We start from the raw sequence: 115343 nt of genomic DNA on the forward strand, positions 1-115343 counted from the left end.
ACAGTTGCTTTACTTTTTAATAATAATTTGGTTCAAAATTACGCTGATTTATATGATTTGACTGTCGCTCAAGTAATTCCGTTGGAACGAATGGCACAGAAATCTGCTGAAAATTTGGTTAATGGAATTCAGAAATCTAAGGAAGTTTCGTTTGAACGCGTTTTGTTCGCTCTTGGAATTCGTTATGTCGGAGAAACGGTTGCGAAAAAACTCGCTAAGCATTACCAAAATATAGATAATTTAAGAAATGCAAGCTTAATGGATTTGATTTTGGTGGATGAAATTGGAGAAAGAATTGCGCAAAGCGTAGTGGAATTTTTTGAAAATAATGAAAACCAAATTATCATTCAAAGATTAAAAGATTATGGCGTTCAATTGGAAACGAAAAACGTTTTCAATCCAGATGCTACTGATAAATTAGCTGGAAATACCTTCGTGGTTTCTGGAGTTTTTACAAAGTTCAATCGTGATGATTTGAAAAAAGCAATTGAAGATAACGGCGGAAAAGTAGGAAGTTCTATTTCTGCAAAAACCGATTTTGTGATTGCAGGCGATAATATGGGACCTGCGAAATTGGAAAAAGCTACGAAACTGAATGTGGCGATTATCTCGGAAGATGATTTTATCGAAATGCTTTCTCAATAAGTGAATTAGCGAATTAGCGAATTTTGAAACCTGCTAATTCGCTAATTTTTTAAACTACAATCGTTCTTCCAGAGTTACTCTTGTTTTTATCTTTATCAAAATAAAAGTCGATTCTTCCCAAATTGATTCCGTAACAACCCACTTGGTTTACCAAAGTATCAATTCCGTCAAGGTTTTTGACGATAGTTGGTTTGTCCAAGAAAGTATGCGTGTGTCCTCCGATAATCAAGTCGATGTCTTTAGTTTGTTCGGCTAATTTTAAGTCGCAAATTTTGTCAGAATCTTTTCCGTAGCTGTAACCGATGTGCGAAAGACAGATAATCAAGTCACATTTTTCCTGTGTTTTCAAGATTCTTGTCATTTCTTGCGCGGTTTCAACAGGATTCTTATAAACCGTTTCTTTGTAATTTTTCTTATCAACCAAACCTTCCAATTCAATTCCTAAACCAAAAACGCCAATCTTAATTCCGGCTTTTTTGAAGGTTTTGTATGGTTTTACGATTCCGTCGAGCATGGTGTTTTTGAAATCATAATTGGCGCTTACGAAGTCAAATTTAGCGTGAGGCAATTGCGCCACAAACCCTTCCAGACCGTTGTCAAAATCGTGATTTCCCATCGTGGCCAAATCATAATTCAGCATACTCATCAACTTAAATTCCAATTCGCCTCCATAATAATTAAAATATGGCGTTCCTTGAAAAATATCTCCGGCGTCTAAAAGCAAAACGTTTGGGTTTTCCTTGCGGATGCTCTCAACCAGATTCGCTCTTCTGGCAACTCCGCCCATATTTGCATTTCGCGGATGGTCGGCTGGAAACGGGTCGATGTGACTGTGAACGTCATTGGTATGTAAAATGGTGATGTGATTGGTTTCTAAAGTTGTAAAACTGCTCAAAGACAATCCGCCGACAGTTAATAATGCTGAACCGGCTACACTTTTTTGTATAAAATCTCTTCTTTTCATTTTGATATTTTTGTTTGGATTTGAACCTAGTCTAAAATAATTCGTTGATTCTTTGGAGTTGGAATCGTGTCCACTTCCTTGAAATAATCAATCCAGACATTTCTTAATTTATAATCTAAATCATAAACAGCGCTTCCTTTTTTAAAGAAATACATACTGTCGCCGCCGTTATATAAATAATCGTTCGTGGCAACATAATAGGTTGTATTTAAGTCCAAAGGTTTTCCTTGAACAGAAATACTTTTGTATGATTTCTCGTCTTTGGTCAAAATAATTTGCATTCCAGAAAGCGGGTGTGGTTTTCTTTCTTTAATAATATAGTCAACCATTTCCACGATTTGCTCACCTTTTAAAGCTACAACAACCAAATTATTTTCAAAAGGCATCAGTTCAAAAGCCGTTCTTGTGGTCACATTTCCTTGTGGAATAATCGCGCGAATGCCTCCGTGATTCAAAAGGCAGATGTCAACGGATTTTTTTTCTCTTAATTGTAAAATTTTATTGGCAGAAGCCAAAGTAATGTCGGCTTGAAGACCTCCGATGCTAGTTTGCCACTGACCTTTACTTTTTTCCAAAGTTTCTGGAGCATAAGCCAAAACTTCGTTCATATCTTTATCGATATTTTCTCTGTAAGGTTTTATAAACGCCTCAATGTTAGCGTTTTCTCCATTAGAATTGGTAACTCCAATTTGTTTTCCTTCAATTTTCGAAATATATTCCTTTTGATTTGAACAACCAAAAGCGAAGAATAATGTTGTAATTACAACAAAATGTTTTAAGATAACGTTGTAGTTTTTTAGATTTACCATCTGAAATACGGCTTATTTGATTAAATTTGTAACTCCAAGCAAAAGTACTATGTTTCTAAATTTTTTCAAGAATTTTTCTGCGAAAAGAACTTTAAAAAAAAGTTTCCTGCACGTTAAGGGAAATCCTTCTCCGCATCCCATAGAAACAATTGGATTGCTTATCGACAAGACTTATTTTGAAGATAAGGTCAACTTGATTGAAGAACTTTTGGCTAATGGAATCATGCGTGAGAATATTCAAATTCTGCTTTACAAAGATAGATTTAAGAAGAAAGAATCCATAAATTACCCGAGTTTTAGCCATAAAGATTTGAGTTTCAAAGGAATTTTGGAAAACGAAAATGTGACCAATTTTACCAATCAAGAATTTGACATGCTTATCAGCTATTATGACACGGAAAAAGCGCCGTTGATGATTACGACTTTTAAATCGAAAGCCAATTTTAAGGTTGGTTTTTCAACAATCGATAAAAGATTAAACCACTTTATGATTAGCACAAATGCCGAAAATTATAAAGTTTTTGTATCCGAATTATTCAAATATCTAAAAATACTAAACAAAATATAATTATGCAGTCACTTATAGGAACAGGCGTTGCACTTGTTACACCATTCAAAAAAGATTTTTCTGTGGATGTGGAAGCCTTGAAAAGAATTGTCAATTATCAAATTGACAACGGAATCAATTATCTGGTAGTTCTTGGAACTACTGGCGAACCGGCGACATTGAAAAAAGAAGAAAAAGAATTGGTGATAAAAACCGTTATTGAAACCAATAATGGAAGACTGCCATTGGTTTTGGGCGTTGGCGGAAACAATACGGCTGAAGTTGTAGAAGAATTAAAAACCAGAGATTTTACTGGATTTTCTGCCGTTCTTTCAGTTTCTCCTTATTATAACAAACCAACTCAAGAAGGAATTTATCAGCATTTTAAGGCGATTGCAGAAGTTTCACCGCTTCCTGTGATTTTATATAACGTTCCTGGAAGAACCGGAAGCAATGTTTTGCCTTCGACGGTAATTCGTTTGGCAAATGATTTTAAAAATATCGTCGCCATTAAAGAAGCGGCGGGCGATATTGTTCAAGCGATGAAATTAATTCAGTTAAAACCAAAAGATTTCTTGGTGATTTCTGGCGATGATATGGTAACGCTTCCGATGGTTTTGGCCGGTGGAGCGGGAGTAATTTCAGTAATTGCGGAAGGTTTCCCAAAGCAATTTTCAGAAATGGTTCGCCTTGGTTTAGAAAGAAAAGTGGACGAAGCTTATAAAATTCATTACGAAATTGCAGATTCAATTGATATGATTTTTGAGCAAGGAAATCCGGGCGGTGTTAAAGAAATCTTTAAATCTTTGGGATTGTCGGAAAATACAGTACGTTTGCCTTTAGTAAATGTTAACGAAGATTTAGCCAAAAGATTAAAAGATTTCGTTGCAAAAACAGTAAATTAGATTTTTAAAAAGAAGATTATGTTATCACAAACGATACAAGACGCATTAAATAAACAGATTAAAGTGGAGGGAGATTCGTCTCAAATTTACCTTGCAATGGCATCTTGGGCAGAAATTCAAGGTTTCGAAGGGATTTCGACTTTCATGTTTGCGCAGTCAGAAGAAGAAAGATTACACATGCTAAAATTGGTAAAATACATCAACCAAAGAGGCGGACAGGCAAAAATTTCTGGAACTGTGGAACCTGTTTTGGACTTGACAAGCTATAAAGTTTTGTTCAAACAATTATTGGAGCACGAAATTAAAGTTTCAGAAAGCATCAATGATTTGGTTGGAATTGCTTTAGACGAAAGAGATTATGCGACACACAATTTCTTGCAATGGTATGTGGCAGAGCAGATTGAAGAAGAAGCAAATGCCAGATATATCTTGGATAAAATCAATTTGATTGGTGACGATAAAGGAGGTTTGTATTTGTTTGACAACGAAATGAAAAATTTCACGAGTCCAGTTACAGCTCCAAAATAAATACAAAATAAATTCGTTTAAAAAGGTGTCGTTTTTCGGCATCTTTTTTTTGTTTTTCAGTTAAATTGATGCTGAAAAAAAATGTTTTTTTAATCATAATTAATAACTAAATTTGCGGTTGATTTTTTAAAGTTTCATAGACTGAAAAATTAGTAAACATAAACTGACAATGAACAAAATATTTTTCATACTTATTCTTGCGATAACTTTAGGTTCTTGCAGTTCTTATCAAAAAGCTTTAAAATCTGAAGATGTTACTTTAAAATATGAAGTAGCTACAAAGATGTATGATGCTGGAAAATATACGAAGGCAATTCGTCTTTTTGAACAAATTGCTCCAACATACAGAGGAAAACCAGGCGCGGAAAAGATGTTTTATATGTTTGCACAGTCATATTATAAGACAAAACAAAATTATTTAGCAGGATACCAATTCGAAAGTTTTGCTTCAAGTTATCCAAAAAGTGAAAAAGTAGAAGAAGCAGCATATTTAAGTGCAGAAAGTTACTCAAAAGAATCTCCAAGATATTCACTAGATCAAGGAAGTACGGACAAAGCGATTGATAAATTGCAAAATTTCATTAATCAGTATCCAAATTCTCAATATTTGCCTCAAGCGAATGTCATTATTAAAGATTTGAGAGAAAAATTAGAGAAAAAAGCATTTGAAATTGCAAAGCAGTATAATACAATTGGTGGATACACAAGAGATTACTCTGCAGCAATTAAAGCATTAGATAACTTTATCGCTGATTATCCAGGAACGCCGTTTAAAGAAGATGCTTTGTATTACAGATTTGATTCTGCTTACACATTAGCGATAAACAGTATTGAAAACAGAAAAAAAGAAAGATTGGATTTTGCAAAAGGAGCTTACGCGGCTTTGATTAAATTCAATGAGTCAACAAAATATAAAGAAGAAGCTGACAAAAGATTGGAAGCTATCGAAAAAGAATTACAACAATTTTCTAATTAAAAATAAGTCATGGATTTAAAAAAGACGACTGCTCCAGTAAACACAATTACTTATAACAAGAGTGTGATTGAAGAACCGACAGGTAATGTGTATGAAGCGATAACTATTATGGCTAAAAGAGCAAATCAAATTAACTCTGAAATCAAAAAAGAATTGACAGAGAAATTAGAAGAATTTGCTACATATAATGACAGCTTAGAAGAAATCTTTGAAAACAAAGAACAAATCGAAGTTTCAAAATTCTACGAAAAATTGCCTAAGCCACACGCTTTAGCAGTTCAAGAATGGTTAGAAGACAAAATCTATCACAGAGATACTACTAAATAATACTTATGTCTGTTTTAAACGGTAAAAAAATAGTGCTGGGAGTTTCCGGTGGAATTGCCGCATATAAAACAGCCTCTTTAGTAAGACTTTTTATAAAAGCAGGTGCCAATATCCAAGTGATAATGACACCTGCTTCTAAGGATTTTGTAACACCGCTTACACTTTCCACGCTTTCAAAAAATCCGGTTCATTCCACGTTTTATAATGAAGATGATGACAATGCGGTTTGGAACAATCACGTTGAATTAGGTCTTTGGGCCGATTTAATCGTAATTGCTCCAGCAACGGCAAATACTTTGTCGAAAATGGCAAACGGAACTGTTGATAATCTTTTGATCGCTACTTATTTATCTGCGAAATGTCCGGTTTATTTCGCGCCTGCGATGGATTTGGATATGTACAAACATCCTTCTACTTTAGCAAGTTTCAATCTTCTCAAAAGCTTTGGAAACACTATGATTCCGGCTGAGTCTGGAGAACTCGCAAGCGGACTTTCTGGCGAAGGAAGAATGGCTGAACCAGAAAATATAATCGCTTTTCTCGAAGCTGATCTCGAAAGCAAACTTCCCTTAAAAGGAAAAAAAATCTTAATTACTGCTGGTCCCACATACGAAGCCATCGATCCCGTGCGTTTTATAGGAAATCATTCCTCTGGAAAAATGGGTTTTGATATTGCAAAGCACGCTTCAAATTTAGGTGCCGAAGTTATTTTGGTTTCTGGTCCAACGCATTTAAAACTTGAAAATTCAAGTATTAAATTAGTTTCCGTCGTTTCGGCTAAAGAAATGTATGAAGCTTGCCATCAGTTTTTTGACACTGTTGATGTAGCAATTGCAGCAGCAGCTGTTGCAGATTACCGACCAAAATTTCCGGCGACGCAAAAAATCAAGAAGACAGAAGTAGATTTGAATATCGAGCTTGAAAAAACGCAAGACATTTTGGCTTCTTTGGGAAAAATAAAGAAAAACCAGTTTTTAATCGGATTTGCTTTAGAAACAGAGAATGAAATTGAAAATGCAAAGCTGAAAATCCAGAAAAAAAACCTAGATTTGATAGTTCTCAATTCGCTTCAGGACGAAGGCGCTGGTTTTGGAAAATCAACCAATAAAATCACTTTCATAGATAAAGATTTCAATATCGAACCTATGGAATTAAAGTCAAAAGAAGCCGTTGCAGAAGATATTTTAAACAAAGTAACAAAACATTTTTATGAGTAAGATAATTTTTCTTTTTCTCTTAATGGCTGGATCGCTTCAGGCGCAAGAATTGAACTGCAAGGTTTCCATAAATTATGATAGAATCACAAATGCAAACCCGCAGATTTTCAAGACATTAGAGCGATCGCTGACCGATTTTATAAACAAAACACGCTGGACAAACCAAACTTTTAAAGACAACGAAAAGATTGAATGCAGTATGTTGATCAACCTTTCAGCATATAATTCAGACCAGTTTACAGGGACGATTCAAGTGCAATCTTCGCGTCCGGTTTTTAATTCTTCTTACACGTCTCCAGTTTTTAATTACAATGATAAAGATTTCTCGTTCAAGTATTTAGAGTTTGAAACTTTGTTTTTTAATCCAAACAGTTACGACTCAAATCTTATTTCTGTAGTCGCTTTTTACAGCTACATGATCATGGGATTAGACGCCGATACTTTTACTTCAAAAGGAGGCGATCAATATTATGAACTAGCTCAAAACGTAGCGATTTTAGCACAACAAGGCGGTTCAAAAGGTTGGAATCAATCTGACGGAAATCTTTCTAGATATTTCTTAATCAACGACATACGTTCAAATACTTTCAGTCCTTACCGTGAAGCGATGTTAGAATATCATTCTGGCATGGATATGATGGCGGATAATCAAAAACAAGCGAAAGAAAGGGTAAAAGCCTCAGTGAAAACGCTTTCTGCTATTTATGATTTGCGACCAAATGCCTTTTTGACCAGAGTATTTTTTGATGCCAAGTCAGACGAGTTGGTTTCCATCTTTTCAGGCGGTCCCAGTATTGCAGTGGCTGATTTGGTAGAAAATTTAAACCGAATTTCGCCCTTGAATTCAAGCAAATGGGGAAATATCAGGTTCTAGTTTTTTAAGAAGCTATTTCCAGCTTTCCGCTACAATCTTTTTCGCAAATGTCTTTTTTTGCAAGCCACAAAAGGAGCTTCCGTTGGTCGCTCTTTTGCGTCAGCAAAAAATAGACATTTGCTGAAAAAGGATTTCCGCTTTAATCTGGGCTAGGGCATCAGTAATTAATTTAAACTTCATTCTTAAAATTTAAGTCATTGCTAACTTCACTATCCATAAAAAACTTCGCATTAATTGAAAAGCTAAATATTGATTTTTCAGAAAATTTCTCTATTATCACAGGAGAAACCGGAGCTGGAAAATCCATTGTTTTAGGAGCTTTAGGTTTGGTTTTAGGGAAACGCGCCGATTTGAGTTCCCTTAAAAACAAAGAAGAAAAATGTGTCATCGAAGCACATTTTGAAATCTCAAGATACAATCTCCAATCCTTTTTTGAGGCTAACGATTTAGATTTTGAAAACCAAACAATTATACGAAGAGAAATTCTTCCATCTGGGAAATCGCGCGCTTTTGTAAATGACAGTCCGGTTAATTTACAGGAATTGCAATCGCTCGGAGAATTTTTAATTGACATTCACTCGCAACACCAAACGCAAGAATTATCCGAAGAAAATTTCCAATTCGATATTATTGATTCCATCGGAAATAACCAAAATACAATTTCAGAATATTCTTTGCTTCTGAAAAAATATAAAAGTTTGAAAAGCAATCTTTCAGACTTGAAAATAAAATTGCAGGAAGCTTCAAAAGAGCAGGATTACAATTCATTTTTATTGGAAGAATTGCTTTCGGCCAAATTAAAATCAGGCGAGCAAGAAGAATTAGAATCTGTTTTTGAACAATTAAACAACGTTGAATTCATCAAAGAAAGCATCGACAAATCGTTGGCAATTTCTGAAGCAGAACAATTTGGAGTTTTGCAAAACTTAAAGGAAATCAAATTTGCTTTGCAAAAAATTTCAAGTTTTTCTCCAGAATATAATTCGCTATTGGAAAGAATAAATAGCGTTTCCATAGAATTTGATGACATTGTTTCTGAATTAAATCAAATAGGCGAGGGCTTGACAAACGATCCAGAGCAATTGGATTTGACCAATCAAAAACTGCAAACGATTTACAATCTTCAGAAAAAGCATCAAGTTTCTTCGATTGACGAATTGGTTGAAATCCAAGAGGTTTTGGATAATAAAGTGATTTCTGTCGATAGTTTGCAAAGCGAAATTGAGAAAGCAGAAACAGGAATTGCTTCCGCTGAAAAGGAATTAGACGTTTTAGCAGTTTCCATACATAAAAATAGAATCAAGGCAATTCCGGTTTTGACTGAAAAATTGATTGCCATTTTAGATTTATTGGGAATGCCAAATGTTCGTTTTAAAATAGAAGTAACGCAATCTTCAACCTATCACAATAATGGTAAAGATGATTTAGAATTTCTTTTCGCTGCAAACAAAGGATCTGATTTTGGATTACTGAAAAAAACGGCTTCCGGTGGAGAATTGTCTAGAATTATGCTTGCCGTGAAATCTATTTTGGCTCAATATCAGAAACTTCCAACGATTATTTTTGATGAAATAGATACAGGAGTTTCAGGAGAAATCGCACACAAAATGGGCGATATCATGAAAGATATGAGCAAGACGATGCAGGTTTTCGCAATTACGCATTTGCCACAAATCGCTGCAAAAGGAAATGCGCATTTTAAAGTTTCAAAATCAACGGTCGGCGAACAAACTTTATCAGAATTAAGATTGCTTTCAAAAGACGAAAGAATTGTAGAAATTGCACAAATGCTTTCTGGAAAAGACATTTCTGATTCTGCCTTAAATCACGCAAAAGCCTTGCTGAACTAATAATTTGAATTATATTTGTTTACAATTTACAAAGAATAAACGATTACAAAAACAAACGATTAAACTAAAGTTTTATGATTATAGAACCAAGAATGAGAGGATTTATTTGCTTGACTGCACATCCAAAAGGAGCTGAGCAAAACGTTAAAAACCAAATTGAATACGTTAAATCAAAAGGAAAAATCGAAGGCGCTAAAAAAGTATTGGTGATCGGCGCTTCAACCGGATTTGGTTTGGCTTCTAGAATCACAAGTGCCTTTGGTTCAGATGCATCAACAATTGGAGTTTTCTTTGAAAAACCGCCAGTTGAAGGAAAAACGGCTTCACCAGGTTGGTACAATTCTGCTGCTTTTGAAACGGAAGCGCACAAAGCAGGTTTATATGCAAAAAGCATCAACGGAGATGCATTTTCTAACGAAGTAAAAAGAGAAACTTTAGACTTAATCAAAAAAGATTTGGGTCAAGTTGATTTGGTAATATATAGTTTGGCTTCGCCAGTGCGTACAAATCCAAATACTGGAGTTACGCATCGTTCAGTTTTGAAACCAATTGGAGATGTTTATACAAACAAAACTGTTGATTTTCACACCGGAAAAGTTTCAGAAATTTCAATTGAGCCAAGCAAAGAAGACGATATTGAAAACACAGTTGCTGTTATGGGCGGTGAAGATTGGGCAATGTGGATTGATGCTTTAAAAGCAGAAAACCTTTTGGCTTCAGGCGCTACAACGGTTGCTTATTCTTATATTGGGCCATCTTTGACTGAGCCAGTTTACAGAAAAGGAACAATTGGTCGTGCAAAAGATCACTTGGAAGCGACTGCATTTTCAATCACTGATTCTTTAAAAGATATCGATGGAAAAGCTTATGTTTCTGTAAATAAAGCGTTGGTGACTCAAGCAAGTTCTGCGATTCCAGTAATTCCTTTGTATATTTCTTTATTGTATAAAATTATGAAGGAAGAAGGCGTTCATGAAGGAACAATCGAGCAAATCCAAAGATTATATCAAGACAGATTGTTCTCAGGAAGCGAGGTTGCGACTGATGAAAAAGGGAGAATAAGAATTGATGATTGGGAAATGCGTGACGATATTCAGGAAAAAGTGGCGCAATTGTGGACGAAAGCAACTACAGAAAACTTAGCTGAAATTGGAGATTTAGAAGGTTATAGAAAAGATTTTTATAACTTATTTGGATTTGACGTTGCAGGAGTAGATTATAAATCAGAAGCTGACGAGATGGTTCAAGTGGAAAGCTTGAAGTAAAGTGTTAATTTATTTAATTTAAAAGGGTAAATATGCATAATATTTACCCTTTTTGTTTTTTTTGTTAATTTTAGAATATATTGTGTTGTTTTTTGTAATTTAGTAAAATATTTACTTAAAAATCTTTTATATGAAGAAAATTACACTGTTATTATTTGCGATTTTTTGTTTTTTCGGAGCAAATGCACAATTTACCCAAAATTTTGACGCCAATACTAATTTGCCCGCTGGCTGGGCTATTATCAATGGTGGTGGAGCAAACGCTTGGGCCGTTGGAGGCGCGGCATTAATTACTGATGGTGCTCACAGTGCTCCAAATGCTATGCGAATTTCTTACAATGCAACAGCACACGACGATTATTTGATTACACAGCCAATCACAGTAACCGCTGGAGTAAATACTAGATTATCTTTTTGGATTAAATCTAGATCTGCTACGTTTTTAGAATCTTATGAAGTACGTCTTTCTACTACAAACAATACAGCGGCGACATCATTTTCTGTAGTTCTTCAGGCTTCACAAGATGCACCCGCAGTGTGGACAAAGAAAGAGTTCAATCTAGCTGCATATACTGGTCAAACCGTTTATGTGGCAGTTCGCGCGACCGGAACTGACGAATTTGAGCTTTATGCAGATGATTTCGTGAGCGATGCTTTGCCAAGTTGTATCCAGCCGACAGCGTTAACAGTTACGGCGATCACTCCAACTTCTGCTAATCTATCTTGGACTGCTGGCGGTACCGAAAGTTTGTGGGATGTAGAATTAGTGAATGTTACCGCAGGAGGAACAGTTACAGGAACACCAACATCAGTAGGTATAGCAAATCCTTTCACGGCAACTTTGGTTGCTGGATCAAATTATCAATTTTATGTGAGAGCTAGTTGTTCTGCAACAGACAAAAGTGATTGGAGCGGACCTTTTGCTTTCACGAATATTGTGGCATCAGGTTGCCCAGGAACCCCAGTTCCTGCAAATGGAGCAACGGGAATTCCTGCCGGACCAATTACTCTTTCTTGGAGTATCCCAACAACCGGTGATGCCGTTGTTTCTTATGATTTGTATTCAGGAGATCCTGGAGACATGGATTTAGTTGCAAATTATTTGACAAATACAACAGGTACAGATTTAGTTATAAACGCTTACAATACAGTTATACATTGGAAAGTTATCGCTAAAAACGCAGGTGGAGAATCTGTTGGATGTGCTGAATGGAGCTTTACAACCGCTCCATCGCCAGGATATTGTTTAGTTGCTGAAAATGGTCAATGGCCAGCAGCCACTTATACCGTGCCTACTTGTAATGGAACTACTGTAAACTCGGTTACGACTGCCGGGTATGCTGGAGAGTTTTCAAAAGTAAATGTAGTTTCGGGGAACACATATACTTTTTCATCAGGAACAAGTGATTTTATTACAATTTCTAATGAAGCTGGAACTGCGCCAATTGTTTATGGAGCGACACCTTTAACTTGGACAGCAACTTCAACTGCAGTTATTAGATTTTATTCACATTTAAATAGTCAATGTGGAGCAGAAGAAACGAACAGAACAAGAGGAATTATTTGTTCTCAAGCATTAGGAACGGATGATTTTGCTACAATTTCGAAATTAAGCGCTTATCCAAATCCGGTTAAAGCTGTTTTGAATCTTTCTTACTCTCAAGATATTTCTGATGTTGCAGTATTCAATTTGTTAGGACAAAAAGTTCTTGCAAAAAAGATTAATGCTACAGAGAGTCAAATAGACATGTCGGATTTAACTCACGGAACCTATTTGGTTAAAGTAACAGTTAATAATGAAACTAAAACCATAAAAGTGGTTAAAGAATAATTACATTACATTATCAATAAAAAGCCTGCTGTTTAGCAGGCTTTTTTTGTATATAATCTATTTATTAAATTTTTGTTAATATTTAGTTGGTATTAGATTAAATTAGCCACTTAACTAAACTATTTGTATTTATGAAAAAAACTACTTTCTTTTTTATTGCAATGCTTATCACATTGTATTCTAGTGCCCAATGTATAAGGCCGACAGCATTTGGCAGTGCAGTTTCGAATAACTCTGGCGTTTTCCAAACAGTTACTACTTGCGCATACAGTACGGAAGAATATTCTGTGGTATCTTCTTTGATTGTTGGAGGAAATTATACTTTCACAGCTCAAACAGGTGCTACCGCTGGTGCAGGACCTCACATTTATTTAACGGTTACAAATGCGTCAAACGTGGTTATTCAGCACGGGCCGTCGCCACTTACCATCAATGCGATTACTGTTGGAACAGTAAGATTACATTATTCAGAAAACGCCGCTTGTTTAGGTGAAGCCGCTTGTAAAAATTCACAAGTTAAATATTTGACTGATTGTATTCCTCCATCAGCTTTAACGAGTTCAAATGTAACTACGACTACAGCAACAATTGGATGGACGGCACCGTCTACATTACCTGGAGACGGTTATGAGTACTACGTATCTACGACGAATACTGCGCCGACAGCAACAACTACACCAACAGGAGCTGTGGCTGCAGGAACATTAACAGCTAATCTTGCTAGCTTACCTTCTGCGACGTTACACTATTTTTGGGTAAGATCAAAATGTGGTGCGAATGCTTCAGTATGGACATCTTCTGCAACATTTACTACACAATGTACAGCCTTTATTCCAAGTTATACACAAAATTTTGCAACGTTTTTGCCTTCATGTTGGTCGGTTTCAGGCGCAGGAACGCCAGCGACAGGTCCAACTGGGGCCGGAGCTGGAATTTGGGCCGCTGATGGATTTTTGAATTCAGGTTCATCTGGCGCCACCAAGGTTAATTTATATTACATGAATAATATTGGATGGCTGATTTCTCCAGTAATTGATTTAAGCGCTGGCGGATATAGAGTTAAATTTGATTTTGGAGCGACTGCTTGGGGCGCGACAACTGCAACAACAATGGGATCTGATGACTATGTGGCATTTTTAGTTTCAAATGATAATGGTACCACTTGGACAACGCTTCATACATTTAACGCATCAAATACTCCGTCAAATGCATTAAACACATTGTCAATTCCCTTGACAACTTACACAAATGCAAACACAAAATTTGCATTCTACGCAACTGATGGTACGGTTGATGATACTCAAGACTATGATTTTTTTATAGATAATTTCGTAGTTGAAACTATTCCTGCTTGTGAAGCTCCAGTTGTTACAGCTTCTGCTATTACTTCAACAAGCGCAACAATTACTTGGCCAGCTATTACTGGATCAGCAGGATATGAATACGTAATTGATAATGTGGCTACAGCACCTACCGCTGCTGGAACGGCACAAACCGCAGCGACTTATACAACTAATAGCTTAACTGCTCAAACTGTTTATTATGCTCACGTTAGAACAAATTGTGGAGGTACATTCAGTAACTGGACAACAATTAGCTTTTCAACAAGACCTGCCAATGACGAATGTGCTGGTGCGATTGCATTAACAGTAGGTACGGCTTATGGAACAAATTTAACTGACGGAACAAATGCAGGAGCTTCAAGCTCATCACAGGCAACGCCAGCCACTTGTTTTGGCTACTCTGGTGGAGATATCTGGTACAGCATAGTTGTTCCAGCGAGTGGAAATTTAACTGTTGAAACAGGAAATTCTTCGACTGGAGCGACAGGATTTGATTCAGTTGTAACCGTTTACAGCGGTACATGTGCGGCCTTAACTCAAGTTGGTTGTGATGATGATGGTGCTGATACTGGATCTTACTCAAAAGTTGTTTTGACAAATCAAACTCCTGGTGCTACATTATATGCAAGAGTTTATGAGTACAATAATGATGTAGTTGGCTCATTTGGCATTTCAGCTTATGCTAATGCATTAGGAACTGACTCATTTGAATTTTCAAAATTGAGCGCTTATCCAAATCCAGTTAAAAATGTATTGAATTTATCTTATTCTCAAGATATTTCTGATGTTGCAGTATTTAATTTATTAGGACAACAAGTTCTTGCTAAAAAAGTAAACGCAGCTGAAAGCCAAATTGATATGTCAAATTTAACGCAAGGAACTTATCTTGTGAAAGTTACTGTTGAAAATCAAGTTAAAACAATCAAAGTTATTAAAGAATAAACTTTAATTTCGTTTTAAATTTTGAAACCATCCTAAGTTTATTAGGATGGTTTTTTTATTTATAAAGTTTATCTTTGTTAAAGTTTAAAATCAACTATGAAATTTTCTTTTATAATTCCTGTTTACAATCGACCAGATGAGATTGATGAACTTTTGCAAAGCTTGACGAAACAAGTCTATAATAATGATTTTGAAGTTGTTATCGTTGAAGACGGATCTTCAATTCCCTGTCAGTCCGTTATTGATTTGTATAAGGAAAGATTGAATATCTCATATTTTTTCAAGCCAAATTCTGGTCCGGGAGATTCGCGAAATTTTGGAATGAGAAATGCAAAAGGAGATTATTTCTTGATTTTAGATTCAGATTGTATTCTTCCTCCAAATTACTTATTAGAAGTTGAAAAAGCACTTCAAAATGATTTTGTAGACTGTTTTGGAGGTCCAGATAAAGCTTTAAATAGTTTTTCTGACGTGCAAAAAGCTATTAATTTTTCGATGACTTCGTTTATGACAACTGGAGGAATTAGAGGCGGTTCAGAGAAAATCGGAAAATTTCAGCCTAGAAGTTTTAACATGGGATTATCAAAAAAAGCCTTTGAAGCAAGTCAGGGTTTTGGAAATATCCATCCTGGTGAAGATCCAGATTTGTCGATCAGATTATGGAAAATGGGCTTCGAAACCAGACTTTTTGTAAATGCGTATGTTTATCACAAACGACGAATTGACTGGTCAAAATTTTACAAGCAAGTCAATAAATTTGGGAAAGCAAGACCAATTTTAAACAGTTGGTATCCAGAATATAACAAGATGACTTTTTTCTTCCCATCCTTATTTTTAATAGGACTTATATTTTCTATTTTGTTCCTAATCTTTGGAATTTCATTTTTCTTCGTATTATATCTTTTGTATTTTACATTGGTTTTCGTAATTTCTTCAATCCAAAGCAAAAGCTTAAAAATCGGAATTTATTCGCTTTTTGCCGTGGCGACTCAGTTTTATGGTTACGGAGTTGGTTTCTTAAAATCGTTTTGGAACATTATTATTTTGAAAAGAAAACCACAAGAAGCTTTTCCTGAATTATTTTTTAAAAACTAAAGCTATCTAAATTATGCCAAAAATCATAGGGTTAACAGGGGGAATCGGAAGCGGAAAAACTACAATCGCCAACCATATTAAACAACTCGGAATTCCTGTTTATATCGCTGATTTAGAAGCAAAAAAAATATTGGATACAAAAGTCATTGTTGGCAAAATAATTGATGCTTTTGGAAAAGATATTCTTGAAAAAGATAAAATTGATAGAGCAAAGCTGTCAAAAGTTGTTTTTGAGCAACCCGAAAAACTTCAGATTTTAAATAACATAATTCATCCAGAAGTTGCCAGACATTTTAAAAACTGGGTTGAACAAAATAAAAATTTTGAAATTGTTGTCAAAGAAACCGCAATACTTTTTGAAAGCGGAAGCTATAAAGATTGTGACAAAGTAATTTTAGTTACGGCTCCAAAAGAAACTAGAATTCAGCGAGTTATGAAACGAGATAATCTTTCGCGCGAAGCTATTGAAAGCAGAATTGCCAATCAGTGGAGCGAAGAAAAGAAACAATCATTGAGTGATTTTGTTATTGTCAATGAAGACTTGCAAGAAGCTATAAAATCTGCAGAAAATATAATTTCACTATTAAGAAATCAATAATTTACGAATTAGATGTTAATGTTTGGTTAATGTATTAATTGCTTAAATGTTAAAATGTTAATTTTGTTTCGATGAATAAGACATTATTTCGCTTACTGGTTGTGTTGATGAGCCTATCTTTGATAGGAATTATTTTGGTACAGTTGTATTTGATTAATACTTCGTTCAAAAATAATGAAGAGCAATTCAAATATCACGTTCAGCAAGTTATCGGAAATGTTTCTGAAAAATTAAAACAAGAAGAAACTTACAGTCTTTTAAATCAGTATAATATCTTAAAAGATAGTATTGGAAAAGATCCAAAAAAGAGCGAACTGCTTGATTTTGTGTTGGTTCAAAAGAATAAGGTGACAAATGAAACGGTTATTTATTCAAACAATATTATCGCCGAAGATTACAATGTGAATCTCTCGTTCTTTGATAAAAAGAAAGACTCGATCAAAAAAGCGCAGAGTTATAGCGCAAAGCGAAAAACAGAAATTTATTCTGGGAATCAAATTGACAATTCTGCACTAGAGCGAAATACAACTCCAGACATAACGGTTGAAAAATCGGGAAATATGGAAATGCTTGTGAAAGCGCAATATGATATGTTCTTAAAGGATATTGCTGATACAAAACCTTTAAAAGACAGAATTTCAAAAGACAAACTTTATAAAATGTTAGAGCACGAGCTGAAACAATATGAAGTAAAAACGCATTTTGAATTTGGGGTTTATAGCGATGGATTGGCGACAAAAATTAAATCTGATAACTTTAAGTTTGATAAAAACTCAACATTTCAGACGCCAATTTTTTCTGATAATGAAGGAAAAGCAAAGTTTCAGTTATTAGTAAGTTTTCCGGATAAAAAGAAATTTTTGTTCACAGATTTGATCGGAATTACGATTCTGTCGATCACGTTTACGCTGATCATCATCATTGCTTACGCAAGCGCGCTAAACCAATTGATAAAACAACGTCAGATTTCTGAAATCAAAACTGATTTCATCAATAATATGACGCACGAATTTAAAACGCCAATTGCCACGATTAACCTGGCTTTAGACGCGATTAAAAATCCAAAGGTTATTGAAGATACTGAAAAAGTACACAGATACCTGCAGATGATTAGGGATGAAAATAAGAGAATGCATGCTCAGGTTGAAAATGTTCTTAGAATTTCAAAATTAGAGAAAAAAGAACTTGAAATAAATAAAGAACCAATTGACGTTCAGGATATTGTGGAAGATGCAGTGGAACACGTTGCCTTGATTATTGAAGACAGACAAGGTGTGGTCAACACGCATTTTGACGCGACAAGAACAACAACATTAGTTAACGATGTTCACTTTACAAACGTGATCGTAAACATTTTAGACAACGCCATAAAATATTCTCCAGAAGCGCCAGTAATTGACGTTTATACAGAAAATGTAAAAGATTTTATCTTAATTAAGGTAAAAGACCAAGGACATGGAATGAGCAAAGTAGCACAAAAAAGAGTCTTTGAGAAGTTTTATAGAGAACACACTGGCGATCGCCATGACGTAAAAGGTCACGGTTTAGGATTAGCTTACGTAAAAAGAATTATAGACGACCATAACGGTCAAATATTTGTAGAAAGCGAAAAAGGGAAGGGTAGCACCTTCATTATAAAATTACCACTAATCAATTAAGCTATGGAAAATGTAAACAAGAAAATCCTACTAGTCGAAGATGACCCAAACTTCGGTTCAATTTTAAAAGATTATTTAAATCTGAACGATTTTGAAGTTACTTTGGCCAAGAACGGGATGGAAGGTTTCGAGAAATTTAAAAAAGACACCTTTGATTTGTGCATCCTTGACGTGATGATGCCTTACAAAGACGGATATACTTTGGCCAAAGAAATCAGAGAAAAAAATAAAGATATTCCACTTATCTTTTTAACGGCGAAATCTATGAAAGAGGACGTTTTAAAAGGATACAAAGTGGGTGCTGATGATTACTTGAACAAGCCATTCGATTCAGAAGTTTTGTTGATGAAAATCAAAGCAATCATTCAAAGAAAAGCGTCTGACAGCAAAACAGACAACACTAAGTTTGAATTCCAAATCGGAAATTTCCACTTAAATTCAAAATTGAGATTCTTGACTTTCAAGCAAGAAGAACCAATAAAATTATCTCCAAAAGAGAACGAATTGCTGAAAATGCTTGCTGTTCACGAAAACGATTTGATGCCAAGAGAATTAGCCTTGACAAAAATCTGGAGAGATGACAACTACTTCACATCAAGAAGTATGGACGTTTACATCGCAAAATTAAGAAAATACCTTAAGCCAGATGAAGACGTAGAAATCTTGAACATCCACGGAGAAGGTTTCAGACTTGTTGTAAAAAACAAAGTTTCAGAATAAATTACTATAAAAAAAGCTTCGAGAAATCGGAGCTTTTTTTGTTTTTAGAAGCTATTTCCAGCTTTCCGCTACAAGTTTTTATCAAACCTCCTTTTTTGCACGAAAAAAAAGGAGCTTCCTCCGGTCGCTCTTTATCCGGCAAAAAATGTCAGTTTTTCAAAAAAGCTTTCCGCTACAATCTGGGCTAGAATTGTAGATTTTAGATTTCAGATTTTAGATTGAAGAATTAAGATTAAAGATTTTCATAAGTTCCATTTCGATAAAGCTAATTGTCATCCCGAGCGCTTCGCATTAATTCAACATTACTGTCATCCCGAGCGCAGTCGAGGGAACAGTAAGCAATAAAAAATCCGTGCAAATCTGTGAAATCTGTGTTTTAAAAACCAAATTCCAATCCAAAACAAGCCTTTCCTTCTTTCAAAATAGAATAAACAGATTGATTCTCGAAAGAAATCTCATTAATCGAAACCAAGTCTTCAAGCATCAATTCTTTCATAAAATTCATGTCAATGCTTTTCAATTTCTGCTTTAAAATTGATTTCACATCAACTAAATCCAAACACCATTCCAGATATTTCACATTATTTACGTGATTCACAATATCCAAATCTGATAAAACCACTTTTCTTTCGTTAACTGATTTCATTTCTTTTGGCAAATCAATTTTCTTCACGCGCTCTTCCGTAGGAAATTTTTCTGCATACTTTTCAAAATGTTCGTGTGGCAAAGCCAGCGCTTCCGGACGACGTAATTTGGTATTAAAAACAGCCCAAAAAGTCTCGCAACCCACAATCTTCTTTCCGTTAACATACATCTCTAAAGCTCTCACCGAACGCGAATTTTTCAAAGAAATAATCCAAGTTTTCACCGTTACAATATCTTTCCATTGAGGCAAGGCGTCGATTTCAAGGCGCATTCTGCTTAAAACCCAAGCTTGATGAAATTCTTGCATATCAGTAAAACTAATACCGCCAACTTCGGCGTGGTCGCCCGCTGTCATCTGAAGCAAATTGCACAAATCGGTATATTTTAAGTAACCGTTTGGCGTGCATTGCGTGAAATTAATTTCCCAGTCTTTGCTGAAAATAGATGAAAAATTTGGAGCTATTGGCATTTTTCGGGAATTATAAATTATGAATTTTGGAAATTAGAAATCGATTTTACAATTTCATCAACTTCGGATTTGTAATCAAACCATTTCGCATTTTCTGTTCTTTTGAACCAAGTCAATTGGCGTTTTGCAAAACGTCTGGTATTTTTTTTGATTTCTTCAATGGCAAAATCCAGGTTATAATCACCATCAAAATAACTGAAAAGTTCTCTGTATCCTACGGTTTGCAAAGCATTTAGATTTCTGTTTGAATACAAATTTCTGGCTTCTTCCAACAGACCATTTTGCATCATCAAATCAACTCGAAGATTAATTCTATTGTACATTTCTTGACGTTCAGCTTCAAGTCCGATTATAATTGGCGTGAAATTTCGACTGGTTTTCTTTTGGTTTAAGAAGGAAGAATATGGTTTCCCACTCCCGATACAAACCTCCACAAAACGCATCAATCGCTGTGGATTTTGTAAAGTTTGAGGATTTTCGTTAGAAATTGTATCGAAATAATTTGGATCTAATTCTCGTAATTTGTTCTGAAGATATTCAATCCCGAATTTCTCATAATTGGAAATTATTTCAGTTCTAACGGAAGCATCAATTTCTGGAAAAGTATCAAATCCTTTTAAAATCGCGTCAACATACAATCCAGAACCACCCACTAAAATGGCGTAATCATTGGTTTCAAACAATTCATCCAATTTAGAAATTGCTTCTCTTTCAAAATCGCCAACGGTATAATTCTCAAAAATTGATTTATTTTGGATAAAATGGTGCGAAGCTGAAGCTAATTCATGTTTTGAAGGAACTGCTGTCCCGATTTCCATTTCTTTAAAAAATTGGCGGGAGTCACAAGAAATGATTTCGCAGTTGAAATGATTGGCAAGTTTGATGCTCAAAGCCGTTTTTCCAATTGCCGTGGGACCAATAATTGTGATTAATTTCTTCATTAAAGCAAAGTTACTTTTTATGAAATGGTTTTAAAAATTATAAAGGTGATTTTTAAAATAATTGTTGGTTTGTAGCACTTTCATAGCCCGGATTGTAGCGGAAAGCCCGGAATTTTAAACACTATTTTTTGCAGCCGTAAAACAGCGACCGGAGGAAGCTCGTTTTTCGGCTAGCAAAAAAGGTGTTTAAAATGAGGACTTGCAGAGTAAAGCCGGATTAGCTTCAAAAAACAAGACTATTCGTTTAAAGCATGACCGCAATGATAACAATAAATGGCGTCGTCTCTGTGGTTTTCAAAACCGCAATTTCGGCAGGCTTGTGTGTTTTCGTGTACTTTATCACGCGACATAAATTCTGCAGTGACCAAGCCGGTGGGAACTGCGATGATGCCGTAACCCAAGATCATAATGACCATTGAAACGAACTGCCCGAAAGGAGTTTCAGGGGTAATGTCACCAAAACCAACAGTTGTCAGCGTAACGATTGTCCAATAAATGCTGGTGGGAATGCTTGTAAATCCGCTTTCGGGACCTTCAATCATGTACATTAAAGTGCCTAAAATGATGCACAAAACGATTACATTGAAGAGAAAAACCGCGATTTTCAATCGGCTTTTCTTTAAAGCAACGACCAATTGATTCGAAGCTCCAACGAAATGTACCAACTTTAAAATTCTGAAAACACGCAATAACCGAACCGCGCGAATCAAGACCAAAAAGTGCAAACCTGGGAAAATTAAGTCGATAAATGCGGGCAAAGTTGCCAATAAATCGATGATTCCGTAAAAACTGAGTACGTATTTTATTGGCTTTTTTAAAGCAATAATTCTTCCGATGTATTCAAAAGTGAAAAATGCAGTTATAACCCATTCGATGATTTCAAGCTCGTCTCCGTATAAATATTTCACGGAAGCCATACTTTCAAGCATTACCGCAACGATACTTAAAATAATGAGAATCAGCAATATGATGTCGAAAAGTTTTCCTGTCGGCGTGTCTGCTTCATAAATGATTTCGTGAAGCTTGGTTCGGAATTTTTCTGTTTTAATGGTTTTCAAGTGCAATTTTTTGGGGTTCTATCAAATTTACTAAAAGTCTTAAAACGAAATGATTTTATAGACTTTCTTTTTTTTGAGATAGCTCAAAATTATATTTTTTGCATCGCGCGTGTTTTTCATCGGCGTTATAATGTTTCGCAGAATCTCAATATTATTCACTTGATAATTTAAGTCAAAAAATGCAATTCCTTGAAAAACACCATTTTCAATTAAAACAGCGCTTCGCTCTTGAAGGTTTCTTCCTCGGTCAACGGCGATTATATTTTGGTTTGAATATTCGTTATTTGCCAAAAAATCTTCCACACGAATATTATAATCTTCGGGTGATTCTTCATCAACGCACGCGCCATTGCATTGGTTTATTTCATATGGAAAACAATGCGTTTTCACAATTTCAAGATGATTTATCTTCTGGCAGAGCACATATTTATCAGTGATTTTAAACAACGCACTTTGACCTTCAGCCTGACTTGCAAACGAAGCTAGTTCGTTTTTTCGAGCATCGGTTCGTTGTAATTTAATACTTATAAAACCTTCCTTATTTTTTGATTGATATAAAGAGAAAGGGAATATAGTTTTCGTCAAAGCTCTATTATACTTAGGTTTGTTGACTTTGACTTCTTCAGATTCTTTCAATAGAGCAATTAATTCACTGCCAGTTTCTTCATAAGTTACTGAAAAAACTTCGACCTGAATTTTTTTATCTCTTCGGGAAGAACCTGTGAAATGCTGGTTAACACGCTTCTTTATATTTTTGCTTTTTCCAATATAAATAATATCGCCGTCTTCTTTGTGAACATAATAAATTCCGGTTGTGGAAGGAATATTGGAAACAATGTCGAGTAATTTTGGAGCCAGACCTTTTTCAACTTCGGTTTTGATAAAAGTTTTTACGATTTCTTTCTCTAAATCTTTGTCCAAAAGCATTTTGAACAACTTTACAGTCGCCAAAGCATCGCCAGAAGCACGGTGCCTGTCGGCCATGGGAATTCCAAGAGCACGAACTAATTTTCCCAAGCTATAAGAAGGTTGTTCGGGAATTAGTTTTTTAGCCAATTCAACGGTACAAAGGTTTTGTCTTTCGAAATTGTAACCTAAACGTGAAAATTCTGTACGGAGAATTCTGTAGTCAAATTGAGCATTATGAGCCACAATCACGCAATCTTGAGTCATTTCAATGATGCGTTTTGCGACTTCAAAAAACTTTGGAGCACTTTGAAGCATTGCATTATTGATTCCGGTAAGTTTTACCACAAAAGGCTGAATTGGCTTTTCTGGATTTACCAAACTTATAAATTGATCGACAATTTCGTGTCCGTCAAATTTATAGATGGCAATTTCAGTAATTCCTTCTTCGTTAAATTGTCCTCCTGTTGTTTCTATGTCGAGTATTGCGTACAAATTTTCAGATTTCAGTGTTCAGTTTTTAGTTGGCAGAGAATTTGAATAAATTTTATCTAGTCCCAAAGATACTACTTCCAATCCGAACCATTGTACTTCCGCAGTCAATTGCAAGTTGATAATCGCCCGACATTCCCATAGAGAGAATTGAAAAGTTAGGATTTAGAATTGAGAATTTGTCGAAAATATCTTTTAAATGTAAAAATTCTTTCTTGATTTGGTCTTGGTTTTCGGTGAAAGTAGCCATTCCCATCAAGCCTTTTATTTTGATATTTTTCAGATTCGTGAAAGTGTCAGATTGCAATAAATCGTTTAATTCAGCTTCATCTAATCCAAATTTTGTTTCTTCTTCTGCAATATGAATTTGCAAAAGACAATCTATGATTCTATTGTTTTTCAAAGCTTGCTTGTTGATTTCTTCCAGTAATTTCAAGGAATCAACACCATGGACCAAACTCACAAATGGAGCCATAAATTTCACTTTATTAGTTTGAACGTGCCCAATCATGTGCCATTCGATGTCTTTTGGCATTTGCTCAAACTTATCGGCCATTTCTTGGATTTTGTTTTCTCCAAAGATGCGTTGACCAGCTTTATAAGCTTCCACTAAATCGGAGACAGGTTTTGTTTTTGAAACCGCAACAAGAGTTACATTTTCAGGAAGCGATGATTTTATTTCGAGTAAGTTATTTTTTATTGACATTTTTAATTTTTATTGGAACATAGATTTTAGAAATCAGAATAATTTTAAAAATTTCTAAAATCTGTGTTTCTAAATGATTGTCTAAATTATAATTCGTACACAACAAGACCGCTTCTAAATTTCGGGTCAATGTAAGTACTTTTTGGAGGCATGATTAAATTGTTATCGGCCAATTCTTTTATTTCAGAAATATCCGTTGGAAAAAGCATAAAACCTAATTCAAATTCGCCTTCGTCCACAACTTCTTTTATAGTTATAATAGATTGTTTTCCAGGAATATAATCGATTCGTTCGTCGTTGCGTAAATCTTCAATTCCTAAGATGGGATTCAAGACTTTCTCGTATAAAATCTGAGCATCAAGTCGTTCCAAAACCGAAGTAAAACTGTGTTCGTCTTTTAAAGTCAAAGAATAAAATTCGCCATCGAGATACATTCCGAATTCGAACTTTTTTGTGGGTTTCCAAAGTTCTTGGTTTTTGTTTTTTAGCCAAAAACTTTCAGATAATTTATTCAGAAATTCTTCTTTTGAATGTCCGTTTAAATCACGGATGATTCTGTTGTATTCGTATATTTTTACGTTGCTTTCGGCGATTAGAAAACTCATAAAATAGTTCAGGTTTTCGTTTCCGGAAGCTTTGTCTTCTTCGTATAATAATTCTGCGGAAGCGGAACGGTGGTGTCCGTCTGCAATATACAAATCGCCAATTTCATCGAATTTTTCTTGAAGCCAAGCGATTTCTTTTTGGTCTTCAATTTTCCAAAGGATGTGTTTTTCTCTTTTGGTGGTAGAAAATTCGTAAAGTGAATCCGTTTGCTTTTTGTTTGAAATCCAAGTTGTTAATTCTTGATTATCGGGATAGGTTATTAAAACGGGTTCAGTATTGAAACCTGTTCGGTGAAGATAATCTTTGAACAATTCTACACGATATTGCAACGTATCTTCGTGTCTTTTGATAACATTATTTTGGTAATCTTCAATGGAAGTTCCAGCAATTATTCCAGTGAAAGTCTGATTTTTGGTTTGGATTTCGTAGATGAAAAAGACTGGATTTTCTTCTTTTATCAGAACCACTTCTTCCTTAAAGTCATTGTATTTTTGGGCAACCAATTTAAACCTTTTTTCAAGTCCTATTTTTTGCTGGTTAACATAAGCCGGATTCAAAACGTGCAAAAAAGAAAACGGATTAAAATCCAACTGTGAAGCGAGTTCTGCCGGAGAATATTCGTCGTAAGAACGTGAAGTTACGAGGCTGACTTTGTCGCGAGTTGGCCGGACGGCTTTGAAAGGGATTATTTTTGCCATTTTTAACGCAAAGATTTAAAGTTTTTCGAAAAGAAATGCAAGTTAGGTTTTCTGAAGACAAAGATTGGGAAACTGACGTTTAAAAAATACCTAAAGTTTTTCAATAGCCCCGATTGCAGAGGAAATCCTTTTGTTTTTTTCTTTAAAAAATAAAAGATTGGAACAGAAAGCGGGAATATGGTTTAATTTATTCCCGCCTTTTCGCTTCAAAATATCTTAAGAAAACTGTTTTGCTACTTTCTCGGCCTTTTTACTTTCAGAATAATCATAGAATCCTTCGCCTGATTTTACGCCTAATTTTCCGGCGCGAACCATATTTACCAAAAGTGGGCAAGGAGCATATTTTGGGTTTTTGAAACCTTCGTACATTACATTCAAAATCGCAAGGCAAACGTCAAGACCAATGAAATCAGCCAATTGCAACGGTCCCATTGGATGCGCCATTCCGAGTTTCATCACCGTGTCTATTTCGTAAACGCCTGCAACTCCGTTATATAAAGTCTCGATGGATTCGTTAATCATCGGCATCAAAATTCTGTTGGCCACAAAACCTGGATAATCGTTTACTTCAACTGGAGTTTTGCCTAGTTTTTCAGACAGATCCATAATGCTTTTCGTCACTTCGTCAGATGTGTTGTAACCGCGGATGATTTCGACCAACTTCATAATCGGCACCGGATTCATGAAATGCATTCCGATAACGCGTTCAGGATGAGCGACAACGGCTCCTATTTGCGTAATTGAAATTGAAGATGTATTAGTCGCTAAAATCGTATCGTGCGAACAAGCATCGTTTAATTGCTTGAAAATGTTGAGTTTCAACTCTACGTTTTCGGTTGCAGCTTCAACGACCAAATCAACACCAACAACCCCGTCTTTAATGTCTGTGTAGGTGATGATGTTGCTGATGGTTTTCATTTTATCGTCTTCGGTGATGGTTCCTTTTGCGACCATTCTGTCCAAATTTCCGGCGATTGTTGCCATTCCTTTGTCTAGGGATTTTTCTGAAACGTCTATTAATTTTACGGTGAATCCGCTTTGCGCGAAAGTGTGGGCGATTCCGTTACCCATTGTTCCAGCTCCGATTACGGCTATGTTTTTCATTTTATAGGTTATAAGTTTAAAAGTTTATATAGTTTAAGAGTTTCGTTTTTTACCTTTCAAATATCTAAAACCAAAAAATGAAACAATAATTATTATTAATAAAAAATGTTTGATTATAATTTCTCAATCATGTAAATAGTTATTGTACAAATAGGTTATTATGAAAAGAGCAATATTTATCCAAATGAAATATTTATATTTTTCTAAATTTACTTTAAAAAGGGTTACTATTGAACTTATAAAAATTGTTGAAATAGTTAACAAAAAAATTGCGTCAAGAATGCTTTCATTTATCGTTATAGATATAAATAAGGCTAAATATATTGAAATAATTATCAAAAATAAAAAATTTTCTCTAGTCATTTTTTGAGTTTAATATTTCTATTTCTCGTTTAATCTCATTCAATAATTGCTCTTCTGAAGGTAGAATTAATTCGTATTGACTTGCTAAAATGGTTTTGTTTGCTTCTGGTAATGAAAATTTTACGACGGCGTTATTTTTATCGGCACAAAGTAAAATCCCAATGGTAGGTTTTTCGTGTTCTAATTTTTCTATTCGGTCGTAATAATTGACATACATTTGAAGCTGGCCTAAATCTTCGTGTGTTAACTTATGGGTTTTGATTTCGAAAATGATAGAACATTGTAGGATTCGATTATAAAAAACCAAATCGATAAAAAAATCATCGCCATCGAGATGGATTCGTTTTTGTCTGGAAACAAAGGAGAATCCGTTTCCTAATTCCAAAAGAAAATCTTGCAGATTTGTAATTATTGCTTGCTCTAAATCTTTTTCATAATAAGCAGATTCGCGTCTTAATCCTAAAAATTCTAGAACCATTGGGTCTTTAATAATTTCTGATGGATTGGTTGGAAGTTTTTCATTTCGAGCAACCGCCAAAACACTTTCTTTGTCATTGCTCAATAATAAACGCTCAAATAATTGGCTGTTTATTTGTCGTTCCATTTGTCGAACGGACCAATTATTTTTTGTGGTTTCAGCAATGTAATATTCTCGTTTGTCTTCGCTATCAAGTCGAATCAGAGTTCTATAATGTGTCCAACTCAATTGTGAACGCAGTGAGTTCACAATTGGAAAAGTTCTGTAAAATTGGCGGTACCAGTTTAAATTTCTGAAAGAAAACCCAGTTCCAAATTCAGGAGTTAACTGTTCAGAAAGATATTTAATTAAATAATTTCCATATTCGGCACGTTCTTTTCCTTGCTGTTCTTCGTTGAAAATGCGTTCGCCGATATACCAATATAATAATGTTCTCTGAAAATCAACCGAACGAACGGCAGTTTCTCTTGCTGTTGCAATGAGATTTTTGATTTCAAGAAGAAGAAGATTATTGGTTAGCATTTATAAAGGATTATTTCTTGAAGCAATCAATAATTTGATACGCTACTCGCAAAGCGTCCGTTCCGTCTTCTAAAGTCACTACAGGTCTGGTGTTATTGACAATTGCATCGGCAAAAGTTTCCAATTCATCTAAGATGGCATTGTTGTTTTCAACGTCTGGATTATCAAAATAGATTTGCTTTTTCACGCCTTCTGCATTTTGCAAAATCATATCAAAATCGCCTGGAACTTCGGGAGCGTCTTTCATTTTCACGACTTCACATTTCTTTTCCAAGAAATCTACCGAGATATATGCGTCTTTTTGAAAGAAGCGTGATTTACGCATATTTTTTAACGAAATTCGGCTTGAAGTCAAATTGGCAACACAGCCATTTTCGAACTCAATTCGGGCATTCGCAATATCTGGAGTATCCGAAATTACCGAAACTCCGCTTGCATTGATATTTTTAACTGGCGATTTTACAACGCTCAAAATAGCATCGATATCGTGAATCATCAAGTCTAAAACCACCGGAACATCGGTTCCTCGAGGATTGAATTCAGCCAAACGGTGCGTTTCAATAAACATCGGATTGATAATGTCGTTTTTTACCGATTTGAAAGCTGGGTTGAATCGTTCGACATGACCCACTTGGCCTTTTACGTTATGCTCTTTCGCTAAGGCGATGATTTCTTCGGCTTCTTCAACCGTATTTGAAATGGGTTTTTCAAGGAAGATATGTTTGCCAGATTTAATTGCAACTTTTGCACATTTGTAGTGTGAAAGCGTTGGAGTTACAATATCCACAACATCAACGGCATGAATTAATTTGGCGATGGTATCAAATTTTTTATAGCCAAATTCCTTGGCTACTTTTTCGGCATTTTCCTGATTAGGATCGTAAAAGCCTACTAATTCGTATTTTTCAGATTGTTGTAATAAACGCAAATGAATTTTTCCTAAGTGACCGGCACCTAATACTCCAACTTTTAGCATATAAATGTATTTTCCACAAAAATAGCATTAATTGTTTAAAGTCGAAAGTCTTAAAGTCATAAAGTCAAAAGTGAAAAACCGAATGGCAAAATAATTTTTTCATAATGTTCAAACTTTCGACTTTCGACTTTTGACTTTCGACATTTCTTTGCCTATTTTTACCGAAATTAAAAATGGAATGAGATTGCTTCATTCTTCGCAATGACATGAAAGATACAGCCAAACATCAAGGACTTCGCAATCAACTGGTAACCGTTTTAGAACAAAAAGGGATTACCGATAAAAATGTATTGGAAGCGATAAGGAAAATTCCGCGACATCTTTTTTTGAACTCTAGTTTTGAGGATTATGCGTATCAAGACAAGGCATTCCCCATTGGAGCGGGACAAACCATTTCGCAGCCGTACACCGTTGCTTTTCAATCGCAATTGTTGGAGGTTAAAAAAGATGATAAAGTTTTGGAAATCGGTACCGGTTCTGGTTATCAAACGGCAGTTCTGTGTATGATGGGAGCCAAAGTGTATAGTGTTGAAAGACAAAATGAGCTTTTTAAAACGACTTCATTGTTATTGCCAAAATTAGGAATTAGGCCAAAGTTAATTACTTTTGGCGACGGTTACAAAGGTCTTCCAAATTACGCTCCATTTGACAGTATTATTGTGACGGCTGGAGCTCCAATCATTCCAAAACCGTTGATGGCACAACTAAAAATAGGAGGAAGGCTGGTAATTCCGCTTGGCGAAGAGCATCAAATTATGACAATGCTAATTCGCAAAAACGAAACGCAATTTGAAAAGCACGAATTTGGAGAATTTCGATTTGTGCCTTTGTTGGAAAATAAAAACTAAACAAAAAGTCCTGCAAACCGCAGGACTTTTTTTATTGACCAATGATATTTAAATATCTCTCAAGACTTTCTTTTTCAATTTGTGCAATAAAAAGCAAAAAATCTTCCTTGCTTGAAGTAGTTTGTGCTTTTTCAAGCGTTTGATAATATTGCATTCTTGAATCATAATCTCCCTTAATATTGGCGATAATATATCCGTGTGAAAGCAAAATTAAATTCATAACAAGCCTTGAAGTTCTTCCATTTCCATCAATAAACGGATGAATTGTTACCAAACGTTCGTGCATTTCGCCCGCCAAAACCACGGGATGAAGCGAGTTTTTATTTTTTTCATACCAAAAGAAATAATCCTCCATTTGCTTTGGAACAATAAAAGGTTGCGGAGGCAAATGCGTACTTCCTTTAATCATCACCTGAACTTTTCGATATCTTCCGGCATCATCTGGATGAATTCCTCTTAAAATCAAATTGTGAATTGACAAAACCTCTCGCTCATTTAAAATAGAATTTTTTTCCATCAAATGTTTGATATAGCCAATTGCTTCTTGATGATTTATGGCTTCAAGATGTTCACGCATACTTTTTCCGGAAACTGTCAAACCCTCATTTATCACTAAATCTGTCTCTCTTAATGTCAAAGTATTTCCTTCAATTCTATTACTTTCAAAAGTATATTCAAGTTCTAAAGCTTGCGCAATTCGGTAACTGTCAAACTCTCTGAATTTATCTAATTTTGATTTTAAATCATCAATTTCATCTAAGACTTTTTGCAAAGAAGTGAAAAGTTTTTTCTTTAAGGTTTTTTGATAGCGAATTTCTTTTTCGGCGACTTGCATCGCTTTTAAAGCAAATTCATCATCGCCAATTTCATAAAGAATTTTTTCCTTAAGCCAAGCAACCATCAACGTTTCCAAAGCAATTTCTAGAACTTTTGCTAATTTAAAAATCTGCTCTTTGGTTGGTTTTCTATTTCCTGATTCAAACTTGCTAATTAGTGCTTGGTCAATTTCTGTCAACTGTGAAACTTCTCGAATTTTCATGTTCAACTTTTCTCTTGCATTTTTTAAAATCTCTTTCATAGAATTGTCTTTTTTTGTCTTGACAAATTTAGTCATTTTTAGTTGAAAAAAAAATCATTTTGCAGTTAAAATGATTTTTTGATTCTATCTAGGTCTCTTTTTGTGTCTTGTTCTTTTAGCGATTCTCGTTTATCGTAGGTTTTTTTACCTCTTGCCAAACCGATATCAAGTTTCGCCATTCCTTTTTCATTGGTGAAAAGCTTCAGCGGAACGATCGTCAAACCTTTAGCTTGAACATTTTTTGCCAAGGTTTTCAGTTCTCTTTTATTCAAAAGTAATTTTCTTTCGCTTCTTGCTTTGTGGTTAAATTGGTTCCCAAAAGCATATTCTTCAATATACATATTAATGGCAAAAAGCTCAGTATCCTCACTAAACTCGCAGAAACTCTCAGTAATATTCGCTTTCCCCAAGCGGATTGATTTGATTTCAGTTCCGGTTAAAACGATTCCTGCCGTATATTTTTCGATTATTTCATAATCAAAACGGGCTCTTTTATTTAAAATATTTATGGTTTTCAACATAGGATTGCAAATGTAATAACAATATAATGAAACAGCAATGTCGCTGAAAAATATATTCAATAATATAAAAGGATTACAAAAATTTGGTTTTTAGAATTGAGTAGATAACAGTGTCTAAAAATTCTCCGTTGTAAAAGAAATTTTCTTTCAAATGTGCTTCTTTTTCAAAACCAGATTTTTGCAGAAGTTTTTCTGAAGCTATATTTCCAGGGTCAATTACTGCTTCAATAGAATGAAAATTTAATGTATTGAAAGCATATTTTAAAGCTTCATCTAGAGCTTCTGTCATGATTCCTTTTCCGTGGAAATTTGGATTTAAGATGTAACCGACTTCAGCTCTAAAATGTTCGGGTTGTAATCTAAAGAAACCGATCATCCCTATTAATTTATTATCATTTTTTTGTGCGATTGCCCAGTTTATATAATCATTTTTTTCAATTCCGGTGTTGCAATCTGTGATGAATTTTTGAGCATCTTCAATGGTTTCTGCCAACGGTCTTGGAATAAATTTCATCGTTTCTGGATTGGAACGCAATTCAAAAACTTCTTTATCATCATTAAGATGAATTTGTCTTAAAATAAGATTTTTAGTTTCCAAAACAGGAAAAGGAGAAAAGCTAAATTGTAGCATTTTGTGTGATTAAAGGAACAATTAATTCGGTTTTTATATCGTTGTCAATTTCCTTAATAATGTAGAGATTTCCAAATTCTGGCTCTAAAATTTCTGGATATTTTTCTTCACCTAAAAGTTTGTTCACAAATGTTGGAATTCTATTGCTATGACCCACAATTAAAATGGTTTTTCCCTTATTTTCTTCGATGACTTTTTTTAAATCCATCAAATGATTTTTATAAATTTTGATGTCTTTATCTCGAGAAAACGCCATAGGCTGGCAAGTTCTGCGGGCGCGCTGAAAACCAGAAGAATAAAACGCGTCTATTTCTGTGTTTTCAAAATATTTTTTCCAGCATTCTGCTCTTTCGAAACCTTCTGGTGAAAGGTCTGTATTTTTTGTGTCGTCAAGCTTTTCGGCGTGTCTTATTAAAAAAAGCGTTGTTGCATTTTTGGGCTGTGTGTTTTCCATAACTTAAAAATATAATCATAAGTTACTATTTTTTAAATTGAAGTGCTTATTATTTTAGAGTAATTTATGAATTTGCCTACTTTTGTAAAATGGAAAACGCACACAAAAATAATCCGCTTCACGGAATCACGCTTCAAAAAATTTTGGAACAGTTGGTTGATTTTTATGGTTTTGATACTTTGGGCGAATTGATTAAAATCAAATGTTTTACTGAAAATCCGAGTATAAAATCGAGTTTGACTTTTTTGAGAAAAACGGAATGGGCGAGGACTAAAGTTGAAAATTTATATATTCGTTCGCTTTCTAAGTTTCCAAAATAGAGGAGATTTTAATAAAAAATACCTAACAGGTTTTAAAGCTTGTTAGGATATTTATAAAGTTTGTCGGCAAAGATTGGTCCTAACGTTTCCAAAAATGCGGACCAGTTTCTCAAATAGCCCCGATTGGCGGCAGTAGCCTTTTCTTCCGGGACGGAGAAAAGCTACTGCAGAAAGCGGGAAATGCCTTTACTGAAAATGCCCGAACCATTCGCTTCAAGTAATAAATTAATCTTCTGCGATTCCTTTCCACTTTTTAATTTGTACCGAGAAAAGGAAAATAAAAAGGATGATTAAACCGATGTTTGCGATCATCATTTCTGGAAAATGGTCTTCCATCCAATCGATTTTCGGGAAGGTTTCGGCGACTTGAACTCCGTTTATGTAGCTTCCTGAACTGGTGTAATAATGCGATGTTGATTTTGCGATGTCTAAAATGCAGAAATATAATATTGGTACAAACGACGGAAACAACCACAGAATTTGATTCAGCGTTATGCCTGAAATTCCTTTGCCAGCGCGGGCTGAAACGGTTACAAAGAAGTGAATTAATAGTCCGAAAAAGAGCAGCCAATAAAATACAAAAAATGCTGTTCCGCCGCTTAATGCGGAGAAAATTCCGGTGATCAAGCTCACAATTCCGAGTGAAACCATTGCGATTAGCCAATTTCTGCCAGAGGTAACTTTAAACGAAAAGATGGCGATTGCCAAACCGATGGCGAAATAAAGGTAAAAATAAAGCGATTCTAAATTGATTGTTGGATTTTCGTGGGCTCTTGCAATTTCTTGATATCCAGTTCTTAACGAGTTGTAAGGGACGTAATATGACGAACTTGGTTGTCTGACATTTTCAACGGGAACCGCGACGTCAACAGTGGTGGAGTCGTAAGCTGTGGCGACTTCATAAGATTCGTATGAATTATCAGAATTTGATCTTTTGATGATCGTGTAATCTTCAAATTTTGGATAATTATAAACCAATGAAAACCATTTTTCTGCGGTGATATTGGTTTTTAAATTCTGCTCTTTTGCCATTTTCATAAACTCGGTAAAAACCCATTTGACAGAATCTTTTTGGTTTTCATAAAGCCAATTTTTTACACGGAAAGTCATTGCAGAATCTGACGAAGTCATGTAATAATCGTCGGTTTCAACTCGTTTGTTCATTAACGAACTTAAATTATAAGTTCTTTCGCGGTATTGAAAATTTTCGCGTGGTTGATTTTTATATTGCCCATCGACCAAAACACTGACGTAATTGCTTTCCATAAACGAACCTTCGATAAATGGCGTGGAAAGGCTTAAAATTTCTAGTTTTTTTGCGACTTCATTTTCAGTATAATAATTTCTAGTTCTAAAATCGTTTGCGTATAAGTAGGTGAGCGTGAACGTGCTGGTGAGCGACGTGAACAATAAAATGTAAAGAAATTCTTTAAATAATGAAAAGTTTGATTTTGGGTAAAACGACTTAAAAGCATTGTTTCTGGAATACAAAACGAGCCAAACAATGGTTATTAAGATTGAAATTATCACGCTGAAAAAGATAATAATTCCGGTGTCGAGCCCAGAGTCATAATAATTATAAGAGTCATTTTTAAAGACGACTTCGCCATTTGAGTAACCAATTAGAAAGAAAATTAAGTGGAAAACGAGCGCAATGCAAGCAAAGGGAACTATTTTTAAATTCCAAAGCAACGGATTGCTAATCAGTAATTTATCTTGAATATTTTTAAACATAAGAATAGTTTTTAAGAAACGAAGAATCTTCTGGTTGATTTTGAAATGTCTCTGAAATATTGCAACGGAATTTGTTTTTCTGTAATAACTCGAAGGAAATCAAAAGCAGAAAATCCTGGAGAAAATGTTGCGATGAAAGTACCTCCGTTAAATTTTATCGAAATTAATTTGCCCGAAAAAGCTTCGTTTAATTTATTTTGGTTCCATTCACTTTCAAATTCGATTACAAGATTTATTTCTGGAATAATTTCTTCGTTCGTTTCTGAAACCAGATTTTTTTCGTGAAGATTTTTCTGAATGCCTTGTTTCAAAAAGATAACTTGATCAGAAGTTTTCTCGACTTCGTATAATTGTTGTGAACTTAAAACAATTCCGATTGGTCTGAAAGGTGATTTGGCGATTGCTCTAAAATCTTCTAAAACCGTTTGCTGCGCCAGAATATCTAAGTTGGCCAAAGGTTCGTCGATCAGTAAAATCTTTGGTTTTCTGAGCAACATTCGGGCTAATTCAAAGCGCATTTTATAACCAGAAGATAAATCTTTCCAACGGTGATTTCTATATTTTCTTAAGTTTAAACGCGCAATTGTTAGCTCGACAATTAACTTGTTTTCTTCGGGTTTATAGCCATAACTGGAAGCCGTAAATTGTAGGTTTTCGAACATTGAACCATACCAAGTCGCTGTTCGTTGCGGAATATAAACCAGTTGACTTCTCAAATCAAACAAATCATCTGAATCAAAATTGTAGCTTAATTTGCCGTGTGTTGCGTGAAGTTCGCCACAAAGTAATCGCAGCAATGTGGTTTTCCCATTTCCGTTTTCACCGACTAACCCAAGGATTTCGCCTTGATGTAATTCTAAATCAATTGGACCAAGTGAAAATCCGGCGCCGTTATATGTTTTTCGTAATTCTTTTGCAGAAACAATCAATTGCTTCTCTGGGACTGGTTTTGAACTTAATTCAAAATGCAATTCGTTCAGCAATAATTCAAATCGCTGTTTTTTTTCTGAAGTATTGTTGTCGTTTTTATCAAGCCAATCTAAAAAGTCATTGGTTTTTTGATAAAAAGAAATATTTTCTGTGTCGAGCGTTAAATCAATTATTCTTTTTAAAAGTATCGAATAATCTTCAAATTCCAAAAAACCTTTAATTTCTTGAAATTGTTTTTCAAATTCTGTCATAATTTTTTGATTGTTGCATCAAATATAACAGAATAATGATTTGTTTTTTAATTTTTAAACATTTTTTTTAAGAAATTTATCTTACAAATTATTTCAACTTGTAAGTAATCATCAAACCACCGCGATAAGGAATAAATTCTCCACTTCGGTTGTAACCTTTGTACCAAGTATCGACTCTTTTGTTGGTTTCGATGTTGTAAAGTTTGTAATTAGCTTCTTGATGTCCGCCTCCCACGAAAAGATCTAAACCCCAGTTTTCATTGAGTTTCCATTGATAACCGATAGTTGGACCTATGAAAAAAGAAAATCCTTTTTGGTAATTTCCAGTTTCAGAATAACCATATTTTTGGAGTTTGTAAGTAGCAAACGATATATTGGCTCCGACATAAAATCCATCAAATTTTTCTTTAAAATGGTAGCGAACTTCTGGCGTGATCATTAATCCTTTATATGGAGCACCGTTTATCGATTCCCAAAACGAAGCCGCAGCATCAAATTGAAAAGTCAGCTTTCTGCCGATGCTTGTTTCAAAACCAACGTTTGGAACACCAATTAAAGCTGTTGCTCCATTAAATTTAATAGTTGTTTGGCCAAAAATAAAAGTAGTAAAAAAAAGAAAAGTTAGAGCAAAAAATTTCTTCATTTTTGTAAAATTTTTCGCAAATGTATGGTTTAATTTAATTTTGGTAAGTTAAAATTTAATAAATCACAACTGAAAATGAAGCCGAAAATGAATTATTTTTAGCCAAAATTATAATTCCTTCTTTTTCAAGGATGTTTTGTGTTGTTTCAAGCTTGTCAGAATATCCAAACCAAGGTTCTAAACAAATAAAGGATGCCTTTTCTTTGGTCCAAATTCCAAAATTTGGAAAGTCATCATATTCAAAATTGAATAATGGTTTTTCATTTTCGAAAACAGTTATCGATTTTGATTCTAAATTCTTTAAAATCAGCGCATCATTTTTAAACAAAGCGTAGTTTAAATTTAGGCGATTATTTTTTAAATCAATATTTTGAAATTCTTCTGAAAGCAAATCATTTTTCAAGAAATAACTTTTTAAGCTGTAATCATTTTTAAATTCTAAAGAATAATTTTCAAAATTATCTGGAAGCGAAAAAGCAGGATGTCCTCCGATTGAAAAAGGAAGTGAGGTTTCACTTTTGTTATCAACTTGATATTTTACGTTTAAATTATTTCCTTCCAAAGTATAAATTACTTTTAATTCAAATTGAAACGGATAATTTTCTTCAGTTTTTGAAGATGATTTTAATAAAAAAGTGACACTTTCAGGTTGCTGTTCTTCAATTTCAAATTCATTGTCTCTGGCAAAACCGTGACGAGAAAGTTGAAATTGTTTTTGATCATATATAAAGGTATCATTTTTCAAGGTTCCAACTATAGGGAAAAGAATAGGCGAGTGCTTTCCCCAGAATTCTAGATTTCCTTGCCACATATATTCTCTATCGTTTTTTAATAAAGAATTCAATTCGGCTCCTTTTGAATTTATAGTTGCTTTTAAATATGTATTTGAAATTGAAATATTCATTGAGCTAAAATATAAGTTATAAAAAAAAACACCCTTTAAATGGTGTTTTAGTTAAATGAATTTATGAAATTACAATCGTGTGGGTCACAAATTCTGTTTCTGATTTTCTGAATTTAAAGACATAAGTCCCGGCTTGAATAATTGTCACTTTATAAGTTTGCGTTTTTGTAGTAACCGTGTTTCCGCAATCAGCGCCGGTATATCTTGCTTCAATGTTTATCGTTTTTGAATTTCCATTAACGGTTTCAGAAAATCGCTCAAATACGCCGCACGCATTGTCAACTTCGTAACTTACTGTTAAGGTAATTTCTTGGCCAACTATTCCTTCCGTTAAGCCTTCAACAGCAGTAATTGATTGTCTCTTAACTAAAATTGCTTCACCGCCGTCATCATTACTACAAGCAACGAATGTTGAAACAAATAAAATAAGAGCAAAAGTTTTCAAGGCAAAATTTTTCATAGGTATTTTAAAATTTAATTGTTTTTCTAAATAAGAGTAAAAATAATAAAAAGGTTGCGTAAATAGACTGAAATTGTATGTACTAAGCAACTTTTTAAGTTTATTTTAAGCAGACAAATATAACATTTATCGTTCATCAAATATTCCGAAAATTAAAGCACATTTACAACAGCATTTGAAATTTCTCAAATTAAAGTTTTTGAACATTTATTTTCTCGAAACGACATTATCAGAATTGTTAAAAATGGTAATTGTATAAACATAAAATTTAATATATAAAAAACCCGAAATTACTATCGATTTTAGCCTTTTTTTAACAATTTATTGCGTAAAATTTAATACTTCGAAGATATACTAATCTAATTTTTAACGCCAAATTTGTAAAACAACCAACCAATATAAATAATAACAAAATCAACCAATCGCTATGAAAAATCTAATCACCCTATTAAGCATCAAAGAATTTATCATTGAAAACGCATTGACTGACAGTGTAATGTTGGTTTTGCATCCAAAAAATTTCGACGAATTAGCACTAGAATATATCGAAAGCAATAATATGCAAATCGAAAGACCTTTTGAAATTTTAGGAATTTGCATTATCGAAGATACAGATGATGAAGTTGCTTACAATGAAATTGACATTTTGGAAGTGGCTTATGATCACCACGAAGAATTTGAATACGAATATTTGAGAGCTGCTGTATAATTTATAAAATAAAATAATATGAGACGTATTGCCTTTGCCATTTCGGCTGTTGGACTTGCAGTGTCCATTTATGCACTTCCTGGGAGATTTGCGGATAATTCTGCAGATTTGACAAGTTATATACTTAAAGGAAGTTTTATATTACTATTTCTGATCTCATTTGTGATCAACGGAATCTGCGTTATTCGCTACATCAAACAAAATAAAAAACCTAGTATTCGTACCATCAGACAATATTATTTGCAGAGAAGCACTCGCTAAGGCGAACATCTTCATTGCAGAAAAAGCCTAATCAGATTTTTGATTAGGCTTTTTTTTTGTAGGCAATAGATAAGAGCCAATAGTTAGTAGCTAATAAATTATAAATGAAAAAAGCCACAGATTAAATGATTTATGAATCCATTTTTAATCAGTCAATCTGCGGCAAATAAAATCTTCAGATTTTGGTAAAAACCTAGTGAATTCCAGATCCTGAATAATAAGTATCTTGTTCTGCCAATTCTTTTATTTTTTGCGAAGCGGTTTTTCCAAAAATAGTTGATTCTTCATATAATTTTCCATCTTCTAATAAAACAGCAAAATCTCCAATTTCAATTCTAAGCCAGGTTTTTCCGTTTTCATCGACATTGATTTCATACGAATAAGTCGCATCCGGAATTGCTTGCAAATTATAATCAGAAATGTGCAACGAATAACGAATGACTCTTCCTGGTTCAAAAGTGGAAACTTTCATTCTTGAATAGCCCGGAAAATCAATTTCTGTTGCCGCATTTACAGCTTCATCACCAAAATCTTCAGGAAGTTTATCCCATTGGCGAATATATCTCGGATTAGTCAAAACATCCCAGACTTTTTCTGGCGTAGCGTCAATTTGGATGTAGTTTTTTACGATTAGATTGTGATCCATAATAGTTGGTTTTAAAGTGTGTACTTAAATTTACGAAATCCAAAAGTCAACGGAAATTCATTTAACTTTTGTTTAAAATCTAAGACTCGTCTTTTGTTGTTTTGATTAATCCGATGCCAGAAACAAAGAAAATTAAACCTAAAACGCCATAAATGGCAAGCATTTTATAACTCTGCGTTCCGCCAGCCATGTTTACAAAAAGATAAGCTGCATAAATTAATCCGATGATTCCGAGCGTGGTCAAAATCGTTCCGAAAATTCTTTTAAGATTCATAATAATTTGAGTTTAGTTAATAATTGGTTGTCTATTAAATTTAGTCTAATTTCTTCGTAAGTCTTTTATATTTAGGGAGAATATTAACAATTAGTATAAAGTCAAAAGAAATAGCTTCAAAAAAAATCTGTGAGAATCTGTGAAATCTGTGTTTCATTTTATCATAAAAAAAAGCCAGAAACAGCACAAAACCATTTCTGACCTAATTATTTTAAACCAATAAATTATTGATTCGCTATTTCGGTTTGATTTCTGAAAACCAATTGCCCATCAAAACTATCCAACAAAATGATACTATCCGTTGTCACTTTCCCCGAAAGAATTTCTTTAGAAAGCTGATTTAAAACCTCTTTCTGAACAACTCTTTTCACAGGTCTAGCGCCAAATTGCGGATCAAATCCTTTTTTAGAAAGATAACCAATAGCTTCAGGAGTTGCGTCAAGCGTAATGTTTTGTAAAGCTAACATCTTCGTAATTGATTTCAACTGCAAGCCCACAATCTCCTTAATATTTCCTTCGTTCAAAGGCGTAAACATCACAATATCATCAATTCTATTAATAAACTCAGGTCTAACAGTTTGCTTCAATAATCCTAAAACTTCGACTTTTGCAGCTTCAATCGCACTTTCAACATCACCTTTCAAATTCTCAAATTTCTCTTGAATAATCGAGCTTCCCATATTCGAAGTCATAATGATAATCGTGTTTTTAAAGTCAGCCAAACGTCCTTTATTATCCGTCAAACGACCTTCATCCAAAACCTGCAACAAAATATTAAAAGTATCCGGATGCGCTTTTTCAATCTCGTCCAAAAGAACCACAGAATACGGTTTTCTTCTCACGGCTTCGGTCAATTGTCCGCCTTCATCATAACCCACATATCCCGGAGGCGCACCAACCAAACGGCTCACGCTGTGTCTTTCTTGATATTCGCTCATGTCAATTCGGGTCATCGCATTTTCATCGTCAAATAAATAAGTAGCCAAGGCTTTCGCCAATTCCGTTTTTCCAACACCAGTCGTACCAAGGAATAAGAACGAACCAATCGGTTTTTTTACGTCTTGCAAACCAGCACGGCTTCTGCGAACGGCATCGCTCACGGCTTCAATTGCTTCTTCTTGACCCACAACTCTTTTGTGCAGTTCTTCTTCCAAATGAAGCAATTTCTCGCGTTCACCCTGAAGCATTTTCATCACCGGAATTCCCGTCCATTTTGCCACAACTTCGGCAATATCTTCTCGGGTAACTTCTTCTTTGATCAAAGAATGACCTTCATTTTCTTGCAATTGTTTTTGGAATTGATCCAATCTTTCCTGTGCTTCTTTTATTTTTCCATAACGTAATTCCGCCACTTTTCCATAATCGCCTTCGCGTTCGGCTCTTTCAGCTTCCATCTTGAAGTTTTCAATTTCTAATTTAGCCGATTGCACATTATCCACAATATCCTTCTCGGATTTCCATTTGGCAAAAATCTCGTTGCGTTCTTCTTTTAAATTCGCCAATTCCATTCCGAGACCTTTCAATTTGCTTTCGTCATTTTCACGTTTGATCGCTTCCATTTCGATTTCAAGTTGCATAATCTTTCTGTCTAAAACGTCCAATTCTTCTGGTTTGGAATTAATTTCCATTCGAAGTTTTGAAGCCGCCTCGTCCATCAAATCAATCGCTTTGTCTGGAAGAAATCGATTCGTAATATATCTCTGTGAAAGCTCAACGGCCGCAATAATCGCATCATCTTTAATTCGGACTTGGTGATGCGTTTCATATTTTTCCTTGATGCCGCGTAAAATCGAAATTGCACTTTCAGTATCTGGTTCATCGACCAAAACTTTCTGGAAACGTCTTTCAAGCGCTTTGTCTTTTTCAAAATATTTTTGGTATTCATCCAAAGTAGTGGCACCAATTGCTCTTAATTCGCCACGAGCCAAAGCAGGTTTCAAAATATTTGCAGCATCCATCGCGCCATCGCCACCACCAGCTCCAACCAATGTGTGAATCTCATCGATGAAAAGAACGATATCGCCTTCGGCAGAAGTCACTTCTTTTACAACAGATTTTAATCTTTCTTCAAATTCACCTTTGTATTTTGCTCCGGCAATCAACGCGCCCATATCCAAAGAAAAAACGATTTTATCTTTCAAGTTTTCAGGAACATCGCCATCGACAATTCTGTGCGCCAAACCTTCTGCAATCGCGGTTTTACCAACTCCAGGCTCGCCCACAAGCATCGGATTGTTTTTGGTTCTACGAGTCAAAATCTGCAAAACTCTGCGTATTTCTTCATCACGACCAATTACGGGGTCTAATTTTCCGCTTTTCGCTAATTCATTTAAGTTTTTGGCATATTTATTCAAGGAATTATACGTTTCTTCGGCAGATGCAGAAGTCACTCGTTCGCCTTTTCGAAGTTCATCGATGGCAGCTTCCAGACCTTTTTTGGTAACGCCTTGATCTTTTAAGATTTGGGCAATTTTACTCTTAGATTGAAAAACAGCAAGCAAAAGATGTTCGATGGAAACAAACTCGTCGTTCATCTTTTTGGCTATATTTGACGCTTCAAGCAGTGAATTATTGGCATCTCGCGACAGCATCAATTCGCCACCAGAAACTTTTGGGAACGATTGCAGAGTGCTGTCTAAAATTTGCTGTAACAATGATATATTGACGTTCAGCTTTTTAAGCAAAAACGGAGTGACATTTTCATCAACTTCAAAAATTGCTTTTACGATATGTTCGTTTTCAATCTGCTGATGGCCATAACTTTGAGCGATTTGTTGTGCTCTTTGAATCGCTTCTTGAGATTTTATGGTAAAATTATTAAAGTTCATAAATTATTTTTTTAAATTTATATAAGAGATTTCAATTTATGTTCCAATAGGTTAAATCTGACAAAATGGCTTAAAAAAAGAAATTATTACTAACCAAACAAGACAAAAAGTCTTAAAATCTGACGATTATGAGTTTATTCAATAGTTTATTCGGCAATTCAAGTGAATCCGATAATAAAGATACGAATCAAAATGGCCTGAATTGGAATGCTTTAACAGAATTAAAACAGTTGGATGCTATCGTTGAAGAATCTGCTGAAAAGCCTGTCGTGATCTTCAAACACAGCACGCGTTGCAGCATCAGCCGAATGGCGTTGAAGAATTTTGAAAGAGAATATAATTTGGAAGAAAGCGAAGCAACGCCTTACTTTTTAGATTTATTAGAACACAGAGATATTTCGAGCGAAATCGCCCAAAAGTTTCAGGTAATCCACCAGTCGCCACAATTGCTTTTGATCAAAAACGGAAAGTCGGTTTATGATGTTTCGCATAGTGAAATTGATGCAGAAGCGTTGAAAAGTAAAGTGGAGACTTTAGGAAACTAATTCATCTTTTTTGGTCCCAGTCTCTTTCAGAATTAATGCCAATGCGATAGAAACTGAAATACAAGCAACCCAAAATAATCCGGCATTTTGAAAGTGAATCTCTTTGTCCACGGCTGTTGACAATGTATTTCCATACAAATAACTGAACAAAGGTCCGAGTAAGGAAGTGACGCCAAAAGTCAAGAAATTGATGGCTCCGGTCGCGCTTCCTTTTACCTTGTCAGGATTACTTTCCTTGATCACAGAATACGGAATCATCGCAGCGCCAGAAGCAATTCCCAAGATAAATGTGGAAATATAAGCTGGATATATTTCTGGGAAATACAGCAATTGCAAAAGGCTCAAAATCATAAAAATCGCCCCGCCAATCAAAACCGGTTTTCTTCTTCCGATTTTATCGGCAATCCAACCTATTAACGGACAGCCGACAACCCAACCCAAAGCCACAAATGCGCTTGCCAAAGTGGCTGTTTGAAAATCCATCATTCTGTCTTTTTGGAAGAAAGCAACGCCCCAAGTCATTGCAAAAATGGTTGTTGGAGCAAATAATAATCCTGAAATCGCACCGCACAAATAACTCTGCGGATTGCTAAACACAATTTTATACGGACTCAATAATCCTGATTTTTCGGTTTTGGAAGCTAATTCTGTTTCTTCTTTTGGAGTTATATATAAGATCAAAATTCCTATGGAAACGATCAAAACTCCGAGTCCGATCCAGATGAAAGGAAGGCTGAAGCCGTTTTTGATGGCTGGCCCGATTAAGAATTGTCCCGCAGAACCGCCCAACATTCCGAGACATTGTGTTGCGCCAATTGCCGTGGCTAATTTCCTTGGAGAAAAAGCTCTTGAAGCCAGATAAACACAGGCAGGAAACGCCATTGCAGAACCAGCGCCTTGCAATAATCGTCCGGAATAACCGCCGTAAATACTTGAAATGGCGAATAAAATACAGCCCAAACCAACAACCACGGTTCCGATGGACAACGGATGTTTTGCGCCTAATTTATCCAAAGCAATTCCCGCCACCAAACTAGTGACAGAGTAGGTGAGATAATACATCCCGATGATCGAGCTCGTGCCAATGGCAGAAGTATCAAAAGAGGCAGAAAGTTCAGGAATCATAACGCTTGGAGCAGAACGAACAGCGTATTCTAAAAGGTAAAAAATCAATCCAAAAGCCCAAGCAAGAACATACGGATTTTTGGTAACAGAGGAGGTATTTGATTGCATAATTTGAATTCCGAAATTCAAAAAAGACGCGTAAAAATGCGTGCCTGAATTGAATTTATATGTATTTATCAAATTTACGAATACCTATATCGTTATAGCAATTTGTACAAAGATTTCGCAGATTGTAGGACATTGTGGATTATAAAAACGCATATCGTTTTTTTGGTCTTTAATTTTGGAGATATTTATAAAAATAATATTAATTGAGGAATAATATTGAGGTGGGAAATGGGTTGATTTTAATTAAGATTGAAAGAAATTTTGGAATTTTTCGATAAATTGGTTTGAATTGCTTGATCATCTTATGAAATCTCGTCATTGCGAAGAAGGAAGCAATCACATCACGTTTATGGATTCTGATTATAAGATTGCTTCGTTCCTCGCAATGACAGATTATTCGCCTTCGCTGAACCAAACGATTCACCCACCGTTTGCAATTGTGCGTTTTTTTTTGAGATTATTGGATATTCTGGTGCCGGCAACTTACGGAAGTAGCGCGGATTGTATTAGTTTTTAAAAGCATTTTTTTTAATATATTTTTCTCTTAATCTAAATGTAAGTTCATTATCTCTTCTCTAATTTCATTGTTTTTAATTTTTAAATTTTCAATTTCGTTCAATTTTAAATTAAAATCGTGTAGCGTTTTTTCATTATAGAATACTATTTTTCCATCTTTGATGTCATTTTTATTATTTATTTTTAAGTAAATAATATTCCTTACAGAATTAATAATTGCGGAGGAATTAAGGTAAGAATCAAAAAATTTGACTTTTAGCATCGTGAGTCTGAATAAAGAGTTTTCAATTTCTGTGCTCACTTTTAACGGACTCTCATTGCCAGAAGCTTGAAGTTTTTCTAATTTTTTTACTGATCTTTTTATTACTGAATCATTTTTTTTATAAATTATTTCGAAATAATTGTCAGCAGTATTCAATTCTTTTAAAATTGCGGGATTGTCTCTTGTCAAAATATAAAAATTTTTAGCAAATAATTTATTCAGAATTTCTCGATTACTTACAATATGATATTCCTTGTCAATATCTAAGATTGCAATTTTATATTCGGATTTAATGGAATCCAAAGTGATTTCTGTTGCAGTTTTTTGAGGTTCTTTGGCAACGGGGTTGCACGAAGAATATATTATTGCAATTAAAATCGGCCAAATAATTTTTTTCATAATATTTTATATTAATTTCTTTTATCTTGACAATGAGATATTAATAGATTGTGTTTGTTGCTTACTAACTAATTTGTTTTTTTAATGTTTTTAATGGAATCTAACTCTTTTTTTATTTTTTTATTTTCAACTGAAAGAGATTTAAAATTTTCTATCAATATTCTAATAGTGTCAGATTGAGTTATTACTTTTTTGTTCAAATTAAAATGTTCACTTTTGTTCGAATTATCTTGAATAGTCGTTCCAGCCCAAAATGAAAAACAAATAATCCCAATAAATATAGAAATAACAGTAATTACTTCTCCTATTGGTAAATGATAAATAAGGTATAAAATTTTTTTTATTGTAACATCGGTCAATTGAACTGTATTTTTCTCTAAACTAGAAATTTTTTGATTTTTATTTTCAGCATCCTTCAGAAGTTGCTCACTTTTTTTTTCAATTTGTTTCGTGTATACCAATAAATCGCTGAAATTACTTTTCAGTTTCGTGTTTTCAATTTTCAAGAAAGTATCATTTTCTTCAATTTCTTGTTGATTGATTTTGGAATATTCTTCTATTTGTTCAATATAAGATTCTAAAAATTGTTCTGCTTGTCTTTTTCCATTTTCGAAAATTTCATATTTTTTTTCTGTGAATGGTGTTGTAAAACGAATGCTACTAATTTGAAATTTTTTTCCATCAAGGATTCCAAATATTTCTTGTAGATCGTTTTCTGTTTTTCCTTTCCATACCTCTGGTTCGAATGTAGAATTATTAATTTCTGTCTTTCGCTTTTTGAGTATTTCTATAGCTTTATCTGCTGGAATTTTCAGTGTCATTATTTTACGTTTACTTGATTGATAATACTCTTAATACATAATATAAAAAGTAGATACTAATTACGGCGAATATAATTTCTAGCTAAAGTAATATAATCTCCAACACAACAATTACGGTTTTCCGTATTCTCAAAAAAATAATTCAAAAAACTTTAAATCTCAGCAAATTAAGACCTAAAAAACATTCCCCATCTTCCAAACAATTTCCTCCAAACACAAATTATTAATGCTTCCTTCGTGTGTGTGTTTCGTAGCTTTTGGTGATTGAAAAGTGTTATTTTCAATTTGTTCTGCCACGATTTTATATGCATCTCTGAATGGCTTTCCTTCGGTAACCAATTCATTCAAAGCATCTACCGTAAACAGATAATCGTATTTTTTATCGTCTAAAATCGTTTCATTCACCTGAATATCTTTGATGGCAAAACTGGCGATTTCCAAACACGATTTCAAGCTTTGAATCGCTGGAAAAAGTCCTTCTTTCAGCAACTGAAAATCCCTGTGGTAACCGCTCGGCAGATTATTGGTCAGCAACGTAATTTCATACGGCAACGCCTGAATCTTGTTGCATTTTGCTCTGATCAACTCAAAAACATCGGGATTTTTTTTGTGCGGCATAATGCTCGAACCCGTCGTTAAATGGCTCGGAAGACTGATAAAATTGAAGTTTTGGCTCATATAAAGACAAATATCCATCGCCAATTTTGAAACCGTTGAGGCCAATCCTGACATTGCAAAAGCAACGGTTTTCTCCGATTTTCCACGGCTCATTTGCGCTGCAAGCGAATTGTATTTCAAAGTGGCAAATTGCAATTCCTGCGTTGTAAAACTTCTGTCAATCGGAAACGAACTTCCATAACCCGCAGCTGAGCCAAGCGGGTTTTGATCCACAATTTTCTGCGCGGCATTCAGCAAAACTACGTCGTCAATCAGCGTTTCAGCATAGGCAGAAAGCCACATTCCAAAGGAAGAAGGCATCGCAATTTGCAAATGTGTGTAACCCGGAAGTAATACGTTTTCATACTTTTTGCTCAAAGAAATCAGCAAATCAAACAGGTCTTTAGTCAGCTTTTTGATTTCTGAAATTTCGGTTTTCAAATACAAGTGAATATCCACCAAAACCTGATCGTTTCTGGAGCGCGCCGTATGGATTTTTTTTCCGGTATCGCCGAGTTTTTCGGTTAAAAGATATTCGATTTTAGAATGTACATCTTCAAAAGTATCTTCGATTGTAAAGTTTCCTTTTTCAATTTCAGCCAAAATTTCTTCTAAAGTTGTAACCAAATCAGTCGCTTCGTTTTCTGTCAGAATATTGATTTTCTGCAACATTTTGGCGTGAGCAATAGAACCTAAAACGTCATATTTTGCTAAAACCAAATCTAATTCTCGATCATTTCCAACAGTGAATAGGTCTATTTTTTGGTCGGTTGGTATTCCTTTTTCCCAAAGTTTCATAACTTAGTTTTTTAGTTTTAAAAATTCAGATATAATTTTGATATACAAATCAATACCTTCTTTTACTTCATCAATAAATATAAATTCATTTGCCGTGTGCGAACGTAAAGAATTTCCTGGTCCGAGTTTCATCGATTGGCAACTCAAAACCGATTGGTCAGAAAGCGTTGGCGAACCGTACGTATTTCTTTCTAACGAAATTCCAGCTTGCACTAAAGCGTGATTTTTGTCAATCGAAGAAGCGTTCAAATGCATCGATCTCGGCGTGACTTTTGCATTGATATTTTGCTTCACGACTTCTAGAATTTCAGAATTTGAATAGCAATCGTTCACGCGAATATCGACAACCAAACTGCATTCTGACGGAACGACATTGTGCTGTTTTCCAGCATTTATCTGCGTTACCGTCATTTTCACCGGACCTAAAACTTCGGATATTTTTTCAAATTCGTAGGTCTTAAACCAATTAATCACCGACAAAGCGTTATAAATCGGATTGTCTAAATTTTGATGCGCGGCGTGGCTGGCAGTTCCAGAAACCACGATGTCTAAAACCAGCAGACCTTTTTCGGCTATGGCCAAATGCATTTCAGTCGGTTCGCCAACAATTGCGACATCAATCTCTGGAAGATGCTTTAAAATGCTGTTTAAACCTTTTGGGCCACTGCTTTCTTCTTCGGCAGTTCCAGCGATAATCAAGTTGTATGGAAGGTTTTCAAATGCATAAAAATAGGTAAAAGTTGCAATCAAAGAAACCAAGCAACCGCCAGCGTCATTGCTTCCCAAGCCAAATAATTTTTCATCTTTTTCAATCGCAGAAAACGGATTCAAAGTGTAACCTTCATTTGGCTTAACCGTGTCGTGGTGGGAGTTGAGCAGCAAATTTGGTTTTGATTTATCGAAATGTAAATTGTATGCCCAAATATTATTATTCTCTCTTTTGAAATTAATTCCGTTAGCAACAAACCAATTTTCAAGCAAAATTGCCGTGTTGTTTTCTTCAGATGAAAAAGAAGGCGTTTCAATCAGATTTTTTAATAATTCTATGGCTTCGTTTGTAAGTTGGTCAATGGTTTTCATAGTTTGATTTTGGTGTAAATAGTGCTGTCTTTCAAGATATTTTGATTTCCGATGCTAATATTTTGCACGCCATTTTCGATTGATTTAAAACAGTTTTCTAACTTCGGAAGCATTCCGGAATGAATCGCTTTTTCAGCTTTTAAGCTTTGATATTTCTCAAAATTTAAAGTTTCAATAACAGAATCATCATCCTCAGAATCGGCTAAAACGCCTTTTTTCTCGAAACAATAAATCAGATTTATATCAAAAGTTTCAGAAAGCGCAATTGCAATCTCGGAAGCAATTGTGTCGGCATTTGTGTTTAATAATTGTCCGTTTCCATCATGTGTAATTGCAGAAAAAACAGGCGTGATATTTTGCAAAAGTAAAGTCGAAATCAGCGATTTGTTTACTGAAATTACATCGCCAACAAAGCCAAAATCAACTTCTGAATTAGTTCTTTTTTCGGATAAAATAGCGTTTCCGTCAGCTCCAGAAAAACCGATACTGTTGGTTTTTAAAGCTTGTAATTTGGCTACGATTTGTTTGTTAATCAATCCAGAATACGTCATAACCGTTACGTCAAGCATCGCTTTATCTGTAATTCTTCTACCATTTGAAAATAAAGGTTTTAAGTTTAGTTTTTCTGCAATTTTTGTAGCTGTTTTTCCACCGCCGTGAATTAATATTTTTGCTTCTTTCAATGCAGCGAAATCTTTTAGAAAACCATTTAAAATTTCTTCATTGTCAATGATATTTCCACCGATTTTTACGATTGTTATTTTAGGCTTATTTTCCATTTTCCAAGATTTTTTTCAAGATGGCTTGCGTTGCAAAAGTTCTATTATTTGCTTGCTGAATTACGATTGAATTTTCACCGTCTAAAACTGCATCCGTCACAATCATATTTCTTCTCACCGGAAGACAATGCATGAATTTTGCGTTGTTTGTCAGCGCCATTTTTTCTGAAGTTACGGTCCAACTTGTGTCGTTCGAAAGTATTTTTCCGTAGTCGTTATATGAACTCCAGTTTTTGGCATAAATAAAATCAGCGTTTTTAAAAGCTTCGTCTTGATTATTTGTAATTGTCGCACCTTTCGTGATTTCTGGATTCAATTCATAACCTTCCGGATGTGTGATAACCAATTCATATTCAGAAAGTTTCATGATTTTCACAAATGAATTCGGAACCGCATGAGGTAACGCTTTTGGATGTGGCGCCCAAGTCAAAACCACTTTCGGCTTTCTTTTTTTCTTATATTCCTGAATGGTCAACGCGTCGGCAACGGCCTGCAACGGATGTTCTGTCGCGCCTTCAAGACTGATCACGGGAATCGTGGAATAGTTCACAAACGCGTTGATCACTTGCTCTTCTTCGTCTTTTTCTTTGTTAGTCAACGTGGGGAAACTTCTGATCCCGATGACGTCGCAATATTGTGAAATCACTTGCGCGGCTTCTTTGATGTGTTCGGCTTTGTTGCCGTCCATCACGGTTTCGTCCTCAAATTCTAGCGACCAGCCTTCGGTGTTTAAGTTCATTACGATGCAATGCATTCCTAAATTCAAGGAAGCTTTTTGAGTGCTCAATCTCGTTCTCAAACTCGGATTGAAAAACAATAATCCGAGAGTTTTATTTTTGCCCAATTCGCTATTCTCGAGCGGAGCGGACTTTATTTTTTTTGCAGACAAAATCAGTTCGTCAAGATTTAAAATATCATCTACGGAAGTGAATTTTTTCATTGTGTAATTTTTAAAGATTGTAAAGCATTTTTCAAGCCTACAGCAAATTGATCAATCTGACTTGAAGTAATAGATAAAGGTGGAAGGATTCTCAAAAGATTTTTTTGGGAAGCGTTTCCGGTGAAAATAAATTGCTCGTAAATCAAGTTTTTTCGCAATTCAGTTACATCAAAATCAAATTCCAAACCAAGCATCAAACCTTTTCCTTTGATTTTTTTAATCTCGGGAATTTCAGAAATTACTTTTAAAAAATAAGCCGATTGTTGGTTCACATTTTCAATCACATTTTCATTTTCGATGATTTCTAAAACCGATAAAGCTGAAGCGCAAGCCAAATGATTGCCACCAAAAGTGGTTCCTAACAAACCATATGAAGCTTTGAATTTATCGCTGATTAACAATCCGCCGATTGGGAAACCGTTGCCCATTCCTTTCGCCATGGTGATAATATCTGGTTTGATATTGTGATATTGATGTGCAAAAAACTTTCCGGAACGGCCATAACCGCTTTGAATTTCATCTAAAATCAAGACGACATTATTTTCATTACAGAGTTTTTCTAAATCTTGAAAGAAGGCAGTTGTTCCTTCGTCCAAACCGCCAACGCCTTGAATTCCTTCGATAATTATAGCTGTGATTTCATTTTCAGAAATGGCTTTTTTGACCAAATCAATTTGATTTAATGGAAGAAAAATAACTTCGTGATTGGCATTTATCGGAGCTACGATCGACGGATTATCTGTCACTGCAACCGAAGCCGAAGTTCTTCCGTGGAAGCTTTTTTCAAAGGCAATGACTTTCGATTTTTTATTATGGAAAGAAGCCAATTTTAAAGCATTTTCGTTGGCTTCTGCGCCAGAATTACACAGAAAAACGCTGTAATCTGGATAACCTGAAAATGCAGTAAGTTTTTTTGCAAACGCTTCTTGCAAAGGATTTTGAATAGAATTTGAATAAAACCCGATTTTTTCAATTTGATTTTTGATAGCTTCGACATATTTTGGATGTGAATGCCCGACAGAAATCACGCCGTGGCCTCCATAAAAATCTAAATATTCTTGATTGTTTTCGTCCCAGACTTTTGCGCCTAAAGCTTTGACTGGAGTGATATTATATATTGGATATACGTTGAATAAACTCATTTTTTTAGTTTTAAATTGTTTTCATCCTGCAAGGTTTTCAAAACCTTGTAGGTTTTCGTTTTGAGAAATAATACCTACAAGGTCAAAAGAGACCTTGCAGGATTTATAATCCGCTTGGTTTTAATTTTAATCCTGTGGTTTCTTCAAGACCAAACATCAAATTCATATTCTGAATTGCCTGACCAGACGCGCCTTTCAAGAGATTATCGATTATCGAAGTCACCAAAAGATAGTTTCCTTTTTTTTCTAAACTGATGATGCATTTGTTCGTTTGAACAGCCATTTTCAAACTTATGTTTTGGTTCAAAATGAATACAAATGGATGATTTTTATAGAAATCTTTATAGATTTCGGTCAATTCTTCCAAGTTTTTGTCTGTTTTTGTGTAAAGCGTGGCGAAAATTCCTCTGGTAAATTCTCCACGATTTGGAATGAACAAAATCTCGCTTTCAAAATCATTTTGCAATTGATTTAAGCTTTGCTTAATTTCTGCCAAATGTTGATGCTCAAAAGCTTTATAATGCGAAATATTTGAATTTCTCCAACTGTGATGCGACGTTTCTGTTGGCTGAACTCCCGCGCCAGTGCTTCCGGTTACCGCATTAATATGGACATCGTTTTGCAATAAATTTTGGGAAGCCAAAGGCAAAAGTGCCAACTGAATAGCCGTGGCAAAACAACCTGGATTTGCGATATATTTTGCTTTTTCAATTTTACTTTTGTTCAATTCTGGTAAACCATAAACGAAATTCTCAGATTGAAATTCTGAATTGTTATTTAATCTGAAATCATTGCTCAAGTCAATGACTCTTGTGTGTGAAGCAAATTTATTTTGTTCCAAAAAGCCTTTCGATTTTCCGTGACCAAGACATAAAAAGACAATATTTACTTCTGGATTTATTTTGTCTGTAAATAATAAATCCAATTCTCCAATCAAATCTGGATGTGCATTTGTCAACGGTTTACCGGCTTGCGAAGTGCTGAAAACAAAGTCGATTTCCACATTTGGATGGTTGGCTAAAATTCTGAGAAGTTCGCCTGACGTGTAGCCGGCGCCTCCGATAATTCCTGCTTTAATCATAATCTACGGCATTTACTTGTGAATAAATCGATTGTGCATTTCCAAGAACTTTGATGAAACCTTTCGCGTCATCAGCCGTCCAAGCGTTGTTCATTTCGCCATATTGACCAAATTTTGTGTTCATCAAATCGTGATCAGATTCAATTCCGTCCAACGAAAAATGATAGGGTTTTAAAGTTACCGTCACATTTCCTGAAACAGTTTTCTGAGTATCTTCTAAAAAAACTTCGATGTTTCTCATAATCGGATCTAAATATTGGCCTTCGTGAAAAAGCATTCCATACCAATTTCCAAGCTGTTCTTTCCAGTATTGTTGCCATTTTCCAAGCGTATGTTTTTCTAAAAGATGGTGCGCTTTTAGAATAATTATCGGAGCTCCGGCTTCAAAACCAACTCTTCCTTTTATGCCGATAATCGTGTCGCCAACGTGAATATCTCTTCCGATTGCGAACGCATTTGCCAGTTTTTCCAGCTTGACGATATTCGCGGTTGGCTTGTCAAATTCATTATTGATTCCGATTAATTCGCCTTTTTCAAAATTCAGAATTACTTTTTCAGTATCTGTTTTTTGCAATTGCGAAGGATAGGCGCTGTCAGGCAACGGAAGGTTTGATGTCAGCGTTTCTTTCCCGCCAACGCTTGTTCCCCAAATTCCTTTGTTGATCGAATATTGCGCTTTTTCCCAAGAATATTCCACGCCATTTTTCTGTAAATAATTGACTTCTTCTTGTCTTGACAATTTCAAATCTCTGATTGGCGTGATGATTTCCATTTCTGGAGCGATGGTTTGGAAAATCAAGTCAAAACGAATTTGGTCGTTTCCTGCGCCAGTGCTTCCGTGAGCGATGGCAGATGCGCCAACTTTTTTGGCATATTTTACCGCTTCAATGGCTTGAAAAACTCTTTCGGCACTTACAGAAAGCGGATAAGTATTGTTTTTTAAAACATTTCCGAAGACTAAGAATTTGATTGCTTTTTCATAATATTTGTCGATAATGTCCAAATTTATATGATTCGCGCTTCCTAATTCGTAGGCTCTTTTTTCAATCGCATTTAATTCTTCATCGTCAAAACCACCAGTATTTATTAGTACTGTGTGAACTTCCAACTGTTTTTCATTTTTCAAATATTTCAGGCAAAATGAAGTGTCTAAACCACCGCTGTATGCTAAAACTACTTTTTTCATATTTATTTTTTTAGGAAAGTCTGCTTGATTTGTTTCAATCTTGTCAGCACTTTTTTATTGAATTTTATTTCTTCCGGTTTTTTGTTATTTGGATCATAAAGCATTCCCGTGCAAAGACACATTTTGAATTCTTTTCTTTCTAAAATATCATAATTCGTACAGCCTTTGCAACCTGCCCAAAATGTCGGATCGGCCGTCAATTCTGAAAACGGAACCGGTTTGTAACCCAAATCTGAATTGATTTTCATTACAGCCAAACCAGTCGTGATTCCGAAGATTTTTGCACCCGGATATTTCTCTTGGGAATATTCAAAAACCTTTTTCTTGATTTTTTTGGCAAGTCCCAAATGTCTGTAATCAGGATGTACGATGAGTCCAGAATTGGCCACAAATTGCCCGTGTTGCCAGCTTTCAATATAGCAGAAACCGGCAAATTTTCCGTTTTCCAAAGCGATGATGGCATCGTGATTTTGCATCTTTTTCTGGATGTATTCTGGCGATCTTTTGGCGATTCCGGTTCCTCTCAAAAGAGCAGAAGCTTCCATCGTGTCGCAGATTTCTTGTGCAAATTTATAGTGCTCTTCGTGAGCAATACTAATGGATACATTCATCTTGAAATGTATGATTTGATTAAAAATAAAAGGAAATTTTTAGTGTGCGGGAAGTAAGAATAGGGCAGACCTATTCCATAAAAATTGCTACAGACCTAAGGCCGGAAAAAAGCCAAAGCTGAAAATCTTAAAAATAAAAATGTGCAGTCAGGATTGTAAAATCCCAAGGAAATAGCTGAAAATTTCAAAATGTGAAAAATGAGAAATGAATAAAATAATTCGGAATCGATTTACTTTGGCGGTATAAATTATGACCGCACAACCCGTGAAGTTTGGGTTGAAATTGTCCGTGAAGTTATATGTAACTTGTAATTATTCATCGGGGCAAATGTATGGCAATATTTTAAAACAAAAAGTTAAAAAAGCATAAATATCATTTCTTCATAAAAAAAGCCTTTCTGTTTGAAAGGCTTTTGGTTTTTAAATAATTGAAATTTAATTATTTACGTATTTTATTTCTGATGATTATATTTTTTAATTTCAGTTTTAAATCTTCTCCAGTATCAAAAACCATTTGCTCATTTGAAGGAAACGGAACCGCTTTTCTGCCAAAATAAGTATAGTAGCTTTCATCGGCCGCGCGTTTATCACCGCGATAATTAGAATAAATATTCTCAAAAATAAATTCGCTCGAAAGCGGAAAAGTTTCTAAAAGCTGGTTCGTTTTTAAATCTACATAATCCACTTTTGCAGTAACCATAGCAGATTTAAATTGCCTGAATTCATAAATATCCACACGAATCGTTTTAAAATTATCAACTTTAATCGGATTTCCCAAACTGTCTTTCACTACATTTCCTCTTGCATCGACCAACGTTTTTACACCATCCTTGATCTGTTTTTCTTTCAAAAATTGCTTTTCTTTAACTTGCTCTGGCGAAATTAAAATGTCGTTAAAATTTACTGTAATTCCATAATCATAAGTCGTCGATTTCAATTTATTGCTGTGATAAACCGTCCATTTGTCATTTAAGCCATAAGTGCTAAAATCGAGCAAATCACGCTGTAAATCTTGCGGAATGACCATTTTTGTGTCGTTTTTTAAAGAAACGGCCACATAATCGGTTCCTTTTGCATACGCCTCATCAATCAATTTTTTGGTATCTTTAAAGTTCGGACTCAATTGTTCCACATAAACCAAATCATCATACGCGCGACGAATTGTCAACTTATCTTTGGTGAAAAGCAATGCTTTTGCGTTGTCGTATAAATATTTCGCCAATGCATTTTTACTGCTTACAATTTGGTCTGAATAATCCTCAAATTCAAACTTTGCATTTCGATTTTCCTTCATCAAACGCAACGGCAAAAGCGGTCGAATCTGCTCTTGACGATTGTTCAACAAAACATAAGTATCATAAATTTTCTCCAGTTTCTGCGGATTCGCGTCTTTTATCATCAAATTAATCAAGCGCAAATCACGATCTTTTGCTTTTGCAAACGCCTCCTCAAGAAGATAAATATAATCCTGCTTTCCCTTTTTGTCCTTATTGCCACGAAGGCTGTTCACCGAGTTGTCAATCGCCGCATCATATTCGCCACTTGTCAGCAAATTTGTCGTTTGTTTCACACCGCAAGACGCCAAAACAGCCAATAAAAACAGAGTAGTAATTTTCTTCATAAAGATTCTAAAATTTGAAGCAAATATATATTATTTTTTTGAAGCTATTTCCTGCTTTTCGTTTCAATCTTTCATCAAAAAATCTTTTTTTCTACACCGTGAAAGGAGCTTCCTTTGGTCGCTCTTTCACGCCAAGAAAAAATAGATTTTTTTAATGAAAGGATTTTCACTTCAATCAGGGCTATTGACGCAGTTTGTCGATTAAGTTTGCGGATTAAGCTTGTCGTCATCCTGTCATTGCGAGAAACAAGCAATCTCAAAAAATAACCCGACAATCAAAGAAAAAGAATTTAGAGAATTAGCAATTTGTTTTAGATTCTGAGCTTGCTTCGTTCCTCGCAATGGCGGTATAAAACAAAAAAAGCTCCGATTTCTCGAAGCTTCCTTTAAAATATCTAAAAAATTATTTTCTAGTAAAAGGCGGTAAAAGTTTACTGCAAACTTCACCAAAACCAATTCTGGTGTCTTTGTTTTCGCAATAACCTTTCATGATTACCGTGTCGTTATCATTGATGAATTTTCGTTCGGTTCCGTCGCTTAATTTTAATGGATTTTTTCCGCCCCAAGTCAATTCAAGCATTGATCCAAAACTGTCTTCTGCAGTTCCAGAAATTGTTCCAGAACCCATCATGTCGCCAGAATTGATTCGGCAACCGTTTGAAGCGTGGTGCGCCAATTGTTGCGTCATGCTCCAATACATATATTTAAAATTCGATTTAGAAATAAGGTTTCGTTCGCCATTTTCAGGTTGCAATAAAACTTCTAAATTAATATCGAACGTCTTTTTTCCTTTTTCTTGCAAATAAGGCAACGGCATCGGATCTTGTTTTGGACCTTTTGTGCGGAAAGGTTCTAAAGCATCTAAAGTCACGATCCACGGAGAAATTGATGACGCAAAGTTCTTAGCTAAAAATGGTCCAAGTGGCACATATTCCCACTTTTGGATGTCACGCGCGCTCCAGTCGTTCAGCAAAACCATCCCAAAAATGTAATCTTCTGCTTCGTGAACCGGAATGTTTTCTCCCATTATATTAGCGTCTGTCGTGATAAAAGCAGTTTCTAATTCAAAATCCACCAATCTTGACGGACCAAAAACCGGAGTCGTTTCGCCGTTTGGCAAAGTTTGTCCCATTGGTCTGTGAACCGGAATTCCAGACGGAACGATAGAAGAACTTCGTCCGTGATAACCCACCGGAATGTGAAGCCAGTTTGGCAACAGCGCATTTTCAGGGTCACGAAACATTTTCCCAACGTTTGTGGCGTGTTCTCTGCTTGAGTAGAAATCAGTGTAATCTCCAATTAAAACAGGAAGTTGCATTTCGACATCTTCCACATTAAAAATTACTGTTTCTCTGTGTTTTTCATTATCTCTTAACTGCGAATTGTTGGCATCAAAAATATCTGCAATTCTGTTACGCACCAATCGCCACGTTTTTTTTCCGTCAGAAATAAAATCGTTTAAAGTGTCTTGCATAAACATATCGTCAGTCAATTCGATACCTTCAAAATAGTTTAATTGCTGTAACGCACCTAAATCGATTGCAAAATCGCCAATTCTCGTTCCGATTGTTACCACATCATCTTTCGTCAAAAAAACGCCAAAAGGAATATTTTGGATGGGGAAATCACTATTTTTATTCACTTCCAACCAGGATTTTCTGCTTGGATCGTTAGCTGTTATTGGCATTATATTGTTAGTTTATTTGTTTATAAATCAATTATCAAATATATAGTTATGTGGCATTTTAACAAACGTTTTTTGTATTTTTGTCGTCAAATTAACAAAAAATTATCAAATGCAACGCGACGAACAAATATTTGATTTAATTCTAGAAGAACAAGACAGACAAATCCACGGATTAGAATTGATTGCTTCTGAGAACTTTGTGAGTGACCAAGTGCTTGAAGCAGCTGGTTCAATCTTAACCAATAAATATGCTGAAGGCTATCCTGGAAAGCGTTATTATGGTGGATGCGAAGTGGTGGATGTTATCGAGCAAATTGCCATCGACAGAGCAAAAGCTTTGTTTGGTGCCGAATACGCAAACGTGCAACCACACTCAGGATCTCAAGCAAACACGGCAGTTTACCACGCTTGCTTGAAACCGGGCGACAAAATTCTTGGTTTTGATTTATCTCACGGTGGTCACTTGACGCACGGTTCTCCTGTGAATTTTTCAGGAAGACTATACAATCCGGTTTTTTATGGAGTGGAACAGGAAACTGGCCGCTTGAACTACGATAAAATTCAAGAGATTGCTACAAAAGAACAGCCAAAATTAATTATTGCAGGAGCTTCGGCTTATTCTCGTGATATGGATTTTGAGCGTTTTAGAGTAATCGCTGACAGTGTTGGCGCTATTTTGATGGCAGACATTTCACATCCAGCCGGATTAATTGCGAAAGGTTTGATGAATGACCCAATTCCTCATTGTCATATTGTAACTACGACTACTCACAAAACGTTGAGAGGACCTCGCGGTGGAATGATTTTGATCGGAAAAGATTTTGAAAATCCATTTGGAATTAAAACTCCAAAAGGAGAAACAAGAATGATGTCTTCTTTAATTGACGGAGCTGTTTTCCCAGGAAATCAAGGCGGACCTTTAGAACACATTATTGCTGCAAAAGCAGTAGCTTTCGGGGAAGCACTTTCTGACGAGTTCTTTAGATATGCAAGACAATTACAGAAAAATGCTAACGCAATGGCAGAAGCTTTTGTGAACAGAGGATACAATATTATTTCTGGCGGAACTGATAATCACATGATGCTTATCGATCTTAGAAATAAAAATATTTCTGGTAAAGAAGCTGAAAATGCATTGGTTAAAGCTGAAATCACGGTTAACAAAAATATGGTTCCGTTTGATGATAAATCTCCTTTTGTAACTTCAGGAATTCGTGTGGGAACTGCTGCAATTACAACTCGTGGTTTGGTGGAAGAAGATATGGAAACTATTGTTGATTTTATCGACAGAGTTATTATGGATCATACAAACGAAGCGCTTTTGGAACAAATTGCTGACGAAGTAAATGAAATGATGGGCGAAAGAGCGATTTTCGTTTTCTAAAAACCCAAAGATTCTATAATTTTAAAACCCTTGCAAATCGCAAGGGTTTTTTTGTTTTAAATTAATCCAGATTGATGGATATATTTTTAGTGCTGTAAATTTATTGTTAAATTTATGTTTTATATCTTAATTTCTATTAAATTCACTAAATATATTTCTTACATCTTCCCCCAAGATTGTATTAACGTCTAAATCTCTAATTATGCCAATAAGTACGCATATTCAGATTCAAATTGGGGGAGAAACACTCACACGTTTTTCTAAATTAGTCATCAATCAAAAGGTACACATGCATCATCATTTTTCGATTTTGCAACCGTTGCCTAAAGAATTTGTTGGAGAAGCTATTGATAAATCTCAAAATTATATTGGGAAAACTGTCAAAATCAGCATCACGCCAACGAGCATGCAGACAATTTCGCCCTTAAATTTTGAAGGAATTATCACCGAAGCCCAAATGGTGCGAACCGCCGGCGCTTCTGGAGGAATAATTATTAACGGATACAGTCCGACGATTTTGATGGAAGGCCCGCCAAATATTAGATCTTTTACAGATAAATCGCTTGGAGCAATTGTTCAAGAAGTGTTAGACGGATATTCAAGCAGCAACTTTAAATCAGCAATTTCGGTTGAAAAGGACGCGACTTTGCCCTACACCGTTCAATATTCTGAAAGCGATTTTTCTTTTCTATGTCGAATGGCGCAAAAAAAAGGACAATGGTTTCTTTATAACGGAGAAGAATTGGTTTTTGGGAAGACGAAACCTAAGAATTTTACTTTAGAATATGGCAGAACTTTACATTCCTTTAATATAGAAATGCGTGCAAAATCGGTGGGTTTTGAATATTTGGGCTATGATCCTTCAAATGGTGAAACTCAAAAAGCAAATTCGACCGAGGTAAATTATCAACCCGAAGGTTATTCAAAATCGGTTTTTGAATCTTCGAAAAAAATGTTTCCAAATATCTCAACGATGTTGTATTCGCATTCTTTGGAAGAAGGAAATTCAAGAACACATCTTGTGGAAAGGATTTCAACGCAATTGCAATCAAGAGCTTCGGATATGGTTACCGCCAAAGGAGATTCTGACGAAACCGGACTTAGAATTGGTGATATTATCGAGATAAAAGAACCCGCTTTTTCATTGACAGGAAATCCGCTTGACGGTTTAAAAGAACAAAACTTTGGAAGTTATATCGTCACTGATATTATGCATATTTGCGATGAATCTGGAACGTATCACAATTCTTTTGACGCGGTTCCTTCAACGGTTTTGGCGCCGCCTTATGGAAATATACATAGTTTTCCTACGGCAGAATCTCAGCCTGCAACAATTATTTCAAACGAAGATCCGGCTGGTTTGGGACGCGTTCAAGTGGCTTTTGCTTGGCAACAACAGCAAGGAAATAACACTCCGTGGATTCGAATGATCAATCCGCATTCTGGTGGCGGAAAAGGTTTTTATTTTATTCCAGAAGTTGGCGAAGAAGTTTTAGTTGCTTTTGAAGGAGGAAACGCTGAAAAGCCTTTTGTTCTCGGCGCAATGTACAACGGAAGCGCTTCGAGTAGCAATTATTATACATCTGGAAATGATCAAAAAGTGATTCACACACGATCAGGAACCAAGATGATTTTTAACGATGCGGCGGGAAGTATTTTTATTGAAGATCCGAGTGGAAATACCTGGAAAATGGATGGCGAAGGAAATATCGAAGTCAATGCGCCAAAGAATTTTACTTTAACTGCAGGCGACAATGTCAATATTAGCGCTGGAAAAAGCGTAAATATAAATGCCGGAGAAAATATCAACAATGCGGCAAACGAAAGTATTAATGAAAGCGCTGGCAAAGATATCAATCAAACCGCAACTGGAAATATCAGAGAAACTGCTGATAATAAAACTGAAATGATTCAAGAAACATATGTGAGAGCTTCGCAAGATTCGACGCAATATGCCGAGAAAGTTTCGATTTTTAGTTCTAAGGAAAATATGCTTTTAGAAAGTTCTTCAAAAACTGTGGAAATAAATAGTGCCGAAAAATCAAATCTTTTTTAAATCTAAAGATCATGGCGATAAATAAAACAGCTAAGAATTTATATGTAACTCTTTATAAATCATATGATTCTAAAGCAAAAAAGGTTGAAGAAACTGCAGAAAAGGTTGAAATTGTTGCAACAAAGGAAAATTTAAAATTGTTGTGCAATAAAAAAATAGTCATTACCGGAACCAAATAAGATTGTTATGAGTAATGTTGAATTTAACGAACCTCGATTCGTAAAACCCACAATGGGAAATACGCTCGACATTTATTTTGCCGAAAAAAAAGTAACTCCGATTTTTGAAAATACGGAAGAATCAATTGTGGCCAATAAAGGAGAAAACGAAAAAAAGATCAAGGCACGATTTGTTAAAGATCACAAAATCAATAGCAAAGATATAATTTCTTATACTCCTGAAAAGACATTTAAAACGGCTGTTGGAGGTGAAAATATCACTATTAAATATAAAAAGAAAGTTAGAGATGAAATTTCTTTTCCAAAAATTGAGAAAACAAAAATAAAACAGAAAGTATGGATTGTCGCGGTTTGCAATAGCCAAAACGGAATTCTATCTGTAGAAATTCTTGAGAATAAACAAACGAATTCAACAGCAATATATGAAGGTTCTGCAAAATTTCTCGTGGGCGAAGAAGAAAAAACTAAAATAGAATTTGATCTTTCGAAAGACAAAACGGGCGAGCCAAATATTTTTGCCAAAGAAATTAAATTGCAACCAAAAAGCAATGACGACGTAAAATTATTGCTTGACAAATACAAAGAACGACCTGATAAAAATTCGTTTCATTTTATAAAAGCAAGTGTTTCCGGAAACGAAGATGAGATCATTTATCCAGATAATTCTAATGAATTTTTGAATAAGGATGCAAAAAGATTAGAAATTCTGGGAGTTCCATGTTATTGTGGCATTGATTTTACGGCAGAACAAATTGAAGAATTTTATAAGAAGAGTAACGGAAATGTCAAGGCGTTATTTACCGCTGACAACTGTCCGCTTCCGGCTGACAAAAAAACGTATAAAGAGTTTACGACGGAATTAAATGCGGCAATGAAAAGTTATGAAATCAATACTTGTATTAGAAAAGCCCATTTTCTGGCACAAATTGAAGCCGAGACTTTCTTTGATACCACGCTTGAATATGCAAGTGGGTGGGATTATGATCATACGACGCATTTAGATAATTACAACAATTACAAGTTGTATTTGGCGAATGTCAGTAAACCTAAAAACCCATATAAAGATTTTGGTACAAAAGCTGTAAAACGAGGACACGATAGATATTTAGAATGTATTGAACACGGTCACGATGTCAAGGGACACGGCCCAAAATATAAAGGACGTGGCTTAATTCAGTTGACGTGGAAAGATACTTATGAGGCATATTTTGGTAAATTAACGAAACCCACTTTAATCACAACTCCAGAAGTTGTTGCCAACGATTTAAACATGGTTTGTGATTCTGCTGCTTGGTATTGGAAAGAAAGATCGAGCTGGGGAAACTTAAATAATTATGCAGACAATGACGATTTTATATCAGCATCGGTTGGTGTGAATGGCGGTTTAAATGGCTTTGAACATCGAAAAGCGAATTTAAAAAAGATTCTAAAAACTTTACAAACCAAAGAAACTTGCATTAATATAGATAAGATTACAAAGGTTATTGGGGAATATAAATATGAAACAAGCGGTATAAAAAACAAACAGTGGGGAAAAAAAAATAAAAGTAAAATTGAAGCGTATGACGACTAAATCGATACTTATCGCAATTATTCTACTAAAATGCGCTTTTGTTTTTTCGCAAGTTGAAAAGAAAGTTGTAGGTTTTTTTGATGCAGATAACTTATCAGACACTTTATTTTATAAGGATTTGAGGTTTATAGATGAATTTAGAAATAAAGACATCGCGTATTCCTGCAGAATTTCGAGCGGAAACGGCAAAAAATATGAATTTAATCTTGGCTTGGGCCATGAATCTTTGCAATTTTCGTCACCCAAAATTGGCTATATTGAAATTTACCAATGGAAAACAGGATCACAAGGTTTTGAACAATATGAAACCTATAAGTTTAATTCAGAATATGATACTTGGATTTTGCAAAAAATTGTGACCGAAAACGCTGATGGAAAAGAGGAGAATTACATTCCAGAAAAACCAACAAGTATCGACGGAACCGAATATAAATCTGAAAAACCAAGCTTCGCAGGAAATTATTACTTATCAAATGATTCTAAAAGATTTAGTATCACGATAAAACAAAATGGAGAACAAAATGTCTTTGAGATATTTGATAAGAATAAAAAGATATCTAGCGGAATCGCAAAAGTTCAGAAGGTGAAAGGAAAAGATTTGATTTTCTTAAATGATATTGAAGCAGAATATAAAAGCTGTGGTTTGATTGTAAAAAATATTAGGGATGGTTCAGGAAAGCAGTTGCATTTTACACAATATAGAAAGGATTACTTGACGTTCAAAAAGGCAAAATAAAATTTAAAAATCAGTCATTTGTCATCCAAATTCATTTTTTGTTCGATAAAATTTTTTACTACTTGTCAAGAAGCTACATGGAAAATTATATTTTAAGAAATTACGGAGTAGTATTTAAATATTTTAAAAATGAAGATGATTTTACGCAAATTCATTTTAAAACCGAAGTTACTTACAAAGGAGAACTAAAAGACGGAAATCATTATTTTGTTATCAATAAAAAGAAAGTTTTCATCAACGGAATGGCTCCAGATTTATTGGTGGAACAAATGGCAGAAAGTGCCGGTTCGTGCCTTTATCCGATGGAAATAATTACAAATTCACAGGGTCCGTTTGAGGAAATTGCTAATTATGAAGAAATAAAAAAAAAATGGGATTTAAAAAAAATTGAATTTCAGAATTATTACGAAGGTGAAATTGCAGAAAAAATAATCAAGAAATTAGATATTATTTATTCGAGCAAAACCAAACTTGAAATTGCGATGAAAGACGATTTGTTTCTTACACTTTTCTTTATGCCGATTTATCGAAAGCATGTTGATAGAGTAGCTAATTATGAAATAGAAATTGTTTTTATTCCGTTTGAACAGCCAATTTCTTTTCAAATTATTCAAGAAGTGAAACCTTATTTGTCTAAATCAAATAAGCAATTATTAAACTTAAAAGGATATTGTGATCAAGCAATTAACAGCCAACCAGAATTAGAGCTTGACTATAAAATAGACAATGAAACTAAGAGTTTATCATCAATTATCGGAAGCGTTGATTTAAAGATTGCAAAAAATTCAGTTAATAAAATTGAAATAGAAATTATTCAATTGTTTGAAAATTAAGTTTTTAATAAAAAATAAAGAGATATGAGCGAAAAACATCTTGTCTGTCAAGGAGCCACTTGTCAATGTCAGTTTGGTAAAGCTCCTGATAAATTGAAAGTATTGACGCAAACCAAGCGCTACACAAATGATGGCAAAGGAGCTGAAAAGCTAATTGCTTCCCACATGGATATTGGCAAAACTTTTGAAAAAAATACCTTTGGATCTTGCTCGAAGATGAATAATAATCCGTGTCAAGTTGTTGTGAGTGAATGGAAAGGTTTTTATGAAAACGTAAAAATTTCAGAAAACAATGGTAATCCACTTCTGGAAGATAGCAAAGCCACTTGCCCAGTTGGAGCGCCAGACTGCATTTCGATTATTTTTCATGGTCAAACGGCTGAAATCAGTCAACAAAATATTGAAAATGCTGATAAGCAAGTAATAGCCCAAATGTTACCCGGTTTTAATTTTGATGATTTTGACGAAGAAGAAGTAGAACACGTTTTGTAAAAAAATACGATTATGCACATATTAGGCGAAACAAGACCGATAATCAATAAAAAATACAGCTATATTTTAAATTCAATAAATTTTGAAAATAATATAGTTGGTATTGATAACACACGAGTGGCCAATAGAAATTACTTCACAATTGATAGATCGTCATTGACTAAGGATGTCACAACTTGGGAAATATCTCAAGGCAAAAAAATAATCTCAAAAAATACCACAGGCAATTTTAATTTTTTAATAGGAAATCAAACTTACAGCCTAAAGGCCATTGTAAAAAGCGCGATAAAAGCGCAGACTACAATAAGAACATTAGGAGGAAATCCGAAAATTGAACTTTATTGGCGAGATGATTATGGACAAAAGGTAGTAAACAGAACCGTCGGCTACCTTGACAGAATTTATCTCATCATAAAAACCAGCCATATTCCGGTTGGCGATACTTTGAGCGTGACAATATACGAGGATGAAAAAGCTGATGGCCACGGCGACAGTTCTCGAAATATGGGAACCTACACATCAAGCAAAGTGAATAAAAATGGTTATGCTTTCGTATATTTTACAAATCTTCAGGTGTTCAAAAAGGTATTGGATGATCAAGATTATGTAAATGAGTCAGAGCATGAATTTTATGCAAAGGTTACTTATGATAGTCATATCGCAACAATTTATGACAAAACCCAATTGAAAGTAAAAAATGAAAAAATAAAGCTTATTGATCCGCCGGTTACAAATATTCCCACAATTGTTGGCGAAGTTGATAAAGATATTTCCGATAGCCGAAAAGTTAAAAACTTAATTATCGGTGTTTTTATTGATGGAACCATGAACAATCGTTATGATACGATGGCAAGAACGAATTGGGAAAAAAAGCGATTAGCAGAAAATACAAGTACATACAATAATGGTGAACATTTAAAAATATACGCTACAAAGAAAACAGATGTTGCCAGTGGCGATAATTATATGTATGGACAGACCAGTTATGAAAATGATCTTTCAAATCCAGCCATACTTTTTGATAATTATGAAAAAAATGACAAGACGGTATTTAAAATTTATACCGAAGGTATGGGGACAAACACACTTGGTGATGAAAAATTAAACGTTTCAAAGTATGAAAAAGATGATAGTTTAGGCGCTGCAGTAGCTTGGGGTTCCAGCGGTATTGTGGAACGGGTAAAAAGGGCTGTAGAGCAAACCGTTGCTAAAATTAAAATAGATGATGGAGCAAAAGAGCGAATAGGCACCATAACAATAGACGTTTTCGGGTTTAGTCGCGGTGCGGCATCAGCAAGACATTTTATACACGAAATAAGCAAACCGGCTTATAAAGCAAGACCAGTCACAGGATCTAAGCCAATACCATATTCTACAAGAGATCAGAGAATTGAAATGGCCGTCGATGATAACGGAAATCCAGTAGATAGCAAATACAGAAAAAAAATGATGCCAACCAATGGTAGATTTGGATATTTGCTTACTGAAAAAGGAATAACTATTGACAGGCTCGTCATCCGTTTTGCTGGATTATACGATACCGTGGCGCATCACGGAGTAATTCAAGGAAATGATGTTGACGATTTAGGTCTCAATACTATCAGTGGAAAAGCGCAGCACATCGTTCACATGACGGCAGACGACGAACACAGATATAATTTCAGTTTGTCAAGAATACCACGTAAAAAGAATCATATTGAACTTAATATTCCAGGAGTCCATTGTGATGTGGGCGGAAGTTATGTCGAAGGAAGACCAGAAGGTTTGCCAACTGGTGTCAGAGTACAAGATTTAGAGGAAAGCCATGTTTTGGCGAAAGATGACACAAACGATACTGTAAAAATTTCACCAAAATTAGAGCAATTTAGAACAGCTTTAATCAACGAAGGTTGGTTTACAGATAAACAAATCCACATAAACTCGAATTTTTACTCTTCCGGAAAAGAAACTTTCAGATATTCGCACGAATTAGTTTCTAGCCGAGCTTATGTGAGCAATCAATATAGTTACATTCCTTTACACATGATGTTGAAATTTGCTAAAGAAAAAAAGCTAGAATTCGGAAATTTTACAATAAAAAATTATGACTTTACGCCAAACATTTTTCCAGACCATTTGGCATTAATGCAACGCATAAAAGCCAATCTCGAAACTTATGCTGATAAAGTGATCGCAAGTCCATCAGCACAAATTAAATACCAAATACCTGAGGCCGATTTAAAAAGATTAAGAAATAATTATTTGCATTACAATGCGGTTGTTGGGCTGGTCAATAAACCTGAAAAAGGCAGAATAAGAGATATCATAAAACCCTCAAAATGAGAACCGATAAAAAAATAAAAAAACTTATTTGCACGATTTTTATATGTCTAGCAATAATTTCCTGTAAAAAAGAACCGATGAAAACACCAACTGACGATAACAAAACAAAAACCAATTATAGCTGGAGCTGTTCTGTAACATCCATAAAAGATTATCCAATTGAGATAACTACAGGTTATTTGGCAACCAAAAAAGACTTTATCGCCGCTTTTAGAAATAATGGGATTGAAGACGACGGCTGGGATGTTGATGGACAAGAAGGCGGTTCTGGCGGCAATCAAATTCCTTCGTTGCTTTCGCTGACATGGGTGAGTTATGCAGAGAAAAAAGTATGGTTTTTAGATGAAGGTGCGCTTCCAAGTGACAAAATATTAGCGTTATTTCAAGAAGGTTTTTATAATATCGACAATGCGAGTCAGCAACCCGTTCACGAAACATATCAACATATCGTTGTGGGCGTCGCGCCGGGTGGCGCTGTTGTAGTTTTTCTTACGGGAGATTTTCACAGAGTTGAGGTTGCAAGATTTCAAGCAACCGAAACAGCCGAAGATGTCAATAAAACCATGAGAAGACCCGGAATTTACAAAGACACAAAAGCATTTCTTGAAGATGGTTTTAAGACGCTATTTACAGCTGAACAAGAAGCGAATTTTAAAAACAACGGCATTCCTTTTGGTTTGTGGGACACTTATAGAACACGTTATAATTGGCGTTTTGATATGAAATTTTATAAGGAAGAAGACAAATTGGCAAAAAATACCCACGTTCAATATATAAATGGTGAAGAAGACAAACTCGATTTAAAAGAGGCAAACAAATTTAAAAACCAAACTTTACCAAAAACAGTGACGTTCTACTATAAAAATAATTGGAACGAAGCCATTTTTGACGAAACAGAAATAGTTGAAGCTTTCAAAAAAGCAACTCAAGATAATCCTCAAGCTGAGGTTACCATCATTGCCAAAGTACAGTTTATGTACAAAAGTGTAAAATTCGCAGTAAAATGTGGTGATAAAGAAATAAATTTACAAAAAGTAACTGTGGAAGCAGGAGGTTATGGCCAATAAAATAATACATAAAACATAATTTTTTTCAAAATGAACCCTTGTAAACGCAAGGGTTTTTTATTTTTTCTAAATTATTTTCAAAAAAAATCTACCTAATAATTAAATCGTACGAAAAATTTCCTACCTTTGAATTGTTCAAGAACTAAAAATGTAAAGAGGATGCAATCAGAACCAACAAAATCAGAATTAGAAATTTTACAAGTCTTGTGGAAGTCCGGACCTTCAACAGTGCGATTTGTGAATGACGAACTCAACGAGCAGAAAAGAGCCGTGCAATATACTTCGACCTTAAAATTGATGCAGATTATGACCGAAAAAGGAATGCTCATCAGTGACAAAACGAATATGAAACACATTTATAGTCCTGCAATCGAAGAGAAAAAAACGAAAGGTTTTCTGCTCGAAAAATTTGTCGACACGATGTACAACGGTTCCAGCTCTAGCTTAATGATGCAATTGCTTGGAAACAAAAAAACGTCGCAAGAAGAAATTGACGAAATCAGAACGCTTTTAGACAAGTTAGAAAACAAATAAGAAACCTCAAATTTCACGATTATGCTTTTACCAAACGAAACTATTTTGAAAGCAATTTCCTGGACACTTCTTCACTCGTTGTGGCAAGGATTAATTCTGGCAATTTTCGCCGGATTGGTTATCCTATTTACCAAAAAAGCCAAGGCAAACCTGCGTTACAGCATCCTCTCGGTATTGTTTCTAGCTTTTATGATTGCAGTTGGATTTACATTTAATTATGAATATCAAAGTGATGCGATGTTTATCTCTTCAGAAGAATTAATTGTGATGGATGATTTTAACCAAGACGAAATCCTTTTGCCAGCAAGCGAAGCTCCAGATTATCTTCAAATTGGAATTGATTTTTTGAACCAAAATTCTAAAACAATTGTATTCATTTGGTTTTTGATTTTTAGTATAAAATGCTTCGGAATCTTCAGAAGCCTGAGCAATATTTACAGAATCAGAAATTATAGAAATCAAGAAGTGCCAGAATATTGGGCTCAAAGAGTTTTGGAATTAAGCAAAATTTTGAAAATCAAAAAGAAAATCGTGCTTTTAGAATCGCAGTTGGTTTCGGTTCCATCAGTTACAGGTTTCTTCAAGCCAATCATTTTAATCCCAATCGGATTGCTTTCTAACTTGCCACAAGACCAGATTGAAGCCATTTTGTTACACGAATTGGCGCACATCCGTCGCAAAGATTATTTCATAAACTTAATCCAAAGTTTTGCAGAAATCTTTTTCTTTTTTAATCCGGGCGTGCTTTGGGTATCGTCAATTATTAAGGAAGAAAGAGAAAACTGCTGTGATGATATTGCGGTCGGAATCACAAAAAACAAATCAAAATTTATTCACGCATTAGTCTCATTTCAAGAATATAATATGAAACAAAACGAATTAGCAGTAGGTTTCGGAGGCAACAAAAATCAGCTTCTTGAACGCGCCAAAAGAATTATTTACGATAATAACAAGTCGCTGAATTCAATCGAAAAAACATTTTTATCCATTTGCATAATCATTATCGCATCATTTACTGTAGCTTGTTCAAACACAAAAGCGGCGACTTTGCAGAATAATGAAGAAGTAGCTTACGGAGAAGAATTTGTCGTAGAAAATCCTCCAGCAGAAGGCGAACTTACGGCTGAAGAACAAGCTATGATGGAAGCAGAAGTTGCAGAGGCAGAAGCAATGGCAGAAATAGAATCAAATGCTGAAGTTGCTGTTGCAGACGCTGAGGTTGTACACATGGAAGCTGAAGAAGCTAGACGAGAAGCAGAACTTGCCGTTGCAGAAGCTGAAAAAGCAACTTCAGAAGCAAAACTTTCTCCAGAAGAATTAGAACAAGTTAAAGAAGAGGCTCGTCAAGCAAGAGAGGAATTGCGTTTAGCAAAAATCGAAGCAGAAAGAGCTAAGAAAGAATTTTTACAAGCTAAAATTCAAGGAGAACGTTCTAAAACTGAAGGAGAAAGAGAAAGACTGATGGATGAAGAAAGAAGAAAAACAGGCGAATTTGCTGGAACTGAAAGTGCAAAAGCAAGAGAGGAAAGCCGATTGGCAAGAATAGAAGCAGGGAAAGATAGACACGAAGAAATAAAAAAAAGAACAGAATCATTTATGAGAAAAAGGCTTGAAAGTTCTGAAGGAGAAGATGAAAATGACTTTTCAAAACTGACTTCGCAAAAGCAAAAATTGGAAGCGATGAAGGCAAAAATTGAAGCTGATCAGCAAAAATTAGAAGTTCAAAAAGCGCTGATACAATCTCAAATCGATCTTGAAATTCTTAGTAAGCAAAACATTTCAGTGAGCTCTAAATTAGATTCAAAGAATGACACGAATGAAAAAATTCTTTATAATCAAATCATATCAGAACTGTTAAAAGAAAAAATCATCAAAAACACAGAAAATTTATCTTTCAAACTGTCCAATTCAAAATTAATAGTAAACGACAAAGAAATTTCTGAAGCTGTACAAAAGAAATTAAAAAAATACCTGCCAAAAGGAGTCACAGCCACGTATTACAATTATAATTTATCGAACGAAAATTAACCAGAGTTTCAATCATCACGCCAAAAGGCAAATCAATCAAAAAACGTTATCGCATTGATAACAAAGTAAATTTTGTTAGAGTTAGTTAGTAAAAAGGGAACCAGGCGAAAGCTGAGGTTCCTTTTTTATTGTAAAAACTTAGCGCCTCAGCAACTTGCACCTTAGAAACTATTCCTTAAATTTGCACTCTAAATTATTCATTATGTCAATGCTCCGCTTACAATTGCCAACCGACCCAAGATGGGTGAATATCGTTGAAAAAAACATTGAAGAAATTTTGACAGACCACGCTTGGTGCGAACAGAAAGCGGCTTCAAATGCCATCACGATTATCACGATAAATTCAGAATATCCTGATTTGGTGACCGACATGTTGGCTTTGGCAAAAGAAGAAATCGAACATTTTGAAATGGTTCACGAAATCATCAAAAAACGCGGACTAACTTTAGGTCGCGAAAGAAAAGACGAATACGTAGGCGAATTGGCAAAATACATGAAACAAAGCAACACCGGAAGCCGAGTTTCGGGATTTGTGGAAAGAATGTTGTTTTCTGCAATGATTGAAGCCAGAAGTTGTGAGCGTTTTAAAGTGCTGTCAGAAAATATTAAAGACGAAGAATTGTCAAAATTCTACTGGGATTTGATGGAAAGTGAAGCGTCGCATTATACGACTTTCATCACTTACGCCAGAAAATACGGAACCGGAATCGATGTAGAAAAACGCTGGAGAGAATGGCTTGAATTTGAAGCCTCAGTTATCGCAAAATATGGAAAAAGCGAGTCTATCCACGGATAACCAACTCGTGTTTTTCGACCAAACCTTTTAAGCCGGCTAGTGAAAAGCTGGCTTTTTTGATTTTATTCTTTTCTGGGTCGATAGAAAAATTATAGCTTGTAGTAAAATCAGCTTTGTTGGCAATAGTATTTTGAAAAACTGCTTTGTGCAAATTGCAATTTTCGAACAAAACATTGGTCAAATCAGTATTCATAAAATCAATGGCAATCATACTGCAGTTAGTGAAACTTGTACCAATCATTTTCAAGTCATAAAACTTGGCAAAATCCAGAATACAATCCTTGAAATGAATCTCAAAAATCAATTTATCACACATTGAAAAATTGACATCTAAAACTTGACAGTCAATAAAATTCACACCTCTAAAGGCGACGTGATTGATTTTTGCATCACTGAAATCGCAGTTGGTAAAAGTGCAGTCGGTGAAAGTCACACCAATGAAATTACATCTTGTAAAATCACACCCGGTAAAATTGCAGACCTCAAATTCCTTTAGATTAAATTCATCTTCGGTGTAAACATTGTCAAAATAATCTTGGTCGTGAATGTATTCGGTCATTGAAATTTGAAGTTTGTGCAAAGCTATTCTTTTTTAGGCAATAGGCAAAAGTTAATAGGCAGTAGGCGGAAGCAAAAATCAAAGATTTCAAAAACCAATGATTGAAATTCAAATGACCTTAAATGTCTTATATGGTAAAAAGTAAATATCAGACTTTAACTAAAAATTAATAACACTTAAAAACCATCACATCCAATTAAGTCTTAATTTTAACGACTATGGAAACTAATAAAAGAAAAGGCTTTTTATTCAAGCAATATGAAGCTCCAAATTTGTCTCCGTTTGATAAACTCTTCGAGATTTTCAAAGAATTGATCACGCACACTTCAGGCGATTTGGACGAAGCTATTGACTGGCTTCGCGAACTAGACAAAGAATATAAATTAACGGATTCGGCTTATACCATCGATAATTTTATCGAAGATTTAAAAAAGAAAGGGTACATAAAAGACGAAGTTAAAGATGACGGAACGGGCGGTTTGGCCATCACGGCAAAAACCGAAAGAGCGATTCGCCAGCAAGCACTTGACCAAATTTTCGGCAATTTAAAACGAAGCGGTTCTGGAAATCACAAGACAAAACATTCAGGCAATGGCGATGAACACACGGGAGAATTTCGAAATTATCATTTTGGTGACAGTCTCGAGCGAATTTCGTTGACAGAAAGCCTTCGCAATGCGCAAATCAATAATGGTGTAGATAATTTTAAGCTGACCGAAGAAGATTTGGTTGTGGAAGATTCGCAATTCAAGGCGCAAATGAGTACGGTTTTGATGATTGACATCAGCCACAGTATGATTTTGTATGGCGAAGATAGAATCACTCCGGCAAAAAAAGTGGCAATGGCTTTGGCCGAATTAATAACGACAAGATATCCTAAAGACACTTTGGATATTTTGGTTTTTGGAAACGATGCTTGGCCGATTGCCATCAAAGATTTGCCGTATTTGCAAGTAGGTCCGTATCATACAAATACCGTGGCAGGATTGGAATTAGCGATGGATTTGCTCCGAAGAAAGCGAAACACGAACAAGCAGATTTTTATGATTACCGACGGAAAACCAAGCTGTGTCAAGGAACGCGACGGTTCATATTATATGAATAGCAACGGCCTCGACGAATATATCGTAGATAAATGCTACAATATGGCGGGTCAAGCCCGAAAATTGCACATCCCGATTACTACTTTTATGATTGCAAACGACCCATATCTTCAGAAATTTGTCAACCAATTCACGGAAGCCAACCAAGGAAAAGCATTTTACACCGGATTAAAAGGCTTGGGCGAAATGATTTTTGAAGATTATGAAACGAATAGGAAAAAAAAGGTGAAGTAGTTTGCAGTGTTCAGATTTCAGTGGCAACGTCATTGCGAGGAACGGGCGCCATCACATAAAGTAGCTCCACAAAGAAAAGTGACGATGGACTTAAATGCCTTATATGGTAAAAAATAGCCCAATTAAAGTAAAAATAAATATAACCCAATGAACCTATTTCTTAATGGTTCAAAAAAATAAAAAATAACAGTAAAACAATGACCACAGAAAATATAAAAACACTAGGCGAATTAAAAAAATCAGGGTACCAATCGCGTAGCATCAAAGACGAATTGAGAGATAACCTTCGCAAAAAAATAACTTCGGGAGAAACCGTTTTTCAAGGTGTTCACGGTTATGAAGATACCGTAATTCCAGAATTAGAACGTGCCATTCTTTCACGTCACAACATCAATTTACTAGGATTAAGAGGTCAAGCCAAAACAAGATTGGCCAGATTAATGGTCACGTTATTAGACGAATGGATGCCAATTGTTTCAGGTTCAGAAATCAACGACGATCCGTTAAAACCAATTTCTCGCTTTGCAAAAGATTTGATTGCAGAACAAGGTGACAACACGCCAATTTCTTGGATTTACAGAGACGAAAGATTCTTCGAAAAACTAGCTACGCCAGATGTGACGGTGGCGGATTTGATTGGAGATGTTGACCCAATTAAGGCTTCGAATTTAAAATTATCGTATGCGGACGACCGAGTGATTCACTTTGGGATGATTCCGAGAGCGAACCGATGTATTTTTGTCATCAATGAATTGCCTGACTTGCAAGCCAGAATTCAAGTGGCTTTGTTCAATATTTTGCAAGAAGGCGACATTCAAATCAGAGGTTTTAAACTTCGTATGCCGTTAGATATGCAATTTGTTTTCACTGCAAATCCAGAAGATTATACGAATCGCGGAAGCATTGTCACTCCGTTGAAAGACAGAATTGGTTCTCAGATTTTGACGCATTACCCAGAAACTATTGAAATTGCAAGAACGATTACAGAACAAGAATCAAATTTGGACAATCGTCAAAGCGATTACATTCACGTGCCGTCAATCGCCAGAGATTTATTGGAACAAATCAGTTTTGAAGCCAGAGAAAGCGAATTTATCGATAACAAAAGTGGTGTGAGTGCGAGATTGAGCATCACAGCTTTTGAAAATTTATTAAGTACTGCTGAACGTAGAGCTTTAAAATCAGGCGAAGAAAAAACAACGTTGCGACTTTCTGATTTCATGGGAATTATTCCTGCAATTACAGGAAAAGTAGAATTAGTTTATGAAGGCGAGCAAGAAGGAGCAGGAGTGGTAGCACAGCATTTAATTGGCGATGCCATCAAAACTTTCTTCCCAAATTATTTCCCGAAAATTGAAAAATTAGAAAGAGAAGAAGACAAAAGTCCTTACAAAGAAATTGTAGATTGGTTTTTCAACGAAAGCGGTTTTGAATTATTAGACGACGCGACTGATTTGGAATACAAACAGCAACTAGATTCCGTAATTCCGTTGCGAGCTTTGATTGCAAAATACCAACCCGATTTGGCTCCAGAAGATACTTATTTCTTCAAGGAATTTGTGCTTTGGGGATTGGTGGAATACAATAAATTAAGCAAAGACAGAATCATTAAAGGATATCAGTTCAATGACTTGTATGGAAGTTATATCAGGAAACTGTAATTTGAGGAACTGATTTTCTCCAATAAAAAAGGCACTAAATTTTTAAAATTTAGTGCCTTTTCCTTAAAAAAACAATGCTTACTTAAAAACTATAACCAATTTTAATTCCAGCTCTGAAAACAAAATTATCTACATTTTTATTGTCAACATCGCCTTTTCCTTTCACTTCCCATTTCCAGTTGCCGCCAATTGAAGGGTCGATGCTAACTCCGCCAACTAAAAAACGATATCCTACATTTGGGTTAAAAATACTCCAATAAGAATACGTTCCATCGAATTTTCCTAGAGAACCAATCTGTTCGTCGAATTTTATATTTCCGTAAGAAATAAAATTTTCGCCGTAAAAACCGTCCCATTTTCCTTTTTGGATGTAAGTTCTGCTTCCTAATTCGATTACAAAACCTTCGCCGTCAACGTCCACAAAATTATTGTCATAATTCATTTGACCATAAGAAAGATTCAGTAATTTTGAAGTATTTCTGTCGTGTTCTGTGTCTTTATTCTTGTATTCAAAGCTCAATCCAAATTGACTTGGATCTGAAAAAGTATAATTTGCTGCAACCGTAAATCGATTTGTCGGAACTTCTGATTTAACTTCCGTTGTTGTGGTTTCTTCTTGTGCAAAACTTACCATTGGCAAGAATAGTGCTAAAAATAAAATTTTTTTCATGATGTTTTTTACGTTTAATGGTTTTAAGACTTAATAAAAGCCTTCTATTGACATAGACGATTTTAAAAATGAAATGGTTGCATCACATTATAAAAATAATCATTTTCCGTTTGTTATATTTGTGGCAGTAAATTTTAAAAGCGTTGAAAAGAGTAATGTTTTTCCTAATTCTGATAGCAACTGTTTCCACTTATGGAAGCACAGATTCTATTTTTAAAGAATTAAATTATGCGATGAAACACAAATCGCAGTATGATAAGAACAAAGAAAAACGTATTTCTCGCTTAAAAAAAATGCTTTCTGGCGAAATGTCATTGTTGCAAGAATATGATTGCAACAAGAATTTATTTTCAGAATACAGAAAGTTTAAAGTCGATTCTGCGATTTACTATGTAAAGAAAAATAAGAGAATTGCGGAAATTTTAAAAGATAAAAAGTTAATTAATTTGGCGCAATTGCAACTTGCAAATTTGTTTTCTTCGTCAGGAAAATATTTAGAATGTGAGCGAATTTTGAAGGGCATTGATTCAAAGAAACTCCAAAAAGATATTCTTCCATTATATTATGAAACATATGGTCAATTTTTAGAACATTATTCCACAAGCACTTACAACGGCCAATTCATCAAGCAAATTTCTTCCTACCGAGATTCACTACTTTCGGTTTTAGAACCTTATTCGGTTAAATATAAAATTAATTTAGCTCAGAAAAATATCGAAGCCGGAGCTGTTTCAATTGCGCAAAAAGAGTTGCTGCAATTAGCTTCAGAATCACGGAAAAGAGACCAAGATTTTGCGATGATTGCTTATTTGATTGGGCAGACTTATAAGATTAACGGCGATGCCAAATTAGAAAGAGAATATTATATGCTTTCTGCAATTACAGATATTGAAAATTCAATTAAAGACAATGCTTCGGTTCAGAATTTGGCTTTGATTTATTATGAAACAGGCGATATCGACAATGCGTATCGCTTCACAAAATCGGCTATTGAAGACGCTATTTTTTGCAATGTAAAATTCAGGACTTTACAGATTTCTGAACTATATTCAATTATAAATACCACTTATTTAGACAAAGAATCTAAGCGAAAAGAGCAACTTCAGTTGTACTTAATATTGATCAGTATTTTGTCTTTATTGCTGATAATTGCCATTGTTTACGTATATCATCAGATGAAAAAGGTTTCAAAAATCAAGGAAGAATTACATCTGAATAGTCAAAAATTAGCTGAATTAAATAGCAATATTATTCAAAACAATGATTTGCTTAACGACCGAAACAACCAATTATCAGAGTCAAATCGCGTCAAAGAAGAATATATTGCACACTTTTTTGATATGTGTTCGACGTACATCAACAAGCTTGAAAATTATAGAAAATCGCTTAATAAAAAAGCTTCTGAAAAACAGTTGGAAGAATTGTTTAAAATGTTGAAATCAACGACTGTTGTGGATACAGAATTGGAAGAACTTTACAAAAATTTCGATTCAATTTTCCTTAATTTGTATCCAACTTTTGTCAGAGATTTTAATTCCTTATTGATAAAAGATGAACAGGTAATTTTAAAGCAAGGCGAATTATTAAATACGGAACTTCGCATTTTTGCTTTGATAAGACTAGGAATTACTGACAGCGTAAAAATTGCAGCATTTCTTCGATATTCATTAAGTACAATTTACAATTACAGAACAAAAACCCGAAATAAGGCCGTTGTTTCAAGAGATGAATTTGAAGAAATGGTTTCAAAAATCGGAATAATTCCCGGAAAAACGTTCTAATTTTATTTTAAAGCACTACTTTTTTTGTATTAAATATTTATCTAACATATTGTAAATAAGTAATTTGTAATTTTCAGTCGCTACTTTTTTTGTGTTACAAGTATTAAAACCACTATATCGTTATAGTTTTACAATTCGAATAACTACAAAATATCCAAAATTAAAACCCAAAAATATGTTCAAAAATAGCATTTCAATTGCTGTCGCCGTCCTTTCTTTTTCGTTTTCAGTGAACGCACAAAAGAAGGTCGCCGTTTATTTAGACAATACAAAACCTCTTAAAGAGCGTGTGGAAGATGCACTTTCTAAAATGACGCTTGAAGAAAAAATTGCGATGATTCACGCGCAGTCAAAATTTAGTTCGCCGGGTGTTCCAAGATTGGGAATTCCAGAAAACTGGATGACTGACGGTCCACACGGAATTCGTCCAGAAACATTGTGGGATGAATGGGATCAAGCCAATTGGACAAACGATTCTTGCATTGCATTTCCAGCATTGACGGCACTTTCTGCCACTTGGAACAAAGATATGAGCTTACTTTATGGGCAATCTATCGGTGAAGAAGCGCGATATAGAAATAAAAATGTGCTTTTGGGACCAGGCGTAAATATTTATCGTTCGCCATTAAACGGAAGAAATTTTGAATATATGGGCGAAGATCCGTTTTTGACTTCGAAAATGGTGGTTCCTTATATTCAGGGTGTTCAGTCAAACGGAGTTGCTGCGTGCGTTAAGCATTTTGCCTTGAATAACCAAGAAACAAACCGTCATACTGTGAATGTGGTCGTTGACGACCGCGCACTTTATGAAATTTATCTTCCGGCATTTAAAGCCGCCGTTCAAGAAGGAAATACTTGGACAATCATGGGGGCTTACAATCGATATAAAGGCCAACAAGCTTGCCATAACGAATATTTGTTGAACAATATCTTAAAAGGCGAATGGGCTTTTGAAGGAACTGTAATTGCTGATTGGGGAGGCGTAAACAATACAAAAGAAGCGATTTTCAACGGAATGGATTTGGAGTTTGGAACTTGGACTGACGGACTTTCAAAAGGTTCTAAAAATGCTTACGACAGCTATTTCTTGGCACAGCCTTATTTGAATTTAATCAAATCTGGAGAAGTAGGAACAAAAGAATTAGACGATAAAGTGCGTCGTGTTTTGCGTCTTTCTTTCTTGACAACGATGGCAAAAGACAGACCAGCTGGTTCATTTGGAACAGAAGAGCACGCCTTGGCCGGAAGAAAAATTGCTGAAGAAGGAATCGTTTTATTGCAAAACAACAATAATATTCTTCCGATTAATTTATCAAAATCTAAGAAAATTGCAGTTATAGGTGAAAATGCAATTAAGATGATGACTGTTGGCGGCGGAAGTTCGTCGCTTAAGGCAAAATATGAAATTTCTCCGCTTGACGGATTGAAAAATAGAATAGGGAAAGAGGCAGAAGTGGTTTATGCAAGAGGTTATGTTGGAGACGCTTCAACGGATTACAACGGCGTAAATTCTGGACAAAATTTAGCAGAAAAACGTTCGGCTGAAGAATTAAGAGCAGAAGCTTTAAAAGTAGCAAAAGACGCTGATATCGTGATTTTTGTTGGAGGTTTGAACAAAAGCGATTACCAAGATAGCGAAGGTCACGATAGAAAATCATTAGGACTTCCTTATAATCAAGACCAATTAATTACAGATTTAGTAAAGGTAAATAAGAATTTGGTTTTTGTAAATATTTCTGGAAATGCTGTGGCGATGCCGTGGATAAAACAAGTTCCGGGAATTGTTCAAGGTTGGTTTTTAGGTACGGAAGGTGGAAATGCGTTGGCTTCTGTTTTGGTCGGAGATGTAAATCCTTCAGGGAAGTTGACATTTACATTTCCTGCGAAATTGGAAGATAACGGAGCGCATGCCATCGGAGAGTTTCCGGGAAGCAAAGATGTAAATTATTCAGAAGGTATTTTTGTAGGTTACAGATGGGCTGAAATGAAGAAAATCACGCCATTATTCCCTTTTGGCCACGGACTGAGCTACACAACTTTTGAATATGGCAAAGTTTCAGCAGACAAAACCCAGATGAATGCTTCTGATAACATTACTTTTAGCGTAAAAGTGAAAAACTCTGGAAAACGTGATGGTTCAGAAGTGGTACAATTATATATTTCTGATTTAAAATCTTCGTTGCCAAGGCCAATTAAAGAGCTAAAAGGTTTTGAAAAAGTAGCGTTAAAAGCAGGAGAAGAGAAAACAGTAACGTTCACGATCGATAAAAAAGATTTAAGCTTTTTTGATGATAAAAAACACGACTGGGTTGCTGAACCGGGAGATTTTGAGGCAATCGTTGGCGCTTCTTCCGCAGATATCAAAAGCAAAGTAAAGTTTGAACTAAAATAATTTTTCTTGTTATAATTGAAAAGATCCCAACTCAAAAGGTTGGGATTTTTTTATGCTCTAAAACTTTTGAAATCTGAATTATTGGCAAATAAAAAACCGCAAACTATTGAAAAACAATATTCTGCGGTTTAAGTTGTGACCTCGACTGGATTCAAACCAGTAACCTCTTGAGCCGTAATCAAGTGCGCTATTCAGTTGCGCCACGAGGCCATGCTTTAAGTTATGAATTCGTAAATAACATAACCTTATTGCGGGTGCAAATATAAAGATAAATGTGTAATTTGCAAGCCTAAATACAATAAAATTTCAAAAAAAATGTCAATAGAAAACTACATCCGTGATATTCAGGATTTTCCGAAACCAGAAATAGGTTTTAAAGATATAACACCACTTTTGGCAGACCCAAAAGCCACCGAAGAATGCCTTGAATTGTTGCTAAAAGGTGTAAACGGCAAAAAAATTGACAAAGTAGTGGGAGTGGAAAGCAGAGGTTTCTTTTTCGGAACATTGCTTGCGCAGAAATTAAATGCAGGTTTTGTGCCGGTAAGGAAACCAAAAAAACTTCCGTTTACAACAATATCTGCAACTTATGATTTAGAATATGGTACAGATACTTTAGAAATCCACACAGACGCGATTCAAAAAGGTGATAAGGTTTTAATCCACGATGATGTGTTAGCAACCGGAGGAACCGCAAAAGCAGTTTGTGAATTGGTAGAAAAATTAGGTGGCGAAATCGTGCAGTGCAATTTTATAATGGAGCTTACTTTCTTGAAAGGGAAAGAAAAGATCGGCGAATATCAAGTGTATTCTCCGCTAAAATATTAGTCCAAAGCTCTTGTGGTCACAAAATATTTCCAGGCAATAATTGCTTTTTGAAACTTTGTGGCTTTGGCTAAATCAAGCTGTTCTTTGGTGTAATTTGGCAAAAGCCATTTATTTAATTTTGCTAATAATTTGAACATAATCGCTGGTTTTATTTTAAAGATACAAAAAAAGGCTGTCATTTTAGACAGCCTTTTTAATTTTATAAAGATATTAATTGGATCCTTGCGCTTGCATTTTTTCTTGATAAGCTTCCATTTCAGCTTCAAATTTTTCCATTTTTTTCTCAAAATCTGCCATTTGCTTTTCAAATTCTGGAGTAAATGCTTTTTCCATTTGCTCTCCATATTTTTCCATTTCTTTCTCAAATTTGGCAAATTCACCTTCTTTAGATTTCATTTGAATTTCAAATTGTTTCATTTGTTCCTCAAATTTTTTCCAATCTTTATTTTTTTCGTCATAAGCTACGCTTGGCGCGATTGGAGCAGGAGGCATAACTGGCGCAGCAGGAACCGGAATGTTTCCAATATTTGGCATCGCCGGCATTTGTGGCATGGTTGGTGGCACCGGAGGAACTGGCATTTCCCCTTGAGACACCTGCATTTTAGAAGTTACTGTACTCGCACTTCTTGGATTTTCATATACCGATGAACCCACGCTTGAAATCGAAATTGAATTCGAGCTTGCGCTAATTTTAAAAGGCGTAATGGGACTGTCACTTTTTTGATAATTTTCAGAAGAATTTCCTTTTTTATCTTCATAAACGGTTTTAATCGCGACAATTTCGTTTTTTGAATTTCTCTTTACTTTCGAAAATTTCAACGTAACTCCTTCTTTTTTAAGTTCTTCAGCTTTTTGTTTTAAATCTGCATCGGTTGAATTTTTGTCGATAACAATTTCGGTATCAAAATTGTTTTTTTGATCGGTGCGTGGTTTTTCTTGCGCCACAGTTTTCACTTGAAATTGCAACATAAAAATGGTTAGCAACGGCAAAATTGCCAAATACTTCAATGAATTTCTCTTTTTTGATTGATTTTTGTTTAACATAACGATTCGTTTTTTGATTAATGATTGAAAAAAATGATTAGTGATTGGAATGCATTGATGAGGCGCACTTACTTTTAATAATGTTTTTTGATAAATTATTCGGTCTGGAACAGCTTTTAACGCCTGAGAATCTGCAATAAATTCTAAATTTTGGGCGATTGCTTTTTTATGAAACCAAGCAAAAGGATTAAACCAAAATACGATGCAAAACAATTGGCTTAAAATCATATCAGCCGAATGATATTGCGCGCTGTGAACTTTTTCGTGTTCCAAAATATTTTCTAATTCCACTTGTTTAAATTGGCTTGAATTAAAAACAATGTAATTAAAAAAAGAAAAAGGCAATTGTATTTTAGTGGTATCCAAAAGTTTAAATCGTTCAAATTCCTGAATTTTTTGATTCTTTAAAATTTTTGATAATGCAATTAAGTCTTTCAAAAACTTCGACAAAAAGAAAAGCATTCCGATGGAGTAGATTCCGACAAGAACATAAAACCAATTGATTTCAAACGCAGGTTCAGCCGAAGAAGTAATAGGTTGATACACCATATTGTTTTGCTTTGGAACAAATTGGCTAACAATCGGTTCTACCAAAATTACTTTTTTAAATAAAATAAAAGGCAAAACAATTGAAGTCAAAATTCCTGATAAAAGGTACCATCTATTGGCGTTAAAAAATGTTTCTTTTCGCAGTAAAAAGAAGTAAGCCAAAAAGAAAATGGTCAGCAAAACAGATACTTTTCCTAAATATAGTGCAAAATTTTCCATATTATTTTTTGTTTTCGATCATGTCTAAAATCTCACGTAATTCATCGGCAGAAATTTTTTCTTCTTCGGCAAAAAAGGACACTAAATTTTTATAAGAACTATCAAAATAATTATTGATGGCCGTGGTCATAAAACGTTTCCTGTAATCTTCCATCGCCACAATTGGATAATATTGATGTGAATTTCCAAATGCATTGTGCGCCACAAAACCTTTCTCTTCAAGTATGCGAACGATGGTGGAAAGCGTATTATAATGCGGTTGATCTTCCTTAATTTCGGCCATAATTTCTTTTACGAACGCTTTTTCAAGTTTCCATAAAATCTGCATAATCTCTTCTTCCTTATTTGTTAACTTTTGCATTTTTGTATTTTGATTTTTAATAGAAAAACTTCAGAATAGATAACTGACATCCAAAGTTTTTCTATAGAACTAACTTTAACAATACAAACCTACAACTATATTTTTAGTTTGCAAACTATTTTTATAGTTTTTAAACTAAATTTTTAGTTAGATAAATTATTTGTCTGATTTATAGATGAATGTGTAGTCAATCCTAAGTAGCATTCGATTTAAATAAATGAAACTGAAACAAGCAACGAGTCCCATAATTCCCATAACGAGCCAATTGGTCTGATAACCAAAACGCGCGATAATTTCCATTCCAAGTTTGGCGCTGGTGATGTGAGCAAGACTAAAACTCATCGTGTAAAGCGCCATATATCGACCTTCGTGACCTTTTGGAGCACGGCTCATCGCAAAAGTATTTGAAAACGGAAAGTTCAGCATTTCTCCAAAGGTGATCAGAAGCATTCCTATAATTAAAATTCCGGACCAAACATTTATCAGTAAACTAAAATAGCTTAAGCTCAAAAGAAATGTTCCCCAAAGTATGATTTTCAATTTATTCACGCTTTTACGTTCAAAATAATTCACCATCGGCATTTCCAGAAAGAAAATAATCAGTCCGTTCATCGACATCAATAATCCGGTTTGAAATTCTGTAAGATGATACCATTCAGATTGATACAAAGGCAAAGTCGTAAATAATTGGAAGAAAACCATTGCTGTCAAATAACTTCCCAATAGAAAAACCCAAAACGGAGTGTCTTTAAAAACCGATTTTACAACGGCTTCTTCAAAATTTTGATGATCTTCATAAGGTGATTTTTTCTTTTCCTTGACCAATAATCCGAAGATTAAAATAGCTGTGACACACGATAAACCGTCAATCCAGAACAATCCTTTGTATCCAATTCCCATAATAATCAAGCCTCCCAAAGCCGGTCCCGCTGCAAAACCAAGATTCACCGCCAAACGAACCAATGTAAAAGCACGTGTTCTGTTTTCGGGTTTTGCGTACGCGCCAAGCGAAACATACATCGCCGGCCGAAACATACATCGCCGGCCGAAACATATCTGCGATGATCATCACGACGAACATTCCCAAACATAATCCGATAAATGAAGTGATGAACTGAATGCAAAAAATTAAAACGCCACTGGTAAATAAGCTGAAAATCATTATCTTATAAAATCCGATTTTATCAGAAAGTTTTCCGCCAAGCCAAGATCCGATCATGGAACCAAATCCGAAACAAACCATTATCCAACCAACTTCGCCATAAGAAAAATGCAAATCTTCTTTCAAATATTTAGAAAGAAACGGCAAAACCATCGTTCCGGCGCGATTAATAAAGGTGATCAGCGTCAAAATCCAGATTTCTTTTGTGAAACCTCTGAACGAATCGATATAACGTTTGAAAGCTTTTTGAAGCATTGATTTGTGAATTTTGAAACAAAGTTACAAAGATTGTAAGGCTTTTTTGATAAAGGAAAACGGATAATTTTGCTTATTTTTGCATAAATTAAAAACGATGAAGACGCTTCTAAATATCTTGTTTTTGCTCACATTTTCAATTTCTTTTGGACAAAATAGTTTCGTAAAAGATTCGGTAATCGCGTTTCAAAAGCAAATCAATTCAGAATATGCTGACGCGAAAGAAAGTCCGCTTTTAGAAAAAGACCTAAAGAAATTCAAGTCGCTAGATTTTTATCCAGCAAATGAAAACTTTTTTGTTTTGGCAAAATTCGTGAGAACGCCTGACGAAAAACCTTTTGAAATGCCCACAACGACAACTCGAAAACCAGTTTACGTTAAATATGGAGAAGCACATTTTTCAATCGACGGAAAATCTTTCAAATTAAATATTTACCAAAGCCAGGATTTGAAGAAAATCGAAAAGTATAAAAACAGCTTGTTTTTGCCGTTTACCGATTTGACTTCGGGCGCTGAAAGTTATGGAGGCGGAAGATATGTTGACTTAGAAATTCCTGAAGGAGAGTTGATTCCGATTGATTTTAATACCGCTTACAATCCTTATTGTGCTTACAATCATAAATATTCGTGCCCAATTCCACCACAAGAAAATGATTTGGCAATTGAAATAAAAGCGGGCGTAAAGAAATTCAAAAAATAAATTTTGTACTACAATCTTCACACACATAAAGCCACGAACGAACCCGATATTTTTGAATTGGTCAATCAATATCCGCAAGAATTTGATGCTTCGATTCCAAATTATTCTATCGGAATTCATCCTTGGTACATCGTGGAAAATCGTTTGGAAGAAGATTTGAAAATAATTGAAGGAAAGCTTTCTGACGAAAATTGTTTGGCTATCGGAGAGTGCGGTTTGGACAAAAGAATTGAAATTCCGTTTGATTTACAGGAAGAAGTTTTCAAAAAACATTTGGCTTTGGCCGAAAAATTTAAAAAACCAGTAGTAATTCACTGCGTGGCTTCTTTCCAAGAATTAATCAAGATAAAAACCGATTTGAAAATTTCAGTTCCAATGATTATCCACGGATTTTCAAAGAAACAAGAACTGGCAAAACAGCTTTTAGACAACGGATTTTATCTTTCTTTTGGAAAATATTTGCTTAGAAATCCCGAATTAGAGTCAGTTTTTAAAAGTATTCCAAACGATAGATTTTTGCTAGAAACAGATACCGTTGAAGAAAAAATCCAAGAAGTTTATGAAGTTGCTTCGAGGTATAAAAACTTAGAAATAAAAGATTTAAAAGATATTGTTGAAACTAATTTCAGAAGCATTTTTTCTGAAAAATAAAATGTAAGATTATGGCAGAATGGACTGAAAGAGCCGAATTGTTGTTCAAAAAAGAAGGCTTAGAAAAATTAAAAAACGCAAACATTTTGATTGTTGGAGTAGGTGGAGTTGGTTCGTTTGCAGCCGAATTTATCGCAAGAGCCGGAGTTGGAAAAATGACGATTGTTGATGGCGATGTTGTTGATATTACAAACATTAACCGACAATTGCCAGCGTTGCATTCAACTGTTGGAGAACCAAAAATTGACGTTGTTGGAAACCGTCTTTTGGATATAAATCCAGAATTAAAATTGACAAAAGTAAAAGAGTTTTTATCGCCAGAAAGAGCTTTTGAAATTGTTTCTGACGAATTTGATTTTGTGATGGATTGCATAGATAGCGTAACTCCAAAATTAAATTTGATTATCGCCGCAAAGCGTAAAAAAGTAAAAATTATCAGCAGTATGGGCGCTGGCGGAAAAATGGAAGCGTCAAAAGTAAAAGTGGCCGACATTAGCAAAACCCAAAACTGTTTCTTAGCGAAAGCCATCAAAAAACGCTTGAAAGAAGTGAAAATTGATAAAGGCGTGAAAGTTGTTTTTTCTTCAGAAATTCAAGATGAATCGAGTTTAAAAACAACCGACGGAAAGAATTACAAGAAATCATTTTATGGAACAAACAGTTATATGCCGGGGCTTTTTGGGCTTTACGCTGCGGAAACGGTGATTAGACATATTTTGAATAAATAGTATAGTCCCTACGGGACAAAACATTTTGGACGGCAATGTTTTGCTACCGATATTTAATTCCTACGGAATATCTTTGAGAACCTTCAATCTTATCTCAAATATTTTACCAAAAGTAGCTTCTTAAACAAAGTCAATCTGGAGTAATAAAATATCGGTGAAAAAATAAATTTACGCCAACCAAAAATGTCCGTAAGGATTGTTTAAATAAAAAATATCTTCAACATTGATAAATTCCGTAGGAATTAAATATCGGTAGAAAAAATAAATTTAGACCAATCAAAAATGTCCCGTAGGGACTATATATTATGCCAAACACATACACACAAATTCACATTCATTTTGTATTCGCTGTAAAATTTCGTAACGGATTAATAAATGAGAATTTTAAAATTTCGTTATACAAATACATAACTGGGATTATCAAAAATAATGACCATAAACTTTTGGCAATTGGGGGAATGCCTGACCATATCCATATTTTAATCGGATTTAGGGCGACACAATCAATGTCAGATTTAATGAAAGATGTGAAGCAATCATCTTCAAAATGGATTAATGAAAATAAGTTTGTCAATGGACATTTTCAATGGCAAGAAGGATTTGGGGCATTTTCATACAGTAAATCTCAGATAAGCGATGTTATTAAGTATATTGAAAATCAAGAAATTCACCATCAAAAGAAGACATTTAGGGAAGAATATTTAGAAATCTTAAAGAAGTTTGATGTTGAATATGATGAGAAATATATTTTCAATGAACTAATTTAAAAACGCAACTACAATAAACACAACACAATGATTAAAACAGTAATTTTTGATATGGACGGCGTGATCGTTGACACAGAACCAGTTCACAGATACGCTTATTTTCACCATTTTGATGAATTGAATATTCCGGTAACTGATGAAATGTTTGCTACTTTCACAGGAAATTCGACTCGAAATGTGTTCCAAAAGCTGAAAGATATTTTCAATTTAGAGCACGAAGTGGAGAATTTGATCCAAAGAAAAAGAAACATTTTCAATGATGCATTTGATACCAAAGAAGATTTGCATTTGCTTGACGGAGTTGAAAATTTGATTAAAGATTTATACCAAAACGGAATCCAATTGATTGTGGCTTCTTCTGCTTCAAAGGTTACAATTGATCGTGTTTTCAAGCGTTTTCACTTGCACCAATATTTTTCTGATATTGTGAGTGGCGAGGATTTTCCGAAATCAAAACCACATCCTGCGATTTTTGAACACGCTGCGTCGTTGTCTATGGCGCCAAAAAACGAGTGTATCGTGATTGAAGATTCTGCCAACGGAATTCAAGCAGCAGTTTCTGCGGATATTTTCTGCGTGGGTTACAACAGCGAGCATTCAAAATTGCAAGATTTGTCAAAAGCCGATTTGATTATCAATCATTTCAACGAACTATCAGCCGAAAAAATTAAGAATTTAAAATAGAATTTCCCCATGGTTAAGACCGTAATTTTCGATATGGATGGCGTGCTGGTCAACAGTGAGCCATTGCATCACGAAGTCAGTTTGGTACATTATAAAGATTTAAATATTGAAGTAACAGACGATATATTTGCCACATTTACAGGTAATTCCAATAAAATGATTTACCAAAAATTGAAGGACAGATTTGAATTGCAACAAGAAATTGAAGATTTGATTTTAGCAAAAAATAATCTTTTTATTGATGCTTTTGACAAAAAAGAAGACCTTGAATTAATGCCGGGAGTGAAAGATTTGATCATTAATTTGTACAAAAACGGAGTACAATTAATAGTAGCTTCTTCTTCAGAAATGGAAATTATTGACAAAGTTTTTGAGCGTTTTGACCTAAATCAATATTTTACGCACAAAGTAAGTGGCAATGATTTTCCAGAATCAAAACCAAATCCAGCAATTTTTATCAAAGCGGCTTCGTATTCAAAAGCTCCAATCGAAGAATGTGTCATCATTGAAGACAGCACAAACGGAATCAAAGCCGCAAAAGCGGCTGGATTTTTTTGTATTGCTTATAAAAGTGAAGGCGTTGATTCTCAAGATCAATCCTTGGCTGATGTAATAATTTATGATTATAAGGATTTGGATTTTGAGAAGATGAAGAGTATAAATTTATAAAGTTTTTTAGCCACGAATTCACGAATTGTTTTTGAAAATTCTTGAATTCGTCGCTAATTTCACGCCACCGCTTCCTTATAAACTTTCAAACATCTTTCTCTGGCTTCTTTGTGATCTACAATCGGTTTGTAATCAATTTCTTGAAACTCAGGAACCCATTTTTTGATGTATTTAAAATCTTTGTCGAACTTTTTCACTTGCTCACTCGGATTAAAAATTCTGAAATAAGGCGCGGCGTCGACACCACTTCCTGCTGCCCATTGCCAGTTTCCAATGTTGCTGGATTGTTCATAATCCAAGAGTTTCTCTGCAAAATAAGCTTCGCCCCAACGCCAATCGATTAACAAATGTTTGCACAAAAAGCTCGCAACCACCATTCTCACACGATTATGCATATTTCCGGTTTCGTTTAATTGACGCATTCCGGCATCAACGATTGGATATCCGGTTTTTCCTTCGCACCAACTCTTGAATTCCTTTTCATTGTTGCGCCATTTGATATTGTCATATTTTGGACGGAAACTTTCGGTCACGGTATTGGGGAAATGCCACAAGATTTGCATAAAAAATTCACGCCAAATCAATTCATTAAGGAACGTTTCCTGCTTAAATTCGGAAGCTTTTTTAGCAATTTGACGAATACTTACAGAACCAAAACGCAAATGCGGACTCAAATGTGAAGTTCCGTCAACACTTGGAAAATCTCTGGTTTCTTTATAATTTTCTATGATTTTTTTGGAGACATCAAAATCTTCCACTTTAATCTCTGAGTTCTTAAAACCAATATCATCTAAACTTAAAAAAGGATAATTGTGAGTGGCAATTTGGTCTAATTTTTTTTCAGAATGATGCTGTCTGACACTTTTTTCAGAAAATTTCTCTTTCCATTTTTTTGAGAAAGGAGTGTAGACTACATAAGGTTTTCCATCGTCTTTCACGATTTCGTCTTTTTCAAAAATCACTTGGTCTTTAAAAGCGTGAAACGAAATGTCATTTGATTTTAATAGTTTTTCAATTTCTAAATCGCGTTTTTTTGCATACGGTTCATAATCGTGATTGGTAAAAACGGCTTTGATTTTATGTTCTTTACTAAGTTTTTTAAAGACTTTTTCAGGCTCATCGTGGAAAACCGCAAGCGATTTTTTTTCTGCTTTCAGTTGATTCTGAATTTTTTCCAATAACTCACAAATCAAATTCACGCGTGCGTCATCCTTCGGAAGTTCGGCCAAAATATTAGGGTCGAAAATAAATACAGGAAGTGTTTCTCCATTAGAAAGCGCTTCAAAAAGCCCGCAATTATCTTCTAATCTTAAATCTCTTCTAAACCAAAATATATTCATTCTTAATTTGTATTTAATGTAGAAATCCCACCATCAACGTTCAAAACTTGCCCAGTGACCCACGATGATTCATCACTTAAAATAAAATTAACCATTGAAGAAATATCTTCAGGTTGCCCAATTCTTTTTAGCGGATGTCTTTCTGCAGATTTTTCTTTTTTCAAATCAGAATTTAGAAGTTTTTCAGAAAGAGGCGTTTCTGTCAAAGAAGGAGCAATGACATTTAATCTAATTTTAGGAGCATATTCTGCAGCAAAAGCTTTTGCGAAACCTTCAATCGCACCTTTTGAAGCGGCAATGCTGGTGTGAAATGGCAAACCGTTTTTTGCAGCAACCGAACTAAAAAGTACAACGCTTGCATGTTTTGAATTTAATAACTTTGGAAGAATTTGTTGCACTATTTTAATCATTCCTAAAAAATTTATCTCGAAATCATCTTGGAAATTTTCAACTTTCAACGACCTAAACGGTTTCAAATTTATAGTTCCCGGACAATATACAAATCCGTCAATTACTTCGGGAAGTACTGAAATGTCAAACGTTTCTCCTTTTAAATCAAATGGAATATGAGTGATTTCTAAATCTGATAAATTTTCTTTTGTTCGAGAAGCTACAAAAACGTTATTATCAAGTTGTAATTTTTTTATTGACGCAAAACCAATTCCCGTCGAACCTCCGATGAATAGTATATTTTTCATTTAATTTTATTTAAAATCTCCAAAAAGTTCAACCAATTTCTTCTGTCTGAAAGCAAATATTTCGTCCAACTTTGGCTTGACCAAAAAAGGATGCACCATTTGTCCTAAAATTCCCATCGGCACTTTATAATGTACAATATCTTCCATCTCCACGCCACCCGGAATTTCCTTTAAAAAATGCTTGTGATGCCAGAAAGCATAAGGTCCGAAACGCTGTTCGTCTACAAAGAATTTTTTGTCTTGAACGTGCGTAATTTCAGTTACCCATTGCAATTTTATTCCGAATAAAGGTGTGATGTGATAATGGATTATTTGACCCGCAAACATTTCTTTTTCATCTCCAGAAAGAGTTTTGAAACCCATGGATTTCGGAGTAATTACTTCTAGATTTTTGGGATTTGCAATAAAATTCCAAGCTTCTTCTAACGAAACTGGAAGATTTTGCTTTGTATGTATTGAATATAATTTCATAGAAGTAAAAATACAAAATTGTTTAATGTAATTCGTATAAAGTTAAACAAATATAATCTTTTTAGTAAGTTTTATTTAACTAAAAACTCAATTGAAATTATTAAATTCGCAGTCAATTAAACAAAAACTATTCAATTTATGAAAAAGATAATTATCGCAACGGGTTTGCTTTTAATGACTTTGAGTGCTCAATCTCAGGTTAAAACACCACAAGCGAGTCCGAAAGCTGATGTGCATCAAGTAGTTGGCTTAACAGATGTTCACGTTGATTATTCTCGTCCAAGTGCAAAAGGAAGAGCGGTTTTTGGCGATTTGGTTCCTTTTGGGAAACTATGGAGAACCGGTGCTAACGGAAATACTGTGGTTACTTTTAGCGAAGATGTGAAAATCGGGGGAAAAGATTTGCCTAAAGGAAGTTATGGCTTATACTCGATTCCAAGAGCGGATTCTTGGGATGTAATTTTCTACAAAGACACGAATGCATGGGGATTGCCAGAAGATTGGAGTGAGAGCAAAATCGTTTTAAAGACGTCTGCAAAACCTGAAAACTTGAACAGAAATGTGGAAACTTTGTCAATTGCGGTAAATAATATCACCAATGATTCTGGTAATTTAGAGATTTCTTGGGAGAAAACTTTGGTTGCTGTGAAGTTTGATGTTCCGACGCAAAAAACAGCTTCTGAAAGCATCGAAGCGACTTTGGCAGGACCATCTTTGAATGATTATTTTGCTTCGGCTCAATATTATTACCAATCAAATGGCGATTTAAACAAAGCATTGGTTTGGATTAATAAAGCAATCGAAAAATCGAAAGGTGAAGCTCCATTTTATATTTTAAGACAAAAATCTTTGATTCAATATAAATTAGGCGATAAAAAAAGTGCAATCGAAACAGCAAAATTGTCATTGGCCGGCTCAGAAAAAGCGAACAATGCTGATTATGTGAAAATGAACAAAGACAGCATCAACGAGTGGAGCAAAAAATAAGCTTCGAATAAATTTTTTAAAAGCTGATTGCAGATTTGTAATCAGCTTTTTTATACCTTATTTTCTCTATAATTATTGAAATATTGAATTGTTACACCAACGATAATCGTAATAACAACGCCAATAAAATTCAGCCATAAGTAACTCAACTGCTCTTTCCCGGAAGGATAAATGTAAATAGCGAAATAATAAATCAAGAAAATTGCCAATTGACTGAAAACTGCCGCCCAGAAAATTGCTTGCGCTTTTACATATTTTACATAAAAAGCAACCAAGAATATTCCCAGAATTGTTCCGTAAAATATGGAACCAATGATGTTTACAAACTGAATTAAGTTTTCAAATAACGTTCCGAAACAAGCAAATAAAATCGCGATAAGTCCCCAAAGCAATGTGAATCTTTTTGAAGCTTTTACGTAATGTGCGTCTGATTTTTCTTCCTTGATATTTCGTTTATAAATGTCAATAACAGTTGTTGACGCTAATGAATTAATTCCTGCAGCTGTGGATGACATTGCAGCACAAATAATTACAGCTAGCAATAATCCGATGAAACCTTTTGGTAAATAATTGATAATGAAGTGAATAAAAACATAATCACTATCTGTTGTTTTATTTTTTTGATTCGCCTTACTGATTAAAACTTTAGCATTTTCACGAAGCGTTTTTTCTTTTTCTCCTAAAGATATTATTCTGTTTTTCAGAACTTTATTGTCGGTTTCAATGTTTAATTGGTTGACATAAGCCAGCGTAACTTGTTTCTTTTCTGAAGCAACTTCCACCAATTGTCCTTCCAAATTTTTATAATCTTTTGCATAAATCGATTTCTCAATACTCGCTTTTGAGTTCGGATTAAAGTTGATTGGAACGGCTTGAAATTGGAAGAAAACATACACCATAATTCCGACCAAAAGTATAAAAAACTGCATCGGAACTTTTAATAACGCATTGAAAACCAATCCCATTTGGCTTTCTCTGACTGATTTTCCAGATAAATAGCGTTGGGCTTGTGATTGGTCAGTTCCAAAATAGGAGAGGGCCAAGAACAAACCTCCGGTCAAACCTGTCCAGACCGTATATCTTTTCTCCTTGTCGAAAGAAAAATCCAGAATATTCATTTTATCATTTACGCCAGCAATTTGCAGTGCGTTATTAAATGTAACTTCTTCAGGGAGAAGGCTTAATATAATAAAAAACGCAATAAACATTCCCGACATAATGATAAACATTTGCTGTTTTTGCGTCACGTTTACAGCTCGAGTTCCGCCAGTCATGGTGTAAATTATAATCAAAATTCCGATGACAATATTCATCAAATTTAAATTCCAACCTAAGATTGATGACAAGACAATTGCCGGCGCATAAATCGTGATTCCGGTTGAAAAACCTCTTTGAATCAAGAATAAAATGGCGGCAAGCGAGCGTGTTTTTAAGTCAAAACGTTGCTCTAAAAATTCATAAACTGTATAAACTTTCAGTCGGTGATAAATCGGAATAAACGTGATGCAAATAATAATCATCGCTAACGGAAGTCCGAAATAAAACTGCACAAAACCCATTCCGTCGTTGAAGGCCTGACCTGGAGTTGATAGAAAAGTAATCGCGCTGGCTTGGGTTGCCATAACAGAAATTCCCACGGTATACCACGGCGTTTCGTTATTTCCCAAGATATAATCTTGCACGTTTTTACTGCCTTTGGTTCGCCAAGCGCCATAAAAAACGATGAATAAAAGCGTGATAATTAAAACAACCCAGTCAATTGTCTGCATTTATGAAAAATATTGCATTATAAAATAAAAAATGAGAATATACAGGGCATTCATTACAATCACCAAGGTGTAATTTCTTTTCCAGTTTCTGATTTTATCGTCTTTCATTGTTTATTGTTTTTCCTTTTTTCCGATGGAAATCAGGTTAGTAAAAAGTTTAAACGCTCCGGGAACGCCCGCTGGCAATTCTCTGAAAAAACTTAATCCAGTGTAAATATAATATCCTTTTCCGTAATTTGCCACTAAAAGGCTACCTTGTTTTTCAGATTCGCCCAAATCTTTCATTCCTAAAATTGGCGTGAATTCCTTCGTCCATTTGTCAGGAAAATATAAACCGCGCTCTTGAACCCAACCTTGAAAATCGGCTTCTGTAATTTTATTAGGATGATTTAAAACCGAATGTGTTGCGTCTAAAAACGAAACTTTAGCATTTTCATCGGTAACTCTGTCGTCAGAAAACCGCAATTCATAAGGTGAAACATCAGGGAAATTAAAACCACGACGACCAACGGTATTATACTGAACAATCAAATTTCCACCATTTTTTACGTATTCCAATAAATATCGTTGCTTAAATTGAAGTTCTGGAATTACGTTGTAAGCTCTGATTCCCATTACGATGGCATCATATTCTTTCAAAGAAGTTTCTGTGATTTCAGCTGGTTTTATAATTCGAACATCATAACCAATTTGCTTCAAGCTTTTCGGAATTTCATCTCCAGCACCTTCAATGTAACCGATAATTTCTCCAGCCTTTTTGATATTTAATCGAACCACAGAAGCTTCCGATGGCATTAAAACTGATTGCTTTGGAATATGATCGTATTGAATTGTAGTTAATTTTGAATTGTATTTTTTTCCTTCGGAAATAATGATCGGTGAAATGATTCCTTTGCTTTCAAAAGAAGGTGGCGTAACCGTAAACGAGACGATTTTTTCATCGTTTTTCATAGCGATTTCAAAGTCGATTTCTGACGGAGAAACGGTCCAATCTTTTGGAACATTCAAGCTGATTTTTCCCAAAAGTGTTGATTTTCCAGCTTTAATTTTTACCGAAATCTGTTTTGGATTCGCATCCGAGAAAATGGTAACGTCGTCCAAAACCGTTGCCGTTGCTTCCGGAAGCACTTCAAAAGGCTGATAAATTTCGCCTTTTTCGGGGTCGGAATATTTGTAAACAATATCTTTTTTGATTGTAAATGGGTGACCGCAAATTTTCAAATTCCATTGTAACTTTAATTTTTCGCTGTCGGGTTTGCCAATCATTTCGCGGTCTTTCACAGAATACATTCCCAAAGTTCCTTTTTCATTTAACCAATAAGGCGAAGTGTAAGGCGTGTTTTTCGCTACTTTTAAAATTTTATCAATTCGAAGTGGATTATTTTTTTCTAGTTTTCTTCCACCAATAGAATTGTTTTCAGAATTGTTTAAAAAGTCAACTGAAAGTAATTCAACATCTTGATTGCTACGGTTTAAAGCTTCCAATTTTAAAGTAAATTCTCCATCAGGATTTGTGCTTTGCTCTGAAGAAATTCCTTCTAAAAATAATCCGGCAGAAGCCAAAATTATAGATTCTAATTCTTGCTTTTTAATGGAAGCCCAATGCTTGTCTTCTAAATTGTTGATCAAATTATAAGCTTCAACCAACTTTGGAAGATGTATCGACGGATCTTTAAAGTTAAAATTGGCTTCAATTTCGTTCAAGATTTTTCCAATCGCTTCACCTTCTTTTACACGAGTCCAAGTCGTGTTTATTCCATCAAAAAGATTGGTTTTATCCTTTGGAAAATCTCCTTTTAAAAATTCAAGATATTCCATTTCATCGCCACGAGTTCCTGAAGTTCCAAAACCTTGACATTTGTGTTGGCTTCTGGAAAGTGCTGCAATTTCGCCGTTGCTTTTTCCTTTTAGACCAAAATAAACTCCAGCATTTATCGAAATCATTTTGCTTTTGTCGGCTTTTTCAAATTTATCCTCGGTTCCATAAAACCACCACGATGTGTTGAAAAAGATGCGTTTTGGTTGCCAAGTTTCATACGAAGAAAGCTGATCTGGATAACTTTTTTTATTGTTTGCCAGATCGAAAGCTTCCAAGCTCAACATTGCTGAAGCCGTGTGATGACCGTGCGTGCTTCCTGGAGTTCTGTGGTCAAAACGATTGATAATTACATCTGGTTTGAATTTTCTGATGGCTAAAACGACGTCGCTTAACACCTGATTTTTGTCCCAAATTGAAAATGTTTCGTTCGGCTCTTTCGAAAACCCGAAGTCATTGGCACGAGAAAATATTTGCTCTCCGCCATCGATTCTTCTTGCTGCCAAAAGTTCCTGCGTTCTTAAAACGCCTAACATTTCGCGAAGTTCAGCTCCAATTAAATTTTGCCCGCCATCGCCTCTGGTTAAAGAAAGATAAGCAGTTCTGGCTTTCATTTCGTTTGAAAAATAAGAAATCAATTTGGTATTTTCATCATCAGGATGCGCGGCAACATACAAGACAGAACCCAAGAAATTTAGTTTTTGGATTTGTTCATAAATCTCGCCAGAATTTGGTTTTTGTGGCTGTTGCGCATTCAGAATTTGGAACGAAAATAGAAGAAAGAGTAAGGTTTGAAAAGCAGTTTTCTGCATCATTTTTATATTATAGAACATAGCTTCAAATATAATAATTAATTATTCTGAAAGTCTTGTGGGGAATTACTTTAACAAAAAAAGAGAGCCAATTTGGCTCTCTAAAATTTAGTGACGATCGTGACCGCGTCCTTTATGATGTTTTTTTGCTTGATGCTTGTAATGTTTTTTATCATAATGGTGATGATGTGTTTCTCTCACAACAACGGTTTGCGGGCGATAACCATGATAGTATTTTACTCGGTGCGTTTTAAAATGAGTGTAAGGTCGATTTCCTCTATAATCGGTCAAAACTACTTTTGGCCCCGCATATAAATTGTAGCTTCTGTAACGGTGAGGCAATGTCCTTGCGGAAATCCAAGTTCCATTATTTGCATAAATGAAATTGGCTTGTCTGACGTCATAATAAGCTTCGACATCAGGAAGATAATAGTAATTTGCTTCGGTATATCCAACAGGTCCCCAATCTGGACGACCGCCGATATTTACATTTACAGAAACTTGTGCTGCTAGCGAACTTGCCATTAAAAGTGCAAATCCTGCTATAAAAAATTTGATAGTTTTCATGGTTGTGGTAATTTATTATTGTTAGTTAGGCCAAGCCAAGAACTATGCCACGAAAACGATTTTTAAGAAATTTTAACTACTGGTAAGGAACGATTTCTGGTTTTCCAAATTCAAAATTTGGGAGTTTGTAATCTGTTGTTCTAAATGAATTTGTTTGAAAAGAATTGTTGCCATCCCTTGGAACTGTTGGAAAAAATGAAAATGAAAGCTGAAAATTATTGAATACCAAGAAGTCATTTGTAATCATAATTCCAAGGCTCACTTGTGAATATGCTTTTCCTTTAAAAAGATTATTATTTTCGTCGCTCAAAGCTCCAATTGCATAACTCATAAACGGATTTAACCTGAAACCTCCAAAAACCCAAGGAGAATAGGACTGAGTTTGAAAGGTAATCAATGCTCGTTTTGTTCCTCGAAGTTTAAAGCTATTGAAGCCAGAAATTCCATATTGTTCATTTAATGAAAGTCGATCTGCCACAGTTTCGAAGCGATTTGTCCCTATAACTAAAGATGGTTTTATGAATTGACGAAGCCTCCATTCTCCCAAATCAATTAAATTTGTAAAATAGTTTATTTCAAAAGACATTGTGCTTTGTTGCGTGATGGGACCGCGCAGAAAGGTTCCGTATTCAACATTTGTGCTGAAATAACCCCAATCAAAATATTGTCCAAAAGCGAATTTTCCGCCAACATAAAGTCGGTTTACGTGATATTTATTTTGATAACCAACGGTCAAAGCATACACTTTTCCAATGGCAACGTCTTCAGTAATTCCATAATTAAAAAGGAATTTATCTTGAATAAATTTTCTGGAAGAAACTCCAAAACCTGCTAAAAAGAAGCGTTCATCAGAAAAATAATGCAGGCTGTCATATTCAGTTGTAGGCATTTCGGTGTAATTTCTTCGTAGAAATCTAACAGAAGTAATGAAATTTGTCGTTCTATCTTCCTCAGAATCACCATCAAAAATTTTCAAAGATTTTCCTACCCAAACATCTTGCGTTCCAACTTTAAAATTCTGGATTCCGTATCTTCCAGATGTGTCGGGCAACGAATCGACTTTAAAATCTTGGGCGATGTAAATTCCAGCGCCCCATTTTGCGAACGGTGAGAAAAAAGGCCTGTCAACAGTTATGCTTTTGTTGTAATTACCCAACTCATCAATTCCGTAAGCAAGCGAAGTTTTAATGTATGTGTTTAAAACGTTTGGTACCGTATATCGAGAACTCACAGCACTTCTTCCGTTGTCAAAACGTTGACGATAAGTGTTGTCCCATTCGTGACCAGTTCCTAAAAAGTTTCTTTCTGTAAGTTCAAAAGTCGTTTTTGAAGTTGATCCAGAAGCATTCGGAATCAAACTCCAAGAATCTAAAACGCGAATATAAACGTCGACAGAATCTGAACTTGTTTCTGACAGTTTTGTAGTAATATCAACGGCTCTAATGTAACGCTGGCTTCTTATCAAACGCTCAGATTCTTTCACCAAAAGTGAATCAAGAGGTCTGTTTCTTCGAATTAAAAGAAGATTTTTTATAGTTAATCGACTTGATTTTATGTGAACTCTGTTCCCAAAACGTTCAAAACCATTTCTGGGTTTTCTGGTAGAATCCTTTTCAGATTGACCAAATGGATCAAGTGTCGTGATATTTATATTCCTAATAATTTTTCCTTCAAATTGGTCATAGGATTTCAAAACAACCTTATCTTTTTTCTTGTTATCAGGTTTTTTTGAATCGACCGGCTTGAAAATTAATTTGTGCAGAAATTTGGTGATCCCTCGTTTTTTTGAATAACGTTCGATATTTCTATAACCTCTGAGTGAATCTCTTTTCACAGGTTTTTCCTGCGCTGACACCATTTGGCAAGCACAAAGTAGCAACAATAAAAAAAGGCATTTTAATTTTTGGGACATTAGCAATTTTGGTGAAGGGAAAAACTTCTAAAAGTGAAATTACAAAATAGTTTTCACTGAAATTTGCCAACGCATTGTTAAATTAATCGGTGAATTCTTGCTCTTGTCGCGTAACATTTACAATAGAAACGCCTTTTTGTAACAACAGATTGTTTGGATAAGTCACCAATTCGCCTTCTTTTGTTCTTAAATAAGTATGGAAAGCCTTGATATCATCAATTTCCGCCTCAAACGGAAAATCTTTATCGTGAATTCTAATCGTGTCACCAATCTTAAAAGGAAACGAGAAAAACAAAATAATTCCAGCAGTAATATTGCTCAAAATCGACCATTGCGCAAAAAAAGCAACGCCAATAATCGTGATTACAGAAGTAAAAGCGATGTAAATCTGATCGGTTTTTACGCCCCAAATTATGAAAATTCCCGCCAAAGTAAGCAACATAATAACGATATTGATGTACTTGCTGACCAAAACCGCCCTGTGTTCGTTAATTTCGGCGTGTTTTGCGTAACGTTTTATCAATGTGGAAACTGCAAAACGAATTACAGAAACTGAAACTAAAAGAATTATTGTGGTTAGAATCTCAGGAGTATAGTCTTTAATTATGGACATTTTTTAGCTGTTTTTCCCAAAGTTACTAAAATATTCGTAAACTTTTTGAACCGGAAGCCCAACTACATTTGAATAAGAACCTTCAATTTTACTGATTCCAATGATGCCAATCCATTCCTGAATTCCATAAGCTCCGGCTTTATCATAAGGTTTGAAATTTTCTAAATAATACGCGATAGCTTCATCTGAAAGTTCAGAGAAAGTTACTTTAGTTACGTCGTTTAAAATTTCAGTTTTAGCGTTGGTTTTGATACAAACTGAGGTAAAAACTTCGTGCGTAGAATTTGACAACGTTTTTAAAATTTGAAAAGCATCATCATAATCTTTGGGTTTCCCCAAAGCCTTTTCATTGTACCAGACAATCGTGTCGCTGGTTACCAAAATGTCGTTTTCTTTCAGGGTATCTTCAAAGGCATTAGCTTTTAAAACAGCCAAAAAATCCGTTATTTCAGACGCTTTTAGATGTTCAGGGTAAATTTCTCCCACATCTTTCAACCGAACTTCAAAATCAAGGTGCATATCTTTGAAAAACTGCTGTCTTCGTGGCGAACCAGAAGCGAGGATGATATTGTAATTTTTGAGATTATTTAGCATATAAAATGTTCCAGTTAATGACAGCGATTGAAAGAATTCCGAAGAAAATAACGATTTTCAAAACGTTGCTTAAATGGTGAAAATGTTTCTGGCTTTTTGCCGAAAATATTTTTACCGTAAAATATAAAAGCGGTGCCAAAATCAGAAGTAATCCATAAGCCGACGCGTAATACAAATCATTTGAAAACAGATTTTCGTTGATATAATAGATGATAAAACCAATCGGAATAAAGCTTAATCCAAAGACAATTTTCACGGTTCTTGCGACGCCCAAAGCAATTGGCAATGTGTTCATTCCGTGATTGTAATCGCCGTTTACATCTTCTAAATCTTTCACGATTTCTCTAATGAAATTAATGACAAAAGCAAACACAGCATAATCAATTAGAATCTTGAAAATAATACCCATTCCCACTTGGTTTTCAGGAAGAATTACCGGCAAAAGATCAAAAATTGGAATAATTAAAATACTCAAAGACAACAAAATGGCTACTATAAAATTGCCAATTAAAAGACTTTGTTTCAATCCGTTGGCATAAACATAAAGTGTGGCCGCAATGATTATAAAAACGGCGGCAAAGTTTGGTTTTCCAACACTATTTGCGATATAAAATCCTAAACCGACGCCAACAATATTTAATGCGATATAAATATTATAGCCCATATTTTCAGAAATTCCGTTTCCAATAACCACGTTTTCTGGCTTGTTTATTTCGTCGGTTCCTTTGTCCAAGATGTTGTTTATCAAATAACCTCCGGCGGCAATACAAACCGTAGAAAATACCAACAACGCATATTGCCAATGGTTCATCGCCTGCGGAATTCCTTGAAAATCAATGAATCCATATTTGAATACGAACTGCATCAAAGCAAGCATTAATAAATTTTGATAACGAATGAGTTTTAAAAAAGACATTATAGTTATGAATTATGAGTTATTAGTTTCCGAAATCTAAAATATGGAATATATCTAATCGTGTTGCCCGTTAAAGTATTCCATCCATTTTCCTTGCACTTTCATCACTTGTTCAATGACATCGCGAACAGCGCCACGTCCGCCATTTTTGTGCGAAATATATTTTGAAATTCCCTTGATTTCCGGACTCGCATCTTGCGGACAAGTTGGTAATCCAACCAACTTCATAACGTGATAATCAGGAATATCGTCTCCCATGTATAAAACTTGTTCGGGTTTTATATCGTATTTTTCAGTATATTCTTTAAAATTTTGCACTTTATCAGGGCAAGCCAAATGGATGTCTTTAATTCCAAGATTTTTCAAGCGAATTCGCACACCCTCATTGCTTCCGCCAGAAATAATGCAAACGTGATAACCACTTTCAACGGCGGCTTTCATAGCAAAACCATCACGAATGTTCATTATGCGTAGCATTTCGCCAGTTGGTGTAATGTGAACAGAACTATCGGTCAAAACGCCGTCCACATCAAAGATAAATGTGGTGATGTCGTTCATGATTTCTTTATAACTTTTTGACATGAGAATGTTGGATGGATTGTGTTAGTATTTCGTAAATTTCTTTTTGTGTTTGATTCGTTAGCAAAGTTAAATGGCGGTCAATCGTGTTTTGATCGTGCCTTTTTGCGGGACCAGTTTGCGCTTCAAGAGGCGAGAGGTTTTGTATTTTGTCAGCAGTTTCCGCAATTAAAGGCTTTAAAATCTCAAACGGAAGCTGGTGCTCATCACAAATATCTTTCCCAATTTGATACAAATGATTCGTGAAATTATTTACAAAAACGGCAGCAACGTGAAGCGATTTTCGTTGAGCGGAACTGATTAAATAATGTCTGCTTTTTATGGCTTCGGCTAAATTTTCTAAAATTGTGTAATCATCGTCAAATTCACTTTCAAGACACGTTGGGATAATTGAAAAATCAACTTCTTTGTTTTTTGTAAACGTTTGCAACGGATAAAAAACGCCTCGTTTATTCTTTGAATCTAGATCTTCTAGAGGGACGCTTCCGGAAGTATGCACCACAAAACGATTTTTAAAAGGCAATTTTGAAGAAACTTCAGCAATGGCGCTGTCAGAAACTGCGATTACATAAATGTCTGATTCTGAAAGTGAACGATAATCATTTGTGATTTTTTCAGCATCGATAAGATGCGCTACATTTTCTTTCTCTCTCGAAAAAACTTGCGAAAGCTCAATTTCACTGCTTTTCAAGAAAGCGGTGATAAGATGCTGTGCTACGTTTCCAGAGCCAATAACTGTTACTTTAATCATGGCGCTAATTTAGTTATAAGTTATGAAATATGATATTTTTAAATTTCAGGTTTAACAAACCGTTAAAAGCATTTTGGTTTTATAATTCTTAAATTTATAGAAACCAGAAATTTATATGTTATGAAAAATTTTAAAATAGCAGTTGAAGCCTGTTTGGCCTGCATGGATTCGTGTGAAATGTGTGCCACGCATTGTATTGAGATGAATGACAAAAATCATTTGAGATGTATTTCGCTGTGTAGAGATTGTGTCGATATCTGTAATTTGTGCGCCAAATTTGGAGCCAGAAATTCTTCGTTTGCCGGAAGTATTATGAAACTTTGTGCTGAAATTTGCAAGGCTTGTGCTGAAGAATGTGAAAAATTTGCGCATCATTCACATTGCAAAGAATGTGCGGAAGCTTGCCGAAAATGTGTTGCGGCGTGTAGTTTTTAACAATGTACTTTGAATTTTGGTTGAAGCCAATTTATTGACGAATAGTAATAATCGGCCAAAGCCCATTTAATGATTACGGATTTTAATTGACTTTAGCCAAATTATATTAGGGATTCCTCGTTCCTTGAAATGACAATACTGGCGACAACGATTATCGACAATATTCGTCCAGAAGTTAACAAGGAAGCGGAAATGTTTCTCAAATAGCCCCGATTGGTGGCAGTAGCCTTTTCTTCCTTCCGACACTTCGGGACGGAGAAAAGCTACTGCAGAAAGCGGGAATTGCATCTCCTGATTAATCACTGACCTTTCGCTTCTGATGAAAACAGATGATTTTTAGAAAAGATTAACAAGGAATTACGAAAACGCGATGGTAGCATTTATGATTGTTTACAACATTTTTGTTTACTTTTGCCGTACTTTTTAAACTACGTAATTCATACCTATGGATAAGATTCTTACTTCCATTTCCTCCATTCTGTTCTCCACTCGTTTAATGGCTCTTCTTTTTCTTGTTTTTGCCGTGGCGATGGGAATCGGAACCTTTGTCGAAGATGCTTACAATACTGATGTTGCCCGACTTTGGATTTACAATACTTGGTGGTTTGAGGCGATTATGCTTCTTTTTTTGATTAACTTTCTTGGAAATATAAAGCGTTACCAGCTTCACAAAAAAGAAAAATGGACGACTTTATTGCTTCACTTGGCTTTTATTTTTATTTTAATTGGTGCTTTTTGGACGCGTTACATCAGTTTTGAAGGAATGATGTCTATCGCAGAAGGGCAATCTGAAAACCAGATTTTCTCTGATAAAACGTTCTTAAACGTGTTTGTTGACGGCGAATATAAAGGTGAAATGAAACGCAAAGCGGAGGAAAAAGAATTGTTGCTTTCTCCAAAGGTGAACAACGATTTTTCTATCGACGGAAAGTTTGCTGAAACGCCGTATGAGATTGTTTATAAGGACTTTGTGATGAATGCAAAGGAAACTATTAAGGAAGATGCAAAGGGAGATACTTACATAAAATTAGTGGAATCTGGCGATGGAACGCGTCACGAGCATTTTTTGAAAGAGGGTGAAGTCCAGAATATTCACAACTTGCTTTTTGCCTTTAATAAACCGACTGAAGGTGCGGTAAATATTTCAAAAGTAGGCGATAAATATAATTTTCAGGCTCCGTTTGGCGGAACCTTTATGCGAATGGCAGATAAATTGCAAGGCGCTGTTGCAAAAGACACGGTGCAAGATTTGATGTTTCGTTCGTTATATAATGTAGGCGGTGCGCAATTTGTGTTTCCAGATCCTGCGATTAAAGGAAAAGTGGCGTATGAATCGAACAATGATTACAAAGATAAAAAGAGCGATGATGCTTTAATTGTCACGATTAAATCTGGTGGAAAATCGCAAGATGTTACTTTAATTGGTTCAAAAGGAAGAATGGGCGAGCCTCAATCTTTTAAATTGGGCGACCTTGAATTCACCTTATTTTTTGGAAGCAAAATTTATACTTTGCCTTTTAAAATCAAGCTAAATGATTTCATTGCTGATAAATATCCGGGAACTTTAAAGAGTTTTTCTGCTTTTAAAAGCAAGATTACTGTGGAAGACGAAAAGCCTTTTGACTATGAAATTTTTATGAATAACGTGTTGGATTATGGCGGTTACCGTTTTTTCCAGGCATCTTATGAATATACTGATAATAACTTGAGAGAGACGTATGAGCCAAACGTTACAGTACTTTCTGTGAATCACGATTTTATTGGAACTTGGATAACGTACATCGGTTATTTTCTTTTATACGCTGGTTTGATGGCGATTATGTTTGATAAAAACTCAAGATTTGGCGAAGTGAAGAAAAAATTAGATAAAATTAAAGCGAAGAAAGCTAAATTAATAACAGTTTTATTGTTGTTTTTAAGCGTTGGAACTTTCGCACAACACGATCACGATCATTCGGCGCCAGGTCATCAGCACACGACTTCTGCTAAGAAAGCGGTACCAATTAAAATGCCGACCGAAGCTGAAATTGATACTTTTTTGACCAAGATAAAAGTGAAGCCAGAGCACGCGGCGAAATTTGGTCGTCTGGTGATTCAAGATGATGGCGGAAGAATGAAGCCGATCAACACTTTTTCTTCTGAATTACTTCGAAAAGTAAGCAAAAGTGATACTTACCGAGGATTAAATTCTGACCAGGTTTTCTTGTCAATGTCGCAATATCCAGAGTTTTGGGTAAATATTCCTTTCATTTACGTGAAGAAAGACAATGACAGTTTGCACAAGGTTTTGGGTGTAGAAAGTCATGCGAAATATGTTTCGTTCATCAACTTTTTTGACGAACAAGGAAATTACAAATTGTCTCCTTATTTAGACGAGGCACAAAAAGCGGCGGTTCCGAACCAATTCCAAAAAGATTTTATTGAAGTGGATAAAAAAGTAGTGCTTTTGAGTGCGGCTTTGAGCAGGAGAATCTTGAAAATTTTCCCAGTTCCGTTTGATAAGGGAAACAAATGGATTTCTCCTTTGGAATTGAATGAGTCTGGAATTACAGGCGTAGATTCAACATATACAAGAAATGTGCTTCCGGCTTACATCGGATTTTTAGATGAAGCAAGAACAACTGGAGGTTACAAACAAGCGGACGAAGTTTTAAGTGGGATTGAACTTTTCCAGAAAAAATATGGAAAAAATGTGCGTCCGAGTGACGATAAAATAAATTCTGAAATTATGTATAATAAGTACGATATCTTCAAGAAATTGTACTATTTATATATGATGGCCGGAGTTTTTATGTTGCTTTTTACCATCGTAAAGATTTTTAAAAACAATAAAATTATTAATTATACGGTAAAATTCTTCCACATCTTAATTGGATTTTTCTTTGTCTTGCACACCGCAGGATTGATTATGCGTTGGTATATTTCTGGTCACGCACCGTGGAGTGACGCTTATGAATCGATGATTTATGTGGGTTGGGCCACGATGTTCTTCGGACTGGCTTTTGGTAGAAAATCGCAATTGACAGTAGCTTCCACAGCTTTTGTTGCATCGATGATCTTGATGATCGCACATTGGAACTGGATGGATCCTGCGATCGCCAACTTGCAACCGGTTTTAAATTCATATTGGTTGATGATTCACGTTGCGGTTATCGTGGGAAGTTACGGACCTTTTACATTAGGAATGATTTTAGGTTTGGTTTCTTTATTATTGATGATTTTCGCCAATAAAAAGAACAGCAAAAAATTAGAATTGAGCATTAAAGAAATTACGTATATCACAGAATTATCATTGACTGTTGGTTTGGTGATGTTGACGATCGGAAACTTTTTGGGTGGCCAATGGGCCAATGAAAGCTGGGGACGTTACTGGGGTTGGGACCCAAAAGAAACTTGGGCTTTGATCAGTATTATGGTTTACGCATTTGTAATTCACGCCAGACTGGTTCCGGGATTAAGAGGAACTTGGATTTTCAACGTCTTCAGTGTTTACGCGTTTTATTCGATTATGATGACTTATTTTGGAGTAAATTTTTACTTAACAGGTTTGCATTCTTACGCAAGCGGAGAAAAAGTGGTGACGCCAGATTTCGTTTTCATTTCTCTTGGAATCGTAACTGTAATCGTAGTGTTGGCTTATGTTAAACAGAAAAAATATTTGAGAAGCTAATTATTTAAAAATAAATTGAAACCCATAATTTAAAAGTTATGGGTTTTTTATTTAACAAAGTTTAAACGGTTTTTGTTTCGCTAATATCTAATTTTATAAAAAATAAAAAGATGAAAAAACTAATTCTCGCATTTGCAGTTATAAGCTGTTTCGCGTGTCAACAAAATCAAGCTCAAAGTAAGCTGACAAAAGCATCAACACAAAAAAATAATAAAATGGCCAAGGAAAATATCTACCAGTTTAAGGTAAAAGATTTAGCAGGAGATGATTTTGATTTTGCAACCTTAAAAGGTAAAAAAGTCTTGATTGTAAACACTGCGTCTAAATGTGGATTAACGCCACAATACAAAGACTTGCAAGCAATTTATGATCAATATAAAGACAAAGGTCTTGTAGTCGTAGGGTTTCCTGCAAACAATTTCGCGTCGCAAGAACCAGGAACTAATGAAGAAATCGGAGCGTTCTGCCAACAAAATTATGGTGTGACTTTTCCAATGATGGAAAAAATTTCTGTAAAAGGTGACGATATGAATGAAGTTTATAAGTTCCTAACGCAAAAATCTAAAAACGGATTGCAAGATTCTGAAGTAGAGTGGAACTTCCAAAAATATTTAATCAATGAAAAAGGAGAACTTGAAAAAGTAATTGCTCCCAGAACATTGGTAACAGATCCAGAAGTTACGAACTGGGTTAAAGCATAATTATAAAAGGAACTTTCGGGTTCCTTTTTTTTTATATTTTTTTGTTAGCTAGTTATTTTCTAAAGATTAAAGTGGAATTTTAAAATCTAATTTTTCTGATTTTCAGCATATTGCTAAATGTTATTTTTTAATTAAAATTATATTTCCTGTGATTTACAATCGATTATTTTAATAAATTTAGATATAAAATTTCATTAGAAGACTGATTTTCAATAGCTATAAAACATGGGAGGAGAAAATGTTACTTTTGGGAGATACGATCGAAAATCAAGCGAAAAGCATTTTGTGAGAGGTTGGTGGACAGATCTCGAAGACAAAAAAATCACAAAAGCTTTAGCCGGAGACACGGTCAAATTTCATGTTGAGACAAAAGATATTGAAGACGGAAGGCCTGTTTTTATGACACTTTACGATGACGACAGACGAATTAATCAACAGGAAGACAGTGCGAATGACAAAATTGATTTGACAAATTCTTCAACTGGAAGTAGGATTTTATTCCAAAATGTTTCTGCGAATAAAATCGTAAGAACTATAAATTTAAGCAACTTAGAAACGTTTTTTGGAGAAGAACAAGACAAAAAATTAGAACTCTTTTTTGCATGCAGTTACCGATCTGAAAATGCCGATTTGCCAAAGCAAATTTCTGATTATTTAGAAGTTTCGCAACCAGAACCTTTGATTCTTTACGTCTGTGGTTATTGGAATAAATCGATGCCTTATGCAGGTTCAGAATGGGGCGAGCAATATTGGGGATCAAGTTTAAAAGCTGGGGCACGAAAATATTTTTTTAATACAACAAAGGAATTATTTATAAACGGCGCCGGTACAAAATTTAGTAGCGCGACAGATCGATTTCAATCCGGAAAAAAAATTGCAGAAGAACGCTTTATAAATCATAGTTCAAAATTTTATAAAGAAGTATTTCAGACAAAACGCAAGGTAATGGTGATTTCACACAGCATGGGTGGCGCTTTCGCGGAAGGTTTGATCGATGTGCTAAAGCAAAAAAATGTCAATATTGAAAAAGTAGTTCATCTTTCCCCGGCAGATGTTTCTGGATTTAGAGCTGGTTTACCTGACAAAACGTTTCAAATTGATATCGATTGGGATCCAGTTTTGATGTATAAAAATTTTAACGATGCTCCCAATATCGGCGGAATTCAATCATCGGCTCTGGCAAAAAATCCAAAAGATGATGAATTTGGACACATGTATACCAAAGAGGAAGATTTTGTCTGGAAATGGTTTGAAGATCTTGAAGCAATGCAATTTCAATTATTAAATCAAGAATCAAAAATATATACAACTCCCGGATCTGGCATGGGTTATGGCGGAACTTCCCGAACGGTTTTGCAAATAAATTATAGCGCTACAAATTTAAAACACAACAGCACGTTTTTGAAAGTCAGAAAAAATTCGCAAATTTACTTTTACGATAAAAAAACAGGAAACTATTTTACTGAAAGATGAGCAAAAAAAATATAATAATCGTTTTAATAATAACCTTGGCAATCGTCGCAATTTATCGATTCGGATTTTTGGGAGTGTTTTGGATGACAACTCCGGGAGACGGAGAATTGAGCAAAGCCGAAGTAGAATTATTTAAATCGGTAGAAAAAGAAAGCAACGCCAAAAGTGTTTACAGAGAACCAAAATATAATATTTCTGCTCCAAAAGATACGCTGGCTTATCGAATCATAGTTTTTAAACCAATTTGTACAAAAAATTCCGACAGCTTAAAAATTGAAGCACAGAAAATCGCATCTCAGGCAAATTCGTCATTAACTCTGCATAAGAATTTTGTTCGTTTGGAAGTTTTTTATGATTGTTCAGACGAACCTTCAAAAGTATTTTCATTCTACCGAAGTAGCCTTAAAGAATAAGTTGCACAAATTGCAAATCAAGCCATTTGTCAAATTTATAGCCGGATTCTTTCAAGATTCCGGCTTTTTTGAATCCAAATTTCTCGTGGAATTCAATGCTTCCGGTGTTTTCTGCATCGATGCAACCCACCATCACGTGGAGTTTTTGGGCTTTGGCCAAATTAATTAATTCCAATAAAAGTGCTTTTCCAATTCCTTTTCCGGCAAAACCTTCCTTGACATAAACCGAATGTTCAGCGGTAAATTTAAACCCAATTTTCATCCGAAAAGTGCCGTAAGTACCAAAACCAATGACTTTATCATTTTCATCAGTCGCCACAATCACCGGAAAATTTTGTTCCTGCTTTTCCTGAAACCAAGAAATTTGCTCGTTTAAAGTCCGCACATCATAATCATAAATGGCGGTTGTGTTTAAAATCGCATCATTCACGATTTCCAGAATTACTTCTAAATCTTCAATTCTAGCCGAACGAATTATTGTTTTCATCTTTATTTGATTCCAAGTTGTTTGTACAAAGCGTTTGTTTCTTCGGGATTTACGCCTAATTCATCGCCTAATTTTCGCGCTTTTTTCGCATAAGAAATCGCTTGATTTTTATCAGATGTTTTTCCGTAAAGTTTTGACATTAAGATAAATCCGTCGTAAGATTCATTTAGTTCCAGCGACCTACTCATCCAAGTTATCGCTTCCTTTAATTTGCTTTTATCAGCAATGTTTTTCTCATAATTCATTGCAATTTCTTTCAAAAGACTTGGGTTTTCCCAAGCAAATTTCGTCACAGATTCACCCGCAAATTCGCTGTAGTTTTTCCAATTTTCAGAAGCTTCGGTTAAAGTTAAATCATAGTTGAAAATTAGCGAATCGGTCACGCGAATTCCCACGGTTTTTGAAATTCCCCTTTGTTTATAGTAATTTGTTGTGTCTAAACTTTCCATCAAAGGTTTTAACGATTCGGTGACGATGTTGGCTAATTTTCGGGTGACGCGTTTCTCACCAACAATTGCTTCAAAATCTTTTTTGTGGTTCAAAACATATTGAAATTCCTTTGATTGAATATCAGTTACTCCGTTTGAAATGATCATCCAATTTTTCTCTGAAGCCAACTGTTTTTCCGTTTGGGTGGCTAAATATTTGTGCGCAGGAACAGACAATGTTTTTCGGTCAGTTCCCTTACGAAGCGTTGAAATATAAGCCAAACATTTATCTGCGTTTGAAATATCTTCATTAAATTGTTTCTCCAAATAAGGCAATTGCAACTTTGGATTCAGAGCATTTTTTGCTTCAAATAAAAATTGTTCTGCAGAATATTCTCCGCTTAATCGATACAAAACAGTTCCGTTTTCATCTAAAAAAGCAAAAGTAGGCAATGATTTTACGCCTAATTTTTCCTTCACCATTTTTCCGTCAGCTTCGTCCACATCTTGTTGCGCGTTTACGAAATTGGCATTGAAAAAAGCAATTACGTTTTTATCGCTCAAAACTTCCTTTTTCATTTTGTTGCAATGCGGACACCACGTTGCGTATGCCATGTAAAATATAGGTTTCTTCTCTTTTTTTGCTTTCAGAATAATTTTATCAAAAGAACTTTCGTCAAATGAAATTGAATTTTGTGCCGAAGTATTTTGCAAAATGAAAATACAGGTGAATAGAAAAAAATAAGTTTTGATGAGTTGCATATAAATTTGGTGAAGAGATATCTACAAATATATTGTCTTTTTCCTATAATTTAAGAGTAAAATAGCAGTTTTATGAGAAGAATAACACGTCAACTTCGTACCTTTGATACTTTGAAACACTACAAATGATTTACCCAAAAATACCTTTGGCACAAAGCATTCTTGAAATTTGCAAAGCCAAAGGACTTACCGAAATTGTTATTTCTCCAGGTTCCAGAAATGCACCATTAACCATTGGTTTTGCTAGTAATTCCGCTTTTAAATGTTATAGTATTGCTGACGAAAGAAGTGCCGCTTTTTTCGCATTGGGAATGGCGCAACAAACTGGTAAACCGGTTGCAATTGTTTGCACTTCAGGTTCTGCGTTGTTAAATTATTATCCGGCGATTGCCGAAGCGTTTTACAGCCAAATTCCATTGGTAATTATTTCTGCCGATAGACCTTCAGAAAAAATAGATATTGGAGACGGACAAACAATTCGTCAACAAAATGTGTATGCCAATCACATTTTATACAGTGCCAATCTTGAAGCAGAGGCTTCGCAAGAAAATGACCTAAAAATTTCTGACGCAATTACATTGGCAGAAGTTAAAAAAGGTCCCGTTCACATCAATGCGCCTTTTGAAGAGCCCTTATATGAAACGGTCTCTTCAATTTCTGTGAATCCGTTGATTTCAGAAATGACGTTTGAAATTGCCAATTTTGATGAAGATTTGACCGAATTTGCTTCAAAATGGAACAATTCTACGAAAAAATTGATTTTGGTTGGCGTAAATCCACCAAATAAAATTGAAGAAGAATTTATCAATCAATTAGCAAATGATTCATCTGTTGTGGTGATGACCGAAACCACTTCAAATTTGCACCATCCTAATTTTGTAAATAATATCGACACGATAATCACACCTTTTACCAACGAAGATTATAAAGATTTTCAACCTGATATTTTGCTGACTTTTGGCGGAATGGTGGTTTCCAAAAGAATAAAAGCCTTCTTGCGAAAATACCGACCAAAGGCGCATTGGCACATCGATACGTTGCGTGCTTACGATACCTTCAACGCTTTGACCAAACATTTTGAAGTAAATCCGAATGAATTTTTTGAGAAATTTTTGCCAAAAACAAAGGAAACGGAATCCGATTACAATCAAAAAATGCAGGAATTAAAAGCTTTTAGAAAAGAAAAGCACGATTTATACTTATCAAAAATTCCGTTTTCAGATTTTACCGTTTTTGAGAAAGTGATGCCAAGTTTGCCAAAGAAAAGCCAATTGCAAATCAGCAACAGTTCGGCGATTCGTTATGCGCAGTTGGTGGACATCGACCCAACGATTTCTGTTTTTTGCAATCGCGGAACGAGTGGCATTGACGGAAGTACTTCAACCGCAGTTGGTGCGTGTTTGGCGAGCAAGCAAGACACTATTTTGATTACCGGCGACATCAGTTTTTTATATGACAGCAACGGACTTTGGAACAATTATATCCCGAATAATTTCAAAATAATTCTGCTGAATAATGGAGGTGGAGGCATTTTCAGAATTCTTCCGGGACATCAAGAAACGCCAGTTTTTAATACGTTTTTTGAAACTTCGCATTGTTTGACCGGAGAACATTTGGCAAAAATGTACCAATTTGATTATTTTCAAGCCAGTGACGAAGCCAGTTTAGTAGAAAACTTAGAAACTTTTTATGCCAGCAAAAATCGTTCGATTTTAGAGGTTTTTACCCCGACTTTAAAAAATGATAAAATTTTATTGGACTATTTCAAGGGATTAGTTTAAGTCCAGATTAATATATTGGTACTTCTTTTAAAGTAGAATGAATTTCCGCTTAACATTTGTACCTTTGCAACTTGCAAGAATAGTGCAAATTATAAAGAAATGATTGAAATAGGAAAATATAATACGTTAACAATCGACCGCGACACTCAAGTTGGGCTTTTTTTGACAGATGGAAAAGAGGATGTTTTATTGCCAAATAAATATGTTCCAAAGGTTTTTGAAATAGGAGAGGAGATTTCGGTTTTTGTATATCTTGACCACGAGCAAAGACCAGTGGCAACAACGCTTGAACCGTATATTTTGTTGAATGAATTTGCACTTTTGCGTGTGAGTTATGTCAACCAAGTGGGCGCTTTTATGGACTGGGGAATGGAAAAAGACATTCTGGTTCCGTTTAAAGAACAGGCGCGCCCGATGGAGCAAGGAAAACGTTATTTGGTGTACCTTTTTATGGATGAAAAAACCAAGCGATTGGTGGCTTCAAGCAAGACAAATCAATTTTTGAGCAACGAAGAAATTACCGTGGAAGTTGGTGAAGAAGTGGATTTAATCGTTTCTCATATTACCGATTTAGGAATCAATGTTATCATCAACGAGCAACACAAAGGCTTGCTGTACAAAGACGAAGTGTATGATGAAACAATACGAACTGGCGACAGAAAACGTGGTTTTATTAAAAATATTCGCCCTGATGGAAAGATTGATGTGGCTTTGCAAAAGCAAGGTTTTGAGGCAGTTGAACCCAATGCAGAGAAAATTTTAGACGAACTTCGTGCGAATAGAGGTTTTCTTCGTTTGAACGACAACAGCCATCCCGAAGACATCAAAACGGTGTTGAAAATGAGCAAGAAAACATTTAAAAAGGCGGTTGGTGTTTTGTACAAACAAAAATTGATTGAGATAAAAGAGGACGGAATTTATTTAGTTAAATAATTAATTTGGTGTGTTTAGCGTAAGTTTTTAATTACTTTTGCCCACCAATTTAATTTTCCCTTTACAATGAAAAAAATTACGCTTTTATTTTTTGTTATTTGTTTCCAAATTAGTTCTGCTCAAGAATATTCCGTTGAAAAATCCGCTTTTAATGCGCAAATTGGTACGTTTGGAGTTTGGATTAACAACGAATCCCGACTTGGAAATCAATTTACTTTGAAATCTGAAATTGGCCTCGATTTTTTTGGACGTGCTAGTGACGACGGCATACATTTCGATGCGTTGGCTCCGGGAATTACTATTGAACCAAGATGGTATTATAATTTGGAGAAAAGAGGAAATAAAGGCAAAAATATTCAAAACAACGGCGGAAATTTTTTAGGGTTGACATTACGATATAATCCTGATTGGTTTGTCATTTCTGATATCGATTTGTATGTTCCGAACCAAATTACAATTGTACCGAAGTGGGGAATCAAACGAAACTTTGGAAAAAGTAGCTTCAATTATGAAGCTTCGGCTGGTTTAGGTTATAATTTTTTACTGGACAAAAATTACTATGATAATGAAGGCGATGTTATTTTAGACCTAAATTTTAGAATAGGATACACTTTTAAATCTTCCAGAATAAAACAATAATGGAAACGCTTCCAAATCGGAAGCGTTTTTTTATGTTCGCAATCCAAATTATTTTTATAAATTTGTATATACAAATATTAAGTTTTGGAACGCAAAGATTTCATAAAAAAGATAACAGGAGGAATAGCTATGGCATCATTACAGCCCTTTTATAATTGGACCAAAGAATTAAGCGAAGAGGATATAAAACATCCGGTTTTGTTCGTTGGACACGGTTCGCCAATGAACGGAATTGAAGATAACGAATTTTCGCAAACTTGGGCGAAAATGGGGGAGACAATCCAAAAACCAAAAGCAGTTTTGGTCATTTCAGCGCATTGGTTGACAAAAGGAACACACATCACGGCAATGGAAAATCCAAAAACAATTCACGATTTTGGAGGTTTCCCGCAAGAATTATTCGACGTTCAATATCCAGCAAAAGGAAATCCAGAACTAGCACAAGCCACTAAAAATCTGATTCACACGACCAACGTCGGTTTAGACCATGACTGGGGTTTGGACCACGGAACTTGGACTGTCGTTCGCCACATGTATCCAAACGCGGACATTCCGGTGTTGCAGTTGAGCATTGATTATAACAAACCGCCTCAATATCATTATGATTTGGCCAAACAATTGGCCTCGCTTCGCAAGAAAGGCGTTCTGATTATCGGGAGTGGAAATATGGTGCACAATTTAAGAATGATTGCTTGGAACAAAATCAACGAGCCAAATTATGGTTTTGATTGGGCAATTGAAATGGATGCTATTTTTAAAGAAAAAATCTCCGACAAAGACCACAAATCATTAATCAATTATGAAACGTTAAACAAAGCTTCAAAATTAGCGATTCCCACGCCAGACCATTATTTTCCGCTGTTGTACACTT

Annotated in this window: 113 protein-coding genes and 1 tRNA gene (2 of these 114 cut by a window edge); 56 read left to right on the forward strand and 58 right to left on the reverse strand. The window is 35.0% G+C overall.

What is annotated here, in order from left to right; all coding sequences use genetic code 11:
- A protein-coding gene (gene ligA, locus ACFPVY_RS00805) for an NAD-dependent DNA ligase LigA (RefSeq protein WP_379789774.1) crosses the window boundary here: on the forward strand, positions 1-645 show its end. It extends 1356 nt beyond the left edge of the window; only the last 645 of its 2001 coding nucleotides appear in the window; its start codon lies off the left edge, out of view; its stop codon occupies positions 643-645.
- Between the two features lie 49 nt (positions 646-694).
- Here the strand turns inward: ligA and ACFPVY_RS00810 are convergent, their stop codons facing one another.
- Positions 695-1609 (reverse strand): bifunctional metallophosphatase/5'-nucleotidase, encoded by a 915-nt coding sequence (locus ACFPVY_RS00810; RefSeq protein WP_379789775.1) that lies wholly within the window; start codon positions 1607-1609, stop codon positions 695-697.
- A gap of 26 nt (positions 1610-1635) precedes the next feature.
- Positions 1636-2418 carry a 5'-nucleotidase C-terminal domain-containing protein gene (locus ACFPVY_RS00815; protein ID WP_379789777.1) on the reverse strand — a complete coding sequence of 261 codons (783 nt, stop codon included), beginning with the start codon at positions 2416-2418 and terminating at the stop codon, positions 1636-1638.
- Between the two features lie 49 nt (positions 2419-2467).
- Here ACFPVY_RS00815 and ACFPVY_RS00820 point away from each other — a divergent pair, with 49 nt between their 5' ends.
- The 15 genes from ACFPVY_RS00820 to ACFPVY_RS00890 all read left to right on the forward strand — a co-directional run bounded on the left by ACFPVY_RS00820 (position 2468) and on the right by ACFPVY_RS00890 (position 19094).
- Positions 2468-2986, forward strand: coding sequence for a DUF6913 domain-containing protein (locus ACFPVY_RS00820; RefSeq protein ID WP_379789778.1), 519 nt, complete (start codon positions 2468-2470; stop codon positions 2984-2986).
- A 2-nt stretch (positions 2987-2988) separates the two neighbouring features.
- Entirely contained in the window at positions 2989-3870 is an 882-nt protein-coding gene (gene dapA, locus ACFPVY_RS00825) for a 4-hydroxy-tetrahydrodipicolinate synthase (RefSeq protein ID WP_379789779.1), read from the forward strand.
- 18 nt (positions 3871-3888) lie between these two features.
- Positions 3889-4398 (forward strand): ferritin, encoded by a 510-nt coding sequence (locus ACFPVY_RS00830; protein WP_379789780.1) that lies wholly within the window; start codon positions 3889-3891, stop codon positions 4396-4398.
- 169 nt (positions 4399-4567) lie between these two features.
- Positions 4568-5374, forward strand: coding sequence for an outer membrane protein assembly factor BamD (locus tag ACFPVY_RS00835; RefSeq protein ID WP_379789782.1), 807 nt, complete (start codon positions 4568-4570; stop codon positions 5372-5374).
- Between the two features lie 9 nt (positions 5375-5383).
- Positions 5384-5701: a DNA-directed RNA polymerase subunit omega gene (locus ACFPVY_RS00840; RefSeq protein ID WP_125013154.1), complete on the forward strand. Its 318-nt coding sequence runs from the start codon at positions 5384-5386 to the stop codon at positions 5699-5701.
- A gap of 5 nt (positions 5702-5706) precedes the next feature.
- A complete protein-coding gene (gene coaBC / locus ACFPVY_RS00845) occupies positions 5707-6918 on the forward strand; it encodes a bifunctional phosphopantothenoylcysteine decarboxylase/phosphopantothenate--cysteine ligase CoaBC (RefSeq protein WP_379789784.1) in 1212 nt (403 codons plus the stop codon).
- The gene (gene porD / locus ACFPVY_RS00850) at positions 6911-7792 is read left to right on the forward strand and encodes a type IX secretion system protein PorD (RefSeq protein ID WP_379789785.1); all 882 of its coding nucleotides are present in this window, start codon (positions 6911-6913) and stop codon (positions 7790-7792) included. Before coaBC ends, porD begins: the two co-directional genes overlap by 8 nt.
- A 197-nt stretch (positions 7793-7989) precedes the next feature.
- Complete coding sequence (gene recN / locus ACFPVY_RS00855) at positions 7990-9642, forward strand: DNA repair protein RecN (protein ID WP_379789786.1); 1653 nt, start codon at positions 7990-7992, stop codon at positions 9640-9642.
- A 74-nt stretch (positions 9643-9716) separates the two neighbouring features.
- Entirely contained in the window at positions 9717-10907 is a 1191-nt protein-coding gene (gene fabV, locus ACFPVY_RS00860; RefSeq protein WP_379789787.1) for an enoyl-ACP reductase FabV, read from the forward strand.
- A gap of 130 nt (positions 10908-11037) precedes the next feature.
- Complete coding sequence (locus ACFPVY_RS00865; RefSeq protein ID WP_379789788.1) at positions 11038-12738, forward strand: choice-of-anchor J domain-containing protein; 1701 nt, start codon at positions 11038-11040, stop codon at positions 12736-12738.
- A 131-nt stretch (positions 12739-12869) separates the two neighbouring features.
- A complete protein-coding gene (locus ACFPVY_RS00870; protein ID WP_379789789.1) occupies positions 12870-15023 on the forward strand; it encodes a T9SS type A sorting domain-containing protein in 2154 nt (717 codons plus the stop codon).
- A 96-nt stretch (positions 15024-15119) separates the two neighbouring features.
- A complete protein-coding gene (locus ACFPVY_RS00875; RefSeq protein WP_379789791.1) occupies positions 15120-16118 on the forward strand; it encodes a glycosyltransferase family 2 protein in 999 nt (332 codons plus the stop codon).
- A 13-nt stretch (positions 16119-16131) separates the two neighbouring features.
- The gene (coaE, locus tag ACFPVY_RS00880) at positions 16132-16716 is read left to right on the forward strand and encodes a dephospho-CoA kinase (protein ID WP_379789792.1); all 585 of its coding nucleotides are present in this window, start codon (positions 16132-16134) and stop codon (positions 16714-16716) included.
- 71 nt (positions 16717-16787) lie between these two features.
- Positions 16788-18374: a sensor histidine kinase gene (locus ACFPVY_RS00885; protein WP_379789793.1), complete on the forward strand. Its 1587-nt coding sequence runs from the start codon at positions 16788-16790 to the stop codon at positions 18372-18374.
- Positions 18375-18377: 3 nt separating this feature from the next.
- Positions 18378-19094, forward strand: a complete 717-nt coding sequence (locus tag ACFPVY_RS00890) for a response regulator transcription factor (RefSeq protein ID WP_379789794.1) — start codon at positions 18378-18380, stop codon at positions 19092-19094.
- 376 nt (positions 19095-19470) lie between these two features.
- On the opposite strand, the gene ACFPVY_RS00895 is transcribed toward ACFPVY_RS00890, so the two are convergent.
- The 7 genes from ACFPVY_RS00895 to ACFPVY_RS00925 all read right to left on the reverse strand — a co-directional run bounded on the left by ACFPVY_RS00895 (position 19471) and on the right by ACFPVY_RS00925 (position 26719).
- Complete coding sequence (locus tag ACFPVY_RS00895) at positions 19471-20208, reverse strand: acyl-[acyl-carrier-protein] thioesterase (RefSeq protein ID WP_379789795.1); 738 nt, start codon at positions 20206-20208, stop codon at positions 19471-19473.
- Between the two features lie 17 nt (positions 20209-20225).
- Complete coding sequence (miaA, locus tag ACFPVY_RS00900) at positions 20226-21149, reverse strand: tRNA (adenosine(37)-N6)-dimethylallyltransferase MiaA (RefSeq protein ID WP_379789797.1); 924 nt, start codon at positions 21147-21149, stop codon at positions 20226-20228.
- Between the two features lie 236 nt (positions 21150-21385).
- Positions 21386-22207 (reverse strand): ion transporter, encoded by an 822-nt coding sequence (locus ACFPVY_RS00905; RefSeq protein WP_379789798.1) that lies wholly within the window; start codon positions 22205-22207, stop codon positions 21386-21388.
- 39 nt (positions 22208-22246) lie between these two features.
- Positions 22247-23608 carry an exonuclease domain-containing protein gene (locus ACFPVY_RS00910; protein ID WP_379789799.1) on the reverse strand — a complete coding sequence of 454 codons (1362 nt, stop codon included), beginning with the start codon at positions 23606-23608 and terminating at the stop codon, positions 22247-22249.
- A 52-nt stretch (positions 23609-23660) separates the two neighbouring features.
- Positions 23661-24311: a YggS family pyridoxal phosphate-dependent enzyme gene (locus tag ACFPVY_RS00915; protein ID WP_379789800.1), complete on the reverse strand. Its 651-nt coding sequence runs from the start codon at positions 24309-24311 to the stop codon at positions 23661-23663.
- 86 nt (positions 24312-24397) lie between these two features.
- Complete coding sequence (locus ACFPVY_RS00920; protein ID WP_379789801.1) at positions 24398-25615, reverse strand: DUF1015 domain-containing protein; 1218 nt, start codon at positions 25613-25615, stop codon at positions 24398-24400.
- A 216-nt stretch (positions 25616-25831) separates the two neighbouring features.
- Positions 25832-26719, reverse strand: coding sequence for a 3-hydroxybutyryl-CoA dehydrogenase (locus ACFPVY_RS00925; protein WP_379789802.1), 888 nt, complete (start codon positions 26717-26719; stop codon positions 25832-25834).
- A 160-nt stretch (positions 26720-26879) separates the two neighbouring features.
- Here ACFPVY_RS00925 and ACFPVY_RS00930 point away from each other — a divergent pair, with 160 nt between their 5' ends.
- On the forward strand, positions 26880-27089 hold the full coding sequence (locus ACFPVY_RS00930; protein ID WP_379789803.1) for a hypothetical protein: 210 nt from the start codon (positions 26880-26882) through the stop codon (positions 27087-27089).
- Here ACFPVY_RS00930 and ACFPVY_RS00935 read toward each other — a convergent pair.
- Positions 27075-28082, reverse strand: coding sequence for a PDDEXK nuclease domain-containing protein (locus ACFPVY_RS00935; RefSeq protein WP_379789804.1), 1008 nt, complete (start codon positions 28080-28082; stop codon positions 27075-27077). The two genes, ACFPVY_RS00930 and ACFPVY_RS00935, sit on opposite strands and share 15 nt — an antisense overlap.
- A 10-nt stretch (positions 28083-28092) precedes the next feature.
- Positions 28093-29058 (reverse strand): Gfo/Idh/MocA family protein, encoded by a 966-nt coding sequence (locus ACFPVY_RS00940; RefSeq protein WP_379789805.1) that lies wholly within the window; start codon positions 29056-29058, stop codon positions 28093-28095.
- A 206-nt stretch (positions 29059-29264) separates the two neighbouring features.
- Here ACFPVY_RS00940 and ACFPVY_RS00945 point away from each other — a divergent pair, with 206 nt between their 5' ends.
- Positions 29265-29906 (forward strand): protein-L-isoaspartate(D-aspartate) O-methyltransferase, encoded by a 642-nt coding sequence (locus ACFPVY_RS00945; protein ID WP_379789806.1) that lies wholly within the window; start codon positions 29265-29267, stop codon positions 29904-29906.
- A 31-nt stretch (positions 29907-29937) separates the two neighbouring features.
- Here the strand turns inward: ACFPVY_RS00945 and ACFPVY_RS00950 are convergent, their stop codons facing one another.
- The 4 genes from ACFPVY_RS00950 to ACFPVY_RS00965 form a co-directional block, all read right to left on the reverse strand.
- Complete coding sequence (locus ACFPVY_RS00950; protein ID WP_379789807.1) at positions 29938-30984, reverse strand: Fic family protein; 1047 nt, start codon at positions 30982-30984, stop codon at positions 29938-29940.
- 65 nt (positions 30985-31049) lie between these two features.
- Positions 31050-31505 (reverse strand): SsrA-binding protein SmpB, encoded by a 456-nt coding sequence (gene smpB, locus ACFPVY_RS00955; RefSeq protein WP_379789808.1) that lies wholly within the window; start codon positions 31503-31505, stop codon positions 31050-31052.
- Between the two features lie 73 nt (positions 31506-31578).
- Positions 31579-32136, reverse strand: coding sequence for a GNAT family N-acetyltransferase (locus ACFPVY_RS00960; protein ID WP_379789810.1), 558 nt, complete (start codon positions 32134-32136; stop codon positions 31579-31581).
- Positions 32123-32590: a phosphoglycerate mutase family protein gene (locus ACFPVY_RS00965; RefSeq protein WP_379789811.1), complete on the reverse strand. Its 468-nt coding sequence runs from the start codon at positions 32588-32590 to the stop codon at positions 32123-32125. The genes ACFPVY_RS00960 and ACFPVY_RS00965 overlap by 14 nt, the downstream gene beginning before the upstream one ends.
- Before the next feature lie 89 nt (positions 32591-32679).
- On the opposite strand from ACFPVY_RS00965, the gene ACFPVY_RS00970 reads away from it, so the two are divergent.
- Complete coding sequence (locus tag ACFPVY_RS00970; RefSeq protein ID WP_379789812.1) at positions 32680-32910, forward strand: VF530 family protein; 231 nt, start codon at positions 32680-32682, stop codon at positions 32908-32910.
- A 225-nt stretch (positions 32911-33135) separates the two neighbouring features.
- Here the strand turns inward: ACFPVY_RS00970 and ACFPVY_RS00975 are convergent, their stop codons facing one another.
- From ACFPVY_RS00975 to ACFPVY_RS00995, 5 genes are all read right to left on the reverse strand, one after another.
- Positions 33136-34644, reverse strand: coding sequence for a hypothetical protein (locus tag ACFPVY_RS00975; RefSeq protein WP_379789813.1), 1509 nt, complete (start codon positions 34642-34644; stop codon positions 33136-33138).
- Between the two features lie 11 nt (positions 34645-34655).
- Positions 34656-35825 carry an ABC transporter ATP-binding protein gene (locus ACFPVY_RS00980; RefSeq protein ID WP_379789814.1) on the reverse strand — a complete coding sequence of 390 codons (1170 nt, stop codon included), beginning with the start codon at positions 35823-35825 and terminating at the stop codon, positions 34656-34658.
- A gap of 88 nt (positions 35826-35913) precedes the next feature.
- Positions 35914-36468, reverse strand: coding sequence for a DUF3575 domain-containing protein (locus tag ACFPVY_RS00985; RefSeq protein ID WP_379789815.1), 555 nt, complete (start codon positions 36466-36468; stop codon positions 35914-35916).
- A gap of 55 nt (positions 36469-36523) precedes the next feature.
- Positions 36524-37372: an aldose 1-epimerase family protein gene (locus ACFPVY_RS00990; RefSeq protein ID WP_379789816.1), complete on the reverse strand. Its 849-nt coding sequence runs from the start codon at positions 37370-37372 to the stop codon at positions 36524-36526.
- 61 nt (positions 37373-37433) lie between these two features.
- Entirely contained in the window at positions 37434-37832 is a 399-nt protein-coding gene (locus ACFPVY_RS00995; protein WP_379789817.1) for a hypothetical protein, read from the reverse strand.
- A gap of 427 nt (positions 37833-38259) precedes the next feature.
- Here ACFPVY_RS00995 and ACFPVY_RS01000 point away from each other — a divergent pair, with 427 nt between their 5' ends.
- Together ACFPVY_RS01000 and ACFPVY_RS01005 are read left to right on the forward strand one after the other, a co-directional pair.
- Complete coding sequence (locus ACFPVY_RS01000; RefSeq protein WP_125013184.1) at positions 38260-38541, forward strand: BRCT domain-containing protein; 282 nt, start codon at positions 38260-38262, stop codon at positions 38539-38541.
- A gap of 18 nt (positions 38542-38559) precedes the next feature.
- Positions 38560-38802: a hypothetical protein gene (locus ACFPVY_RS01005; RefSeq protein ID WP_379789818.1), complete on the forward strand. Its 243-nt coding sequence runs from the start codon at positions 38560-38562 to the stop codon at positions 38800-38802.
- A gap of 193 nt (positions 38803-38995) precedes the next feature.
- On the opposite strand, the gene ACFPVY_RS01010 is transcribed toward ACFPVY_RS01005, so the two are convergent.
- The 3 genes from ACFPVY_RS01010 to clpB form a co-directional block, all read right to left on the reverse strand.
- Positions 38996-39448 carry an SRPBCC family protein gene (locus ACFPVY_RS01010; protein ID WP_379789819.1) on the reverse strand — a complete coding sequence of 151 codons (453 nt, stop codon included), beginning with the start codon at positions 39446-39448 and terminating at the stop codon, positions 38996-38998.
- A 79-nt stretch (positions 39449-39527) separates the two neighbouring features.
- Positions 39528-39722, reverse strand: coding sequence for a hypothetical protein (locus ACFPVY_RS01015; RefSeq protein ID WP_379789820.1), 195 nt, complete (start codon positions 39720-39722; stop codon positions 39528-39530).
- Between the two features lie 224 nt (positions 39723-39946).
- The gene (gene clpB, locus ACFPVY_RS01020; RefSeq protein ID WP_379789821.1) at positions 39947-42550 is read right to left on the reverse strand and encodes an ATP-dependent chaperone ClpB; all 2604 of its coding nucleotides are present in this window, start codon (positions 42548-42550) and stop codon (positions 39947-39949) included.
- A 128-nt stretch (positions 42551-42678) separates the two neighbouring features.
- Here clpB and ytxJ point away from each other — a divergent pair, with 128 nt between their 5' ends.
- A complete protein-coding gene (ytxJ, locus tag ACFPVY_RS01025; RefSeq protein ID WP_379789822.1) occupies positions 42679-43095 on the forward strand; it encodes a bacillithiol system redox-active protein YtxJ in 417 nt (138 codons plus the stop codon).
- On the opposite strand, the gene ACFPVY_RS01030 is transcribed toward ytxJ, so the two are convergent.
- On the reverse strand, positions 43084-44328 hold the full coding sequence (locus ACFPVY_RS01030; RefSeq protein ID WP_379789823.1) for an MFS transporter: 1245 nt from the start codon (positions 44326-44328) through the stop codon (positions 43084-43086). The genes ytxJ and ACFPVY_RS01030 overlap by 12 nt on opposite strands.
- A 304-nt stretch (positions 44329-44632) precedes the next feature.
- Between ACFPVY_RS01030 and ACFPVY_RS01035 the strand changes: the two genes are divergently transcribed.
- A complete protein-coding gene (locus ACFPVY_RS01035; protein WP_379789825.1) occupies positions 44633-44845 on the forward strand; it encodes a hypothetical protein in 213 nt (70 codons plus the stop codon).
- 27 nt (positions 44846-44872) lie between these two features.
- Here the strand turns inward: ACFPVY_RS01035 and ACFPVY_RS01040 are convergent, their stop codons facing one another.
- The 12 genes from ACFPVY_RS01040 to fahA form a co-directional block, all read right to left on the reverse strand.
- The gene (locus ACFPVY_RS01040) at positions 44873-45505 is read right to left on the reverse strand and encodes a hypothetical protein (protein WP_379789826.1); all 633 of its coding nucleotides are present in this window, start codon (positions 45503-45505) and stop codon (positions 44873-44875) included.
- A 68-nt stretch (positions 45506-45573) separates the two neighbouring features.
- Positions 45574-46326 (reverse strand): hypothetical protein, encoded by a 753-nt coding sequence (locus ACFPVY_RS01045; RefSeq protein ID WP_379789827.1) that lies wholly within the window; start codon positions 46324-46326, stop codon positions 45574-45576.
- Between the two features lie 174 nt (positions 46327-46500).
- Positions 46501-47781 carry an argininosuccinate lyase gene (gene argH, locus ACFPVY_RS01050; protein WP_379789828.1) on the reverse strand — a complete coding sequence of 427 codons (1281 nt, stop codon included), beginning with the start codon at positions 47779-47781 and terminating at the stop codon, positions 46501-46503.
- A gap of 3 nt (positions 47782-47784) precedes the next feature.
- The gene (locus tag ACFPVY_RS01055) at positions 47785-48861 is read right to left on the reverse strand and encodes a M20 family metallo-hydrolase (RefSeq protein WP_379789829.1); all 1077 of its coding nucleotides are present in this window, start codon (positions 48859-48861) and stop codon (positions 47785-47787) included.
- Positions 48858-49640 (reverse strand): acetylglutamate kinase, encoded by a 783-nt coding sequence (gene argB / locus ACFPVY_RS01060; protein ID WP_379789830.1) that lies wholly within the window; start codon positions 49638-49640, stop codon positions 48858-48860. Before argB ends, ACFPVY_RS01055 begins: the two co-directional genes overlap by 4 nt.
- Positions 49630-50580 carry an N-acetylornithine carbamoyltransferase gene (locus ACFPVY_RS01065; RefSeq protein ID WP_379789831.1) on the reverse strand — a complete coding sequence of 317 codons (951 nt, stop codon included), beginning with the start codon at positions 50578-50580 and terminating at the stop codon, positions 49630-49632. Before ACFPVY_RS01065 ends, argB begins: the two co-directional genes overlap by 11 nt.
- A complete protein-coding gene (locus tag ACFPVY_RS01070; protein ID WP_379789833.1) occupies positions 50577-51722 on the reverse strand; it encodes an aspartate aminotransferase family protein in 1146 nt (381 codons plus the stop codon). Before ACFPVY_RS01070 ends, ACFPVY_RS01065 begins: the two co-directional genes overlap by 4 nt.
- Positions 51723-51825: 103 nt before the next feature.
- Positions 51826-52803, reverse strand: a complete 978-nt coding sequence (argC, locus tag ACFPVY_RS01075) for an N-acetyl-gamma-glutamyl-phosphate reductase (RefSeq protein WP_379789834.1) — start codon at positions 52801-52803, stop codon at positions 51826-51828.
- Positions 52796-53989, reverse strand: a complete 1194-nt coding sequence (locus ACFPVY_RS01080; protein ID WP_379789835.1) for an argininosuccinate synthase — start codon at positions 53987-53989, stop codon at positions 52796-52798. Before ACFPVY_RS01080 ends, argC begins: the two co-directional genes overlap by 8 nt.
- A gap of 2 nt (positions 53990-53991) precedes the next feature.
- On the reverse strand, positions 53992-54600 hold the full coding sequence (locus ACFPVY_RS01085; protein ID WP_379789836.1) for a GNAT family N-acetyltransferase: 609 nt from the start codon (positions 54598-54600) through the stop codon (positions 53992-53994).
- Positions 54601-55039: 439 nt separating this feature from the next.
- Positions 55040-56221 carry a hypothetical protein gene (locus tag ACFPVY_RS01090; RefSeq protein ID WP_379789837.1) on the reverse strand — a complete coding sequence of 394 codons (1182 nt, stop codon included), beginning with the start codon at positions 56219-56221 and terminating at the stop codon, positions 55040-55042.
- A 403-nt stretch (positions 56222-56624) separates the two neighbouring features.
- On the reverse strand, positions 56625-57908 hold the full coding sequence (gene fahA / locus ACFPVY_RS01095; protein ID WP_379789838.1) for a fumarylacetoacetase: 1284 nt from the start codon (positions 57906-57908) through the stop codon (positions 56625-56627).
- A 109-nt stretch (positions 57909-58017) separates the two neighbouring features.
- On the opposite strand from fahA, the gene glyA reads away from it, so the two are divergent.
- The 12 genes from glyA to ACFPVY_RS01155 all read left to right on the forward strand — a co-directional run bounded on the left by glyA (position 58018) and on the right by ACFPVY_RS01155 (position 71908).
- Positions 58018-59292 carry a serine hydroxymethyltransferase gene (glyA, locus tag ACFPVY_RS01100; RefSeq protein WP_379789839.1) on the forward strand — a complete coding sequence of 425 codons (1275 nt, stop codon included), beginning with the start codon at positions 58018-58020 and terminating at the stop codon, positions 59290-59292.
- 202 nt (positions 59293-59494) lie between these two features.
- Entirely contained in the window at positions 59495-61348 is a 1854-nt protein-coding gene (locus ACFPVY_RS01105) for a type VI secretion system Vgr family protein (protein ID WP_379789840.1), read from the forward strand.
- Between the two features lie 11 nt (positions 61349-61359).
- Positions 61360-61527: a hypothetical protein gene (locus tag ACFPVY_RS01110; protein ID WP_379789841.1), complete on the forward strand. Its 168-nt coding sequence runs from the start codon at positions 61360-61362 to the stop codon at positions 61525-61527.
- A gap of 7 nt (positions 61528-61534) precedes the next feature.
- Complete coding sequence (locus ACFPVY_RS01115) at positions 61535-63100, forward strand: glycoside hydrolase family 19 protein (protein ID WP_379789842.1); 1566 nt, start codon at positions 61535-61537, stop codon at positions 63098-63100.
- Entirely contained in the window at positions 63090-63836 is a 747-nt protein-coding gene (locus ACFPVY_RS01120; RefSeq protein ID WP_379789843.1) for a hypothetical protein, read from the forward strand. Before ACFPVY_RS01115 ends, ACFPVY_RS01120 begins: the two co-directional genes overlap by 11 nt.
- 62 nt (positions 63837-63898) lie before the next feature.
- Complete coding sequence (locus ACFPVY_RS01125) at positions 63899-64669, forward strand: hypothetical protein (protein ID WP_379789844.1); 771 nt, start codon at positions 63899-63901, stop codon at positions 64667-64669.
- Positions 64670-64693: 24 nt separating this feature from the next.
- Complete coding sequence (locus tag ACFPVY_RS01130; RefSeq protein WP_379789845.1) at positions 64694-65161, forward strand: DUF4280 domain-containing protein; 468 nt, start codon at positions 64694-64696, stop codon at positions 65159-65161.
- Positions 65162-65173: 12 nt separating this feature from the next.
- Complete coding sequence (locus ACFPVY_RS01135) at positions 65174-67483, forward strand: T6SS phospholipase effector Tle1-like catalytic domain-containing protein (protein ID WP_379789846.1); 2310 nt, start codon at positions 65174-65176, stop codon at positions 67481-67483.
- A gap of 77 nt (positions 67484-67560) precedes the next feature.
- A complete protein-coding gene (locus ACFPVY_RS01140) occupies positions 67561-68550 on the forward strand; it encodes a DUF2931 family protein (RefSeq protein WP_379789847.1) in 990 nt (329 codons plus the stop codon).
- A gap of 159 nt (positions 68551-68709) precedes the next feature.
- On the forward strand, positions 68710-69084 hold the full coding sequence (locus tag ACFPVY_RS01145; RefSeq protein ID WP_379789848.1) for a BlaI/MecI/CopY family transcriptional regulator: 375 nt from the start codon (positions 68710-68712) through the stop codon (positions 69082-69084).
- A gap of 21 nt (positions 69085-69105) precedes the next feature.
- Positions 69106-71112 carry a M56 family metallopeptidase gene (locus tag ACFPVY_RS01150; RefSeq protein WP_379789849.1) on the forward strand — a complete coding sequence of 669 codons (2007 nt, stop codon included), beginning with the start codon at positions 69106-69108 and terminating at the stop codon, positions 71110-71112.
- Positions 71113-71320: 208 nt separating this feature from the next.
- The gene (locus ACFPVY_RS01155; protein WP_379790255.1) at positions 71321-71908 is read left to right on the forward strand and encodes a MiaE family protein; all 588 of its coding nucleotides are present in this window, start codon (positions 71321-71323) and stop codon (positions 71906-71908) included.
- Here the strand turns inward: ACFPVY_RS01155 and ACFPVY_RS01160 are convergent.
- Positions 71895-72467 carry a pentapeptide repeat-containing protein gene (locus ACFPVY_RS01160; protein WP_379790256.1) on the reverse strand — a complete coding sequence of 191 codons (573 nt, stop codon included), beginning with the start codon at positions 72465-72467 and terminating at the stop codon, positions 71895-71897. The two genes, ACFPVY_RS01155 and ACFPVY_RS01160, sit on opposite strands and share 14 nt — an antisense overlap.
- A 218-nt stretch (positions 72468-72685) precedes the next feature.
- Between ACFPVY_RS01160 and ACFPVY_RS01165 the strand changes: the two genes are divergently transcribed.
- Together ACFPVY_RS01165 and ACFPVY_RS01170 are read left to right on the forward strand one after the other, a co-directional pair.
- Positions 72686-73804, forward strand: a complete 1119-nt coding sequence (locus tag ACFPVY_RS01165) for a vWA domain-containing protein (RefSeq protein WP_379789850.1) — start codon at positions 72686-72688, stop codon at positions 73802-73804.
- A gap of 197 nt (positions 73805-74001) precedes the next feature.
- Complete coding sequence (locus ACFPVY_RS01170; protein ID WP_379789851.1) at positions 74002-75465, forward strand: AAA family ATPase; 1464 nt, start codon at positions 74002-74004, stop codon at positions 75463-75465.
- A gap of 82 nt (positions 75466-75547) precedes the next feature.
- On the opposite strand, the gene ACFPVY_RS01175 is transcribed toward ACFPVY_RS01170, so the two are convergent.
- Positions 75548-76135 (reverse strand): hypothetical protein, encoded by a 588-nt coding sequence (locus ACFPVY_RS01175; protein WP_379789852.1) that lies wholly within the window; start codon positions 76133-76135, stop codon positions 75548-75550.
- A 155-nt stretch (positions 76136-76290) separates the two neighbouring features.
- On the opposite strand from ACFPVY_RS01175, the gene ACFPVY_RS01180 reads away from it, so the two are divergent.
- Together ACFPVY_RS01180 and ACFPVY_RS01185 are read left to right on the forward strand one after the other, a co-directional pair.
- On the forward strand, positions 76291-77916 hold the full coding sequence (locus tag ACFPVY_RS01180; RefSeq protein ID WP_379789853.1) for a DUF6377 domain-containing protein: 1626 nt from the start codon (positions 76291-76293) through the stop codon (positions 77914-77916).
- A gap of 175 nt (positions 77917-78091) precedes the next feature.
- Positions 78092-80308: a glycoside hydrolase family 3 C-terminal domain-containing protein gene (locus tag ACFPVY_RS01185; protein ID WP_379789854.1), complete on the forward strand. Its 2217-nt coding sequence runs from the start codon at positions 78092-78094 to the stop codon at positions 80306-80308.
- Positions 80309-80444: 136 nt separating this feature from the next.
- Here the strand turns inward: ACFPVY_RS01185 and ACFPVY_RS01190 are convergent.
- Positions 80445-80518 (reverse strand) — tRNA-Arg (locus ACFPVY_RS01190).
- A 105-nt stretch (positions 80519-80623) separates the two neighbouring features.
- Here ACFPVY_RS01190 and ACFPVY_RS01195 point away from each other — a divergent pair.
- The gene (locus ACFPVY_RS01195) at positions 80624-81136 is read left to right on the forward strand and encodes an adenine phosphoribosyltransferase (protein ID WP_379789855.1); all 513 of its coding nucleotides are present in this window, start codon (positions 80624-80626) and stop codon (positions 81134-81136) included.
- Here ACFPVY_RS01195 and ACFPVY_RS01200 read toward each other — a convergent pair.
- The 5 genes from ACFPVY_RS01200 to ACFPVY_RS01220 form a co-directional block, all read right to left on the reverse strand.
- Complete coding sequence (locus ACFPVY_RS01200; protein ID WP_379789856.1) at positions 81133-81273, reverse strand: SsrA-binding protein; 141 nt, start codon at positions 81271-81273, stop codon at positions 81133-81135. The two genes, ACFPVY_RS01195 and ACFPVY_RS01200, sit on opposite strands and share 4 nt — an antisense overlap.
- Positions 81274-81346: 73 nt before the next feature.
- Positions 81347-82948, reverse strand: coding sequence for a M56 family metallopeptidase (locus tag ACFPVY_RS01205; RefSeq protein ID WP_379789858.1), 1602 nt, complete (start codon positions 82946-82948; stop codon positions 81347-81349).
- 1 nt (position 82949) lies between these two features.
- On the reverse strand, positions 82950-83309 hold the full coding sequence (locus ACFPVY_RS01210) for a BlaI/MecI/CopY family transcriptional regulator (protein ID WP_379789859.1): 360 nt from the start codon (positions 83307-83309) through the stop codon (positions 82950-82952).
- A gap of 156 nt (positions 83310-83465) precedes the next feature.
- A complete protein-coding gene (locus tag ACFPVY_RS01215; RefSeq protein ID WP_379790258.1) occupies positions 83466-84257 on the reverse strand; it encodes an MFS transporter in 792 nt (263 codons plus the stop codon).
- The gene (locus tag ACFPVY_RS01220) at positions 84175-84726 is read right to left on the reverse strand and encodes an MFS transporter (protein ID WP_379789860.1); all 552 of its coding nucleotides are present in this window, start codon (positions 84724-84726) and stop codon (positions 84175-84177) included. The genes ACFPVY_RS01215 and ACFPVY_RS01220 overlap by 83 nt, the downstream gene beginning before the upstream one ends.
- 97 nt (positions 84727-84823) lie before the next feature.
- Here ACFPVY_RS01220 and ACFPVY_RS01225 point away from each other — a divergent pair, with 97 nt between their 5' ends.
- The 6 genes from ACFPVY_RS01225 (at position 84824) to ACFPVY_RS01250 (ending at position 88925) form a co-directional block, all read left to right on the forward strand.
- Entirely contained in the window at positions 84824-85426 is a 603-nt protein-coding gene (locus tag ACFPVY_RS01225; RefSeq protein WP_379789861.1) for a DUF1684 domain-containing protein, read from the forward strand.
- A complete protein-coding gene (locus ACFPVY_RS01230) occupies positions 85427-86077 on the forward strand; it encodes a TatD family hydrolase (protein WP_379790259.1) in 651 nt (216 codons plus the stop codon).
- An 11-nt stretch (positions 86078-86088) separates the two neighbouring features.
- Entirely contained in the window at positions 86089-86805 is a 717-nt protein-coding gene (locus tag ACFPVY_RS01235) for a tRNA threonylcarbamoyladenosine dehydratase (protein ID WP_379789862.1), read from the forward strand.
- Positions 86806-87110: 305 nt separating this feature from the next.
- Positions 87111-87572, forward strand: coding sequence for an IS200/IS605 family transposase (gene tnpA / locus ACFPVY_RS01240; RefSeq protein WP_379789863.1), 462 nt, complete (start codon positions 87111-87113; stop codon positions 87570-87572).
- Between the two features lie 27 nt (positions 87573-87599).
- Positions 87600-88256: an HAD family hydrolase gene (locus ACFPVY_RS01245; protein WP_379789864.1), complete on the forward strand. Its 657-nt coding sequence runs from the start codon at positions 87600-87602 to the stop codon at positions 88254-88256.
- Positions 88257-88265: 9 nt separating this feature from the next.
- Positions 88266-88925, forward strand: a complete 660-nt coding sequence (locus ACFPVY_RS01250; RefSeq protein ID WP_379789865.1) for an HAD family hydrolase — start codon at positions 88266-88268, stop codon at positions 88923-88925.
- 59 nt (positions 88926-88984) lie between these two features.
- Here ACFPVY_RS01250 and ACFPVY_RS01255 read toward each other — a convergent pair whose 3' ends face one another.
- The 3 genes from ACFPVY_RS01255 to ACFPVY_RS01265 are packed head-to-tail and all read right to left on the reverse strand — an operon-like array spanning position 88985 to position 91434.
- Entirely contained in the window at positions 88985-90265 is a 1281-nt protein-coding gene (locus tag ACFPVY_RS01255; RefSeq protein WP_379789866.1) for a cryptochrome/photolyase family protein, read from the reverse strand.
- A gap of 2 nt (positions 90266-90267) precedes the next feature.
- A complete protein-coding gene (locus ACFPVY_RS01260) occupies positions 90268-90963 on the reverse strand; it encodes an SDR family NAD(P)-dependent oxidoreductase (protein WP_379789867.1) in 696 nt (231 codons plus the stop codon).
- A 6-nt stretch (positions 90964-90969) separates the two neighbouring features.
- Entirely contained in the window at positions 90970-91434 is a 465-nt protein-coding gene (locus ACFPVY_RS01265) for an SRPBCC family protein (RefSeq protein ID WP_379789869.1), read from the reverse strand.
- A gap of 138 nt (positions 91435-91572) precedes the next feature.
- Here ACFPVY_RS01265 and ACFPVY_RS01270 point away from each other — a divergent pair, with 138 nt between their 5' ends.
- Complete coding sequence (locus ACFPVY_RS01270; protein ID WP_379789870.1) at positions 91573-92421, forward strand: DUF2911 domain-containing protein; 849 nt, start codon at positions 91573-91575, stop codon at positions 92419-92421.
- 50 nt (positions 92422-92471) lie between these two features.
- On the opposite strand, the gene ACFPVY_RS01275 is transcribed toward ACFPVY_RS01270, so the two are convergent.
- From ACFPVY_RS01275 to ACFPVY_RS01315, 9 genes are all read right to left on the reverse strand, one after another.
- The gene (locus ACFPVY_RS01275; RefSeq protein ID WP_379789871.1) at positions 92472-94190 is read right to left on the reverse strand and encodes a sodium:solute symporter family protein; all 1719 of its coding nucleotides are present in this window, start codon (positions 94188-94190) and stop codon (positions 92472-92474) included.
- A gap of 111 nt (positions 94191-94301) precedes the next feature.
- Positions 94302-96821 (reverse strand): PIG-L family deacetylase, encoded by a 2520-nt coding sequence (locus tag ACFPVY_RS01280; protein WP_379789872.1) that lies wholly within the window; start codon positions 96819-96821, stop codon positions 94302-94304.
- Positions 96822-96926: 105 nt separating this feature from the next.
- Positions 96927-97385, reverse strand: a complete 459-nt coding sequence (locus tag ACFPVY_RS01285) for a hypothetical protein (protein ID WP_379789874.1) — start codon at positions 97383-97385, stop codon at positions 96927-96929.
- A gap of 76 nt (positions 97386-97461) precedes the next feature.
- The gene (locus tag ACFPVY_RS01290; RefSeq protein WP_379789875.1) at positions 97462-99219 is read right to left on the reverse strand and encodes a BamA/TamA family outer membrane protein; all 1758 of its coding nucleotides are present in this window, start codon (positions 99217-99219) and stop codon (positions 97462-97464) included.
- 160 nt (positions 99220-99379) lie between these two features.
- Positions 99380-99910, reverse strand: a complete 531-nt coding sequence (locus tag ACFPVY_RS01295) for a mechanosensitive ion channel domain-containing protein (RefSeq protein WP_379789876.1) — start codon at positions 99908-99910, stop codon at positions 99380-99382.
- Between the two features lie 3 nt (positions 99911-99913).
- Complete coding sequence (locus tag ACFPVY_RS01300) at positions 99914-100504, reverse strand: Maf-like protein (protein WP_379789877.1); 591 nt, start codon at positions 100502-100504, stop codon at positions 99914-99916.
- Entirely contained in the window at positions 100494-101420 is a 927-nt protein-coding gene (locus ACFPVY_RS01305) for a geranylgeranylglycerol-phosphate geranylgeranyltransferase (RefSeq protein WP_379789878.1), read from the reverse strand. The genes ACFPVY_RS01300 and ACFPVY_RS01305 overlap by 11 nt, the downstream gene beginning before the upstream one ends.
- A gap of 54 nt (positions 101421-101474) precedes the next feature.
- Positions 101475-102002, reverse strand: coding sequence for a KdsC family phosphatase (locus ACFPVY_RS01310; protein ID WP_379789879.1), 528 nt, complete (start codon positions 102000-102002; stop codon positions 101475-101477).
- Positions 101986-102750: a Rossmann-like and DUF2520 domain-containing protein gene (locus ACFPVY_RS01315; protein ID WP_379789880.1), complete on the reverse strand. Its 765-nt coding sequence runs from the start codon at positions 102748-102750 to the stop codon at positions 101986-101988. The genes ACFPVY_RS01310 and ACFPVY_RS01315 overlap by 17 nt, the downstream gene beginning before the upstream one ends.
- Positions 102751-102870: 120 nt before the next feature.
- On the opposite strand from ACFPVY_RS01315, the gene ACFPVY_RS01320 reads away from it, so the two are divergent.
- The 5 genes from ACFPVY_RS01320 (at position 102871) to ACFPVY_RS01340 (ending at position 109442) form a co-directional block, all read left to right on the forward strand.
- Complete coding sequence (locus tag ACFPVY_RS01320) at positions 102871-103185, forward strand: four-helix bundle copper-binding protein (RefSeq protein WP_379789881.1); 315 nt, start codon at positions 102871-102873, stop codon at positions 103183-103185.
- A 445-nt stretch (positions 103186-103630) separates the two neighbouring features.
- Positions 103631-106855, forward strand: a complete 3225-nt coding sequence (locus ACFPVY_RS01325; protein ID WP_379789882.1) for a cytochrome c biogenesis protein CcsA — start codon at positions 103631-103633, stop codon at positions 106853-106855.
- 110 nt (positions 106856-106965) lie between these two features.
- Complete coding sequence (locus ACFPVY_RS01330; RefSeq protein ID WP_379789883.1) at positions 106966-107556, forward strand: glutathione peroxidase; 591 nt, start codon at positions 106966-106968, stop codon at positions 107554-107556.
- A 225-nt stretch (positions 107557-107781) separates the two neighbouring features.
- The gene (locus ACFPVY_RS01335; protein ID WP_379789884.1) at positions 107782-109029 is read left to right on the forward strand and encodes a hypothetical protein; all 1248 of its coding nucleotides are present in this window, start codon (positions 107782-107784) and stop codon (positions 109027-109029) included.
- A complete protein-coding gene (locus ACFPVY_RS01340; protein ID WP_379789885.1) occupies positions 109026-109442 on the forward strand; it encodes a hypothetical protein in 417 nt (138 codons plus the stop codon). The genes ACFPVY_RS01335 and ACFPVY_RS01340 overlap by 4 nt, the downstream gene beginning before the upstream one ends.
- Here the strand turns inward: ACFPVY_RS01340 and ACFPVY_RS01345 are convergent.
- Both ACFPVY_RS01345 and ACFPVY_RS01350 read right to left on the reverse strand, forming a co-directional pair.
- Entirely contained in the window at positions 109432-109929 is a 498-nt protein-coding gene (locus ACFPVY_RS01345) for a GNAT family N-acetyltransferase (RefSeq protein ID WP_379789886.1), read from the reverse strand. The genes ACFPVY_RS01340 and ACFPVY_RS01345 overlap by 11 nt on opposite strands.
- 2 nt (positions 109930-109931) lie before the next feature.
- Positions 109932-111119, reverse strand: coding sequence for a thioredoxin family protein (locus ACFPVY_RS01350; protein WP_379789887.1), 1188 nt, complete (start codon positions 111117-111119; stop codon positions 109932-109934).
- 125 nt (positions 111120-111244) lie between these two features.
- Here ACFPVY_RS01350 and menD point away from each other — a divergent pair, with 125 nt between their 5' ends.
- From menD to ygiD, 4 genes are all read left to right on the forward strand, one after another.
- A complete protein-coding gene (gene menD / locus ACFPVY_RS01355; protein WP_379789888.1) occupies positions 111245-112900 on the forward strand; it encodes a 2-succinyl-5-enolpyruvyl-6-hydroxy-3-cyclohexene-1-carboxylic-acid synthase in 1656 nt (551 codons plus the stop codon).
- A gap of 99 nt (positions 112901-112999) precedes the next feature.
- A complete protein-coding gene (locus ACFPVY_RS01360; protein ID WP_379789889.1) occupies positions 113000-113833 on the forward strand; it encodes a CvfB family protein in 834 nt (277 codons plus the stop codon).
- Between the two features lie 66 nt (positions 113834-113899).
- Positions 113900-114472, forward strand: coding sequence for a hypothetical protein (locus ACFPVY_RS01365; protein WP_379789890.1), 573 nt, complete (start codon positions 113900-113902; stop codon positions 114470-114472).
- A 129-nt stretch (positions 114473-114601) separates the two neighbouring features.
- Positions 114602-115343, forward strand: the 5' portion of a protein-coding gene (ygiD, locus tag ACFPVY_RS01370; protein WP_379790260.1) for a 4,5-DOPA-extradiol-dioxygenase. 92 nt of this gene lie beyond the right edge of the window; 742 of the gene's 834 nt are visible here — the first part of the coding sequence; the start codon lies at positions 114602-114604; the stop codon falls past the right edge of the window.

The organism is Flavobacterium qiangtangense, assembly GCF_042658345.1.
GTDB lineage: Bacteria > Bacteroidota > Bacteroidia > Flavobacteriales > Flavobacteriaceae > Flavobacterium > Flavobacterium qiangtangense.

Excerpts from the sequence above, each read along its gene's own strand:
- ACFPVY_RS00810 (WP_379789775.1), bottom strand. The coding sequence starts at position 1,609 with ATGAAAAGAAGAGATTTTATACAAAAAAGTGTAGCCGGTTCAGCATTA.
- ACFPVY_RS00815 (WP_379789777.1), bottom strand. The coding sequence starts at position 2,418 with ATGGTAAATCTAAAAAACTACAACGTTATCTTAAAACATTTTGTTGTA.
- ACFPVY_RS00820 (WP_379789778.1), top strand. The coding sequence starts at position 2,468 with ATGTTTCTAAATTTTTTCAAGAATTTTTCTGCGAAAAGAACTTTAAAA.
- dapA (WP_379789779.1), top strand. The coding sequence starts at position 2,989 with ATGCAGTCACTTATAGGAACAGGCGTTGCACTTGTTACACCATTCAAA.
- ACFPVY_RS00830 (WP_379789780.1), top strand. The coding sequence starts at position 3,889 with ATGTTATCACAAACGATACAAGACGCATTAAATAAACAGATTAAAGTG.
- ACFPVY_RS00835 (WP_379789782.1), top strand. The coding sequence starts at position 4,568 with ATGAACAAAATATTTTTCATACTTATTCTTGCGATAACTTTAGGTTCT.
- ACFPVY_RS00840 (WP_125013154.1), top strand. The coding sequence starts at position 5,384 with ATGGATTTAAAAAAGACGACTGCTCCAGTAAACACAATTACTTATAAC.
- coaBC (WP_379789784.1), top strand. The coding sequence starts at position 5,707 with ATGTCTGTTTTAAACGGTAAAAAAATAGTGCTGGGAGTTTCCGGTGGA.
- porD (WP_379789785.1), top strand. The coding sequence starts at position 6,911 with ATGAGTAAGATAATTTTTCTTTTTCTCTTAATGGCTGGATCGCTTCAG.
- fabV (WP_379789787.1), top strand. The coding sequence starts at position 9,717 with ATGATTATAGAACCAAGAATGAGAGGATTTATTTGCTTGACTGCACAT.
- ACFPVY_RS00865 (WP_379789788.1), top strand. The coding sequence starts at position 11,038 with ATGAAGAAAATTACACTGTTATTATTTGCGATTTTTTGTTTTTTCGGA.
- ACFPVY_RS00870 (WP_379789789.1), top strand. The coding sequence starts at position 12,870 with ATGAAAAAAACTACTTTCTTTTTTATTGCAATGCTTATCACATTGTAT.
- ACFPVY_RS00875 (WP_379789791.1), top strand. The coding sequence starts at position 15,120 with ATGAAATTTTCTTTTATAATTCCTGTTTACAATCGACCAGATGAGATT.
- coaE (WP_379789792.1), top strand. The coding sequence starts at position 16,132 with ATGCCAAAAATCATAGGGTTAACAGGGGGAATCGGAAGCGGAAAAACT.
- ACFPVY_RS00885 (WP_379789793.1), top strand. The coding sequence starts at position 16,788 with ATGAATAAGACATTATTTCGCTTACTGGTTGTGTTGATGAGCCTATCT.
- ACFPVY_RS00890 (WP_379789794.1), top strand. The coding sequence starts at position 18,378 with ATGGAAAATGTAAACAAGAAAATCCTACTAGTCGAAGATGACCCAAAC.
- ACFPVY_RS00895 (WP_379789795.1), bottom strand. The coding sequence starts at position 20,208 with ATGCCAATAGCTCCAAATTTTTCATCTATTTTCAGCAAAGACTGGGAA.
- miaA (WP_379789797.1), bottom strand. The coding sequence starts at position 21,149 with ATGAAGAAATTAATCACAATTATTGGTCCCACGGCAATTGGAAAAACG.
- ACFPVY_RS00915 (WP_379789800.1), bottom strand. The coding sequence starts at position 24,311 with ATGTCAATAAAAAATAACTTACTCGAAATAAAATCATCGCTTCCTGAA.
- ACFPVY_RS00920 (WP_379789801.1), bottom strand. The coding sequence starts at position 25,615 with ATGGCAAAAATAATCCCTTTCAAAGCCGTCCGGCCAACTCGCGACAAA.
- ACFPVY_RS00925 (WP_379789802.1), bottom strand. The coding sequence starts at position 26,719 with ATGAAAAACATAGCCGTAATCGGAGCTGGAACAATGGGTAACGGAATC.
- ACFPVY_RS00930 (WP_379789803.1), top strand. The coding sequence starts at position 26,880 with ATGAAAAGAGCAATATTTATCCAAATGAAATATTTATATTTTTCTAAA.
- ACFPVY_RS00935 (WP_379789804.1), bottom strand. The coding sequence starts at position 28,082 with ATGCTAACCAATAATCTTCTTCTTCTTGAAATCAAAAATCTCATTGCA.
- ACFPVY_RS00940 (WP_379789805.1), bottom strand. The coding sequence starts at position 29,058 with ATGCTAAAAGTTGGAGTATTAGGTGCCGGTCACTTAGGAAAAATTCAT.
- ACFPVY_RS00945 (WP_379789806.1), top strand. The coding sequence starts at position 29,265 with ATGAAAGATACAGCCAAACATCAAGGACTTCGCAATCAACTGGTAACC.
- ACFPVY_RS00950 (WP_379789807.1), bottom strand. The coding sequence starts at position 30,984 with ATGAAAGAGATTTTAAAAAATGCAAGAGAAAAGTTGAACATGAAAATT.
- smpB (WP_379789808.1), bottom strand. The coding sequence starts at position 31,505 with ATGTTGAAAACCATAAATATTTTAAATAAAAGAGCCCGTTTTGATTAT.
- ACFPVY_RS00960 (WP_379789810.1), bottom strand. The coding sequence starts at position 32,136 with ATGCTACAATTTAGCTTTTCTCCTTTTCCTGTTTTGGAAACTAAAAAT.
- ACFPVY_RS00965 (WP_379789811.1), bottom strand. The coding sequence starts at position 32,590 with ATGGAAAACACACAGCCCAAAAATGCAACAACGCTTTTTTTAATAAGA.
- ACFPVY_RS00970 (WP_379789812.1), top strand. The coding sequence starts at position 32,680 with ATGGAAAACGCACACAAAAATAATCCGCTTCACGGAATCACGCTTCAA.
- ACFPVY_RS00975 (WP_379789813.1), bottom strand. The coding sequence starts at position 34,644 with ATGTTTAAAAATATTCAAGATAAATTACTGATTAGCAATCCGTTGCTT.
- ACFPVY_RS00980 (WP_379789814.1), bottom strand. The coding sequence starts at position 35,825 with ATGACAGAATTTGAAAAACAATTTCAAGAAATTAAAGGTTTTTTGGAA.
- ACFPVY_RS00985 (WP_379789815.1), bottom strand. The coding sequence starts at position 36,468 with ATGAAGAAATTTTTTGCTCTAACTTTTCTTTTTTTTACTACTTTTATT.
- ACFPVY_RS00990 (WP_379789816.1), bottom strand. The coding sequence starts at position 37,372 with ATGAATATTTCAATTTCAAATACATATTTAAAAGCAACTATAAATTCA.
- ACFPVY_RS00995 (WP_379789817.1), bottom strand. The coding sequence starts at position 37,832 with ATGAAAAATTTTGCCTTGAAAACTTTTGCTCTTATTTTATTTGTTTCA.
- ACFPVY_RS01000 (WP_125013184.1), top strand. The coding sequence starts at position 38,260 with ATGAAAAATCTAATCACCCTATTAAGCATCAAAGAATTTATCATTGAA.
- ACFPVY_RS01005 (WP_379789818.1), top strand. The coding sequence starts at position 38,560 with ATGAGACGTATTGCCTTTGCCATTTCGGCTGTTGGACTTGCAGTGTCC.
- ACFPVY_RS01010 (WP_379789819.1), bottom strand. The coding sequence starts at position 39,448 with ATGGATCACAATCTAATCGTAAAAAACTACATCCAAATTGACGCTACG.
- ACFPVY_RS01015 (WP_379789820.1), bottom strand. The coding sequence starts at position 39,722 with ATGAATCTTAAAAGAATTTTCGGAACGATTTTGACCACGCTCGGAATC.
- clpB (WP_379789821.1), bottom strand. The coding sequence starts at position 42,550 with ATGAACTTTAATAATTTTACCATAAAATCTCAAGAAGCGATTCAAAGA.
- ytxJ (WP_379789822.1), top strand. The coding sequence starts at position 42,679 with ATGAGTTTATTCAATAGTTTATTCGGCAATTCAAGTGAATCCGATAAT.
- ACFPVY_RS01030 (WP_379789823.1), bottom strand. The coding sequence starts at position 44,328 with ATGCAATCAAATACCTCCTCTGTTACCAAAAATCCGTATGTTCTTGCT.
- ACFPVY_RS01035 (WP_379789825.1), top strand. The coding sequence starts at position 44,633 with ATGAAATCTCGTCATTGCGAAGAAGGAAGCAATCACATCACGTTTATG.
- ACFPVY_RS01040 (WP_379789826.1), bottom strand. The coding sequence starts at position 45,505 with ATGAAAAAAATTATTTGGCCGATTTTAATTGCAATAATATATTCTTCG.
- ACFPVY_RS01045 (WP_379789827.1), bottom strand. The coding sequence starts at position 46,326 with ATGACACTGAAAATTCCAGCAGATAAAGCTATAGAAATACTCAAAAAG.
- argH (WP_379789828.1), bottom strand. The coding sequence starts at position 47,781 with ATGAAACTTTGGGAAAAAGGAATACCAACCGACCAAAAAATAGACCTA.
- ACFPVY_RS01055 (WP_379789829.1), bottom strand. The coding sequence starts at position 48,861 with ATGAAAACCATTGACCAACTTACAAACGAAGCCATAGAATTATTAAAA.
- argB (WP_379789830.1), bottom strand. The coding sequence starts at position 49,640 with ATGGAAAATAAGCCTAAAATAACAATCGTAAAAATCGGTGGAAATATC.
- ACFPVY_RS01065 (WP_379789831.1), bottom strand. The coding sequence starts at position 50,580 with ATGAAAAAATTCACTTCCGTAGATGATATTTTAAATCTTGACGAACTG.
- ACFPVY_RS01070 (WP_379789833.1), bottom strand. The coding sequence starts at position 51,722 with ATGAGTTTATTCAACGTATATCCAATATATAATATCACTCCAGTCAAA.
- argC (WP_379789834.1), bottom strand. The coding sequence starts at position 52,803 with ATGATTAAAGCAGGAATTATCGGAGGCGCCGGCTACACGTCAGGCGAA.
- ACFPVY_RS01080 (WP_379789835.1), bottom strand. The coding sequence starts at position 53,989 with ATGAAAAAAGTAGTTTTAGCATACAGCGGTGGTTTAGACACTTCATTT.
- ACFPVY_RS01085 (WP_379789836.1), bottom strand. The coding sequence starts at position 54,600 with ATGAATGTATCCATTAGTATTGCTCACGAAGAGCACTATAAATTTGCA.
- ACFPVY_RS01090 (WP_379789837.1), bottom strand. The coding sequence starts at position 56,221 with ATGAAGAAAATTACTACTCTGTTTTTATTGGCTGTTTTGGCGTCTTGC.
- fahA (WP_379789838.1), bottom strand. The coding sequence starts at position 57,908 with ATGCCAATAACAGCTAACGATCCAAGCAGAAAATCCTGGTTGGAAGTG.
- glyA (WP_379789839.1), top strand. The coding sequence starts at position 58,018 with ATGCAACGCGACGAACAAATATTTGATTTAATTCTAGAAGAACAAGAC.
- ACFPVY_RS01105 (WP_379789840.1), top strand. The coding sequence starts at position 59,495 with ATGCCAATAAGTACGCATATTCAGATTCAAATTGGGGGAGAAACACTC.
- ACFPVY_RS01110 (WP_379789841.1), top strand. The coding sequence starts at position 61,360 with ATGGCGATAAATAAAACAGCTAAGAATTTATATGTAACTCTTTATAAA.
- ACFPVY_RS01115 (WP_379789842.1), top strand. The coding sequence starts at position 61,535 with ATGAGTAATGTTGAATTTAACGAACCTCGATTCGTAAAACCCACAATG.
- ACFPVY_RS01120 (WP_379789843.1), top strand. The coding sequence starts at position 63,090 with ATGACGACTAAATCGATACTTATCGCAATTATTCTACTAAAATGCGCT.
- ACFPVY_RS01130 (WP_379789845.1), top strand. The coding sequence starts at position 64,694 with ATGAGCGAAAAACATCTTGTCTGTCAAGGAGCCACTTGTCAATGTCAG.
- ACFPVY_RS01135 (WP_379789846.1), top strand. The coding sequence starts at position 65,174 with ATGCACATATTAGGCGAAACAAGACCGATAATCAATAAAAAATACAGC.
- ACFPVY_RS01140 (WP_379789847.1), top strand. The coding sequence starts at position 67,561 with ATGAAAACACCAACTGACGATAACAAAACAAAAACCAATTATAGCTGG.
- ACFPVY_RS01145 (WP_379789848.1), top strand. The coding sequence starts at position 68,710 with ATGCAATCAGAACCAACAAAATCAGAATTAGAAATTTTACAAGTCTTG.
- ACFPVY_RS01150 (WP_379789849.1), top strand. The coding sequence starts at position 69,106 with ATGCTTTTACCAAACGAAACTATTTTGAAAGCAATTTCCTGGACACTT.
- ACFPVY_RS01155 (WP_379790255.1), top strand. The coding sequence starts at position 71,321 with ATGCTCCGCTTACAATTGCCAACCGACCCAAGATGGGTGAATATCGTT.
- ACFPVY_RS01160 (WP_379790256.1), bottom strand. The coding sequence starts at position 72,467 with ATGACCGAATACATTCACGACCAAGATTATTTTGACAATGTTTACACC.
- ACFPVY_RS01165 (WP_379789850.1), top strand. The coding sequence starts at position 72,686 with ATGGAAACTAATAAAAGAAAAGGCTTTTTATTCAAGCAATATGAAGCT.
- ACFPVY_RS01170 (WP_379789851.1), top strand. The coding sequence starts at position 74,002 with ATGACCACAGAAAATATAAAAACACTAGGCGAATTAAAAAAATCAGGG.
- ACFPVY_RS01175 (WP_379789852.1), bottom strand. The coding sequence starts at position 76,135 with ATGAAAAAAATTTTATTTTTAGCACTATTCTTGCCAATGGTAAGTTTT.
- ACFPVY_RS01180 (WP_379789853.1), top strand. The coding sequence starts at position 76,291 with ATGTTTTTCCTAATTCTGATAGCAACTGTTTCCACTTATGGAAGCACA.
- ACFPVY_RS01185 (WP_379789854.1), top strand. The coding sequence starts at position 78,092 with ATGTTCAAAAATAGCATTTCAATTGCTGTCGCCGTCCTTTCTTTTTCG.
- ACFPVY_RS01195 (WP_379789855.1), top strand. The coding sequence starts at position 80,624 with ATGTCAATAGAAAACTACATCCGTGATATTCAGGATTTTCCGAAACCA.
- ACFPVY_RS01200 (WP_379789856.1), bottom strand. The coding sequence starts at position 81,273 with ATGTTCAAATTATTAGCAAAATTAAATAAATGGCTTTTGCCAAATTAC.
- ACFPVY_RS01205 (WP_379789858.1), bottom strand. The coding sequence starts at position 82,948 with ATGGAAAATTTTGCACTATATTTAGGAAAAGTATCTGTTTTGCTGACC.
- ACFPVY_RS01210 (WP_379789859.1), bottom strand. The coding sequence starts at position 83,309 with ATGCAAAAGTTAACAAATAAGGAAGAAGAGATTATGCAGATTTTATGG.
- ACFPVY_RS01220 (WP_379789860.1), bottom strand. The coding sequence starts at position 84,726 with ATGCTTCAAAAAGCTTTCAAACGTTATATCGATTCGTTCAGAGGTTTC.
- ACFPVY_RS01225 (WP_379789861.1), top strand. The coding sequence starts at position 84,824 with ATGAAGACGCTTCTAAATATCTTGTTTTTGCTCACATTTTCAATTTCT.
- ACFPVY_RS01235 (WP_379789862.1), top strand. The coding sequence starts at position 86,089 with ATGGCAGAATGGACTGAAAGAGCCGAATTGTTGTTCAAAAAAGAAGGC.
- tnpA (WP_379789863.1), top strand. The coding sequence starts at position 87,111 with ATGCCAAACACATACACACAAATTCACATTCATTTTGTATTCGCTGTA.
- ACFPVY_RS01245 (WP_379789864.1), top strand. The coding sequence starts at position 87,600 with ATGATTAAAACAGTAATTTTTGATATGGACGGCGTGATCGTTGACACA.
- ACFPVY_RS01250 (WP_379789865.1), top strand. The coding sequence starts at position 88,266 with ATGGTTAAGACCGTAATTTTCGATATGGATGGCGTGCTGGTCAACAGT.
- ACFPVY_RS01255 (WP_379789866.1), bottom strand. The coding sequence starts at position 90,265 with ATGAATATATTTTGGTTTAGAAGAGATTTAAGATTAGAAGATAATTGC.
- ACFPVY_RS01260 (WP_379789867.1), bottom strand. The coding sequence starts at position 90,963 with ATGAAAAATATACTATTCATCGGAGGTTCGACGGGAATTGGTTTTGCG.
- ACFPVY_RS01265 (WP_379789869.1), bottom strand. The coding sequence starts at position 91,434 with ATGAAATTATATTCAATACATACAAAGCAAAATCTTCCAGTTTCGTTA.
- ACFPVY_RS01270 (WP_379789870.1), top strand. The coding sequence starts at position 91,573 with ATGAAAAAGATAATTATCGCAACGGGTTTGCTTTTAATGACTTTGAGT.
- ACFPVY_RS01275 (WP_379789871.1), bottom strand. The coding sequence starts at position 94,190 with ATGCAGACAATTGACTGGGTTGTTTTAATTATCACGCTTTTATTCATC.
- ACFPVY_RS01280 (WP_379789872.1), bottom strand. The coding sequence starts at position 96,821 with ATGATGCAGAAAACTGCTTTTCAAACCTTACTCTTTCTTCTATTTTCG.
- ACFPVY_RS01285 (WP_379789874.1), bottom strand. The coding sequence starts at position 97,385 with ATGAAAACTATCAAATTTTTTATAGCAGGATTTGCACTTTTAATGGCA.
- ACFPVY_RS01295 (WP_379789876.1), bottom strand. The coding sequence starts at position 99,910 with ATGTCCATAATTAAAGACTATACTCCTGAGATTCTAACCACAATAATT.
- ACFPVY_RS01300 (WP_379789877.1), bottom strand. The coding sequence starts at position 100,504 with ATGCTAAATAATCTCAAAAATTACAATATCATCCTCGCTTCTGGTTCG.
- ACFPVY_RS01305 (WP_379789878.1), bottom strand. The coding sequence starts at position 101,420 with ATGTCTTTTTTAAAACTCATTCGTTATCAAAATTTATTAATGCTTGCT.
- ACFPVY_RS01310 (WP_379789879.1), bottom strand. The coding sequence starts at position 102,002 with ATGTCAAAAAGTTATAAAGAAATCATGAACGACATCACCACATTTATC.
- ACFPVY_RS01315 (WP_379789880.1), bottom strand. The coding sequence starts at position 102,750 with ATGATTAAAGTAACAGTTATTGGCTCTGGAAACGTAGCACAGCATCTT.
- ACFPVY_RS01320 (WP_379789881.1), top strand. The coding sequence starts at position 102,871 with ATGAAAAATTTTAAAATAGCAGTTGAAGCCTGTTTGGCCTGCATGGAT.
- ACFPVY_RS01325 (WP_379789882.1), top strand. The coding sequence starts at position 103,631 with ATGGATAAGATTCTTACTTCCATTTCCTCCATTCTGTTCTCCACTCGT.
- ACFPVY_RS01330 (WP_379789883.1), top strand. The coding sequence starts at position 106,966 with ATGAAAAAACTAATTCTCGCATTTGCAGTTATAAGCTGTTTCGCGTGT.
- ACFPVY_RS01335 (WP_379789884.1), top strand. The coding sequence starts at position 107,782 with ATGGGAGGAGAAAATGTTACTTTTGGGAGATACGATCGAAAATCAAGC.
- ACFPVY_RS01340 (WP_379789885.1), top strand. The coding sequence starts at position 109,026 with ATGAGCAAAAAAAATATAATAATCGTTTTAATAATAACCTTGGCAATC.
- ACFPVY_RS01345 (WP_379789886.1), bottom strand. The coding sequence starts at position 109,929 with ATGAAAACAATAATTCGTTCGGCTAGAATTGAAGATTTAGAAGTAATT.
- ACFPVY_RS01350 (WP_379789887.1), bottom strand. The coding sequence starts at position 111,119 with ATGCAACTCATCAAAACTTATTTTTTTCTATTCACCTGTATTTTCATT.
- menD (WP_379789888.1), top strand. The coding sequence starts at position 111,245 with ATGATTTACCCAAAAATACCTTTGGCACAAAGCATTCTTGAAATTTGC.
- ACFPVY_RS01360 (WP_379789889.1), top strand. The coding sequence starts at position 113,000 with ATGATTGAAATAGGAAAATATAATACGTTAACAATCGACCGCGACACT.
- ACFPVY_RS01365 (WP_379789890.1), top strand. The coding sequence starts at position 113,900 with ATGAAAAAAATTACGCTTTTATTTTTTGTTATTTGTTTCCAAATTAGT.